We start from the raw sequence: 115,343 nt of genomic DNA on the forward strand, positions 1-115,343 counted from the left end.
CGAGGACATGGGGATCGTCACGACACGGCTGCCGGCCGGGCACGTCCTGCTGACCGGCGAAGTGCTGGAAGCGCAGGCGCAACTCGCGCGCGCGAGCCAGACGGCCTTTCTCTATGCGCTCGCCGCCGGGATCCTCCTCGCCGCGATCGTCGCGGCGCTCGGCGCGTGGATCCTCGCGCGGCGCGTCGACGCCTTTGCGCGCGCAGCAACGGCGATCGCCGGCGGCAAACTCGACGCGCGTGTCATCCGCGACGAGACCGGCGACGCTTTCGACCGGCTCGGCGTGTCGATCAATGCGATGCTCGACCGGATCGAGATGCTGGTCGGCGAGCTGCGCATGGTCACCGATTCGATGGCGCACGACCTGCGGTCGCCGGTGTCGCGGATGAAGGCGACACTCGAACAGGCGCTCGGCCGGACCCGCGACGAAGGTGCCACCGCCGCGCTGGCCGGGGCAATAGACGAGGCCGACAGCCTGCACCGCCTGCTCGACACCGCACTCGAGATCAGCCGCGCCGAGGCCGGGATCGGCCGTAGCCAGTTCACGCGCTTCGCGCTCGCGCCGCTGCTCGAGGATCTGGCCGAAGTCTACGGTCCGCTCGCCGAAGACGAAGGCTTCACCATCGGCGTCGCAGCACCGGCGGGCCTTCAGGTGTTCGCGCACCGTGAAATGCTGCTGCGCGCGCTGTCGAACCTCATCGACAATGCGTTGAAATATGCCGAGGGCGGAACGCTGATCGAACTGGCCGCGACGCGGGACGGGGAAAGCGAAATCCTCCTGTCGGTGACCGACGACGGCCCCGGCATTCCCGAGGATCGCATCGACGAGGTGACGAAGCGCTTCGTCCGCCTCGACCCGGCGCGCGGCGGGTCGGGCGCGGGGCTGGGCCTGTCGCTCGCGCTCACGATCGCGCACATGCACGACGGCGGGATGGAGATCGCCCGCGCCGAGCCACATGGCACGCGGGTGACCTTCCGTCTGCCGATTGCTTCGGACTGACGCCGAAATCGAGCGGATCATGCTGGCTCGCGCGTCCGATTGTCGTCAGCCTTGGAAGGTGACCGAAAACGGGGGGCATATCCATCTGATCCTGCCGGACGCGATCGAGCGGGCGGCCTGTTTTCGCGTCCTTGCCGACCGGCCGGGACGGATCGTCCGCAGCTTCGCCAGCGGCACGGCCTGGCTCGAAGCCGGCGCGGACAGCGATTGTGCGATCCTGCTCCTCCACTGGCATCAACCGGGCGGCGTGAGCGGCGAAACGCTGCTAAACCGGATCGGCAGACGGCGCGACATGACGATATTCGTAGCGGCGAGCAGGCTGACGATCGCCGAAAGCCGGGCTATTTTGCGCGGCGGTGCACACGACCTTCTTCCCGCGCCGCTCGACCCGCGGCTCGTCCGCCGCACGATCGACAGCGCCGTCGATGGCTGGCAGGCGCGGCAGATCGCAGTCGCCGAGCATCGCGCGGCAACCGCGCGGCTTGCCGGGCTGACCCCGCGCGAACGCGACATATTGGACGCGATCGCCGCCGGGCTCGGCAACAAGGCGATCGCACGGCGGCTAGACCTCAGCCCGCGCACGGTCGAAGTGCATCGCGCAAACATCATGCGGCGCACCGACGCGGGCAGCGTGGCCGAATTGCTGCGCCTCGCCTTCACCGCCGAACAGGCGCGCGGCAATCCCCTCCATAATGGTGCATGAAACGGCCCAATCGCGGCCATTGCCCAAGCCAGGCGCCTAAAAGGAGTTCGAACGATCCGGCACCGTTGAGTTGGTCCCCAGCGGTGTCGCCGTTCGCATTCGCAGCCCACCCCACCTGGCTGCGAATCCCAAGCGGGGCCGGCGGAGGCGTTCCACCTCCGCCGGTCCAATTTATCCGGTGACGAGCGCGCGCTGTTCGCTGCGCCCCATCGAGAGCAGGATCGGATCCGACGCCTGCCGCGCCATGAAGTCGGCCTTGCTTGCGATGCCCTGCCATTCGATCCCGATCAGCGACTGCGCGATCGCGCCGCCGAGCGTATCGCCGGGGCCGGGCAGGATGATGACGTCGGGCGCGAACTCCCTGACCGCGACCTGCACCGACAGCGCGAAATCATAAGGCGCAAGGATCTGATAGCCGAAGGTATAGTCCCATTCGGCCGCCGGATCGCTCGCGAAGCGGCGCCAGATATGGCCGCGTCCATCGACCATCGGGATCGCAGGCGCAGAAAAGAGTGACGCCGGAAGCTCGGCCTTCGCCTTGTCCGAACTGCCGAACATCAGCGGGGTATGAAAGGGACCATGTCCCGCGAGGCGCAGCGGGTCGCGGCCCGGCGTCGGCGGAACGTCGGCGAGGAGAGCGGCAAGACCCTCCTCATTGCCCGCGAACACCAGCATGCCCGCAAGGTCGATCGACAGCGCAAGATCATGCCCCGGCCGCGCAGCGATAGCAGCGACACGATCGAACAGCGCATCGCGCAGGCCCGGCACCGGGCGCCAGTCTTCGTCGACGACCTGGAGTAGTATCTGCCCGCCGGGGCCGTGCGTCTGGCTGTTGAGGCCCATCGCGTTCGAGATGCGGAAGCCGTCCTCGACCGACACCGCGCCGCCCAAGGCGAGTGCGCTGTACCAGCCCATCGAATTACCCGCGACGGCGACGATGTCGAACCGGTCGCGATCGATGCTCAGATAATCGAGCGCGGTCGCGGTGTAGATCAGCGGTGCCGCGACATCGCCGCGCATGTGCGTCGCGACGCTGAAGCGATCGGCGCCGTCGAGCTCGGTAACCGTCGGCTGGCTTCGGTCACTCCGCTGCGCATCGAAGGCCGAGATGAGGTCGCCGAAGCGTGCACCGTGCAACCGTGCGATGCTGCCAAGCTCGCCCTTGCCATAGGTGCCGCGGCCGGGCGCGACGACGAGCGCGGTCTTGCGCGCGCTCATGCGAGAAGCTCCTTGGCGGCGGCATAGATGCTGTCGCGGCTCGGCAAGGTCAGCGTCGCGGCCTTGCCCAAGGGGATGAAGCTGTCATCGGCGGCAATGCGCGCGACCTTCTTGTCGGGGGTGCGCTCGACGAAGGTCGCCATCAGCGCCTCGCTCTGCGAGCCGGTGATGCGGCATTCGTCGACGATCAGGATGCGCTTCGCATCGCCGACTGCGGCGACAAGCTTGTCCTCGTCGACCGGGCCGAGCCAGCGCAGGTCGATCACGCGCGCCCGGACGTCGTCCGCGGCGAGCAATTTCTCGGCCTGCCGCGACAGGTAGTAGCCATTGCCATAGGTGACGATGGCGAGGTCGGTGCCGTCGCCGTGGACGCCGACGTCGCCGAAGCCGATCGGCGCGCCTTCGCCCGGCGCCTCATAGACGCTGGTCCACAGGCCATCGCCCTCCTCATGCAGGTCGCGGGTCATGTAGAGCGCGATCGGTTCGACGAAGACGACGACGCGCTGTTCCTCGCGCGCCAGCCTCACGCATTCGCGCAGCATATGCACCGCGTCGCGGCCGTTCGACGGGACGGCAAGGATCACGCCGGGGATATCGCGAAAGACTGCAAGGCTGTTGTCGTTGTGGAAATGGCCACCAAAGCCCTTCTGATAGCCGAGCCCCGCGATGCGGATGACCATCGGATTGGTATATTGGCCGTTCGAGAAGAAGCTCAATGTCGCCGCCTCGCCGCGAATCTGGTCCTCGGCATTGTGGACATAGGCGAGGAACTGGATTTCGGGCATCGGTACAAAGCCGTTGTGCGCCATCCCGATCGCGAGCCCGAGGATCGCCTGCTCGTCGAGCAGCGTGTTGATCACGCGCGCCGAGCCGAAGCGCTGATGGAGCTTTGCCGTGACATTATAGACGCCGCCCTTCGGCCCGACGTCCTCGCCCATCACGGCGATTTCCTCGTGCGCGAGCATCAAGTCGGCGAGCGCCCAGCTCAAGAGCCGCGCCATGTGCATCGGCTTGTCCATCTGGCCCGCATCGCTGCCGAACATCGCCTTGCGGTCGTCGTCGGGGGGCGTGTTCGCTCGCACCAGATTGCGCTTCGGCGGGATCAGGCTTTCCATCACATGCTTCGGCGTCGTGATTTTCGGCCGGAGGATCGCGGCTTCGGCCTGCCGCGCGAGCGTCGCGCCGATGTCCTCATAGGTTTCGGCGATCTCGGCGGGCGTCATCCAGCCCTGCTCGACCATCAGCGCCGCGCCCTTCAGCAACGGATCGCGTGCCTCGTCGGATTCGATCAGCGCCTTGGGGAGATAGACGCCCTGCACGTCCGACCCGGCGTGGCCATAAAGGCGCACGGTGGCCATATGGAGGAACACGGGTTTGCGGGTGCGGCGGGCATAATCGGCCGCCTCCTTTGCCCCGGCATAGGCCGCGGCGAGGTCGGTGCCGTCGCACTGGATATAATGGAGTCCGGCCCGGTGGCGGAACTGCGCCTCGATCCACCCTGTCGGCGTGCGCGTCGAAATGCCGATGCCATTATCCTCGCAGAGGAAGATCAACGGCATCGGCGATCCCTGGAACGCCGACCAGCCCGCAGTGTTGAAGGCGCCCTGCGCGGTCGAATGATTGGCCGAGGCGTCGCCGAAGCTGGCGAGGACCACCGCGTCGTCGGGCATCACGCAGTCCGCCAGCCCCTGCCGCCGCGCAATGCCGATCGAGAAAGCCGCACCGACGGCTTTCGGCAGATGCGACGCGATGGTCGAGGTCTGCGGCGGAATGGCGAGCGGTTTCGATCCGATGACCTTGTGCCGCCCGCCCGAGATCGGATCCTCGCTCGACGCCGTAAAGCTCAGCAGCATGTCCCATGTCGGCGTCCCGCCCGGAAGCTGACGCGACCGGTGAAGCTGAAAGGCGTTCGAGCGGTAGTGGAGGAACGCCATGTCGGTGACGCGCAGTGCCGCGGCGACTGCGGCATTGCCTTCGTGCCCCGACGACCCGATCGTGTAGAATCCCTCACCGCGCGCCTGCAGGTGTCGTGACAGCCGGTCCATCTGGCGGCTGGTCAGCTGCGACAGGAAAATATCGGTCGCGTCGCTGCGCGAGAGGCCGGCGGTGGCCGGATCGGGCGCATCGCCCGCGCGGGCAAGCGAGCCCGCCGCCAGCGCCGCGAGGAATTTTTCATGCACTGCCTGCGCCGCGTCCACCGACATCCTCCATCCGCTTGGCCGTCGGTTACGCCTGCAACCATCGGTCCGTTCTGGCGCGCGCTAGAACGGGGCAGTTCGACGCGCAAGCATCTCTTGCCTTGCCGCGCCGCCTCGCGCTACCACCATGGGCGATGACGGGGGCCGATATTTCAACATGATGACGCTGTGGATCGCACAGGCATCGGCCGCGACCGGCGCGCCGGCTTCCGACGAGAGCGGGGGCTGGCTCATCGATCCCGAACTCGTCGGCCCGGGATATGGCCAGACGATGGCCGGCGGCGATATCCAGACGAGCTTTCCCAAGCCGCCACCGCCGCCCGAACCGTCGCAACTGAATCTCGACTGGCTGCGCGATTTCTTCGAGTGGACGGCTCCCGCACTGAAGCCGCTGATGTGGGTCGGCGCCGCCGCGCTGCTGCTGCTGATCCTCTATCATTTCGTTCCCGCCTTCGCCGATTGGGTCGATAATCTGCGCTTCGGGCGCAAGCGGCAGGGCGAAGTGCTTAAGGAAAGCATTGGCGAGGCCGAGGCCGGCGCCGCGCGGGCGCGGCTTGCCGATGCCGATGCGCTCGCCGCCGCGGGCCGCTTCGCCGAAGCGGTGCACCTGCTGCTCTATCGCAGCGTCGACGATATCCGCGATCGCCGACCCGGGCTCGTCCGCCCGGCCATGACCTCACGTGAGCTGGCCGGGGCGCAAGACCTGCCCACCGTCGCGCGCCACGCGTTCAGCGAGATCGCTCGCGCGGTCGAGATCAGCCTGTTCGGCGGCCGGTCGATCGACGAGCGCGCCTGGCTTGACTGCCGCGGCGCCTATGCCGAGCTCACCGTTCCGAAGAATTGGGCGCGGACATGAGTCGCGCACGCGAAGGCGATCACGGCTTCAATCCGTTGATCATGGCCGCGATGGTCATCGTCGGTATCGTCGCCTTCATCGCGCTGTGGGCGCTGATCGCACTGGGACCGCAGCTGTCGAGCGGCAATGACGGTGGCGGCCACGCGCTGTCGAAGGGCGCGCCGGGCTATGCCGGGATCGTCGACCTGCTCGAACGCGCCGACGTCGTCGTGACGCTTCGCCGCACCGAAGACGCGCCGGTTTATGACGAGGAATGGCGCGACCTGTTGATCCTGACACCCCGGCATGAAACGAAACCGGCAGAGATCGAGGCGATCATCAAGGGCCATCGCGGCGGCCCCGTGCTGATCGTCCTGCCCAAATGGCGCGCCGGCGCGCATCCCGAGAAGGCCGGATGGGTCGGGCCGGCGTTCCCGTCCACCCCGTCGCCCTCGCTGGTTCCCGCATCGGCGGCGAAGATCGACACGATCGAAAACGAGCCTAATGCCCGCGGCGCGACCGCGAGCGGTTTCGTCGGCGGGCATCGGCTTTCGCTGCCCCTGCCGGGATTGCGGTCGCAGGTGATCGAAGCGAGCGAGCTGGAAACACTGATCCCCTTCCCGCATGGCGGCGCGCTGCTCGCGAAACACCCGCGCGACAAGATCTATATCCTGTCCGACCCCGATTTTCTGAACAATCTGGCCTTCGCGAACGGCGAGCGCGCCCGTACCGCAGCGAGCCTGATCGACGCGGTCGCCGAAGATTCGGAAGCCGATGGCCTCGCCTTCGACCTGACCCTCAACGGGTTTGGCAGCCAGCGCTCGCTGCTCCGCTTTGCCTTTGTTCCCCCCTTCATCGGTATCACGCTGTGCCTGATCGCCGCGGGCCTGCTCGCGCTGTGGCAGGCGTGGGTGCGGTTCGGCCCGGCGCTGAAGCCCGGCCGCGCGATCCCGATCTCGAAGGCCGCGCTGATCGCGAACAGCGCCGACCTGATCCGGCAGGCGCGGCGCGAGCTCGACGGCGCCGACGCCTATGTCGCGAACCAGCGGAGTGTGATCGCGCGGCGGTTGCACGCACCGGGCGGGCTGGACGCCGCCGAAACCGACAGCTGGATCGACCGCAGGCTAAAGCAGGGCAGCGCCCTGTTTTCGGCGCTCGCGCGGCGGCTGCCGCTCGCGCGCAACCGGCATGAATTCTTGAGCGACGCACAGGCGCTGCACGACATCAGAAAGGAATTGTTACGTGACGGCTGAGATCGAAAGCGTAAAGGCGCTGGGCGCCGCGATCGAGGGCGAGGTCGCCAAGGTTGTGTTCGGCCAGGCGCCGCTGACCCGCATGGTGACCATCGCGCTGCTCGCGGGTGGGCATGTGCTGCTCGAGGGCCCGCCGGGAACCGCGAAGACCCTGCTCGCACAGGCGTTCGCCCGCGCCGTGGGCCTCGATTTCGGCCGCATCCAGTTCACCCCCGACCTGATGCCCGGCGACATATTGGGATCGAACCTGTTCAACTTCCAGACGTCGAGCTTCACCTTGACCAAGGGGCCGATCTTCACCGAACTGCTGCTCGCGGACGAAATCAACCGCACCCCGCCGAAGACGCAGGCCGCGCTGCTTGAGGCGATGCAGGAACGCCGCGTGACGATCAACGGCGAGCCGCATGCGATGAGCCCGCGCTTTACCGTTCTCGCAACGCAGAACCCGATCGAGCAGCAGGGCGTCTACCCACTGCCCGAAGCGCAGCTCGACCGCTTCCTGTTCAAGCTGGTCGTCGACTATCCCGACGCCGCGGAGGAACGGCGGATCGTCGCCGACCATGGCGGACGCTTCAAGAGCCCGGCAGTCGCCGATTTCGGCGTGACGCAGATCACCGATGCCAAAGCGATCGGCGCCGCGATCGACGCGATCGCGACCGTGCGGCTCGCCGACGAGATCGTCGATTACATCGTCCGCCTGATCCGCGCGACCCGCGCCAGCGCTGACCTCGAATGCGGCGCCTCGCCGCGCGCCGCGACGATGCTCGCACGCGCGGCTTGTGCAGCGGCGGCGCTCGAAGGGCGCGACTATGTCATTCCCGATGATGTCCAGCGGCTCACGGCGGGCGTGCTCCGCCACCGCGTGATCCTGTCGGCGGCGGCCGAAATCGAGGGCCGGAGCGTCGAACAGGTGGTCGCCGATCTGGTCGAACGCGAGGATGTGCCGCGGTGATCTATCCGACGCGGCGCGCGATCTATCTGCTGCTGCTCGGCGCCCCCGTGGCGCTCGCGCTCGGGCTTGTCCGCCCGGAGCTGTGGATCGTCGCGCCCGCGTGGATCGGCCTGATCTTTCTGGGCATTCTGCTCGACGCCACGCTCGGCGCCAACCCGCGCCGGCTGACACTGGAAACGCAGGCGCCGCATCAGGTCGGGGTCGGCGACGCGTTCGAACTCCGGCTGATCGCGAAGGGCAAGGCCGTTCCGCGCCGCGCCGAACTGGCGCTCGCGCTCGACGAGCGGCTCGCCCCCGGCGGCCGGTTCGCGGGCGGGATGGCGCGCGCAACCGATGCCGATGCGCTCGTCCGCACGCTTTCCCTCGCCGCCTCACGGCGCGGGCAGGCATTGATCGAGGCGCTGTGGATCCGCTGGACCGGCCCGTTCGGCCTCGTCTGGAAGCAGCGCCGCTTTGCGATTGATCAGGCCATCGCAGTCGTCCCGAGCCTGCGCGCGGTGACCGAGGAAGGCAGCCGGCTGTTCCAGCGCGACAGCTGGTTCGGGCTCCGCCAGCAGCAGCTCCGCGGTGAGGGCAGTGAATATGAGGCGCTCGCCGAATATCAGGCGGGGATGGACCGGCGTGCGATCGACTGGAACGCCTCGGCCCGGCACGTGAAGCTGCTCGCCAAGGAATATCGCGTCGAACGCGACAACCGCGTCGTGCTCGCCATTGATGCCGGCCGGACGATGGCCGAACCGGTCGGCGGCGTCCCACGCGTCGACCGCGCGGTGTCGGCCGGACTGCTGCTCGCCTACGCCGGGCTGAAGCTGGGCGACCGAATCAGCTTCTTTTCCTTCGCGGCCAAGCCGCAGGCGCTCACCCCCGCCTATATGCATGTGCAGGATTTCCCGGCGCTGCAGCGCGCGGCGAGCCTGATCGACTATGCACCGGTCGAAAGCAATTTCACCCTCGCGCTGACGACGCTGTCGGCCTCGCTCAACCGCCGTTCGCTGATCATCCTGTTCACCGAATTCACCGATGCGACGAGCGCCGATCTGATGATCCGCGCCGCCGGCCGGCTGGCGAAGACGCACCGCCTGCTGTTCGTCGTCATCCGCGACGACGAGGTCGAGGACGTCGAACGCCGCCGGCCCGAAAGCGCCGCCGACATCACCCGCTCGAACGTCGCCGCCGCGATGCTGCGCGACCGTCAGCTGGTCATCGCGCGGCTGCAGCGGCTGGGCGCCGACGTCATCGAAGTGCCCGCCGATGCGATGGGCGCCGCGGTGGTCGAGGCGTATCTCGGCATCAAGCGGAAAGGCAGTCTGTGAGCGCGATCGGCCTTCCCTCCTTTTCGACCAGCCGCTTTCGCGACGAGCGCGAGGCCGATTGGGTCGCCTTCGATATCCTGCTGACCAAGCTGGAGAAGAGGGGCGCAAAGGCGCTGACGAGCGACGAGCTTCTCCAACTGCCGATCCTGTACCGCGCGACGCTGTCCTCGCTGTCGATCGCGCGGGCGACCAGCCTCGACAAGGCGCTGCTCGACCATCTCGAAGCGCTGTCGATTCGCGGCTATTTCCTCGTCTATGGCGTGCGCGAGACGCGCTGGAGCCGTATCCGCCGTTTCTTCCTCTACGACTGGCCCGCCGCGGTGCGGTCGGTGTGGAAAGAAACATTGATCATCGCGCTGGTGATCGTCCTTGGCGCGCTGACAAGCTGGTCGCTCGTCGCGCACAACCCCGAATGGTACTTCAACTTCGTCCCCGAAGAAATGTCGGGCGGACGCGATCCGCGCGCCACCGTCGAATTCCTGCAATCGACCCTCGGGCATGGCAAGGCAGCGGCGGGCAGCGAGAAGGAGAGCGGGCTGCATATCTTCGCCACCTATCTCTTCACGCACAACAGCCAGGTGTCGATCCTGTCCTTCGCGCTCGGCTTTGCCTTTGGCGTGCCCACGATGATGCTCGAATATTATCAGGGAATCAGCCTTGGCGCGATGCTGGCCGTGTTCACCGGCAAGGGGCTGGGCGTCGATTTCGGGGGCTGGCTGTTCATCCACGGCACGACAGAGCTGTTCGCCGCCGCGCTGTCGGGCGCGGCGGGACTGCGCATCGGCGCTGCGGTCGTCTTTCCGGGCGCGCGCGGACGGCTGGAAGCAGCGTCCGACGCGGGCCGTACGGCGGGCAAGGTCATGGTCGGCGTCATCTTGATGTTGCTGGTCGCCGGCCTGCTTGAGGGGTTCGGACGGCAGCTGATCACCGACACCGCGCTGCGCTATGGCATCGGCACGGTCATGCTGCTGTTCTGGCTCGCTTATTATTACATTCCCCGACGCGAGGATGTGGCATGACGGCCGCGGCGAGGAATGCCAGGCTGCGCGCCGGCCAGGCGAAGAAGATCCGCGAATTCGTGACCCCCGAGGGAGTCGATCTGGAACTCCGGATCGCCAGTTCGGGGCTGCGCCTCGGTGCGCTGATCGTCGATCTGATCATTCTTGTCGTGACCCTGTTCCTGTTTTCGCTGGCGATGGTCTGGGTCGGGTTCGCCGGAACGGACGACGTGGCCATCATCGTCTGGATGCTCGGCTTTTTCATCCTGCGCACCTTCTGGTTCGTCGGCTTCGAACTCGGCTCGCGGGCCGCGACACCCGGCAAGAGGTTGATGGGCATTCGCGTCGTCGCGCGCGATGGCGGGCGGCTGACCGCCGACGCCGTGGTCGCGCGAAACCTGATCCGCGAGCTCGAGCTGTTCCTGCCGCTGATGATGGTCGGGTTCGGAGCGTCCGAAAATATGGTGTCGGGCTGGACCGTTCTGGCCGGGGTCACCTGGTCGCTGACGCTCAGCCTGTTCCTGCTGTTCAACCGCGACCGGATGCGGATGGGCGACCTGATCGCGGGCACCTGGGTGGTGATGGCACAACGCGCAAAGCTCGACAGCGATATCGCGGCAAGCGCGGAAGCGGGCGCGATGCTGTTCAGCGAGGCCGAGCTGTCGGTCTATGGCATTTACGAATTGCAGGAACTCGAACGCATCCTTCGGGCGCGCGATCCCCGCGCGATGCGCGAGGTTGCCGACACGATCCGCGCCAAGATCGGCCGTCCGGTCGCCGAAGAGGATGACGTCTTCCTGCTTTCCTATTACCGGCAGCTGAAAGCCCGGCTCGAGCGCGGACTGCTGTTCGGGAAAAGACGAGAGGATAAATATGCCAGCGACTGATCTCTCCCCTTCGGTCACAGACGCCCTGCACCGCCGCCGGTCGGTTCGCGCCTTTACTGGCGCGCCGGTCGATCCCGCGGTGCTGAAGGCGATATTTGCCGCTGCGCAGCGCGCGCCGTCGGGCGGCAACCTCCAGCCTTGGCAGGTGACGCTTGTCACCGGCGAACCTTGGCAGCGGGTCAAGGATGCGGTCGCGGCACGGATCGCGATGGGGCGTGAGGGCTATCAGCCCGAATATGACATCTACCCCAAGGGGCTTACCGATCCGTGGGAAAGCCGCCGCTTCGGCGTCGGCGAGGCGCTTTACGCCTCGCTCGGCATCCCGCGCGAGGACAAGGCGGGCCGGCTCGCTCGGTTCATGGAAAATTACCGGGGTTTCGGCGCACCGGTGATGCTTTTCCTCCACTGCTCGCGCATCATGGGGCCGCCGCAATGGTCGGACATGGGCATGTGGCTGCAATCGGTGATGCTGCTGCTCGTCGAGCACGGCCTCGCAAGCTGCCCGCAGGAATGCTGGGCGATGTACGGCCAGACCGTGCGCGAGACGCTGGCCCTTGGCGAGGACCAGATCTTGTTCACCGGCCTCGCGATCGGCCATGCCGATGAAGCCGAGGCGGTGAACCAGTGGCCCGTGCCGCGGGTAGGTCTGGAAGAGGTGATCGATTGGCAGGGATTTTGAGGCCCGGGATTTTGAGAGAGTTGGTTTTGAAGATGCATCATAGACAGGCGCAACTCGGCATCGCAGTGACGATCGCGCTTATGATGGCAGGCTGCGCCGCCGTGCCGACGCCGACCGCGCCGCCGCCAGCCCCGCGACCGATACCGGCGCCGACACCGGCACCCGCGCCGGCGCCAGCGAGCAAATCGTGGGAAGACAGAGCGGTGAACCCCGGCACCTGGCGCTATGACGCGGGCAGCCGGACCGCGACCTTCGCCCAGGCGGGCAGCGCGAACGCCTTGCTGACGATGAGCTGCGCCGGCGGCGGCATCCGCTTGACCTCGGCGCTCGACGGCAATGTCGCGCTGCGCACAAGCGCGGGGACCGACCAGATCCGCTTCGACGGTGGCAACGCGACGGTGCCGAGCCGCGATATAAGGCTCGATCGTATCGCCTTCAGCCGCGGCCGCTTCGCGCTCGAATCGGCGAACGGCGCGCTGACGCTGCCCGTACAGTCCGAAATCGGCCGCGTGATCGAGGATTGCCGATAGGCGAAGCGGCCTAGCCGCCCAGCTGGACGGTACCGCCCTTGATCCAGCCCCAGCGGCAGGGACCCTGATATTCGCGGGCATTCTGCACCGGCCGGCCGACGCCACACAGGTCGGGGTCGATCCCCGGCGTGGCAAAGACGACGCCGAACCACGCATCGTCGTCGGTCGCTTCGCACACCGACACCTTTGCGCCGCCGGCGATCTTCGCCTTGACCGCGCGCGTCTCGCCCGGCGCCCAATAGACGTCGGTGCCGCCCGTCTTGACCTGGCTGGTGCTCGCGCAGGCGGGCAGGCTCGCCCCTTCGGTGCCGATCATCACCGCACGCGCGGCAAGTGGTTCGCCCGTTACGGCAGGCGCGTTGTCGGCGGGCGGCGCAGGCTGGCTGCACGCGGCAAGCGAGGCGATCAGGAGGACGGCGAAGGGGGTCGGGAGACGATGTTTCATGCCCCGAAACTAGCCGCCGCGACGGGCGGGCGCAACGGCCCATCGGAAAACGCGGAGAGGCGCATTTTCGCTTGGGTTTTATGCCCCTCGACCCTATATAATCGATATGACAGACACCCCCGAGAACAGCGCGCCCGAAAGCGCCTCCAAACAGCCCAACGCAAACGCCTATGGCGCCGATTCGATCAAGGTCCTGAAGGGCCTGGACGCGGTTCGCAAACGGCCTGGCATGTATATCGGCGACACCGACGACGGGTCGGGTCTGCACCATATGGTGTTCGAGGTGTCGGACAATGCGATCGACGAAGCGCTTGCCGGCCACTGCGACCTCGTCCTGATCACGCTCAACAGCGACGGGTCGGTCAGCGTCGAGGACAACGGCCGCGGTATCCCCACCGGCATCCATGCCGAGGAAGGCATTTCGGCGGCCGAGGTCATCATGACCCAGCTTCATGCGGGCGGAAAGTTCGAGAACACCAGCGACGACAATGCCTACAAGGTGTCGGGCGGCCTGCACGGCGTCGGCGTCAGCGTCGTCAACGCGCTTTCGGAATGGCTCGAACTCACGATCTGGCGCGACGGCGAAGAGCATTGGATGCGCTTCGAACATGGCGATTCGGTCGCGCCACTCAAGGTCAACGGCCCCGCCCCCTCGGGCAAGAAGGGCACGCGCGTGACCTTCCAGGCCTCGACCGACACGTTCAAGAATGTTCTCGAATTCGACTTCGAAAAGCTCGAGCATCGCTATCGCGAGCTCGCCTTCCTGAACTCGGGTGTCCGCATCAAGCTGGTCGACGCGCGCCACGCCGAACATGTGTCGCACGATCTGCTCTATGAGGGCGGGATCGCGGCGTTCGTCAGCTATCTCGACCGCAACAAGACCCCGCTGCTCCCCGACCCGATCGCGATCAGCAGCGAGCGCGACGGCATCGGCATCGACGTCGCGCTCGAGTGGAACGACAGCTATTATGAAAATGTCCTCTGCTTCACGAACAACATCCCGCAGCGCGACGGCGGCACGCACCTCGCGGCCTTCCGCGCCGCGCTGACGCGCACGCTCAACGGCTATGGCGAAAAGTCGGGGATGCTGAAGAAGGAAAAGGTCAGCCTGACCGGCGAGGATATGCGCGAAGGCCTGACCGCGATCGTCTCGGTCAAGCTGCCCGACCCGAAGTTCAGCTCGCAGACCAAGGACAAGCTGGTCTCGTCCGAAGTCCGCCAGCCGCTCGAAAGCCTGATGGCCGACCGGATGACCGAATGGCTGGAGGAAAATCCGGCGCACGCAAAGGCGGTGATCCAGAAGGTCATCGACGCCGCCGCGGCGCGCGAAGCCGCGAAGAAGGCGCGCGAACTGACGCGGCGCAAGGGCGCGATGGATATCGCGAGCCTGCCCGGCAAGCTCGCCGACTGTCAGGAACGCGATCCCAGCAAGTGCGAACTCTTTCTGGTCGAGGGTGACTCGGCAGGCGGATCGGCGAAGCAGGGCCGCGACCGGCACGTGCAGGCCATCCTGCCGCTGAAGGGCAAGATTCTGAACGTCGAGCGCGCGCGCTTCGACCGCATCATCTCGTCGAAGGAAGTCGGCACGCTAATCCAGGCGCTCGGCACCGGGATCCGCGACGAATTCAATCTCGAAAAGCTGCGCTATCACAAGATCGTAATCATGACGGACGCCGACGTCGACGGCGCGCATATCCGCACGCTCTTGCTCACCTTCTTCTATCGCCAGATGCCCGAGATCATCGAGGCCGGCCATCTCTACATCGCCCAGCCGCCGCTGTACAAAGTCGCGAAGGGCCGGAGCGAGGTTTATCTGAAGGACGACAGCGCGCTCGAGGACTATCTCGTCGATGCGGGCATCGACGCGCTGCTGCTCGAAACCCCGGGCGGGGCGCGATCGGGCAACGATCTGCGCGAGCTGGTCGAGCATGGCCGGCGCCTGCGCGCCCTGATGCGCTATGTCCCGCGCAGCCTGGATCACGGGTTGATCGAAGCACTGGCCTTTGCCGGAGCTCTTGATCCCGCACTCGACACGGCGGGACGCCACAGCGCAGCCGCGACCGCCGCCGCATGGCTCAACGCCGCCGAACGTGCGCTGACCGGCGGAGCCGAGGCCGTCTGGACCGTCGAAGCCGTCGAAGGCGGTGGCTATACGCTCGAACGACGCTGGCGCGGGGTCAGCGACCATCATGCGATCGACGCCGCCTTCCTGCAGAGCCAGGAAGCGCGCCGCCTGCACAAGCTCGCGAGCGAACAGGCCGAAAGCTATGCCCGCCCCGGCCGGCTGGTCAAGGCAACCGGTACGGCAACCGTCGAGGTCGAAGCCACCGAAAGCGACGATGAAGATCTGCCCGCGGCCACGACCGCCAAGGCCAATCCGGTCACGCGCCCGTCCGAGCTGCTCGACGCGATCTTCGCGCACAGCCGCAAGGGGCTGTCGATCAGCCGCTACAAGGGGCTGGGCGAGATGAATGCCGAACAGCTGTGGGAAACGACGCTAGACCCGTCGAACCGCTCGCTACTGCGCGTCAGGACCGAGCAGGCCGACGTCGCCGACGGCATCTTCGAACAGCTGATGGGCGACGAGGTCGAACCGCGCCGCGACTTCATCCAGACCAATGCGCTGTCGGTCGCGAATCTCGACGTTTGATACCATCCTGACGTAAATTAGGTTCGATCCAGCGCGCGGCGGCTTGCCTTGTCGGGCCGCCGCTGCTTTTGGCCCTCCACCGAAAAGGGGAGGATGTCATGCGGGTCTTTTCAGCCCTGTTGATACCGATGCTGCTGACGGTTTCGGCCGCGGCTCAGGATATGCAAGCGACCGACGAACCGGCCGCAGAGGCTCCCGATTTCACCGAAATCGACGGCGGAATGGCAAGCTATTATGGCGACGAACTCGCCGGCAACCGCACCGCGAGCGGCGAACGCTTCGATCCGCGGCAGATGACAGGGGCGCATCGTTCGCTTCCCTTTGGCAGCAAGGTGCGCGTGACCAATGTATCGAACGGCGACAGCGTCGTCGTCCGTATCAACGACCGCGGACCTTTCTCCCGCGGCCGGGTGATCGACATCAGCCACGCCGCCGCCCGCGAAATCGGCATGCACCGCAGCGGCACCGCGCGCGTGAAGCTTGCGCTGCTCAACGACGATTGAGCGACGGTTCGATCAGGTAATCCAGCTACCGATCGTTTCGATCCGCCAGCGATTCTTTTCCAGCCGCAGACGAAAGGTGCCACCGGTCCAGCCCGCCGACCATTCGACATAGCCGCGATCGCGCGCGCGGTTGAAAATGATCTGCGGCATCGTGACCGGATGGAAATCGGGACTTTTGCGCGCAAGCTCCTCCTGGTGCTGGCGCGAATAGACGATGATCGGCCGGTCGCTCTGCAGGCACGCGAAGTCGGCCGGATCGCCGAGCAGGAAGATCGGGCGCGCCGGACCCGCGGTCGCACCGCCCCAGTTGGCCATTCGCTGTCCGATGTCTGCACCGGACATGTCGAGCGGTTCGACGATCGGCGCCGCATGCACGTCGAACAATTTTGCAAGCAGCGCGATTTGCGCGCCCTGCCCGTTGCTCATCGGTGGACAGGCTTCGGCCTTTCGTGCGCCGATCAGCATCGGTGCCGCCGCGCCAGTCCGGTCGAGCAGCAGATGTTGCGCAGCGATGTCGGTGAAGCCATCGCCGTCACTGTCGCGCTCCAGGTCGGCGATCGGCAGGCGAAGATAGAGATCGGCCTGCTTGCGCCGGGTCGCGAGCGCCACCGGCGGATAGGTGATCGACGCCGTGTCGATCAGCGCGACCTCGACCTCGAGGTTGATCGCGCCATCCTCGCCGAGCAGCGGCATGCGCGCCTCGGACGGGACCACGTAAGGAAAGCGGTCGGCAAGGCCGGTATAGAGCGGCGCCTGCCAGTGACGTCCGCCATCGTCCGACAGATGGACCCAATAACCGCCGCCCGACACCTCACCGACCGGATCGAAATTCTGCGACAGGCTGATCGCTGCCGCCCGATTTCCCGCGCGCTCGAAGCGCAGCGGCATGAAATCGTCGGGCAGGGATGCCGCGTCCTTCGGCCAGTCCGATGCCTTTCGCACGCCCGCACGCACCGTGGCGGGGAGCGGCTGCGCGGCGAAGGGCGAGGGATCGGGATCGACGCTCGCCTGTGCGCGGCGCGGCGCGGCGACCTCCTGCCCCGAGCCCTCCGCGATCGTCCGCAACGCCGCGCCATAGGTAACGCGGCGTTCGGCGAAGCCCGGTAAACCCAGCGCGGCAAGCTCGGCGCCGAGCGCGGTCTTCTCCTCCGCGTCATAATGATCGCCCTCGACCTCGGTCGCATAGGCGATCGAGCGCCGGGCATCGGCGCAGATACCCGGAAAGGCGGTGGGGTCGAAGATCCGGCAGATCAGGTCGGGCGGCCCTTCGCCGTCGCCATGGCTCGAAAACCCCGCCTCGGCCAGTGGATAGGGATCCTCGTCCGGATGGTCGAGAAACTGGATCAGCAACATCTGGCTGAGCCAGTCGCGATCCTCTTCGTCGCGGCATGTGGTGGAGGCGCTTTTCTCCGCCGAATAATTCCAGCGGCAGCGGAACGCGCGTTCGGCAGCGACGGGGTCGCCGACCGCGGCGAACAGCGCGACGGCGTCGGCGCGGCGACCAGCAAGCGCATAGGCCGACACGAGATCGAGCATTGTCGCGCGCGCGCCGTCCTCCTTGTCGAACGTCATCTGCACGCCATCGACGGTCGCGGTTGCCGCGCCGATCTCTCCTGCGCGCAGCAAGGCCTTGACCGATTCCGGCTGCGAATCGACCAGCGCGACCGCTGCGTCGCTCTGCCCGGTGTCGAAGAGTTTTCCAGCATAGAGCAGAACGAGCCGCGCCTTCAGCGCATCGCGATCACTTTCGGCGACACGCGAGAGCGCCTCGGGCGAGATCAGCCAGGCATAGAGCGCCAAGGCATCGACCGGCGCGATCACGCCATAATCGGCCGCGCGGATCAGCGGCGGCAGAAAGGGGCTCTCGCCAATACGGGCGGCACGGAGAAAATGCCCGCCACACGGCGCGCTGTTCACGACGAGCCACGCGTCGCGGCGGCGGTCGCTGGCTCCGGCGACCAGCGCGTCGAAATCGGCCGGCTGACAGTCGCCGAGCCGGTCGAGCGCGACGGCGGCCGCTTCGACCACCAGATCGGACCGCGCCTCCGCAACGAGAGCAAGCAGGCGCCGCCGGATCGCGGGCTTCACCGAAGCACTCGCTTCATTCCGGATCGTTTCAAAGGCCATCGCGTCCGACCGAACCCACAAGCCCACCAATTCGGTCATCTGTGCCGCCGAAAGACCGTAACGCGGCGCGAGTGCGGCGATAGCAGCGTCGCGGTTCTTTGCGATCAACGCCTTGCGAACATCCGCATCCCATTGGGTCAGCGGCTGCGGCTCGTAGGTCGAATAGGTGCCGCTCATCAGAAAATTGTCGACCTGGTCTTTCGACAGGCCAAGGCTGGACGGTGCAGCGCCGCCCAGCAGGACCGTCGCCGCCAACGCCATCGCATATCGTTTCATCGCGCGCCCTCCCCCATTTTCGAGCGACGATGTTACAATATCACATGAAAGCTGCAAGCCGGTACCTGCGCTCTAATCGAAAACCGACCAGCCCGCCGCATAAGCGAAATGTTCGAGCGCGATCGCACCGACGAGCGACGTTCCGGCCTCGTTGAGTCCCGGCGACCAGACCGCGATCGAGCCTTGTCCGGGTGCGATGCAGAGGATGCCGCCGCCGACGCCGCTCTTGCCCGGAAGCCCGACGCGGAAGGCGAATTCGCCCGAATTGTCATAATGGCCGCAGAGCATCATGATCGCGTTGATGCGGCGCGCGCGGTGCGGCTCGATCAACTGCTCGCCGGTGAGCGGATCGCGGCCCTCCATCGCAAGAAACAGGCCGGCGCGCGCGAGCTGGCGACAGTTCATCGCGATCGCGCACTGGCGGAAATAGACGCCGACGGCGTCTTCGACCGGGTGCCGCAGATTGTCGAATGCCTGCATGAAATAGCCGAGGCTGCGATTGCGCGCGCCGGTCTGCGATTCGGACGCGGCGACCTCGGGATCGATTGCGACACTGTCGTCACCCGAGCGGGCCCGCAGGAAGTCCAGTATCTCCACGACCGTCGCGTCGCCGTCGCGGCCGTCGATCAGCCGGTCGGTCGTCGCGATCGCGCCAGCATTGATCAGCGGGTTGCGCGGGATACCGCCCTCGCTTTCGAGCTGGACGATCGAGTTGAACGCACTGCCCGACGGCTCGCGCCCGACGCTGTCCCATAGCGTGCTGCCGACGCGCTTCAGCGCCAGTGCCAACGTGAAGACCTTCGATACCGACTGGATCGAAAAGGGAATGTCGGCGTCGCCGGCGGTGTGGACGGTGCCGTCGGGGAGCGCGAGGGCAAAGCCGAAATGGTTCGGATCGACCTTGGCCAGCGCCGGGATATAGTCGGCGACCTTCCCCTGCCCGCGGTGCGGCAGGGCGACTTCATAGGCTTCGGCGACGCAGCGTGCGAGATCGATCATGGCCCATTCCCTAGCAACTTCATTCGCGATTGCATGTATTTTCATTTTTCTAGAAATATTATATAAAGTAGAAATCAAATCACCGACTCGGGAGACAGGACATGGCCGACCATCGCGCGAAGGGGCTTTCGAGCGCCGTCTGTTACAAGGACAGCAAGGCGGCCTTCCGCTGGCTGGAGGAGGCGTTCGGGTTCGAGCCGATTTTCGTGCTGCTCGATGCCGACGGCAATCTTGCCCACAGCGAGATGGAATATGGCGCCTCGACAATCATGATCGGCAATGAATGGTCCAACGACCATCGCAGCCCGGCGAACCTTGGCGGCAAGAACAGCCAGACGGTGCATGTCCAGCTCGGTACGGACGAAGATATCGATGCGCATTGCGAAAAGGCGCGCGCGGCCGGGGCTGACATCATCGCCGGGCCCGAAACCCAATTCTACGGCGACCGCACTTATCGCGCCAAGGATCCCGAGGGGCATATCTGGACCTTCGGCGTCACGGTCGAGACGAAAACGTCGGACGAATGGGACGCCGAGGGCGGCTTCACCACCAAGACGCGGCTCGACGATTGAGCGCCGCGCTCGACCGGATGCTGGGCGCGATCGCCGATCCCAAACGGCGGCGCGCGATCGAGCTGCTGGGCGAGCGGCCGCGCAGCGCGGGCGAGCTTGCCGACGCGCTCGGCCTCGCGCCGCCCGCGATGAGCCGGCACCTGCGCGCGCTGAAGGAAGGCGGGCTGGTCGAGGACGGCCATCCGCATTTCGACGCGCGCATACGCATCTATTCGCTGAAAGACGGCGCGACCGAAGAACTCAAACGCTGGCTCGCCGAGACCGAGGCGCGCTGGACGCATCAGCTCGCGGCGTTCAAGACGCATGTCGAGAAAGGCGAATGAGCGCGGCGGTGATCGTCGCGCTGCGCGTAGCGGCGACCCCGCACGCGACGTTCGCGGCGTTCACCGACGGGATCGGGTGCTGGTGGAAAAGCCATCCGCTGTTCCCGTTGTCGCCAAAGGGCGACGGCGTGCTGCGGTTCGACCCTTCAGGCCCCGGCGGGCGGCTGGTCACCCGCTTCGACGACGGCGAGGAGTGGGAGATCGGACCTGTGCACCACTGGTTGCCCGGCCAGCGGCTCGCCTTTGGCTGGCGGCTGCCGAGCTTCGCGCCCGAACAGGCGACCGAGGTCGATGTGCGATTCGAGCCGGTCGGCGCCGAAACGCGCGTGACGGTCGAGCATCGCGGCTGGGATGCGATCCCGCAGAATCATGTCGCACGCCACGGGTTCGAGCTGATGCTGTTCCAGCGGCGGCTGGGCGAACATTGGCGCAGCCTTCTGAAGCAGATGAACCAGACGCTCTAGCAGGATGTCGGTTTTGGGGTGGGAAGCTGACACCCGAATGGGTATAGTGTTGCAATGGCGATTAGCGCTACGAAGAACAGGTTGGGCGGCCGACTAGCTGCATGTCAGGCGGCTGGAACGGTTGCCGGGCTTTCGATCGCATCGTTTGTTGGATCCGTCTTATCGCCATCAACGCCACCTTACACAGGATCCTATAGCCGGGATTTTATAACGATTCTCTTAGCCGCTTTCGTAATTGGTATTCCCTTTTACGCCGCCGCTGTTCTGGTCCTACATACGTTCACGAAAAGCATCTTGGCTCATCCGTTCGTCTGGTGCGTCACCTCACCAGCAATTGTTCTTGCCGCCACCGTGGCGGCCTTTCCGCCGATCCATCATCAAGGCATCTATTGGGTCACGATAATTCCATTTTGCGGGTTGTTGACCGGTATCTTTTTCGTTTGGCGGCAGGTTAAAATGCCGCTGGTCTATGTCCGTTAGCGGTCGCTAGCCGACGATCAAGAAAACATTGCACGCGCCCCTCCCCAGCCCCACGTTCCACTTATGTCCCTCCCCGCCACCTTCTCCGACTGGTTCGCCGCGCGCGGGTGGCGGCTGCGGCGGCATCAGGCCGAGATGCTCGCGGCGGGCGAGTGCGGCGAGAGTGCGCTGCTCGTCGCGGCGACGGGCGCGGGCAAGACATTGTCGGGGTTCCTGCCGAGCCTCGTCGACCTTGCGGCCAATCCGTCGGACCGACTGCACACGCTCTATGTGTCGCCGTTGAAGGCGCTCGCCGCCGACGTCGAGCGCAATCTTCTGGGGCCGATCGCCGACATGAATCTCGACATCAGCGTCGAGAGCCGCAGCGGCGATACCTCGTCGGACAAGAAGGCGCGGCAGCGGAGCCGGCCGCCGAACATATTGCTGACGACGCCCGAATCGCTGTCGCTGCTGCTCTCCTATCCCGACAGCTTCACGATGTTTGCCGACCTGAAGACGGTGGTGATCGACGAGATCCATGCCTTTGCGCCGGGCAAGCGCGGCGATTTGCTGAGCCTTGCGCTGGCGCGGCTTCAGCAGATTGCGCCCGGCCTCCGCCGCGTAGGCCTGTCGGCGACGATTGCCGATCCCGACCAGTATCGCGGCTGGCTGGCGCCCGATGCCGATGCGGGCAAGGTCACGCTCGTCGAGGGCGAGGCGGGGGCCGATCCCGATATCGATATCTTGCTGCCCGAGGGCGCGGTGCCGTGGGCCGGGCATTCGGGGCGCTGGGCGGTGCATCAGGTGATGGAGGTCGTCGCAGCGAACCGCACGACGATCATCTTCTGCAACACCCGCGGCCTCGCCGAGCTGATCTTTCAGGAGCTGTGGAAGGTCAACGACCTCAGCCTGCCGATCGCGATCCACCACGGCAGCCTCGACCGCGAGGCCCGCCAGCGCGCCGAGCAGGCGATGGCCGAAGGGCGCCTCCGCGCGCTCGTCGCGACGTCGAGCCTCGATCTCGGGCTCGACTGGGGCGATGTCGATTGCGTCATCCAGATGGGCGCCCCCAAGGGATCGTCGCGGCTGCTCCAGCGGATCGGACGCGCCAATCACCGGCTCGACGAGGCGAGCAGGGCACTGATCGTGCCGGGGAACCGCTTCGAATATCTGGAAGCACGCGCCGCGCTCGACGCGGTCGAGGCGGGCGAGCGCGATGCCGACCGCTTCCGCCCCGGCGCGCTCGACGTGCTCGCGCAGCATGTGATGGCGCTCGCCTGTGCCGCGCCGTTCAGGGAAGACGCGCTGCTTGCCGAGATCCGGTCGGCCGCACCCTATCAGTGGATCGATGCCGGAACCTTTACCCGGCTGCTCGGCTTCGTCCGCGACGGCGGCTATGCGCTCAAAAGCTATGACCGTTTCCGCCGCCTTGCGCCCGACGGGCAGGGCGGCTGGCGGATCGCGCACCCGAAACTCGCGGCGCAGCACCGGCTGAACGCGGGGATCATCGTCGACGCACCGACGCTCGACGTGCGCTTCAAAAACGGGCGGCGGCTCGGCACCGTCGAGGAATATTTCGCGAGCACGCTGGTCACCGGCGACACCTTCGCCTTTGCGGGGCTCAGCCTCGAGGTCGAGTCGATCCGCGACACCGACCTGATCGTCCGCGCGACGACTCGGCCCGCGCGTATCCCGAGCTATGTCGGCGCGCGCATGGCGCTGTCGACCCGGCTCGCCGAGCGGGTGCGCGGCTTCCTCGCCGACCCGTCGAGCTGGCAGCGCTTTCCCGAAGATGTCCGCTTCTGGCTGGAGATGCAGCAGATCCGCTCGGTGCTGCCCCGTCCCGGCGAGCTGCTCGTCGAGACCTTCCCGCACGAGGGTCATCATTATATGATCTGCTATCCGTTCGAGGGATGGAATGCACACCAGTCGCTCGGCATGCTGGTCACCAAACGGATGGAGCGCGCGGGACTGCAGCCGCTGGGTTTCGCCGCGTCGGACTATGCGCTGGCGATCTGGTCGCTGCGCCCGGTCGAGCATCCCGCGAACCTGTTCGATGCCGAAATCCTGTCCGAGGAATTCGTCGAATGGGTCGAAAGCTCGCACCTTTTGAAACGCGCGTTCCGCGAGGTTGCGGTGATTGGCGGGCTGATCGAGCGCCAGCATCCGGGCAAGCGCAAGACGGGCAAGCAGGTGACCTTCTCGACCGACCTGATCTTCGACGTGCTCAGAAAATATGAGCCCGACCATCTGCTGCTCGAGGCGGCCTGGGCCGATGCGCGCGAGCGGCTGACCGATGTCGCGCGGCTCGGCGACCTGCTCGACCGCGCGGCGGGTACGATGCTGCACAAGAGACTCGACCGCGTCAGCCCGCTCGCGATCCCTGCGCTGGTGCTGATCGGGCGCGAGAATGTCGCCGCGTCGGACCTCGACGACGCGTTGCTCGGCGAGCTGGCCGATGCGCTGGCGGCGGAGGCGATGCATCCCTGACGCTGCTTGCTGTGTCACGCGATGAGGCGTAGACTGACGGCAAATATAAAGGGGATGCCGGCGATGATCGAAGCCACTCAGCCATCCGTTCGATGGGCGCTGCCGCTGCTCGCGCCCCTGCTGCTCGGCGCGACGCCGCCCACCGCAACACCACCCCCTGCTGCGCCCGTTCCAGCAACTCCGTCCGGCGAGATGACCGTCGATCCGGTCACCGGCGCGATCGTTCCGGTCATCCAGCCCTTTGACCTCGATGCGACGCGGCGGATGTCGGTGCAGGTGACGGTCGGCGGCAAGGGTCCTTTTTCCTTCCTTGTCGATACCGGTGCCGAACGCACGGTGATCGCGCGCGAACTCGCCGAGCGGCTGAAGCTGGCGCCTGGCGAAAAGCTGCGGCTGGCGACGATCGGCAGCGCGCTGACGGTGCCGAGCTTTCAGGTCGCGGCGCTGCAGATGACCAATCTCAGCCTCAATGGCTTCGACGCGCCGGCCTTCGACGGCCGGCACATCGGTGCCGCGGGGCTGATCGGGGTCGATATGCTCGAGAACCGCCGCGTCCTGATCGATTTCCGCAAGCAGAGCATGTCGATCGTCGAGATGGGCAAGCGTTCGCGTCCGATCATCCGCGATGACGATGCGATCGTCGTCACTGCGAAGCGGCTCGGCGGACGGCTGATCCTTTCGGATGCGACGCTCGACGGCAAACGCATCGACGTGATCGTCGATACCGGCGCGCAGACGAGCGTCGGCAACCGGCTGCTCCAAAAGCTGGTTGCCGGCCGGCGACTCAATCGCACGGCCTTCACCCCCACGACGCTGGAAGCGGTGACCGGCGAAGCCGTCCCTGCGACGCACACCATCATAAAGCGGATGATGATCCACGGCATGGACGTCAACGATCTGCGGGTCAGTTTTGCCGACGCACAGGCGTTCCGCGCGCTGGGGCTCGACGACCGGCCGGCGCTGTTGCTCGGCATGGATTGCCTGTCGCTGTTCGACCGGGTCGAGATCGATTTCGCCAACCGCCGCGTCGTCTTCGACCTGCCTAGCGCTGCGAACAGCGGCACGCGGTTTCGCTTCGCCGCAAACGAGTCGATGCGCGGCAGCTAGAGTGCTTGCGACGCTGAAGGCGGCTTGCCATAGCGGCCGCATGTCCGGCCCGGTGACTTTCGATTTCGCGGGCGAGCGTTTTCACATGCTCGCCGATCGCGCGCTGTTCTGGCCGGCGCGGGACGCGCTGATCGTCGCCGACCTGCATCTGGAAAAGGCGAGCTGGTATGCGGCGCACGGCCAGCCGCTGCCGCCCTATGACAGCCAGGATACGCTCGATCGCCTGGCGCAGCTCGCGGCGGCGACGGGGGCCAGCGCGATCTGGTGTCTTGGTGACAGTTTCCACGACCGCGCCGCCGCCGAACGGATCGCCCCCGCAATCGCCGCGCGCCTCGCGGGGCAGGCCGCCGCGACGCGGATCATATGGATCGCGGGCAATCACGACGGACTGACCGCGGGGGCGTGGGGCGGCGAGGTCGTCGATGAAATGATCGCGGGCGGCATCGTCTTTCGTCACCAGAGCCTCGCGCACGAAACGCGGCCCGAGATCTCGGGGCATTTCCACCCCAAATTGCGCCTCAACATACGTGGGCGGACTATGTCGCGGCCCTGTTTCGCAGGCGATGGACAGCGGCTGATTCTGCCCGCCTTTGGCAGCTTCACCGGCGGCCTCGACGTCGAAGATCCTGCAATCGCCGTGAATTTTTCCGGCCCCTATCGCGCGATGCTGGCCGCGCGCGGCCGGCTGCTGTCGATACCCTGTGCCGTGGAAGCGGACGATGACGCTACGGCAAGCCGGACCGCCGTCGGGGCGCGGCGCCGGTAGCCGCCGCGCAGATGCTCGCCCGCCTGTGACCAAAAAGCATCACCTTTTCAGAAACGACGCAAAAGCAGGGCTGACGCTGGAAGCCTCGCAATGTTTTTGGTTATGTTCGCTCCGCAACGAAAAAAACCAAAAGTTGTGAGAGGAGTGCCCACCATGAAATCTTCCCTTCTAGCCGCGCGTCTTTTGCGTACGAGTGCGCTTGGCGTCTCGCTCGCCGTGACGATGATATCGATACCTGCCTTCGCCCAGGACGCAGCCGACACCACCACTGCCGACGACACCGCCAACAACGAGATCGTCGTTACCGCGCAGGGCCGTTCGCAGCGGCTTGCCGACGTCCCCGTCGCGATCTCGGCCGTCAGCGCCGAAACGCTGCAGAACAGCGGCGCGAACGACATCCGCCAGCTCAATCAGGTCGCCCCGTCGCTGCTCGTGTCGTCGACCGGCTCGGAAGCGAACGGTTCGGCGCGTATTCGCGGCATCGGCACGGTCGGCGACAACCCCGGCCTCGAAAGCTCGGTCCCGGTCTTCATCGACGGCGTCTATCGCTCGCGTTCGGGCATCGGCCTCAACGAACTCGGCGAAATCGACCGCATCGAAGTCCAGCGCGGCCCGCAGGGCACGCTCGGCGGCCGCAACTCGTCGGCAGGCCTGATCAGCATCTATTCGAAAAAGCCGAGCTTCGAGTTCGGCGCCACGGGTGAGGTCACCTATGGCAATTACGATTATTGGCGCCTCGGCGGCAGCGTCACCGGGCCGATCACCGATACGCTCGCCGCGCGCCTCGACGGCGTGTGGGTGAAGCGCGACGGCTTCCTGCGCGACACGACCAATGGCCGCGACATCAACAACCGCGACCGCTATTTCCTGCGCGGCCAGCTGCTGTTTGAACCGACTGATGCGCTGTCAGTCCGCCTGATCGCCGACTATACGTCTCGCGATGAAGAATGCTGCGGTGCCACCTATGTCAGCGCGGCGGTCAATCCCTATATCGGTAACCTCAACAATCCGAGCACGGCGGGCGTCGCGTCGACCCCGACGACGAACAACATCATCAATGTGCTGCGCGACCTCGGCCAGCCGATCGGCGCGTTCAATCAGGGTTACAGTCGCAATATCTCGGTCAGCCCGGGCCGCAGCTATGCCGGCAAGACCAAGGATTACGGCTTCTCGGGCCAGATCGATTATGATTTCGGCGGCGCGAAGCTGACCTCCATCACCGCGTATCGCGAATATCGGTCGGGACAGGCGGGCGACGTCGATTATGGCACGGTCGATATTCTCTATCGCGCGCCGAGCGACGACAGCTATCGTCAGTTCCACACCTTCACGCAGGAACTGCGCCTGCAGGGCGAGGCCTTCGACGGCAAGCTCGACTGGCTGGTCGGCGGCTTCTACGCCAATGAAAAGCTGACGGTTCGCGACAATCTGCGCTTCGGTACACAATATGGCCGGTTCGCGGCTTGCCGCCTGATTTCGGGCAGCGCCCTCGCCGCTCTCTATTCGCCGAACAATCCGTCGTGCATCATCCCGGGTGTCGGGCAAGCGGCGATCAATGGCGCCTTCGGCGCCCTCGGCCCGGCAGTGCTCGCGAACCTCGCGACCCTCGACGGGATCAGCGACAAGGGCAGCATCGACGACCAGTATCGCCAGAACGGCAAGAACTGGGCGCTGTTCACGCACAACATCTTCCACGTCACCGACAAGCTCGATTTCACCTTCGGCGTCCGGTATACCAACGACAAGAAGAAGTTCGGCGCGACCTTCACCAACGATAACGTCGCCTGCCCGAGCATCCAGACCCAGCTCGTTCCGCTGCTCAGCAATCCGGCGGTCCCCGCCTCGGCAAAGCAGGTTTTCGGCGGCCTGATCGGTCTCGCCTGTCAGGGCAACTCGACCGCCGAACTCAACAATGTCTCGATCAGCGACAGTCGCAGCGAAGACGAGTTCACCGGCACGGCCATCCTGTCGTACAAGCCGATCGACGATCTGATGCTCTATGCTAGCTATTCGCGTGGCTACAAGGCAGGCGGGTTCAACCTCGACCGTTCGGCGCTCAAGGCTCCGACCCTGCCGTTCTCGGCAACGCCCGGCGGCGCACAGGGTCTTGTCGGCAATCTCCAGTTTGATCCGGAAACCGTCAACAGCTACGAACTGGGCGCCAAATATGCGACCGGTCCGTTCAGCGCCGGTCTGACCTTCTTCCGGTCGGACTTCAGCAGCTTCCAGCTGAACACCTTCAACGGAACCGTGTTCCTGGTGCAGAACGTCAACGGCTGCTCGAGCAGCCTGGGTGGTGGCGACCGCGATCAGAGCAAGTTCACGGGCGCGCCGAACTATAATGCTGCGGCCGCAACGACGGGCGCCTGCCCGACCGACGACGTCAGCTATGGCGTGCGCACGCAGGGTTTCGAACTTGAAGCCTCGCTGGTTCCGGCCCGCAGCTTCCGCATGACCGCGGGTCTGACCTATGCCCGGACCAAGTATCGGAGCAATCTGGTGGGTAATGATTCGGGCGCTCCGCTCGATCAGGCGCTCCGTTTGCTGCCGGGCAACAATCTGTCGAACGCGCCCGAACTGGTCGCGACCGGCAGCGTCGCCTGGACGCCCGATATCGGCAGCAGCGGCCTGACCGGCCTCGTCTATATCGATGGCCGCATGACCAGCGATTACAACACCGGGTCGGACCTGTTCCCGCAGAAGGCACAGGACGGCTACGCACTGTTCAACGCGCGTATCGGCATTCGCGGTCCCGACGAGAAGTGGGGCATCGAATTCTGGGGCCAGAATATCTTCAACAAGCAATATGCCCAGGTCGCCTTCAACTCGCCCTTCCAGGAAGGCGCGACGTCGACGACCACGGCATTCGCCGACCCGCAGTTCCCGGGCGGCCGCCAGATCTTCTCGCAGTTCCTTGCCGAACCGCGGACCTATGGCGTGACGCTGCGCGGCAAGTTCTGATCGCGTAGTTTACGGTAAAGGGACCGCCCGCTCGCTTCCGTGAGCGGGCGGTTTCTTTTTTGCCCTTAGCGACAAGTGGCGGGCCAGCCCGCGCGTTACCGATCAGCGCGCGCGCGCTGCCTGATGCGCGATGTCGGTCATCAGCTTGCGGAACAGCACCGCGCCTGCTGTGCCCGACGATTTGAGCGACCGTTCGCAATCGAGCAGCCGCGTCATCAACCGCGCGACACGCACCGAATCCCAGACGTGAAGCTGCGCCGTCACCGCGTCGCGTTCCTTCCAGAAAACGCCGCTGCTCTTCGCCGCGACCACGGTCGCGGGGTGGGCGCCAGCATCAACCTCGTCGCGCAGCCGCGCGAGCTGCATCGCACGGATGGCGAGCGCGCGGATGATGCGGATTTCGGCAACCCCGACCGCCGCCGCCTGCGCGAGCATCGCGGGCAGTTCGCGCACCTTGCCGCCGAGCGCGACATTGATGCATTCGCTGACATCCTCTTCGTGCGTCGCGGCGCCGAGCGCGGCGATATCGGCCGCCGTCACCTGCCGTTGCCGGTCGGTCGCCGCATCAAGATAGAGCGCGATCTTCTCGATCTCGCGGCGCATCAGCGCCTGATCGCCCGAGACGAGATCGACGAGCAATTGCGCTTCGGAATTGGCAAGCCGCAGCCCCTGTTCCTGCGCCGCCCCCATCGCGATGCCGACAAGCGCGCGGCGGTCGGGCTGGTAACAGATGGCCGCGACGGCATGATCCGCCCCCTCGACCAGTTTCACGAGTTTCGACTTCGCGGTGATCGACGCCCCGGTCGCAACCACCGGATTGATCGCGGTATCGGCCGCGATCAAAGCCTCGACCGCCGCCAGACTGTCATCACCGCTGCCCGAGATTTCGAGACGGATCACGCGCGAGGGCGAAAAGAGCGACATCGACGCGGCTTCGGCCGCAAGCAGCGAGGGATCCTGCGAAAGCTGTAAGCCGGTCAGGTCGAGCCGTTCGGCGTCCTTGCCCGCAAGGCCGATCAGATGCGCAGCGACGGCTTCCATCGTCGCTTCGTCGGGGCCGGTCAGAAGGATGAAACGGACCGCAGGGTCGAGGCGCGTCTGGCGTTCGAGGTCGGCGGGTTTGAGGCTCTTCATTGCCCGGCGGGGGCGGGCGCCGCCGGTGTGTCGGCCGACTGGCCGCCGCCGCGATGCGCGAAGACCGCGATGCGTGCGACGATCTGGTCGGCGACCCCCGAGGCCAGCCGTTCGAGCGAGGTCGATTCGGCGGCGATCGTCGCATATTCGCTGCCGACGACGTCGATTCCGGCGTCCTGCGCGGCGGTCGCGTCGAGCAGCACCTCGCCCGAGGCCGAATCGACGAGTTGGTAGCGCGCGCGCAGCATGCGCCGTTCGCGCGTCACCGCATCGTCCGAACGGACGCCGAAGCCGGTAATCGAATCCTCGAGCCGCACATCGAGCCGCAGCCGCTTGCCGGCCTCACGCCCTTCGCGGGTGGCCTGCAACCGGTCGCGCAGCGCATTGCGGACGAGCCAGCCCGAATGTCCTTCGATCGGCGCGACATCGACATCAGCAAGAACCTGCGCAACCGCCCCCTTGTCGCCGTTCGCGTAGAGCGGCCTGAGCCCGCAACCGCCGAGCATCAGCGAGGCGGCAACGAGCGAGGAGGTCAGAAGAGCGCGCATATCAGGGAACGATATTCACCAGCCGGCCCGGAACCACAATCACCTTTTTGGGCGCCGCGCCGCCGAGCAGCTCGACGATGCGCGGACGCGCCAGCGCCGCGGCTTCGGTGGCATCCTTGTCGAGGTCTTTCGCGATCGTCATCGTATCGCGCAGCTTGCCAGCAACCTGGATCGCGATCGTCACCTCGTCTTCGACGAGCAGTGCCGGATCGGCGGCAGGCCACGCGGCATCGGCGATCATCGCCGTCGTGCGCTGGCTGGCCGGCAGTGCTGCCCACGCCTCTTCGGCAAGATGCGGCAGCATCGGCGCGACGAGCAGGATCAGCGTCCGGCACGCCTCTGCACGCGTGGCCGAGGGCTTTGCCTTTTCGATCTCGTTCGCAAGCGCGTGGATTTTCGCCACCGCCTTGTTGAACCCCAAGGCCTCGACATCGGCGGCGACGCCGGCGATTGTCTGGTGCAGCTTGCGGGCCAGCGCCTTGTCCTCGGCGCCATCGCCGGCATTTTCGGTGTCGCCGAACAGACGCCACAGCCGCTGGACGAAACGCCACGCGCCCTCGATCCCCGCCTCGCTCCATGGCAGGTCGCGCTCGGGCGGGCTGTCGGAGAGCATGAACCAGCGAGCCGCGTCGGCGCCATACTGGTCGAGGATGGCGTCGGGATCGACGACATTCTTCTTCGACTTCGACATCTTGATCACGCGGCCGACATCGACCGGCGCGCCATCGGATTCGAGCGTCGCACCGTCCGCCGAACGGAGGATCTCGGTCGGCGTGAAGAAGAGCGGCGGCAGGCCTTCGCCCTGCGGCCGGCTGTACGTCTCGTGCGTCACCATGCCCTGCGTGAACAGGCTGGCGAAAGGCTCCTTGATGTCGATCATCCCGAGCTTCGCGAGCGCGCGCGTCCAGAAGCGCGCATAGAGCAGGTGCAGGATCGCATGCTCGATCCCGCCGATATACTGATCGACAGGCAGCCAGCGGCGGATCACCTCGGGATCGAAAGGCTTGTCGGCCGGCGAGCTGGCAAAGCGCAGGAAATACCACGACGAATCGACGAAGGTGTCGAGCGTGTCGGTTTCGCGCACTGCCTCGCCGCCGCACGACGGGCATTGGACATGCTTCCACGTCGGATGGCGGTCGAGCGGATTGCCGGGGACCGAGAAATCGGCATCCTCGGGCAGCACGACCGGAAGCTGGCTCTTGGGAACCGGCACCATTCCGCACGACGGGCAATGGATGAAGGGGATCGGCGTGCCCCAATAGCGCTGGCGCGAGACGCCCCAGTCGCGCAGGCGCCACACGGTCGTGCCCTTGCCCCAGCCCTCATGCTCCGCGCGCGCAATGATCGCGGCCTTGGCTTCGTCGATGGTCATGCCGTCGAGGAAGTGACTGTTCACCAGCTTGCCGGGGCCGGTATAGGCCTCGTCGCCGGTGAAATGCTGCGCGGTCTCTTCGCCGTCGGCGATCACCCGGTGGACGGGCAGCTCATATTTCCGCGCGAAGTCGAGGTCGCGCTGGTCGTGCGCCGGGCAGCCGAAGATCGCGCCGGTGCCATAGTCCATCAACACATAGTTCACGACCCAGACCGGCAGGTGCAGCGCGGGGTCGAGCGGATGTTCGACCGACAGGCCGGTGTCGAAGCCCAGCTTCTCGGCGGTGTCGATCTGTTCGGCGGCGGTGCCTTGGCGGCGGCATAGCTCGATGAACGCCGCGAGTTCGGGCGAATCCTTCGCCAGCCTCTCGGCGAGCGGATGGTCGGGCGAGATCGCCGCGAAGCTCGCGCCATAGAGCGTGTCGGGGCGCGTCGTGAAGACGTCGAAGCCGACCGCGCCGCCGGCCATTTTGAACGAGAATTCGAGCCCCTGCGACTTGCCGATCCAGTTTTCCTGCATCAGCCGGACCTTGTCGGGCCATTTGTCGAGGCTTTCGAGCCCCTCGAGCAATTCCTCGGCAAAATCGGTGATCTTCAGGAACCACTGCGACAATTTCTTCTTTTCGACGAGCGCGCCCGAGCGCCAGCCGCGACCGTCGATCACCTGCTCGTTCGCGAGCACGGTCATATCGACGGGATCCCAGTTGACGTAGCTTTCCTTGCGCGCGACGAGGCCGTGCGCAAACAGATCGAGGAACAGCGACTGTTCCTGGCCATAATAGTCTGGCTCGCACGTCGCGAGCTCGCGGCTCCAGTCGATCGCAAGGCCGAGCCGCTTCAACTGACCGCGCATCGAGGCGATATTGTCGCGCGTCCAGCCGCCCGGGTGGACGCCCTTTTCCATCGCGGCATTTTCCGCCGGCATACCGAAGGCGTCCCAGCCCATCGGGTGGAGCACGTCATGGCCGGTCATCCGCTTGAAGCGTGCAAGCACGTCGCCCATCGCATAGTTGCGGACATGGCCCATGTGGATGCGCCCCGAGGGATAAGGGAACATCTCGAGGATATAGGCTTTGGGCTTGTCGCCCGATTCGTTGGTGGCAAAGCTGTTCGCGGCGTCCCACGCGGCCTGCCAGCGGGCATCGGCTGCGAGGGCGCCAAAGCGCGTTTCGCGGGTCATTCTTCACTTACCCCGTTGATGTCTGTCGGCGCGGCGGCGCGCCGGAGAATTAGCCTTCGATGGCGCCGCGGCGCAGGTCGCGGGCGCGGGTGAGGATGATTTCCTCAAGCTTCTGCACCGTCGCCGCCTGTACCGGCGCGTCGACCCAGGCACCGCCCTGCGACACCTGACGTGACGCCGCGACGCGGATCGCATCGGCGCGAAGATCGCGGTCGAGGATCGACACGGTGACCTTCATCCGCTCACCGGGGTTCGCCGGGTTCGCGTACCAGTCGGTGATGATCACGCCGCCCGAACTGTCGGCCTGAAGCAGCGGCATGAACGACAGGGCGTCGAGCGACGCGCGCCACAGATAGGAGTTTACGCCGATGGTCGTGACCTGCGACGCCGCGAGGTCGGCCTTCGGCTTTTCCTTGCCGGCGCACGCCGAAAGGCCGAGCGCTGCGACACCGAGCAGTGCCAGCGTGGCCGAACGCGAGGCAAGGAGGGTAAGCTTGGACATGCCGAACACCTTATCTTTATAAGCGCTGCGAAGGCCGCGCTGCTGCAAATTTGACAGCGTCTCTATCGCCCTTGCCGCCGTCCGGCAAGCGCGGCAATCGCGTCTTTCCCGGCATTCATCTTTAGGTCAGCTTGGGACGGCACTGTGGGATTCGCGCAACAACTTCGGTGAAAAGCCGCGGGCGCGCGACTATTCGTTCGGGAATCACTGGAATTATCCCCGCCAGGGTCCTATCTGACGATTCGATTGGGGATGGAGTCGCAGACTGATGGCGCGGAATTCGCGACATATATGGAAAGCAGGGCTGTTCGCCGCCGCGGCGATTTCAGTCGCGCTTCCGCCTGCGCTCGCGGCAATGAGCCGCACCGATCGCATCCGCGACACGCAATTGTCCGAAACCCTGCTCAGCCAGTTCACCCCCGCCTCGGGCGACGAGCGGCTGATCGCACGCTATAACAAGATGTCGGCCGAAGCGCGCGGCAGCTTCACCTTCACGCCCGCCGCGATCGACGCAAACCGCAAGAACCGTGCGATCACCGTCGTGATCCGCGCCCGCGACGAAGCATCGAGCGCCGCACGCACCACCGGCCTCGCCGCCGGCCGCACCAACACGCCGATCGCGATTGCACCGGTCGCCTATGATCTGGGCGCATCGCTGGGCTTCCAGCGCTTTGCGACCCCGGCGCTGCCGCGCGGCGTCGATATCAAGAACCTGCCCGTCGCCAGGGCACCCGAGCAAGCCGAGAAGAAATCGCGCTTCGCAACGCGCGTGCTCAGTCAGCCGAGCGACCCGGCCGGCGCGACCGACCGCGTTACCGCGCCGGGCGATGACCAGAATGTCGATGTCGTCAGCAGCTATCGCGTGACCAAGAATATCGATGTCACGGCAGGTGTCCGGTACCGCGCCGACGATCGCATCCAGCCGCTGACCGATTCGCGCCGCGACAGTCAGGCGGTCTATGTCGGAACGGCCTTCCGCTTCTAAACGCGCCTAGCGGCGACGCTTCGCCGCTTTTTCTTCCCACGCATCGATCGCCGCCCAGCCGGAATTGAGTCCGCCCGACCGTTTGAGCGCGCACGCACGTGCGGGCGTCATCCCGCCGAGCGCGACCGGCTGCGCCCCCGCCAGCCGCGCGAGCCGCAGCCACGCCGCCCGGCCGAGCGCGGGTGCACCGGGATGCGAGCGCGTCGGGTGCAGCGGCGAGATGAACACGCCCTGCGCCTGCGCGCGCCTTGCCGCGCGTGCCTCGCGGACATTGTGGACCGGCATGGTGATCGCCAGGCCGAGGCGATGCGCCTGCCCCGCCCGGCGCGAGACCGCTTGCCGCAGATGCACACCGTCGGCGCCCCAGCGCCTGGCCAGCGCAGGGGCGGCGGCGAGGATCAGGACCAGCTTCCGCGCCCGCGCCGTTCGCGCGAGCCGGCGAAACAACCGCCAGCGCGCGCGGGCCGACAGGCTGTCATGGCGCACGACGATGCCGCTCCCCGGAGGCAGGGCGGCGGCAAGCACGCGCATATCTGCGACGATACGCTCGTCGCTGAACAACCAGACGTCCGGCAGTTTGCGGGAGAAAGGGTGGCGCCCGACCATCGCTCTTCCTATAGGCGCGTCGCGGGCGCACGCAACGCGCGCGCAACGCTTATGCATCAAGGGACAGCATATGAAAGACGCGGCGGACAGGCTGGCAGCGGTGACGGCGAACATTGCCGAGGCAGCAAAACGCGCACAGCGCAAGGCTGGCGACATCACCCTGATCGCGGTGTCGAAGACGCAAGATGCGGCCGCCATTCGCCCGCTGATCGCCGCCGGCCAGCGTCAATTCGGCGAGAACCGCGTACAGGAGGCGGCCGCGAAATGGCCCGCACTCCGCGCCGAAGCCGACGGGATCACGCTCCACCTGATCGGCCAACTCCAGTCGAACAAGGCCGAAGAAGCCGTCGAGCTTTTCGATGCGATCCATTCGGTCGACCGCCCGTCGCTGGTACAGGCGCTGGCGAAAGCCAGCGACAAGGCAGGCAAGCGGCCGCAATTGTTCGTTCAGGTCAATATCGGCGACGAGGAGCAGAAGGGCGGCTGTGCCGTCGCGGACCTTCCCGCGCTGCTGGCTGAGGCGAAAGAGGCAGGGCTGGAAATCGCCGGGCTGATGGCGATTCCCCCCGCCGATATCGAACCCGCGCCTTACTTCGCGCTGCTCGACGAGCTCGCGGAACGGAACGGCCTGCCGCTGCGATCGATGGGCATGAGCGGGGACTATGAGACCGCGGTGATGCTGGGTGCGACGCATGTGCGCGTCGGGACAGCGCTGTTCGGCGCGCGGGAATAGGGGCAGACTGCCCGCGACCGGTCGCGGACCTTCTTTCCTTGACCGATCATCGACCTTATCTGTATTATAACCGCAATACAGTAGGGTTTTGCCGTGCCGCTTTGCCTAGAAAATCCCCGCTGCGATTCCTTCGGCAAGCGCTGCGCCAAGGTCGCGGGCTTCGGCAAGGCGGTCCGGGGGGATCGTCTTGGGCGCGAGGATGGCCTCGGGGGTCTGGGCGGCGGTGTTCACGATCATCGGATCGGCGACGCGGCGCAGCCGCCAGCCGGTGGCGATCCGGTCGAGCTGGCGTTGGGCATTTTCGCCGTCCGAGCCCGCGCAGATGATCGTCGCATAGGGGCGGCCTTCGAGTTTGCCGAGGCACGGGTAGTAACAGCGGTCGAACATCTCCTTCATCGCGCCCGACAGCGCGGCGAGATTTTCGGGGCCCACGAACAGATAAGCCGCAGCGGCGAGGAGATCGTCCGGCGTCACGTCGCCTGCGGCGATCAGGCGCACTGTGGTGATCCCATCGCCGGCCGCTCGCGCAAGCGCTTTGCTGCCCCCGGTGCGACTGTGCCAGATGATCAGCAGGTGCGGCGCATCGCTCATACCGCGATGCTTGCCAAGCCTGCGTGTGCAGCGCAAGTTGTCCGCAAAACAAGGGGGAGATCATCATGCGCCGACTGACCGCCGTGCTGCTTGCCAGCTGCCTGCCGCTTGCCGCCATCGCGCAGGACGATGCGAGCGAGGCGACGCGCACCGCGCAGGCCGAACTTGCGAAGCGGCTCCCGCTCGACGACCCGCGCGACGAGGCCAATGTAATGCGCGGCAAGCTGGCCGAGATTCCGGGCGGCGTCATCACGGACAAGAATGGCAAGACGGTGTGGGACCGGCGGCCGTATGAATTCCTGAGCAGGAAGGACGCGCCCGCCACGGTCAACCCGTCGCTGTGGCGGCAGGCGCGGCTCGATGCGGTGCACGGATTGTTCGAGGTGGTGCCAGGCAAGATCTGGCAGATCCGCGGCTATGATATTTCGGTGATGACGATCATCCGCGGCAAGAGCGGCTGGATCGTCGTCGATCCCCTGCTGTCCGAAGAAACGGCGGCCGCGGGATGGAAGCTGTTCGCCGATACTCTCGAGGCGAAGGAGAAGCTGCTGCCGATCAGGGCCGTGATCTTCAGCCACAGCCACAGCGATCATTTCGGCGGGGTCGGCGGGATCGTCACACCCGAACAGGTGAAGGCCGGCAAGGTGCGGATCATCGCGCCGCACGGCTTCTCCGAAGAAGCGACGTCGGAGAATGTCCTCGCCGGCACCGCGATGGGGCGGCGCGCGCTCTATATGTTCGGGTCGATCCTGCCGCCGGGCGAGCGCGGACAGGTCGACACGGGGCTGGGACCCAAGCTGTCGTCGGGGACGATCGGCTATATGGAGCCGACCGAAACGGTGTCCGAGAAGGGCGGCACGCTGACCATCGACGGGCTCGTCTTTGAATTCCTCGACGCGGGGAGCACCGAGGCGCCGTCGGAGTTCGTCTTCTATATCCCCGCGTACAAGGCGCTGCACACGACCGAGGTCGTGACGCACACGCTGCACAATGTGCTGACGCTGCGCGGGGCGCAGGTGCGCGATGCGCTGCACTGGTCGAAGGTGATCGACGCGATGCTGCTGAAATGGGGCGGCAAGGCCGAGGTCGCGATGGCGTCGCACCACTGGCCGACCTGGGGGCCGGGCGAGGTGAGCGAGTTGCTGGCGAACCAGCGCGATGCCTACCGCTATGTCCACGACCGCACGCTGTTTCTCGCGAACAAGGGCGCGACCTTGCACGAGCTCGCCGACCGGACCGCCGAAGCGCCCGTCCAGGGCAAGGATTTCGGGACGCGCGGTTATTATGGCACGCTCAACCACGACATGAAGGCGGTGTATCAGCGCTATTTCGGCTGGTGGGACGGCAATCCGGCGAACTTCAATCCGCTGCCTCCCGAACAATCGGCGGTCAAATATGTCGCGCTGGCGGGCGGGGCGGACAAATTGCTCGCGGCGGGCAAGGCGGCGATCGCGGCGGGCGATTATCGCTGGGCGGCCGAGCTTCTGAACAAGCTGGTCTTTGCCGAGCCCGACAACAAGGACGCGCGCGCGGCGCTCGCCTCGGCGTATGACCAGATGGGTTATCAGGCGGAGTCGGGCGCGTGGCGGAACTATTATCTTGCCGCCGCCGCCAGCCTGCGCGGCAATGCCGTCGCCGCGGGGTCGAGCAATGGCCAAAGCCGCAGCTTCGTCAGCGCGATTCCGACCGCGGTCTTTTTCGATGCGCTCGCGACGCGCTTCGACGCCGCGAAGGGCGGTTCGCTCAAAGGCACGTTCCAGTTCGTCCTGCCCGACAGCAAGGAAGCGGTGGCGGTGGTCGTCGGCGGCGGGGTCGAGTTCCCGCGCTATGGCGTGACCGACGCGGCGCCGACCACGACGATCACCATCGACCGCAAGACATTGGACGATGTGATGCTGGGGCAGGCGCAGTTTCCCGCGCTGCTCCAGTCGGGCGCGATCAAAATCGACGGCGATAAAATGGCGTTCCTGTCGTGGTTCGCGCTCCATCCGCCCGCCGACCCGCGTTTCAATGTGGTTGTGCCCTGACCCACCCAGCGACTAACGGAGGATCATGACCGACACCGCCGCGCCGCCGCCGACCGACCCCTTCGCCCATGACGCGCTGAATGCCGCCGAGGGCCTTCATCCGGTCGACCCTGCCTATACGCATGTGCTGCGCGCGGCGATCGCGCTTAACCTGCTGCCGGTCGCGATCGGCGCCACCATCGTCGATTTTCTGGTGATCCCGCAGATCGACGGCCCTTACGGGTTGCTCACCGTCGCGGCCTGGCTGCTCGCGATCATCGCGGTGGTCACAATTCCGGCACGGCGGGTCGCACGCTGGGGCTACAAGATCGGCGAAGGGCAACTGCGCGTCGCGCGCGGCTGGCTGTTCCGCACCGACACGATCGTGCCGTTCGTGCGCGTCCAGCATATCGACGTCGGACAGGGGCCGGTCGAGCGGATGTTCGGGCTGTCGCACCTGGTCGTCCATACTTCGGGCACCCACAACAGCACTGTGACGCTGCCCGGGCTGCACAGCGACCTCGCCGCCGCGATGCGCGAGACGATCCGCCGCCACATCCAGACCGATTTCGCGTGAGCGACGAGGTCGTGCCTGAAATCGAATGGCAGCGGCTGCATCCCGCGACGCTCGCGCTGTCGATCGTCCGGCTCGGGCCACGCTCGCTCCAGTTCCTTCCCGCGGTCGCGGCGCTGGGCTTTACCGGGCGCTGGTGGCTCGTCTTGCCCGCGCTGCTGGCATTTATCGGAATCTCGCTCGCCTTCGCGTGGCTCGGCTGGTTGCGTTTCCGCTTTGCGGTCGGCGCCGGCGAGGTGGTGATCGAGAGCGGGGTGCTGTCGCGCCAGCACCGCACCATCCCCTTCGACCGCATCCAGGACGTGAGCATCGAACAGGGGATCGTCGCGCGCGCGCTCGGCATCGCCAAGGTCGGATTCGAGACCGGCGCGGGCGGGAAAGAGAATGACGCGAGCCTCGACGCGATCGGTCTCGACGCGGCGCAGGCGCTGCGCACCACGATCCGCGCGCATCGCAGCGCGCCGGTCGCCGCGACGCCGGTCGCCGCCGGTGCGCCCGAGGCCGGCGAGGAAGCCGGGGCAGCACCTGCCGAAGACCGGCTGCTCTTCGCGATGGGGCCGCGCCGGTTGCTGATCGCGGGTCTCTTCAATTTCTCGCTCGCCGCGCTGGCGATCGTGGGCGGCGCGATGCAGTTCTTCGACAATCTGCTGCCGTTCGATTTCAACGTCTTCAACCCGATGGACTGGATCGATGTCGCCGAGGGCTACGGGCTCGACACCTGGCTGCTCGCGCATCGCTGGATCGCAGGGGTCGGCGCCGCGATTTCGCTGCTCTTCATCGGCTTCGCCAGCGGCATCGCGACGATGGTCTTCGCCAACTGGGATTTCCGGCTGACGCGCGAGCCGCGCGCACTGCGGCGTACCCGCGGGCTGACGACGCGCACCGACGTCGCGGTGCCGGTGAAGCGCGTGCAGGCGGCCATCCTTGTCACCGGCTGGCTGCGCCAGCGCTTCGGCTGGCACGAACTGCGCCTGCAGAGTCTGGCGAGTGACGGCGAGAAGGAAAAGGATCATCAGGTCGTTCCCTTCGGACGGCTCGCCGAAATCGACCCGGTGCTCGCCGAAGTCGCGATCCGCCGCCCCGATGCGGGACTGCGCTGGGCGCACAGTCACCGGATCGTCGCGCTCGGCGGTTTCGTCGGCGCCACCTGCGCGGCGCTCGGCGGCAGCCTTGCGGTCTTTTTCGGTCAGCCGCTGGGATGGGTCGCGGTCGTTGCCGCGGCCCTGATCGCCGCTTTCGCGCTGCTCGGCACGCGCTTCCATCAATGGACCGACCTTGGCGACATGGTTGCGATCCGCTCCGGCTTCTGGAAGCCCAAGATGACCTTGCTGCCGCATGCCTCGGTGCAGAGTGCCGACCTGAAAACCGACTTCATCCTCCGCCCGTTCGGCCTCGCGACGCTCGTGTTCGGTGTGCCCGGCGGCAGTTCGCTCGCGAGCCACACGATTCCAGCAATCCCGCTGGATATCGCGAAAGACCTGCGCGCGCGCATCCTGACGGCCGGAGCGCGGCGATGAGCGAAGCGGCGCTCGGCATCACCCGGTCGATCCTCGGCCAGCCGTGGCACTGGCGGCGAACGAGTGCCGAGATGGGCGGCGAAAGCCTTGCCCCCGATGATCTCGTCACCCAGCTTCTGCTCGCGCGCGGCGTCGCGCGCGACGATATCGAGCGCCAGCGCACCCCGACCCTGCGCGGCTTCATGCCCGACCCGTCGCTGTTCCGCGACATGGACGCCGCCGCCGCGCGGCTCGCCGATGCGGTCGAGAAGCGCGAGGCAGTGACGATCTTCGGCGATTATGACGTCGACGGCGCGACCTCGGCGGCGCTGCTCGTCCGCCTGCTCGGCGCTCTCGACGTGCCGGTCGGCGCGTACATCCCCGACCGGTTGATGGAGGGCTATGGCCCCTCGGGCGCCGCGCTCGTCAAGATCGGCGAAGCAGGGTCGAAGCTGGTCGTCACCGTCGATTGCGGCGCACAGGCGTTCGACGCGATCGCCGAGGCCAACGCCGCAGGGGTCGAGGTGATCGTCGTCGACCATCACCAGTGCGCGACGATGCTGCCCGCCGCGCTGGCGCTGGTGAACCCGAACCGGCTCGATGAAGGGCCCGATGCCGCGATCCACGGCAATCTCGCCGCAGTCGGTGTCGCCTTTCTGCTCGGCGCGGCGCTGCTCCGCACGCTGCGCGCGCGCGGGTGGTTCGGCAGCGGACCCGAGCCGGCGCTGATCGAGCTGCTCGACCTCGTCGCGCTCGGCACCGTCGCCGACGTCGCGCGGCTGACCGGGTTCAACCGCGCGCTGGTGACGCAGGGGCTGAAGGTCATGGCGAAGCGCGGCAATATCGGCATGGCGGCGCTGATGGACGCGGCGCGGCTGACCAAGGCGCCGACCGCGAGCGACATGGGCTTTGCGCTGGGGCCGCGGATCAACGCCGGCGGGCGCGTCGGCAAGTCCGACCTTGGCGTGCGGCTGCTGACGACGAACGATCCGCAGGAGGCGGCCGATATCGCGGTCGAACTCAACCGGCTGAACGAGGAGCGGCGCGCGATCGAGGCGGGGGTGCTCGACGAAGCCCTCGCCGCGAGCGCGGCGTGCGGCAACGCGCCGGTCGCGATCGTCGCGGGCGAGGGCTGGCATCCGGGCGTGATCGGCATCGTCGCGGGGCGATTGAAAGAGAAGCTGCACCGCCCCGCGATCGTCATCGCGGTCGACGCGGACGGGGTTGGTAAGGGATCGGGCCGCTCGATCTCGGGCGTCGACCTTGGCGCCGCGATCCTCGCTGCAAAGGAGACCGGACTGCTCGTTGCCGGCGGCGGCCATGCGATGGCGGCAGGGCTGACGGTTGCGAAGGACAAGATCGATGCGCTGGGCGCCTTTCTGAACGAGCGGCTCGCCGCCGACGTCGAACGCGCGAGCGGCGACAAGTCGCTGCTGATCGATGCGGTGCTCGCGCCGCGCGGGATCAATCCCCTGTGGTGCGAGGCGATCGAGAGTGCCGGGCCTTACGGGGCCGGCTGGCCCGCGCCGCGCGTTGCGACGGGGCCGGTGCGGATCGTCGAAGCGGGCATCGTCGGCACCGACCATGTCCGGCTGATCGTGTCGGGCGACGACGGCGCGCGATTCAAGGCAATCGCCTTCCGCAGCGCCGAAACCGAACTCGGCCAGACGCTGCTCAACGCGCGCGGGCGCAAGCTGTGGCTCGCCGGACGCGCGAAGCGCGACGATTGGGGCAGCCGGCCCGCCGCCGAGCTGCATCTGGAAGATGCGGCCTGGGCGGATTGAGGGTCGGTCGGCGGACCAGCGGACCGCCGCACCCCAATAATTTCGCGACCGCGCTTGACCGCGCGGAAACGCGCGTCTAATGCGCCGCTTCACCGATCAGACGGCCCCTTCGTCTAGCGGTCTAGGACGTCGCCCTTTCACGGCGAAAACACGGGTTCGAGTCCCGTAGGGGTCACCATCGGCAAAGCGGGCGGTCGGCCTGCCATTTCCTGAAATATCCGACCTTAAGGCCCCTTCGTCTAGCGGTCAGGACGCGGCCCTCTCACGGCTGAAACACGGGTTCGATTCCCGTAGGGGTCACCATTCATCCGATTTGGCGATTGCTCCGCCTGCGTCACGACCTGCGGCGGGCAATGATATGGACGTCGCCCGTCTTTTCGACCATTCTTGCCCCTTCTCCGAACTGGAAGGATTCCGCATGAAAATCGGCAAGACTCTCGCGATCGCACTCGCGATCGGCCTCCCCCTCGCGATCCTTCCGGCGCAGGGCATCGCTGCACTGCAGAAGGGAGCGAAGGCACCCGACTTCACGCTGAATGCGGCGCAGGGCGGCAAACCCTTCAGCTTGTCGCTGAAGCAGACGCTGCGAAAGGGACCGGTGGTGCTTTATTTCTTCCCCGCGGCCTTCACGCCCGGCTGCACGATGGAGGCGCATCTGTTCGCCGAGGCGAGCGACCGCTTCACCAAGCTGGGTGCGCGCGTCGTCGGCGTGACGGCGGGTAATATCGACCGCGTCGCCGAATTCTCGAAGTCCGAATGCCGCGACAAATTTGCCGTCGCCGCCGACCCGGGCGCAAAGGTCGCAGCGAAATTCGACACCGCCGTGCGCGGCGCCGACCAGACGATGCTATCCAGCCGCACCTCGTTCGTCATCGCCCCCGACGGAACGATCCTGCTCAGCTACACCGATCGCAGCCCGCAGGCGCATATCGAAAAGACGCTGGCGGCGGTGCAAGCATGGAAAGCCCGGCGGCGCTGAGCGGGTGCGCCGAAACCGGGACGCTCGCGCGATCAAGCTGCGAAAGGGATCACCCCGAACAGCAGCGCCGTCCCTTTGCGGGTGACGAAAAGGGCGCGAAGGCCCTGCTCGCTGAAATCGTGCTGGAGAATCCCCAAGGCCACTGGCCCTCGGAAGCCGCAGTCGCGAGCCGCGACCGCAGGGGATACTGACGCAGCCCGGTCGAGAACATAGCGCCAGAGCGGCCGGGCGGCTGTAAAGGAAGGGTCGCCGGGTCAGCCCCGGCCCCCCGCGACTTCGGCCGACTTGCCGCCCTGGACGGCTACGGCAACCGCGGTGCCGGTCGTATCGATGCAGGGCGACGCGAACGTCAGCCGAAGATCGGGGCCGCGTGCCTCAAGCTGGACCGGACTGCCATCGCCGAGACGGATGCCCTTGCCGGCAAGGGCGAGGTTCTTGATCACAAGCTGCTCCGACGCCACCGGCCCCTTGATGATCAGGTTCACCCGCCCCGGTGCCGCAGTGAAGCGCACGGCAAGTCCGCATTCACTTTCGCCGTCTGATTGCGTCCATGGTCGCGTCCCATAGATGGCCTCACCGTTCGCGCGCAGCCACGTGCCGAATTGCTTGAGGCGGCGGAGCTGTTCGTCGGGGATGCCCGCGTCGGTCGCGCGTGGCCCGACGTTGAGCAGCAGATTGCCGTTGCGCGCCACCGCATCGATGAAATCGTGAAGCAGCGTATCGGCGCCGTCGTAGTCGGCTTCACCATCGTTGCGATTGAAGCCGAAGCTGTGGCTCATGCCGCGGGTCGCCTCCCACTTCTTTTCCTGCGTTTCCGAGAAGGCTGCATATTCGGGTGTCCGGAAGTCGCTGTGCGGAACTTCGGGGGGAATGATCCCTTTCGATGCGTTGGCGCCCTGCCTCGCGATCGCCGCCTGAATCTTGCGATCGACGTAGCGCCGCACGATCGGAATCTTGAGCATGTCGCGCGGCAGACTGGTCGCCACCCAGCGGTCGTTGACCACGCCTTCCGGAACCGCGCGATAATAGTCCGCGAACAGCTGATACAACGGCCCGGGCCGCGTCGGCCAGCTGATGTCGTTCCACAGCACCGACGGTTCATAACGGTCGATCAGTTCGCGCACCTGCGCCATCGCATAGGCCGGATAGTCGCCACCCGGCGTCGAAGCCATGAAGTCGCCGAGGGTGCGCAGCGGACGCCTGTTGAAGGTCCAGTCGATCCCGCCCGAATAATAGACCCCGAACCGCAGTCCCGCAGCGCGCACCGCGGTGGCCAGTTCGCCGACGATATCGCGCCGGGTCGTCCATCCTGCCTGATGCCGGTTAGCAATCTGGCTGGGCCAAAGGCAAAGCCCGTCGTGATGTTTGGTGACGAGCACGACATAACGCGCGCCGGCGTCGCGGAACGCCTCCGCCCACGCGGCGGGGTCCCAGTGATCGAGCCCCGCCTCGAACGGCTGTTTGAAATCCTCATAGGGCGCATCGCCATAATGCGTCCGGTGAAATTCGGCCGAAGGGGTTCCCGGCACCTTGATCGCGTTGCAATACCATTCGGTGTAGGGGACCATTGCGACCGCCCGGTCATAATCCTTGGCAAAGGCCTCGCCGATCGAGCCCAGGCGCGGCGCGAAGCCCGGGATGGCGAAGGCCCCCCAATGGATGAAAATCCCGAACTTCGCATCCTGATACCAGTCGGGGACCGCGCGCGCGTTGAGTTCCGCAAGGGCTTGGGCCGTGGAGGTCATCGAGCGCGGCCCCCGACGATCGCGATCCCCCCGGTCGCAGGCAAGTCCATCGCACGACAAGATCGATTCATCCGGCTTCTCCCCTCACCCCTCCCTCGATGGGCGGTGGCTTTTTCCATGGTCGCAGACGCGAACCGGTCGAGTTGATTCTATAATTATAGAAAAATATATTAATCAACTGCAATAACGGTCTGACGATATGGTCACACGGACCATATTGCTGCTTGCCAGATGGATGGATCGACCGTGCCGGCCACCAGAAATCCGCGCAAACAGGTCGCAAACGGCAGGTCGTCCGTCGAACGACGATGTTAAATATATCGTTATAGACTAATATATGAAACACCTATAACGATGGCGGCGGGGGATGTCGCAGTGGCATTCGCCGTCCATAGCGTGGGACCCGCACAGCGGGCCCATCGCGCCAATAATCGACCAGCAGGATCGCTGGCGGCGGGAGAGGCGTGGTATGCGAAATATATCCTGGATGTTTGCGAGCGTCGCAATCATGGCGGTACCGGCTGCGGCTCAGGCGCAGGGCACAGCGACGGGGGGTCAGCCTCCCGCAACGGAAGAAGGGTCGGGCCTTACCGAAATCGTCGTCACGGCGGAAAAGCGCTCCGCCAATCTGCAAGAGGTGCCGCTGGCCATATCGGCCTATACCTCCGATGCCCGCCAGCTTGCCGGCATCAACACCTTGCAGGACTTCGCCAACTTCACCCCGGGGCTGAGCTATTCGGCCGGCAATGATCGCGTGTTCATCCGTGGCATCGGGCGACAGACCAACACCAATGGCAGCGACCCCGGCGTCTCGACCTACACCGACGGCATCTATGACGCCTCGACGACATCAATCGCCGCGTCCGATTTCTTCATCGACCGCATCGAAGTGCTGCGCGGTCCGCAGGGCACGCTCTATGGCCGCAATTCGATCGGCGGCGCGATCAATGCGATTTCCAAACGGCCGACCGAAGACTTCAGCGCGGACCTGCGCGGATCGGTGGGCAATCATGGACTCTATACGGTCGAGGCGTCAGCGTCCGGATCGCTGACCAAGGGACTGCGAGCGCGACTGGCAGGCGGATACAGCAAACAGGAGCGCGGCTATTTCAGGAACGAGGCCGGCGGTGTCAGCGAGGGCGGGCGCGGCGAGCGACGTTATGTCGAACTGCAGCTCGAGGCCGACCTCGGCCCCGATGTGACGGCCTGGGCGAAAATCTTCTCGGGCCGCACCGACCTCAATCCGCGCGCGCTCAACCGCATCGGCGGCTACGACTTTGCTCCCTATCCGACCGGGGCAATCACACCGGGCGCATCCTTCGGCTATCTGATCCCGGGCGTCGTTGCGCTCGATCCCGATCCGGTGCCCCCGGGCGCGACCAACATCCGCCGCTTCAGCGCCGACACGACGCAGACCGAAAAGCTGCGCGGCAATTTCGGCGCGACCGGCGACATCAAATGGTCGCTGCCGACCTTCGATGTCCGCCTGCTCGGCGGCTATCAGGAATATCGCCTCGACAACACCTATGAGCTCGACGGGACGAGCGTGATTTCCTACCCCTTCCCGCTCGCGCCTGGCGGTGGGATTTGCGCCCTCGTCCCCGGCTGCGGGCCGCTCACCGCCTTTCCGTCGACGCAGCTCAACCTGCACAATGACAAGAGCTTCGGCAGCGGCGAACTCAACCTGACATCGAACACCGACGGGCCGCTGCAATGGGTTGCCGGTATCTATTATTATCAGGAGACGCTGACGCAGGAATCGCATTTCAACGCACCCAACCAACTGCAACTGCGCGCACCGGCCAACGGCCCCGCCAATCCGCTCGGCGATTTCGTCTATGCCGCCTCGACGCTGACCACCAAGTCCTCGGCGGTCTTCGGTCAGATCGACTATCGTTTCACCGATGCGCTGCGCATCACGGCCGGCCTGCGCTACACGCATGACAAGAAGAGCGGCGAGGAATCTTTCCGCCTCCTCTGCTTCGGCTGTGGCGGCTTCTCTCCCGACCTCTATGGCTCGTTGACCCCGGCACTCGACATCACGGCGTCGCAAATCTCCACGCTGCCGGCGCCGGGGGTGGCGTCCGCGGTGACGATCGATCCCGTGACGGGTATCGCACGGCGCGGCCTCGCGAACAGCTGGAACGCGGTAACCGGAACGGTTGCGGTCGAATGGCAGCCCAGCGACGACCAGCTTGCCTTCCTTCGCTACAGCCGCGGCTACAAGTCGGGCGGGTTCAACGCCGGCGGCATTTCGGTACTGCCGCAGACCGGCGCCGAGCATGTCGATGCCTTCGAGGCGGGCTACAAACATTCGATCGGCAGGCGGCTGCGCGTCAACCTCGCAGGCTTCTATTATGACTATCAGGGGCTTCAGGTGCCGCTGACGGTATCACAGCCCGGCGGCGCGCAGCTTACGCAATTCTTCAACCTGAAAAGCTCGAAAAGCTATGGCGCCGAGGTCGAGCTTGCCTGGCAACCGGCCGATGCGCTGCAACTGTCGTTCAACTATGGCTATGGCCATTCGCGGATCGACAGCGGGTGCTGCTTCGTCGACGGACAGGATCCGCTGGCGTTGCAGCCCGGCGCGCAGCCGTCGGGCCCGGTTGCCAATGGCCAGCAACCGCAAAGCGTGGCGGGCGCCCGATTGTCCGACACGCCGCGCCACAAGCTGGCTCTGAATGCGATGTACAGCATCGACTTCGAACCGGGGACGCTGTCGCTGTCGGGCAATTATGTGCTGCGCAGTTCGGCCTACAGCAACATCTTCAACCGGTCGTACAACCGGATGCCGTCGTGGGATCAGGTCGATCTGCGCGCGATCTGGACCGGCAGCGGTGAGCGCTACCGCGTGATCGCCTTCGTCAAGAATCTGTTCGACAGCAAGGGCTATGACAGCGCGCTGGGCAATCTGCTTGCATCGTCTCCGACGCTGGACGTGGCGCAATCCTATTCGTTCACGCCGCCGCGAACCTATGGCCTCCAGCTCGAACTCCGGTTCCGCTAGGCCGCCCGCGTGGAAAGGACCGACGCTCGTCCGGCCGACGCATTGCCGCTGAAGACGCGGTTGCTCTATGGCTCGGGCACCATCGCCTTCGGCATCAAGGATCACGGCTTCAACGCGCTGCTGATGCTGTTCTACAATCAGGTCGTCGGGCTTCCGGCGGCCTGGGTGGGGACGGCGATCATGATCGCAATGGTTGCCGATGCGCTGTTCGATCCGCTGCTGGGGCAATATTCGGACAATGTCCGAACGCGCTGGGGGCGGCGGCATCCCTTCATGTATGCCGCCGCGCTGCCCATCGCGCTCTTTTATCTGCTGCTCTGGACGCCGCCCGAAATGGCGCACGGGGCCCAGTTCGCCTGGCTCGTCGCCACGGCAATCCTCGTCCGCTTCTCGATCAGCCTGTACGAGATTCCCTCGACGGCGCTGCTCGCCGAATTCACCAGCGATTATGATGAACGCACGCGGCTGGTCGCCGCGCGCTATTTCTTCGGCGTGTGCGGCGGGATCGGGATGACGGTGGTGACCTTCGGCTATTTCCTGCGACCGACTGCGGCGCAACCGGTGGGCCATCTGAACGCCGGCGGCTATGTCACCTATGCGTGGGTGGCGGCGGGAGTCATGATGCTCGCAGTGCTGATCTCGTCGATCGGAACGCAAAAGGAAGTGCTGAAACGCCCGCCCCCGCCGCCGGTCGTCAAAGTTCCGGTCGGGCAGATGCTGCGCGAAATGCTGGGCGTCCTGATACATCCAGCCTATATTTCGATCCTGCTCGCCAGCCTGTTCTTTGCCGTGGCATCGGGGCTCAGCCTGTCGCTCGGCGTCTATTTCTCGACCTATTTCTGGGAATTGAGCGCCAGCCAGATCGCGACCGTCGCATCGACGGCCATCGCCGGTATCCTGCTTGCTTTCGTCGTCGTGCTGCCACTGTCGGCGCGCTTCGGCAAAAAGCCTGCCGCGATGCTCATGTTCAGCCTGTCGCTCGTCGCCAGCGTCCTTCCTCTGGCGCTGCGCCTCGCCGGTCTGTTTCCGGCCAATGGCGATCCCCTGCTGCTGTGGCTGCTGATGGGGCAATTCGCCTTCAGCATGATGACGACGATCGCCGGCGGCATATTGGCGGTGTCGATGGTCGCCGACGTGACAGACCAGATCCAGCTCGAAACAGGTCGCCGCTCCGAAGGCCTGCTGTTTTCTGCCGCGACCATGGTCAACAAGGCGATATCGGGCATGGGGATCATGCTGGCGGGGCTGCTGCTGTCCTTCGTCGGCTTCCCCGACAATGCGCAGCCCGGCCAGGTCGGCGCCGACGCGCTGCACGGGCTGGCGACCATCTATATCGCGGCGCTGTCGGTCGCGACCGCGATCGCGATCGTCTGCCTCGCTTATTATCCGATCAGCCGATCAAGCCATCAGGAGAATATCCGGCGGCTGGGCACGGCCCCGGCCGAATGATCGCATGGATGGCGGTCGTGCACTATCCGCGCCAGGTGCCTTCGCGCCGGATCAGCGGAAGACCGCCGGCGAGCACGGCCTCGGCAGCTTCGAGCAGCCGCTCGTTCTCGGCGACCAGATCGCCGGCGCGGCCGCTTTCGATCCAGCTGTCGAACGCCATTCGCCCACCGGCAACAAGCATCGCCGCCGCCATTTGCGGACGACGATCCCCGGCGGGATCGACCCCGAGTTCGTCGGCGATATAGTCTGTCATCAGCTCGATCTGAAGCCGCTGATGCCCGTACCATACGGGGAGCAGCTCGGGTTCGCCGGCGAGCGCGCGGCCAAGGTTGATCTGGCCGTCGCCGTCGCGTTCATAGGCATGCGCGAGCCGGACAACCTGATTGCGCCAGAAGGTCAGCACCGGCACGCCTTGCGCCCGCTGCGTCGAGACCACCGCCTCGAAGCGCGTGCCCGCCGTGACCGCAATCGCCGCGGCAAGATCGCGCTTCGAGGCGAAGTGGGTGAACAATGTGGTGATGTGGATGTCCGCCGCCTCGGCGATGGCCGCCATCGTGGCGTCGGCGTAGCCGAGCGTGACGAACAGGCGCCGTGCGGCCTCCTCGATACGCTGACGCGTCCGCGCTTTCGCCGCGGTTCGCCTTGGAAAACTGACTTTGGCTGGTTCGTCCATGCGCCGCTTATAGCCGTTGCCGCGCGAAGTGCCAGCTATATAAGTTGATCATTCTATTCTTATAGGATAATCTCCGGTGGAACAGAAATCGGAAGGCTGATGACCATGATCGATATTTCGATGCGCAACGAATTCGAACAATGGGTCGAAACGGCCCGGCCGCCATTGGCAGACGAACCCGCGCTGGGTCTCGCAGCGCTGATGACGACGGCCGCCTTTGTCGACCCTGTCGCGCAAGTGCCCATTTTCGATGCCATTTCGGATGCCACGTCCGCGACCAGCGATCCCGCCGAACGCGCCGCCCGCATTTCGACGGCCCTGCCGTGGGTGGCCGACGGCAAACCGCGCGTTGCGCTGCCACGCCCTCTGTGGGACGGCTTCTGGGACATCATCGCCCGGCCGCGCTCGCCCGGCGATGGCGAACTCGACCTGACGCTCGCCGTGGTCGCACTCGGCAATCATTATGATCAGCGGATGATCGACGCGTGCGAGGCGGCGCTGCTCGAATTCGACAGCGTGCACAAACTCATCGCCCAGCCAGAGGTGCGGCTGACCACCGCCGATCTCGAGCGACATGCCAGCGACAGCCTCGCACACGACCTGCTGTCGATGCTGACCGCCAACGGATATGATATCGAGGTGATCGATGCCGATACCGTCGTCCTGCCCGGCGAATATCCCGCCCAGAACCGGACGAACCGGCGCATCCTTCAGCTCCACGACATCTGGCACCTTGTCGGTGGCTATGGTTTTACCCCGGCGGGCGAGGTCGCGATTTCAGGCTTCCAGATGGCGCAGTTCGGGCAGAATTACTCGACGCGCTTCCTCGCAACGGTGGCGGCCAAGGCTGCGGTCGACATGCCCGCGATGATGGATATGCTGTTGACCGTGACCTTCGACGGCTGGCGACACGGGCGCACGACGAAGGAATTGATGGCCGTCCCCTGGCACCAGCGCATCGCCGACCCCATCGAGCGCGTTCGCGCCGATCTCGGCATTCGTCCGCTGGACAGCGCAGCGGTCCGTATGATGGATGCCCTCGTCCCGGCCGTCTAGCCTGTGCGTCCGGGGCCCCTTGGCGCCGGACCACCTGAAGCCGATAACCTGACTGGCAGCGGTATCGTCGATACCGCTGCCAGAAACGGGCTTTGCTCAGAAGTTCAGTTTGACCCCGGCCGAAACATAGCGACCGATCACGTCATAGTTGGGGCTCGTATAGGGCGTTATCGGCGGATCGCGGTCGAACAGGTTGTTGACGTTGCCGAACAGGGTGAAGGGTCCGGTTTTGAACTGGACGCCAAGATCGACATAGGTGCGGCTGGCGACCTTGTTGTTCACGATCTCCACCGGAACATTGTTCACGACCGTCAGCGGCCGGTCGAGACCGCCATCGACATAGCGCAAGCGCAGGTTCGCGCCGAAGCTGTCGCTGTCATAGGCGACGGTCGCCGTTCCGCGCCATTGCGGGGTCGAGAAAGCGGTGTCGCCCCCGACGAAGCCCGCGACATCATTGCCGTTGATCTTCAGGTTGAACACATGGTTGGCCAACGCGCGGAACGACAGCGTGCCGTTGCCGAGCGGCATGCGGTACGATGCCTCGATGTCCAGACCCTGCGTCTGGTAATTGGCAAGGTTGCGGTATCCGTTGGTGATCGACCCGATCGTGCCGTTGGTTTCGCGGACAATGATGCCCCCGCAAGTGGGATCGGTCGGCGCCGCGGCGAAGCACTGCTTCAGCAAATCGTTCGCCGTCACCGTCGTGATCACATTGTCGATGTCGATGTCATAATAGTCGACCGACAGGCGCAGCCCCGGGGCGAAGGACGGCGAATAGGATCCGCCGACGGTCAGCGTATGCGAAATCTCGGGCGTCAGAAGCTTGTTGCCGCCGCCATAGACCACGACATTGTTCTGCACCGTGCCGTTGGCCCCGACGAACGGGTCGAAGACGGTGCCGATGTTCGTCGAGCGGTTGAGGAAATATTCGGTGATGCTGGGCGAGCGGATGTCGCGCGAATAGACCGCGCGGAGCAGCAGGTCGTTGACGACGCGCAGCGTGCCACCGGTCTTCCACGACCAGATGCCGCCGCTGGTGCTATAGTCCGAATAGCGCGCAGCACCGTTGATCTCGAGCTTCAACGTGTCGGTGATGTCGAGCAACGGCACGTTGACCTCGGCAAAGACTTCTTTGACGTTGAAACTGCCGTTCGTCGCCGACGAGTTGAGCGTGCCGAGCGCATTGGCGAGCGACAGCGGGTCGACATAATTGGTGACCTGCTTTTCCCAGCGAACGTCGGAACCGAGCGCGATGTCAACGGGGCCGGCCCAGGTCGAGAAAGGCTGACCCGAAAGGCTGGCGCCCGCCGCATCCAGCTTGATCGTATAGATCAGCTGCGACCCGCCAAAGGCCCAGTCCGCCGCGGCATCCGAAATGCTGCCGTTGCCGAACAGGTTGATGGGCACGCAGCTCGGGTCGTCGTTGGCGGTCGATGCATCGGCGTTGATACGGCACGTCGGGGTGCCGTTCACAAGAACCGAATCCACGCCGTTGGTGAAGCGCGATTTGATCCGCTGATTGTTCAGCCGCTGATTGAGCCGGATCTCGCCATGGTCGTAATAGGCCTCATAGCTCCAGCCATCGCCGAACTTGCCGCTGAGGCCGATCGCACCTTCCAGATTGCGGCGGCTGTATTTGAACTTCATCACCCGGTCGTCGCCGACATCATCGAGAACGCGACCAAGCAGGAACGGACCGGCGACGCCGGCAGCCGCGAGCTGGTCGCGGTTTGCCTGGGTCAGGAACGCATTGTCCGGCATGATGACCGCAGCCGGGGTTTCGGGAAAGAAGCTGTAGTTCGCCGCCATGCGGTGGAAGCTGAAATTGGCCCAGACCTTGAGCGAGTCGGTCAGGTCATAGCTGGCGCGGGCGAACAGGTTGGTGCGCTCATAGGGCGTGCTGACCGCGACATAGTCGAAGATATTCTGGCCGCCGCCGCCGATAGTCGTGACCCCCTGCGTGATGCTGCCGAGCGGGAAGGCGCCGATGTTCCCGTCGGGATTGAAGACCAGATTGTAGGGCGCTCCGGTCGCCCGGAGGATCGAGCCACCATTGTAGAGCTGGGTCGAATTGGGATCGCGCACCAGTTCGAGCTTGCCGTCGGCCCGCTGGAACAGGCCAGCCTCGAGATTGGGGCGGTCGTGGCGGCTGAGCGCGCCGCGCTCGTTCATATATTCGCCCCCGACCATGAAGTGACCGCGGCCACCCGCAAAGTCGGTTCCCCATGCGATGTCGGCGCCATAGCGCGCCATGTCGCCACGCGACGACACCCCGGTCTGCACGCCCATCCGCCAGCCGGAAAAATCATCATCGAGGATGATGTTGACGACGCCCGCGACGGCGCCCGAGCCCCAGGCCGCCGATGCGCCGCCGGTCACCACGTCGATCCGCTTCACCAGACTTTGCGGCACGATGTTGAGATCGTTGGCGCCAGCAAAACGGTGGCCATTGAGCAAGGTCAGCGTGCGCACCGAACCCAGACCGCGCATGTCCGCAGTGGAAACGCCGCTGGACGTATTGCCCGGCGTCGTGGACGGGGTCGAGGTCGCGCGAAACTGCGGGGTGTCGTTCAGAACCTGGGCGATGCTCGCACGGTTGCCCAGCGAAAGCTCGGCCTCGCCGATCACCGTGGTCGGGGTCGGAGCGTCGAAGCCCGAACGCTGGATTCGCGATCCGGTTACGACGATATCCTCGTCGTTGACCGCGCTGACCGCGGGACTTTCCGAAGCTGTTTGGGCATAGGCCGGGCTTTGGCTGGCAATAGCAGTGAGTGCGGTGCTGGCGAGCCAGCCCAATTGAACAACTTTCATAGAGATCCCCTTCGCCTTCCTGATGGCAATGCCGCACGGTCCCGGCCAAATTTTGCGATGGTCCTGAGTGAGACAGCTACTTGCTGAAACCTATAAGGACAGGCATTTTAGAAAAATTCAAGAGAAAATAGAGAAAATATTTCAAAAATTGAAAATATCTGTTTCTGAAATGCGACGCGTCCGCCGATCAAGCTTCAGCCTCGACCTCCCTGCCCTTCGCACCCCATGTCGGATCGACCCGTCGGACCGCGCCATCGAGCGCGCGCAGCAGCAGCGCCGCGACAATCGCGATACCGCCGAGCATCGCGAAAAAGGGACCTTGGTCCATATGGCTCCAGAGCATGCCGACGAGCCCGGCCGACAGGCTTCCCGAGAAAATCGCGAGATACCAGGCCGCGACCGTCGTCGCGCCAAGCCGCGGCGGCGCGAGCCGCGCGAAAAGGCCGAGGCCGGTCGGCAGGATCAGCAACTCGCCGAAGGTGAAGATCGCGAAGAAGACTGCGAACCAGAACCACGGCGCCCGCGCATCGCCATTGCTCCATGCAACCGCGGCAAGCACCAGATAGGCGGCCGCCACGACCAGGGCGCCCAGCGCCATGCGCCGCGCGGGCGACATATCGTAGCCGGCATCGGCGCGGCGACGCCAATAGGCCAGAAGCGGCGGCGTCATCAGCATGACGAGGAGCGGATTGAGCGATTGGAACCAGGTCATCGGAATCGTCCACGCGCCGATCGCACGGTCGATTCCCGTATCGGCCCAGAGCGCGACGGTGTTGCCGACCTGCTCATAAGCGCCGCGGAACACCGTGACCGAGAGCGCCACCGCGACGAGCACCATGAAGGTGCCCTTGTGATCGGCCCAGCGCATCGCGGGCATGTCCGCGGTCGGCGCACGCGGCGGCTCGGCAGGCAGGTAGCGCTGGCCCCAGACATAGATCAGGAGCCCGGCGAACATGCCGATGCCGGCGGCGCCGAAACCATAATGCCATCCGTAAAGCTCGCCCAGCGTTCCGCAGATCAGCGGCGCGAGAAAGCCGCCGATGTTGATGCCGACATAATAGACGTTGTACGCCCAGCCGCGCCGCGGATCGCCGGCAGTATAGAGGTCGTTGATCTGGCTCGGCAGGCTGGGAAGGAACAGCCCGTTGCCAATCGCGATCGTCGCGAGTGCAAAATAGAAGAGCGGTTCGAAGGCCATCATGAAATGACCGATCGCCATGATCGTCGCGCCGAGGATCACCGCGCGCCGCTTGCCGAGGAGGCGATCGGCGATCACGCCGCCAATGATCGGAGTGAAATAGGCGCAGGCGGTATAGGCGCCATAGACGAAGGACGAATGCCCCTGCGTCAGCAGCAGCTCCTTGGTCATGTAATAGACCAGCAGCGCGCGCATCCCGTAGTAGGAGAATTGCTCCCACATATTGGTGAGGAACAGCACGGTCAGCCCGCGCGGCTGACCGAACCAGGTCGGAGCACTCGCCTGTGTCATGCCGTCGCGGGCTCCCGCGCGCCCCAGACGGTCTCGTCACACCAGATGGTTCCGTCGCGATAGACCACCCCGGGCGAGCGGTCGCGCGCAAGAAAGAGCGGGCCGTCGAGATCGACAAGGTCGCAGAGCTGCCCCGCAACGAACCCCGGCGCGGCGCCAAGACTGCTGCACACCATGCAGCCGACCATAACGCCAAGCCCGGCCTCGCGTGCCGCGCCGGCGATCATCAGCGCCTCGGTCAGCCCGCCGCATTTGTCGAGCTTGATATTGAAGACGTCGAAACGGCCCTTCAGCCCCGCGACGTCCCCGAGCGTCAGCGCGCTTTCGTCGGCGGCGAGCGGGATTGGCGAGCGATAACCGTCGAGGTCTGCCTCGCGCCCGCGCGCCAGCGGCTGTTCGATCAGCGACACGCCGGCCGCGACCATCGCATCTGCAAGCGCATCGAGATCGCCGATCGCAAAGCCCTGATTGGCATCGACGCCGATCCACACGTCGGGGCGCGCGGCTCGGATCGCGCTGACCCGCGCGATATCAAGGTCGAGTTCGCCGGTGAGCTTGATCTTGATCGACCGGGCATGGGCATAAGCCGCGGCAGCCGCGGCCATCTTTTCCGGCTCGTCGGCGCCGACCGTAAAGGTCGTGCGCAGCGCCCGCGGTGGCTCCAGCCCCGCGAGCGCCCAGACGGGCCGCCCCGTCCGCTTCGATTCCAGTTCCCACATCGCCGCATCGACCGCGTTGCGCGCACCGCCCGCAGGCAGGATCGAACGGAGTTCGGCGCGCGACGGTCCGGCCTCGATCGCGTCGTGCGCCTGCCCCAGTTCGGCGAGCATGTTCGTCAGATCGTCGCCGAGATAATAGACGCCGGTCGCCTCGCCGCGCCCCACGTACGTGCCGTCGTCGAGCGTGACGACGATGGCATTCGCGCTGTCGAAAACGCGGCTGGCGATGCGGAACGGTTCGGCCAGCCGCAGCTTCTCGACCGAAACGCCCAGTTTCAAACGTGTCATCAGTAATTCACCGTCATTGCGATCAGGCCAAAGGTCCAGGCGGTGTAAAGCGCCAGCAGCATGGCCAGCAGCACGAGCGCCGCCCACAGGGTGCGGAACCAGCCGCGTTTGTCCTGACGAACGATCAGAAGGTTCCACACCGCGACGAGCACACCGCCGAAAAAAATGACCAGCCCGGCAATCTGCAGCGTCCACAGTAACGGATCGAAGGATGGCAGCGCCTTAAGCGTCGACAGGCTTACGACCCATGCGATAGCGAGCCCGACCACCAGCCCCGCCGCGACGCGAACCCCGCGATACGCGAGCAGCGCCGGGCGGCGCAGGGTCAACGGCGCCTTGTACTGACGCCGGATCAGCGCCGACACCGGCCATTGGAGGAAAGTGGTCAGCAGGATGCCGAGGCCGATGTACAGCGCGGGCTTGAGCCAGGCGGCTGATCGCGAGACCGGCGCGCGGTCGAAGACCATGAAGGGCGAGATGCCATCGACGCTCCAGCGCACGACCTTGCCATCGACCACCTGCGCCGCGAGGCGCCCGTGACCATTGGCATTGTGCCAGACGAACGGCGCCGTCTCGACCCATTCCGCCGGCACGCCGTTCAGGTCGCGCGCCGCCGGAACGATCAGCTTGCCCTCGGCGTCGACGCTGACCGTGACCTGCGTCAGAAACGATGCCAGCGCATAGAAATTCGACTCCGCCCGCCGGCTGTTGAGCCAGTTGCCCGTGAGCATCCGTGCATGTTCGGCCGACATCTTCGCATCGACGCGGGTCGCCGGCATCTCGTTGCCCGGCAGATAGCGGTCGGCAAATTTTTCCAACAACGCGCGGCGCACCGGGCCGACCGATGCCTGCTCGCCGGTCGCGTTGAACGACATGTAAATGCCGATATTCTCTTTCGTGAACAGGTGGAGCGCGGTGTGGAACAGCTGGGTATCGCCCAGATGCGCGATGACCTGCCGCCCGTTGATGTTGGTCTCGAAAAAGCCCAATTCCATACGGTTGAGCGGCGGCAGGATGGTCAGCGGCGTATCGTGCATCAGCCGTGCTGTTTCGGGGGTCATCAGCCCCGCCCCGCCGTCGAGGTGCGCGATCATGAACTTCGCCATGTCGGCGCCGGTGGACGACAGCCCGCCAGCCGGCGACGGACCGACGATCTCGAATTTCGAGGGGCCGGCCGATCCCTTGCGATAGCCCGTCGCCATCCACGGCGCAAAATCCTTCGGCAGCGGCTGGCGGAAGGTCGAGTTCGCCATGCCGAGCGGCCGGAAAATCCGCTGCTCGACATAATCGTCGAAGCTCATCTTCGACACGCGTTCGACGATGTAGCCGGCCAGCGCGGTGCCATAGTTGGAATAGGACGGCGTCGTACCCGCAGCATAGATCCGCTTCGGCGGCAGCTTCACATATTGGGCGAGCGAGATCTGGAACTTCGGATCTTCGAAGATCGTCCGCTTGCCATGCTCCTCGAACCCCGACGTGTGCGTCATCAGCTGGCGCATCGTGACCGGCTTGCCTTGGTATGTCGGAATCCGGAAGTCGAGATAGGCGTTGACGTCCTTGTCGAGGTCGATCTTCCCGGCTTCGACCTGCTGCATCACCGCCGTCCAGGTGAAGAGCTTCGACACCGACCCCGGCCGGAACAGCGTCCGGTCGGGATCGACCGGAGTGCGTTTGGCCAGATCGGCATAGCCGAAGCCGCGCTGGGTCAGCACCTTGCCGTCCTTGACCACGACCACGACCGCACCGGCAAGGTCGCCGCGCTCGAGCGCGAACGGCATATAGCCGTCGAGCCAGCTATCGATGTCCTGCTTGGTAAGCACCGCGGCCGCGCCGGGGAGAGTCAGCGCCGCCGCGGCACCGCCAGCATCCGCGCGCGCGCTCTTCGGCGCGGCCGGTGCGGGCGTTACGGCCTGCCCCGATGCCCCGACGCCCAACAGCAGGACGAGCGGCAGCAAGGCAAATTGCAGGATTGATCGCATAGTCTTTTCTCCCGGTGCTCCGCGCAAGGCGGGGCACCTTCCCTTATCGAAAATATGTCGCGCGTCAGTCGCCCGCTCCACGGACGACGGCGCCACCCTTCATCACGAAAACCATCGCCTCGAGCTGCGTGACGTCCTTCAGCGGATCGCCGCGAACCGCGACGATATCCGCCGCCTTGCCCACCGCGATCGAACCGACGTCGCGCTCCAGTCCAATATGCGTCGCGCCCCAGACAGTGGCGGCGCGGATCGTGTCGAGCGGCGTCAACCCCGCCTTGGTCATCAACGCGAACTCGCGCGCATTCTCGCCATGTTTCGAGACGGCCGAGTCTGTTCCGAAGGCGATGCGAACGCCGCCTTCATGCGCGCGGCGCAGGGCATCGATCATCAGCGGCCCGACAATGCGGGCCTTGGCGCGAACGGCGTCGGGCATCCAGTCGGCATTCTCGGCCTGCCGCGACACCGTGTCGCCGGCGAGCAGGGTCGGGACGAGATAGATGTTCTTCGCCTTGAACAGACGGATCGATTCCGCATCGAGATAGGTGCCATGCTCGACCGAATCGACGCCCGCCCGCAGCGCCGCGTTGACGCCGTCGGTGCCGTGCGCGTGCGCGGCGACCTTGCGGCCGAGCCGGTGCGCGGTCTCGACGATCGCGACGAGTTCGGCGTCGCTCATCTGCTGGCCGAGCCCGGCGGCGGTGTTCGACATGACGCCTCCGGTCGAAGCGGTCTTGATGATGTCGGCGCCCTGCTGCACCGCAAGGCGCACGGCACGCGCGCAATCGTCGGCGCCCGAGCAGAGCGTCGGCGAACGGAACAGGTCGATGATTTCCTGCCGATAGCCATGGACATCGCCATGCCCGCCGTGCGCGGCGACACCGCCTGCGGCGAGGATGCGCGGACCGACGACCTTGCCGGTGGCAATCGCATCACGGAGCGCGTTGATCGCCTCGGGATCGGAGCCGAGATCGACGACGGTGGTGAACCCCGCCTCGACCGTGCGCCGGGCGAAGACAACGCCGTCGAACGCCTGATCGGTGGTCGATTTGGTCACCGCGTCGAGCTGGCTGGTCGGCCCCGATTCGAAGGTCAGATGGACATGGCTGTCGATCAGGCCGGGCAGCACGAAGGCATCGCGAAGGTCGATCACCCTGCCCTCGCCGACATAGCCGTCGCGGATTTCGGCGACCTTGCCGCCCTCGACGACAATGGTCTTGCCGGTATCGACCCGGCCGCTGGCCGGATCGGCGAGCAGGCGGCCGGCGTGAATATAGGTCCGCTCCGCGCGCTCCTGCGCCGCAGCGGGCTGGACGAACAGCGCCGATATCATCGCCGCGAGAATGATCTTCTTCATGCCCCTTTTCCTTCCCGCCCGATTATCCGCGGCCCCAGATCGCTTCGCCGCACCACGCATCGCCGTCCCGATATTCGATCGAGGGCGTGCGATCGGCGGCGAGGAAGATAGGACCGTCGAGATCGACGATGTCGCAAAGCTGTCCGACGACGAACGCGGGCGCCATCGCCAGGCTGCTGCTGACCATATTGCCGACCATCACGCCGAGGCCGAGGTCGCGCGCGCGGCGCGCCATTGCGAGGCCTTCGGTCAGTCCGCCGCATTTATCGAGCTTGATGTTCACCACGTCGAAGCGTCCGGCGAGACCCTCGATATCGGCGAGCGTCAGCACGCTTTCGTCGGCGGCGATCGGGATGGGGCTGCGATAGCCGTCGAGATCGGCCTCGCGCCCGCGCGCCAGCGGCTGTTCGAGCAGCTTGACGTCGGCCGCGACGAGCGCAGCGATCAGCCGGTCGAGTTCGCCGATTGCAAAGCCCTGATTGGCGTCGACGCCGATCCAGCATTCGGGTCGCGCCGCGCGCACCGCATCGACACGCGCGATGTCGAGATCGAGATCGCCGGTCAGCTTGAGTTTGAGCGCGCGCGCCTGTTCATAACGCCTAGCGCCCGCCGCCATCGCATCGGGATCGTCGGCGCCGAGAGTGAAGGTCGTCCGCAGCGGCCTGGGCTCGGGAAGGCCGGCGAGTTCGTGCACCGGCGTCCCGCTGCGCCGTGCCTCAAGCTCCCACAGTGCGCAATCGATCGCGTTGCGCGCGCCGCCGGCGGGCAGCCGTTGCTGCAGCGCCGCGCTCGTCACCCCGGCCTCGATGTCGCTGCGGACCGCATCGACCGCCGCGGTCATCGCGGCAATGTCGTCGCCGAGATAATAGACGCCCGCCGCCTCACCGCGTCCCGACCATGTGCCGTCGGACAGCGTGACGACGATCACGGGCGCTTCGGTGAAGACGTGGCCCGAAATGCGGAACGGGCTTGCGAGCGGGAAGCTCTCGACCCGATAGTCCAGCGTGAGCGGCACCGTCGTCACTTGGCGCCTCCGCCGCAGCTATGGCGGAGCACGGCACCGGCCTTCGCGCCGCTGTACTGGCCGTCCGCCAGCGTGACGACACCGTTGACGATCACCGTTTCGATCCCGCTCGGCGCTGCCATCGGCTTGTCCCACGTCGCGCCGTCGTCGAGGGTATCGAGATCGAAGACCACGATGTCGGCGCGCATGCCATCGCGGATCAATCCGCGGTCGGAGAGGCCCATGCGCTGCGCCGGCCAGCCGGTCATCTTGCGTACGGCCTCTTCCAGCGACAGCACCGGGCGGCGCTTCACATATTCGGCGATGATGCGTGGGAAGGTGCCATAGGCGCGCGGATGCGGCAGGCCGAGGGCGTCCATTTCGCCGAATTTCTCCGACGCTGCGGCATCGCTGCCGATGCTGACCCACGGCTGCTTGAGCGCGGTCTCGATATCCTGCTCGCTCATCATGAAATAGAGCGCGACCGACCGGTTGGGCAGGCCTTCGAGCAAGATGTCCCATGCCACATCGGCGGGATCGCGGTTCAGCGCCTTGCCGATCTCGGCGAGACTCTTTCCGTGATAGGGTCGGTATTTGTCGCTGAAGCCATTAGCGAGCCGGACATTGCCGAAGCCGCCCGACGCGTGAACAAGGTTCGACCACCCCGGCATCGACCCGGCGGCGACCTCCTTCTTCATCCGCTCGCGCACCTTGGGATCGCGAAGCCGTTCGATCCCCTTCTGCAGGCCATCGGCCCACACCCAGCTCGGCGCGATGATTTCGAGGCCGGTACCGCCCGCCGTATAGGGATAAAGGTCGGCCGCGACATCGACCCCGCGCGCACGCGCCGCATTGATGGTGGCGACTGCCTGCGGCATCAGCTTGCCCCAGCCGGGGGCATAGGCCGCCTTCAGGTGAAAGATCTCGACCTTCACCCCGCCCTTCTCGCCGATCTCGATCGCTTCCTTGATTGCTGTGACGAGTCCCTCGCTCTCGTCGCGCATATGCGTCGCGTAAAAGCCGTCGCACTGCGCCGCGACCTTCGCCAGCGTGACGAGATCCGAGGTGCTCTGGAAGCTGCTGGGCGGATAGATGAGGGCGCTCGAAATACCGAAAGCACCATTCTCCATCGCGAGCCTTACCTCGCGGCCCATTTCCTCTAGCTGTGCCGCGGTGGGAGATCCGGCGCCGTCGCCCATCACCTTCACGCGCGCTTGCGTCGCCGAATAATAGGTCCCGTAGTTGACCGCGATTCCCTGCTGTTCCAGCGTTCTGAAATAGTTCGGCATTTCGGCCGCCGAAGCCGGAGGACCGCCTTCACCGGCGATCACCGTCGTGACGCCCATGCGCAGCTTGTTCTCCGCCGAACCGTTCTTCAGCAGCACGCGGCCCGACTGATCCATCATGTCGATGAACCCCGGCGAGACATAGCGTCCGGTGGCGTCGATTTCCTTCGCACCGCGCCCCGCAACCTGACCCACGCGCACGACGCGCCCGTCCTTCACCGCGACATCGGCGCTGACCCAGGGATTGCCGGCGCCGTCGAGGACGCGCCCGTTGCGGATCACGATGTCATAGTCGGGCGCCGGCGTGTTCGCGACGAGCAGCAGCGACAAGGCACTGAACAGGATTTTACGCTTCATCATTCATCTCCCGGTCGGCGGCCCCATCGCCGCGACACCATATGTTTGTTAGCGGGCGGTCCCTTTGACCTTGCGGGCATCGTCGGCGCGGACCTCGTCCACGACCTCCTTGACCGCGGCGATCACGACATCGGGGCGATCGACCTGGATATAGTGGGTGGCGTCGGGCACCAGTTGCTGACGTCCACGGGTCGAGAACGCCGCCTGCTCGGCATGGAGCGTCTTCCACTCCTGCTTGAACCGAGCGGCCTGCTCCGGTTTCAGCCCGAGTCCCTCCATCTGCTCGGGCTTGAACGGCGCCATGGCCGTCAGGACGATCAACGGACGATTGCCGAAGCTGTGCACCGCGCGGGCATCGTCCATGGTGTCGTCGAAACCGTCGAGCTCGGATGTCGATCCCCGGATCGAACGGCTCCCATAGGCCGCCGATATGACGAGCGCGTCACCAAGTTTGCGGCTGTCGGCTGCGTTCGGAAGCTTGGGCTTTTCGCTACGAGAAATCAGAAAGCGGACAATGCCAGTCCACGCCAACGCGTTCGCCGTGTGCATCAAGGTCGAGGCCCGCTTCGGGTTTGCGTCGATACCCGACACCCTGCCCAATCGCGCGACCTGATCGGGGTGCGAAGGATCGACCATCACCAGCCCGGCGACCTGATCGCCATATTTGCCGACATAGGTCCGCGTGTAGGGCCCCCCGATCGAATGGCCGACAAGCACCAGCTCATCGTTGATACCGGCACCCTTCAACAGCGCGTGCAGGTCGTCGACAACAGCCGACGCCCGCTGCGGCGTGTCCTTGGGATCGCTCCACATGATCCCAGCGCGATCATAGGCACAGGTGCGGGTAAACCCCGCAATCTGATCGTGGACGAGCGTCCAGTCGGTCGTTCCGCCGGTTCCCAGTCCCGATTCCAGAATGACCGTTGGCGATCCCGTGCCACGGCAGTCGATGTGCATCTTGCGCCCGCCGACATCGACCAGTTGGCCGCGCGGCGGATATTTGGCCTCGGCACTCCGGCGGCCGAGCGCCTCGTAAATGGCACCGACAACCAGCGCGATCAGCAGGAGCGCCAGCAGACCGAGCAGGATGCGCTTGAGCCAACGCAGCACGCGCCGCCAGCCTCCCGGTTTTTTCACCGCAGCAGCGTCTGTCATTGCGCACTCCCTTCGATAGCCGTTGCATCTTTCGCCCCACGCGTTGCCCGGGCGAGGCGTGCCATGCCGATCGTCAGGACCGGGACGACATAAACGGCCAGGAACACCCATGAGAGTGTCCGGTATCCGCTGGCGATGAGCGTCACGAGGCCGAACCGGTCGGCGAGAAACATGCAGCCGACGAGCAGCGCCCCGGCGATGCCGCCCCGCGCGCGGCGGCCCAGCGGCGCGCGTCCCCGCGCGCGGCGCGCGGCATCGACGCGCTCGTTGATCGCATGGACCGATCCCGCACCGCTTTCGAGCAGCGCGGCGAAGATCATGAACTGGAAGAGCAGATGGAACAGCGGCATCTTGAGCTGCTGCAACATGAAGTCCGACGGCAGCGTTTCATCGATGATGCCGGGGTAAAAAGCGATCATCGCGACGAAGAACAGGATCGCCGGCGCCATCGCCAGCGGCCCCGCGATCAGCCCCGACACGACGGCGTCGCGCTGGCTGGTCAGATGGCGAATGACCGGCAGGATCACCACCGCGCCGATCACATTATAGCCCGTATAGGTCAGCCCGCCGACGATCCATCCATCGGTGGGCACGGGGATGGCGAAACGCGCGGCAATCTCGTCGCCGAAGCTGCCGAGTGCCAGCACCATGAACAGCGCGTAGACACCGTAAAGGAGGAAGGAGACATATTTGAACAATCCCTCGACCGAGGCATTGCCGAAGGTCACGAACAGCGCGATCGATCCGGCGAGCAGCGCCGTTCCCGCAAGCGGCGGCCAGCCGAATATCGCCGCCCCGATCTCTCCCGCCGCGGCTCCGAACACTGCGAGCACGAGCGTCACGAACAGCACATAAGCGACCTCGAACAGGACCCAGCCGGGGCCCAGAAGCCGCTCGAAGAAGCTGCGGTAGTCGAACGCGCCGAGCGCCCGCGCCAGCGCAAAGGTCGCCGCGCAGATGATGCTCCACAGAATCATGGCGAGCAGCATCGCCGCCAGCCCGCCCCACGGCCCGCTGGGCAGGAAGAATTCGGCGAGTTCGCGCCCCGTCGCATAGCCGCCGCCGATCACAACGGCCTTGAAGGCAAAGCCGGGCAGCAGGAAGCGCTGGAACCAGGTCGGCCCAGCCCCCGTCGCCGTGGCCGTACCCCCGGTCATGCGAGGCAGGCGTCCACGAGGCGATCGAAGGCATCTCCGCCGCGAATGGGATCGGCAACCGGCATGCCAAGCCGCGCGCTTTCCGCCGCCATCAGCGCAGCGGCCTCTTCCGCATCCATATGCGCCGTGTTGAACGAAACCCCCGCACAACGGATCGCCGGATTGGTGCGTCCGCCAAGGCGCAGGTTGAGATCGATCGTCTCCTCGATGCTCGGCAGCGCATAGCCGGGCCGGCCCATCACTTCGGTACGGCCGGGCTGATGACACACGACGATGACATCGGGCTGGCTGCCATGGAGCAGACCAAGCGAGACCGCGGCATAGGACGGATGGAAGAGCGACCCCTGCCCCTCGATCACATCCCAGTGTCCGGGCTCCGCATCGGGGCTGATCGCCTCAGCCGCGCCCGCCTCGAAATCGGAAACCACCGCGTCCATCGGAATGCCGCCGCCGGCGATCATGATGCCGGTCTGGCCGGTTGCGCGAAAATCGGCATCGAGACCGCGCGCGGCGAACGCGCGCGCGATAGCCAGCGCGGTATATTTCTTGCCCAGCGCGCAGTCGGTCCCGACCGTAAGCAGGCGCATGCCCGACCGCTTGCGCCCCGAGCCCACCGACAGGCCGCGCGGCGGGTGCCGGACGTCGATCAATTGCCGCTCGAGACGCCCAGCCAGGTCAGCGAGACCGGGCAGTTCGGCGAGCCGCATGTGCATCCCGCTGACGATATCGAGTCCGGCCTCGAGCGCCTCGACAAGTGCGGGAAGCCATGATTCGGAAATCACGCCGCCGCTGTTCGCAACCCCGATCAACAGCGCCCGCGCGCCACGCGCCTGCGCCTCTGCCGGGGTGAGGCGCTCCAGACCCGTGCTGACCGTCGCGCCCGGCAGGACATATTCGCCGACGCATTTTTCGGGCGCCCAGTCGCGAAGCCCGAGCGCGGTCTTGGCATAGCCGCGTTCGGTCGTGTCGCCCAGAAACAGCAGATATGGTTGCGGCAAGCTCAAGGCCGGAGCGCCGGCAGAAATGGAGGATTGGATGGTCACAAAATTCACCCCGCAAGAGTTCAAGAATCGCAGGCGCCAGAGAGACATCCCAAGAGCGCCATTTATCTCCTGATCAGGCTATAATTTTCTATTTTTGAAATTTCAACTCAATTTGACGGCTGCCGGAAGAAATACGTCCGACGCGATCCTCGACCCCGCCGAACCGATTTAGAAGGCCGTGCCGTAGCCGATGAGGTGAAAGACCAGCGCGATCCACAGCAGGACGACCGAGCTCAGGAGAAGCACGATACTCCAGACGCGCGCGAACTTGCCCGGCGCCCCCCGCCAGACCAGAACGAGGTGCCATATGGCGGCACCGAGCAGGCCCACGAGGATGAGCGGCGTTATGATCCGGAGTGCGATCAACACGCCGTCCAGTTCACCATTCAATGACGAGAAGTCGCCCAGCAGCGCGCTGGCGAAAACGGGCCATGCGACGATCACCGCGACCGCCAGCCCTGAAAGCGCCCGTGTCAGGCGATAGGCCCGCCATTCAGCCACGCTGCGCCCGGGACGCACGCCATAGTGCCGGCGAACCAGCGCCGTGATCGGCCAGAAGAGAGCGGTAAGCAGCAGGGCCAGAAGGCTGACAGCCAGGGCAGGCGTCAGCCAGACGCTCGAGCTGTACCAGGGGACAGGCTCGAACAGCATGAAGGGCGAAGAGGAATCGATCCCGAACCGGACGACGCGGCCGTTTTCCACCTTCGCCGCGAGCCGCATCTTGCCGCCCACCTCGCGCCAGACGAAGGGAGCAATTTCCACCCATTTGCGCGGCGCGCCGCCAATGTCCGACGCCGCCGCGAATATGAGGCCGCCGTCGGCGTCAAGGCCGACCTTGAGCTGGCCGCCGAGTTCGGCCGCTTTCAGGAAGCTCGCTTCGATCCGCCGGGTCTTGTTGTAGGTGCCGACCATCATCCGCGCATGCGCACGCGCCGTCGCTGGATCGACGCGGCCGTCGTGCTGCTCTCCCGGAAAATAGCGATCCGCGAAGGCTTCGAACAAATGGCTGCGGATCGCGCCGGATACCTTGTCCGTACCCGCCGCGTTCATCGACATATAGATGCCGACTTTTTCTTCGGGGAAGATCCAGATCTGGCTGTGGAAGACGATCGAATCGCCGCCGTGCGACAACACTTTGCGCCCGTTGATATTCTGCTCGTAAAAGCCCAGCGCCATGCCGTTGAGCGCGGGGATTGCTCGGGTGATGCTGTTCTGCATGAGGCGCTCGGTTTCGGGTTTCAGCAACGCACCACCATTGTCGAGGTGCGCGATCATGAACCGACCAAGGTCTGAGCCCGTCGCGGCAAGGCCGCCGGCGGGAGCAAAGGCGTTGAGTTCGGGGCGGCCCGGCTTGCCCGATCCGACCAGATACCCGTTCGCGAGCAAGGGTTCGAGCCGGGCGGGCAATTTCGCGCGCATTGTCGAGTGCGTCATTCCCGCCGGCACGAAGATATGCCGCTCGACATAATCGTCAAAGGGCATGCCCGACACGCGCTCGACGATATAGCCGGCGAGCGCGGTCCCGTAGTTCGAATAGGCCGGCGTGGAGCCGGGGGCGTAGATGCGCTCCGGAACCTGCCGCTTCATCGCCTCGGCAAGGGTCGGGATATCCTTGATATCATAGCTGTTGAGCCCGCGCTGGACCTCATCGAAGCCCGCCGTATGGGTCATCAGGTTCCGCATCGTGACCGGCTTGCCGTCATATGCCGGAATCCGGAAATCGAGATAGGTGTTGATGTCCTTGTCGAGATCGATCTTGCCCGCTTCGACCATCTGCATGACAGCAGTCCAGGTCATCGTCTTTGACACCGAAGCCTGCTTGAAAAGCGTCGTCTCCGGGTCGATCGGGCGCCGCTTCGCAACATCGGCGAAACCGAAGCCCCGCTCGGTCAGCGGCTTGCCGTCCTTGACCACGACGACCACGGCCCCCGCCGCACGACCACGCTCAAGCGCATAAGGCATGAAGCCGTCGAGCCATGCATCGACATCAGATTTGGTGAGCGGTCGCGCCGGCAACGCCGTCGCTCCGCTCGCGAGCGGAGCGGCGGCGGGCACTTCGTTCGACGCAGCGGCCCCCGTGAGCAGCGCCAGCGCCAGCACGCCCGCCATCTTGACCGTTTCGATAAATCGCATGTTGCCCCTCGCTCGTCCGGCGCCGCTCCTTTTTCAGGATCGGCACAATGTATTTTCTCAAATTGAAATATTTTTCATTTCGAGACAAGCCATCCGGGGCCAGATTTGTCAATGCCGAATGGGCGCGACAAACGGGCATCCGCCGCGCGGCAAAGGAGAAGCCACTGGAAATATTGTAATCTTTAAGAGGTATCAGCTCTCGATCGGTTGCAGAGACGATTTCAGATCGGCATCGTTAGCCGAGCAAACCGAGAGAATACGGCACGGCCCGTCACCAACCGCGACATAGCCATGCCCCATCGAGGCGTCGAAATAGGCCGAGTCCCCGGTTTTCAGCAACGACGGGGCATATATATCGGTATGGAACTCGCACTCGCCTTCGAGCACGAGGACATATTCCTCGCCCGGATGCCGCATCAATTCGCCGAAATCGTCGATCGACCGCACCTTGATCTCGATGATCATCGGGTTCAGCGCCTTGTTCAGCAGATCGGCCGAGGGATAGGTGTAATTATAGGTCGATGTCTGGATCGACGCCCCTTCGCTGGCAGGCGTGATACTCCGCCGTCCCGTGGTCTGGCGCTGCGGTGCAGCCGTATTCGACACCGGCGCCGCGAACAGACGTGCAATGTCGATGTCCAGCCCGCGGCTCAACCGCACAAGCTTTTCATAGCTCAGCGACATCTTGCCCGTTTCGACTTTCGAAAGCGTCGAGACGGGTATTCCGGTCTTCTCGCTCACCTCGACCAGCGTCCAGCCCTTATCGATCCGGAATTCACGCAGAAAAAGGCCCGGATTATGATCTCCCGGTCCGAGGCGCCCGGCACCGGCCGCTGCATTGTCCCGCCTTGATGGCATAGCATTCCTTTCGACAGATTTTCTCATCTAGCACATATTTGCATCAATGCACTCCGCATCAAGAACGACGTCGCAATGGCCGATATTCGCGACTTGCCGAGGGAATATCCCGGTAAGAGCCCATTTGCCCAGAGGCCCATTCAGGATAAATTTGACAAATTGGAAAATTCTGAAAATGACGAAAGCGATAGCAGCGGGAGCGACACCTTGATTGAGACCGACGGCGGAAATCCGCCAAACCCGCAACCGGTGCACGAATGGCTCCGCGGCGCGCTGACGCTGCTGATCCTCACAATAGCGCTCGCGCTCGCATGGCTCGGCAACCGCCTGCCCGCCGCCGCACCCGAAAACGCACCTGCGACCGAATTCTCCGCGGCAAGGGCCATGCACGATGTCCGGGCGATCGCGACCGATCCGCATCCGATCGGCTCGGCGGAGATCGCGGCCACACGGCAGTATCTGCTGTCGCGCATGACCGCCCTCGACCTGGATCCGGTGCTCCGCGACCAGACGGTCGTCGTAACGCGCCGCAATTCGGCCGACGCCGCGATCGGTGGCCGCGTCCAGAACATCGTCGGCACGTTAAAGGGAAGCGACCCCACGCTGCCTGCGGTGTTGCTGATGGCGCATTACGACACCGCGCCCCTTTCGCCCGGTGCGGGCGACGATACGGCGGGTGTCGCGGTTGCACTGGAGGTCGCGCGCGCGCTCAAGGCCGGCGGCCCGCTCCGCCGATCGGTCATCTTCCTCATGACCGATGGCGAAGAGGCCGGACTTCTGGGCGCCAACGCCTTCTTCGAAAGCGACCCTCTGCGCGACCGCGCGGGCCTGATCGTCAATCTCGAGGCACGCGGCGACAGCGGCCGGGCGCTGATGTTCCAGACCGGCAATAACAACCGCCCGCTTGTCGAAGCCTATCGCCGCAACGCCGCAACGCCCGCGTCCGACTCGCTGATGGTCACGATCTACAAGCAGATGCCGAACGATACGGATCTGACCGCCGCTCTTGAACGCGACTATGCCGGCATGAATTTCGCCTTTGTCGGACACCAGATGGCGTATCATACGCCGCTTTCGACCGCTGCCAGCCTCAATCCCGGCAGCGTCCAGCACATGGGCGAACAGATATTGCCGCTACTGCGCGACTTCGCGCAGGCAAAGACCCTTGGTCGCGGTTCCGGCGACATGGTGTTCGCTGATGTGTTCGGCCAATATTTCATCGCCTATCCGGCGGCACTCGGCTGGGGGCTGGCCGTCCTCGTCATCGGGGCAGTCTTCGCCATGACCGCCACGGCCATCGCGCGCGGCTCCGCGAACTGGCGCGACGTGGCCAAGGGCGCTGGCGCGGCCATCGCTCTGCCGCTCTGCATCGCGACCGCCCTCCTGCTCCTGCAGCGTCTCATCGCGCTGCTACTGAGCGACATCGCGTCGCCCTATGCGGTAACCGGCCAGTTCGCCTGGATCCTCCCCGCTACCCTGTTGGCGGGCCTCGGCACCGGAGCGCTGATGATCGACGCCGCCGTTCGCGGCCGTCGCTGGCTACCCGCGATTTTCGTCGCCGTCGCGGGTCTGCTCGCGGCCTTGCTCGGCGATTTCAGCCCGACCGCGCTGCTGCTCGGCCTTACAGCCGGAGCATTGCTGTTGGTCAGTGCGGGTCGCCCGGCGAGGCTTCCGGGTTGGTTCGCAGGCGCCGCCTCTATACTCGGCGTCGCCGCGCTCGCTCTCCAGATATGGCTTCCGATGGGGGCCCATGCACTCGTCTGGCCCCTCGCGCTGCTGCTGCCCGCGCTGGGGCTGCTTCTATTCGCGCCCGCTCTCGTCGAACGTCCTGCAGCCCTGATCATCCTTGCTGCGCCGGCTGCGCTGCTTGCGGGACTCATGGCACGAACCGGCTATGATCTGTTCGTGATGATGGGGGTGACGGCCCCGGCGATCATGTCGCCTTTCCTGATGCTTGCGGCGTTGGCGCTCGCCCTCTTCCTTTGGCCGCTGCGGGCTTTGCCACGCGTCGGAATGCTTCTGCTCGTCACGGGCTTCATCTTCGGTATGGCTGCCGGGATAAAGGGCCAAACGCCATCAGCGACAAGCCCCGAGCTCGTCGAGGTCTTCCGGATCGCTGACGTCGACACCGGCGACATGCGATGGGCGAGCGGCAAGCTGGACAAGAGCGGATGGGTGGAGGCAACGCTGTCGCGGGACGGTGGGAAGCCCCGGCTGCAGTCGATCGCTCCTCTCGCCAAGGACGATTATTGGGTGGCCAAGGCCAAGCCGTCACCGTTCGTCGCGCCGCGCCTCGACGTGGCGGTGGCCGGGGATGGCGCCGCGCGGCTCATCACCATCCGCGCCGCCAACGCCAACGCCGGGCGATATATGCGAATCCATTTCAAACCCTCGGTCGACCTGACCGGATTGCAACTGATGGATACGCTGGTTCCCGGAACGCTGAAGGCGGGGGAATGGTCGCAGGTCATATTCCATGCCAGCGGTAGCGGAGAGGTTCATCTGACCATGCACGCCGACGGCCCCGGCCGAATGGAGGTCCGAATGGTTGAAGTTCGGGGAGGAGCCCCCGCCAGCGGCTCTCTGCTCCCTCCGCACGTCTTCCCTTACCGGCGGTCGGGCGACAGCATGATCGTCACCGGCAGGATGACAAGCTGGTAGCTCGCCTGCCGGCCGGAACAACAAGCAAGCTCATGCGGCATGAAGAGCGAGTTTGCATATTTCTCAGTCTCCCGACGGCCGGCAACGGTTCGTCGGGTTAGGGCCAATCTCCGAAGCAGGCTCGCGGACTGCGATTCCCGCTGCCGGCAACGACGTCGGGACGGACCGCAGCGACAAACGCAAGCGACCGATTTTTTCTGCTTCCGCAGCAAAGTCATCGCTCTGGAGCAGGCGATCATATGATTGAAACATAAAGGGAAATGGCGCACCCGAAGGGATTCGAACCCCTGGCCTCTGCCTTCGGAGCGGGTACTAACAGGCTACGCTATTCAACGCCAGAGCCTGTTTTTCTACCCTAAGCTACTCATATTGCATCGGAAAGATGAAGATCGCTGCCGCCGATGCTAACCCAGGCCCGCCGGGAATACACCCCCTGTTGCTTACGCGGTGCTTTCGCGGAAGCAGGACGGTTCGAAGAGGTTGCAGCCTATGGGCAGGATCACAAAACGCCTTGTAGAGGCGGCTGTCGCCGAGGTGAAGGACTATATCATCTGGGACGACGAATTGCCGGGTTTCGGCATCCGGGTATTCTCGTCGGGCAAGCGCAGCTACATTATTCAGTATCGGAGCCAAGGGCGATCCCGGCGTCTGACGATCGGTATGCACGGCATCTGGACCCCCGAAATGGCGCGCCGCGAGGCGCGCATTCAACTGGGGCGCGTGGCTCAAGGCGAAGATCCGCAGGAAGAGCGACAGATCGACAGGCAGGCGATAACAGTCAAAGAGCTTTGCACCTTGTATCTGACCGACCTCAACGCCGGGCTTATTATCGGCAAAAGCGGGCGGCCGAAGAAGCAATCGACCATCGACACCGATACGGGTCGCATCCACCGCCATATCGTGCCGCTGATTGGACCGCGGCGGGTCAGAGATTTGGACAAGGCCCACATCAACAAGGCGATGAAGGACATCATGGCCGGCAAGACAGCGGTCAGCGTCAGGACAGCGAAGCTGCGAGGCAAGGCGATCGTGCGAGGCGGCGCGGGAACCGCCGCCAGAACCATTGGCTTGCTGGGAGGCATCCTGACCTATGCCGTCGAGGCGGGGATCATCGAAACCAATCCGGCGTTCGGTATCCGTAAACCGAAAGACAATGTTCGCGACCGCCGGTTATCGGAGGCGGAGTATCGCTTGATCGGCACCAAACTTCGCGACGCGGAGGCCGATGGGCAATATGAAATTGCCGCGCAGATCATCAGACTGTTGGCGCTCACCGGTTGTCGCCGCAGCGAACTCACCAAGCTCCGGTGGAGCGAAGTCGACATCGAAGGCAGCTGCCTTCGCCTCGAAGACAGCAAGGAAGGAAAATCGGTACGGCCCGTCGGCTTGCCTGTCATTGAATGCCTGCAACAACGGAAGATGCCAGAGGCTCGAACCTATGTGTTCCCTGGAACTGGTCGCGACAATGCCTTCGGCGCTCTTCCCGACCACTGGACAAAGATACTCGGCGGATGCGGTCTCGACGATATTACACCTCATGTGCTGCGGCATAGTTTCGCCAGCATCGCGAATGATCTTGGCTTCACTGAAACCACTGTCGCGGCGCTGCTGGGTCATGCCAAGGGGTCGGTCACCGGTCGCTATATCCACACTATGGACGCCGCGCTCATCGCAGCCGCAGACACGGTTGCCGGATATATCCAGGGCCTTCTTGAAGGAGCCCATTACAAGCTGACGGCTTACGCCCTCGATCATGCTTCCCGAAAGCAGGCGCTTGCGAGCTTTCTAGCGGCCGCCGTTGGAGAGGAGCCCGACATCGACGCGAGCGACGAATCTCTCGCCGCTTAAGGCCGGAAAGGGCGCGTCCCTAGCCAGAACCGTTCCTTTAATCGGGTCAATTATGGCTCGGTTACAAGGAGTAAGACATGATTAAGGACGTCACAAAGCCGACAACCGATACGGCAATCAAGCCTCACTACGTGACTACACCGGCTGCAGCCATACACCTTGGCCTATCGCCTCGAACCCTCGAGAAGCATCGATGCTACGGTACGGGCCCAACATATCGAAAGCTGGGCGGCCGGGTGGTTTATGCGATCGACGATCTTGAGGCTTGAGCAGAGCTTGGAACGAGGCGATCGACCTCGGATCCGGGTCTTGGTGTCGTGAGACCTGCCAAACATACTCCGCCTCACACACCCATCAAAACGGCGAAGAGATAGCGAGGAGAAGTATGAGCCGGCGTCGTTATATTCGGTGCTGGCTTTGAACTTCCGGGCTGCTTCTGGCCGGTTGCAGACGGGCCGCTTTCGGGACCAAAATGGAGAACAGCGGACGTTCATGAAGGGCCAAAGCGATCCCGCCGCTTACCCGCTGCTAACTGGCCAGCCTCATTCCACCATGCTGTCACGCGCCAGCTCCGCGCGCATCTTGGCCGCATAGGTTCGCCCAACGCGTATTTCGCTGCCGCCGACCAGCTCCGCGATCAGCGCGGAAAATTGCACCGTCTTCAAACGAACGATGGCGTCTCTGCGAACAATCGCACTGCGATGGATGCGGATGAAGAGCTGGGGCGGAAGGCGTTGCTCCAACGACGTCAGACTTTCCTGATGCAGGTGGCTTTCGCCGTCGCTGAAAATGCGGACATAATCGCGCTCGGCGACGACGTGGGTAACGTCTTGCAGCGAAAGGCGTCGGTAGTCTCCACGCGATCGCACCCAGAAGTCCGATCCGGCGCCTTCGGTCTGCCGAAGCGCGTCACGCAGCGACCTGACCATTTCCTGAAGTTCGCCCACGCGCTCTTCGTTCGAACTGGCTCGCAGCCGGGTGCAGGCGCGCCCGACCGCCACTTGCAGACGCGCCGGTTCGAGCGGCTTGGTGACATAGTCGATAGCATGCGCGTCGAACGCGCGCTGGGCGTGATGGTCGAATGCCGTCACAAAAATCGTCGCGGGCGCGGCGGCGCCAAGCCGTTCGAGAAGCTCGAAGCCGGTTCCGCCCGGCAGCTGGATGTCGAGCGTGATGATGTCGGGGCGCAGGCGGTCGATCAGCATTTCGGCCTCATCGAGGTTCGCCGCTTCGCCCACGATATGGACGTCCGCCATGGCCCCAAGTGCGCGCCGGATGCGGCCGCGCGCGAGCGGCTCGTCCTCGACGATCAGGACCGAGAAGCCGCTCATTCGGTGCGCATCGGCATTTCGATCATCGCCTCCCACTCCCCCTTGCCATTATGGCCTGCTTGGCACTGCCCCCGATTGCCAAACCGTGCGGCCAGCCTTTCGCTCACATTGGCCAGCCCGATTCCTGTGGAGGGATGATCTGTCATTCCGCGCCCCGGTGTCACCTCATTGGTCACCGTCAAGATGAGCTTCTGCTCCATCATTCTCGCATCGACGCGAACCACGATGGGCCCGCGGGCCTGCCCGACGCCATGCTTGATCGCGTTTTCGACGAGAGGCTGCAAGATCAGACTTGGCACGAGCGCACCGGACAAGGGGGCGGGAATGTCGAATGCAAAGTTCAGCCGGTCGGAAAAACGTTCGCGTTCGATCGCCAGATAATCCTGTTGTAGCGCAATTTCCCGGTCCAGACGAACATCGCTGAACGGATCCAGCGTCAGTGTCGTCCGCAGGAATTCGGACAAGACGACGACCATTCGCTTGGCTTCGTTTGGCATGCCTTCCTCGATCAACGCCGCGATGGAGTTGAATGTGTTGAACAGGAAATGCGGATTGATCTGATAGCGCAGCGCCCGCATCTGCGCCGTCAACGCCTCTTCACGGATCGCGGCCAGTCGCCGTTCCTGCTGGCGAACCTCATGGCTGTAGAGCATCGCGACGTAGAGGCATGCCCAACCGAAGAAGAAGGAGCTGTTCTCGATCAAGCTATAGACAAAATCGCGCGGCGCGAACGCGGGCTTCGCCGGCCACATGTACCAGGACGCGATAAGGAAATCGATGCTCGCGGAAAAAGGCGAGCAGAGCAAGGTGAGGACAAAGCACAGCACCGCCTTGTGCAGGAAGGACAAATGGCGCCAGCGAAGGAGCAGCGCCGAAATGCCATAGGTGATAGCGATGCTCGCCCCGATCCAGACGAGCTTTCCCGGCGCCGATATCCACGCGTTGACCCCGACAAAATGCCAGAGGAGGCTCGCGATCAGGAAAACGGAAGACCAATAGACAGCGCCAAGCTGCCGGGTCATCCGGCGCAGCTCGGTCCGCGAATCCGCGTCTTCGGGTGACCCGCTGAGGCCGTCGGCATTCATCCCATGTCTTATTTGCATGTTCCCCCGCCAAGTCGAGTGCCGTTCACGGCGATTCCTAGCCGTTCGCAGATTTTTCGCGCCACTGAAGGGCCGAACCGAGCGGATCGCCGAAATTTCCTTTCGACACGCCCCTTTAGCCGAAACATACGTCCATTCCGGCACTAGCCCCCTCTCCCCGCCAGAAACGAGACGACATGCCATCCTCTCTCCATGCGATTTCCCTGAAAAGATCCGGACTGGCCGCGGCGGCTATCCTGTATGGCATCGCCGTGCCCGCGCACGCCAACCAGTGGCTCGTCTATACCGGCGGCGACCGGCCGAACCGGACCTTCACGGTGATCGACGAGGATTATATCAGCCCCGAGTTCAACAGCGACACCAGCTTCAAGGTCGAGGCCGCGACGATCTACGAGGCCCCCTCGCAGCCCGACTGGTCAACCGCCAACTATCATGTCGACTGCACAAAAAAGACGGTGCGAATCGATCTTGTCCAGATCAGCCCGCGCGACGGCGCGCTACGCCGCGGACCTAACGTTGCCGACCATGCCCCGGCGAATGTCACCGAACATCAGATCGTCACCTTCGCTTGCGACAAGGGCCCGAAAAAGGGTGCCCAGCGCGCCAGTGAACGCGAAGCCAACAATGATCCCCGGAACTTCATCTACCTCGGCCCGATCAGCCTGCCCAAGGTGGTAGATGTCGCGTGGGAGAAATTATGGACCGACGGAAAGCGGCCCGGCTACAGCAGCAATGTCTCGATCGCCGATCAGAACGCCCAGGTCGAAAAGATCATGAAGGAAAAGCAGGCGCTCGTCGCGCAGGCGGGCGCGATCGCCGAGCAGAGCCAGCGCGACGCCGATGCGATCGCAGCCTCGCAAAAGAGCCGCAAGGACCGGATGAAGCGCGAGAAGGAAGTTGCACCCGCCCTGGAAGAATGGATCGGCAAAAGCGAGGCGGAGGTGACTTCGGCATTTGGCCCTCCGGCAAGCAGCAGCGACCGCGGCGCATTGCGTGCGCTGGTCTATCGCCGGACCCACAGCGAAACCTATGACGCGCAGGTCGGACAGGTCGGAAAAACGGCCTATTATGAAAAGCGCGAAAACCAGTTTCACTGCGATCTGACGTTCGGTTTCCGCAACGGCATTCTCGAAGACTATTTCACCGAGGGCGACCGGTGTCAGCTCCTTTGGGGTCCAAAATGATACGTCGCTTCGATCTGCGCCGGATGGGGCACATGCTCCTGATCGCGCTGGCTTGGTGCCTTTGGCCGGCATCGGCGCAGGCGCAGCATTATCCTTGCAACGGTCCCGGCCCCGGCGAACGGCTGGTCGGGATGGCTCCCGGTGGCCCCGGCGTCGCCCCTACCCCGCTGTGCGCACGCGATGACAGCGGTGGAGCGCCTGCCCAGCCCTCGGCGCCTAGCGAACATCATGCGGCCATCGCCTGGCACGTCGACGCCGCCGATGTCTGGGTCGACGGCAATTATACCGGCGCCAATAATGTCGCCGAACAAGGCGCGCTCGACGCATGCAACAAGGTGATGGGCGGTGGTTGTACATCGGCCGGCACATGGTGGAATTCGTCGATCGCGATCATCCGTGACCGGAACGGATATTTCTACAAAGGCTGGGCCGGCGAAGGCGGCGCAGAACGCGACCGCGTGATGACGGAATGTTCGGCCAAACAGCTGCTGCCTTGCGAGCTTTTTGCGACCATCCGCGCCAGCACCAATCGGCGCTTCCCCGGAGCATCGGTACGCAAATATTTTGCCGCGTCGGCGTGGGTTGTCGGCGGCGCCGACGATGGATATAACGCCAAACTCTATGTCGCGAGCGGACTCCGCAACGCCGATGCAGCGATCGCGGCGGCGATCAAGGCGTGCAGCGACGCGACATCGCGTCCGTGCGAAAGCAATGCGCTGACCGGCAACGGCTTTATCCAAGCCTACCGGATGAATGGAAGCGATGACAGCGCGACCGTCGAAACCACGGCCAAGCGCGCGAAAGAGGCCGCGCAGGCGAACTGCAAGAAGCAGAAGAGCACGGCGTGCGAACTCCAGACGCAGTTCGACAGCCGCAAGCCGGGCCTGTTCGTGCATGATTTCGCCAACGCCAAGACGCGAACGTAATGCCGGATGATCCAGCGCACGGCTTCGCAACGAAGACGGAAACGGCAGGGTTGTTTCGATGCTCTTCAATCTGGGGCCTCTGGCCGGATTTTCTATGCCGGCACCGGCAATGGCGGAACGGCGGACGTACCGCATGATGGATCGACCGCTCGGGGCGAGGTGTGCGCCCTGAGCAAGGCGGCCTCATCCGAACGTGCCCTCTCCTTCGGCTTTGCATTGCGTACTAATCGGAAATTCGAAAATGCACGATCCGCCGGCGATCATGATCGAACCGGCCCGATGAGGAGAAATGAAATGCCCAACCGCCATGTCCTGGCCGGAGGCTTCGCTGCCGCGCTTCTCTGCAGCGCTTCAATAGCTGCGGCGAGCGGCTCCATCGCCTCGCCCGAACAGCAGCAGAAAATGGAGAGCTTCGGTGCTTGCCTCGTCTTTCTCGAGAACCGTGCCGCACAGGACAGCAAGAGTGAAGCTCCGCTCACCCGCGACCCCGAAGGCAATCGCCGTGCCGTGACGGTCGAACCCAAGACCAATGGCATCGAGCGATCCGGCGCGGTCAGGGCGCGCTATGGTGCGCGGATCTGGTATTCGAATGGACGGCCCCGCCAAGACCTAAAGCAAATCGAATATCGGGCCAGCTGGGAGGAACATGACTATGAATGCCGGGGGCGAACGCTCACCATAAATACCTCCCAAGGCTATACGCTCGAAAGCTATCAGCCAATGGATGCCGACGAAGCGGCGGGAGATCAGTCCGCGCAAACCGGGCAAACCGGCGACCACCCTCCTGCCTTCCACACCGACTAAGGTGTTTAGTTATATGGCCGCGATCAATTCAGAGGCCGCACCGACTTCCCCTTTAGATGACACAACACCTTACTCAAGCTGACCCGGTTGATTGATCGTGGTTTGGCCGATTGCCGTCGGTCTGTTTCTGGGAAAATGTTCGCCTTAAAGCGGACAGGCAAAGAGGCGGAGACTCTCGAAGCGCCTTGCTGGCTCGTCAATACGGGATAGGCCTTCCATCCCAGCCGTAGAACCCGCCGCTATCCGTCGACGACAGCTGGTCAAAGACGGCCAGAATGTGCATCGCGCTTTTGTCCGCACTAAAGAGCGATGATTCAGCTACTCGCGCCTGAAACGGCTCCGAGAGCGGCGTGTCGACAGTCCCGGGGTGCAGTGCCGCGACGATTGCTTCGGGATTGCTGCGGCCAAGCTCTATCGCGAAACATCGAACCAAGGCATTGAGCGCCGCCTTGGAGGCGCGGTAGCTGTGCCATCCCCCAAGCCTGTTGTCCGCGATCGAGCTGACGCGCGCCGAAAGAAATATGGCGACCGCCCGTTGCCTCCGGGCAAGCAGAGGAAGAAAATGCTTTGCGACAAGCGCGGGCCCGATACTGTTGACCGCAAAGACCTCGGCCATCACCGTGGCGTCGAGCTGCCGGAGGCTCTTTTCAGGACGGATATCCGTTCCGCGATGCAGGAGCCCCGTCGCCACGATCAAGAGGTCGAGAGCGCCATCCATGGCGATTTGACGACCCGCCTCGGCAAGCGTGTCGTCGTTAAGTACATCCATCGTCAGCGTTGTCACATTGGGATGGTGCGAAGCCTGAGGCCGTCTGCTGCCCGCGTAGATGCGGTCAAATCGACCCGATAAGACAAGTTGCTCGACAAGCGCGGCGCCGATGCCGCCGCCGCTTCCGATCACCAAGGCGCGCTTGACGCTCACATGCTGCTCCTGCCGGCCTGACGTCGGTCCGGCATCCAGACGCTCTAATCGGCGGCAGCGCGATATCCCATATGCCTCAAAGGGAAGGTGGAGCGGTGGTTAGAAACCGGCCTCGACCGCGAGCCGGATCGCATCGGCCGTGGTCTCGACGCCGAGCGCGCGCAGCAGAGCAGCGCGGTGCATCTTGATCGTCCGCTCCGATAGCGACAGCGTGAAGGCAATCTGCTTGTTGAGCTGTCCGCTCGCCATCAGCTTCAGCACCTCGCGCTGCCGCGGGGAAAGCGCCTCGATCTGAGCGCGCGCTCGGATGCTCCGTCCCCCAACGGCATCGCCTGCGTCGTCGATCTCGATTTGCGAGCCGAGAAAATATTCAAGGGTCCCGCCGGGGCCGAATATGGGGGCCACCAGCACGGCATTCCGAAATGGCGTTCCGTCCTTCCGGTAGTTGAGGATTTCGACGAGCGCCGGCCTTTGCTCACGGATGGCCGCCCGCAAGGTCTCGGTCAGTTCGGGTTCGGTGGCCGGGCCAGCAAGAAAGCGGCAATTGCGTCCAAGGATTTCGTCCGGCCCATAGCCGGTGAGTGCCGAGAAGGCAGCATTGCACTCGACGATCGGATTGTCAGGCAGGCGCGGGTCGCTGATCACCGCGGCGATCGGGCTGGCCGCGATCATTGTCTTCAATGACATATTTTCTGCCTGCTCTCCCTGGGATGTCCCAAGGGACATGTTGCGACACTTGTCCCCGCTCATGCAAGCCCGCGTCGATGACAATTGCGACGAGCCGGAAAAAATGCGCATGACGCCTCGAATATTGACGGCAGTGAAGTCCTTGCGGGCCAGACGACGCCACGCGCACACCTTCGGGACGACAGGCTGATGCGGGTCGCGATCGTGGGGGCGGGTATTGCGGGACTTGCCTGCGCGCGGCGGCTACGCGACGCCGGTCTGAACGCCACGCTTTTCGACAAATCCCGCGGCGTCGGCGGCCGCCTTGCGACCCGCCGGGCCGATCCGTGCAGCGCCGAGGTCGCATTCGATCATGGCGCAACGCATTTCACGGCGCGCTCGGAAGGCTTTACCAAGCTCCTAGCTGGGTGGGAGAAGGCAGGCCTCGCGGCGCGTTGGCCGGCCGCGGGCGCGGACAGCTGGGTCGGCACGCCGACAATGACCGCACCGCTGAAATCCCTCGCGGACGATCTCGATGTCCGCCTCTCGCGACCGGTGACGGCCCTCACCAAATCCCGCGCCGGCTGGACGCTCCACAGCGAGGCCAAACGGCTCGGCAAATATGATGCGGCGGTGATCGCCATTCCGGCCGAGCAAGCGGCTCCGCTTCTGTCGCTCCATGATTTCGAGATGGCGCGCGCGGCCATGGCGGTGCGCTATAATCCATGCTGGACCGCGATGTTCGCGTTTGAGGAGCGGATCGATGAGCTCCCCGATTTCATCCGCGGCGCGGGGGCCATCGTGACGGCCGCGCGCGACAGCGCGAAGCCCGGGCGCGCGCCGGGCGAGCGGTGGGTCGTGCAGGCCGACTGGACCTGGTCGCAAGCGCACCTCGCCTCCGACAGCGCGAGCGTGGCGCCAGCGCTTCTCGCCGAGCTTGGCAAGGCTGCGGGCCGCGACTTGCCCGCCCCGAGCCATATCGTCGCCCATCGCTGGCTATTCTCTCAGCCCTCGGGACAGGATCTGAAGCTCCTCTGGAACCCTGCCATCGGCCTGGGTGCTTGCGGCGACTGGCTCTATCACGGCTTTGTCGAATATGCGTGGCTGTCGGGCCATGTTCTCGGCGCGGCGATTGCGGCCGAGGCGCCGTGATGACCCGCGCGATCGTTATCGGAGCCGGCATCGGCGGCCTCGCGCTCGCCATCCGTCTCCAGTCGGCTGGTCTTGATACGCTGCTCCTCGAAGCGCGCGACCGGCCGGGCGGCCGCGCCTATGTCTTCGAAAAGGACGGTTTCACCTTCGATGCCGGACCGACGGTGATCACCGACCCGGCCTGCCTTGCCGAGCTCTGGGAGCTCAGCGGTCAGCGGCTCGGTCGCGATGTCGACCTCGTTCCGGTCTCGCCCTTTTACCGGCTGAGCTGGCCCGATGGATCGACCTTCGATTATGGCAATGACAAGCAGGCGCTCGCCCGTCAGATCGCCGCGCTCGATCCCGCCGATGTGGCGGGATATGAGCGGTTTCTTAGCTATTCCGCGTCGGTTTATGAGGAAGGCTATGTGAAGCTCGGCGCGGTGCCGTTCCTCGATTTTCGTTCGATGCTGAAGGCGGCGCCCGCGCTCCTGCGGCACCGTGCCTGGCGCTCGGTCTATAAAACCGTCGCGAGTTATGTGGGGAGCGAGAAGCTCCGGGAGGCGCTATCCTTCCACACCTTGCTTGTTGGCGGCAACCCGATGGCGACGAGCAGCATCTATGCCCTCATCCACAAACTCGAGCAGGATGGCGGCGTCTGGTATGCACGCGGCGGCACCAATCGGCTCGTCTCCGGCATGGCCGCGCTGTTCGAGCGCCTCGGCGGCACGCTGAGGCTCGGCGATCCGGTCGCCCGCATCGAAACCGAAGGCGACCGGGTGACGGGCATTGTAACGCGGAGCGGGGTTACCGCACGCGCCGATCTTGTCGCCTCGAACGCCGATCTCATGCACAGCTACCGCGACCTGCTCGCACATCCGCGAGGCAAGCGCGAAGCCAAGCGCCTTGCGCGCAAGAGCTGGTCGCCGAGCCTCTTCGTCCTCCATCTGGGGGTTCGCGGCACCTTCTCCGAGATACCCCATCATATGATCCTGTTCGGTCCGCGCTATCGCGGCCTTCTCGACGACATCTATCGGAACGGGACGCTCGCCGAGGATTTCTCACTCTACCTTCATCACCCGAGCGCAAGTGATCCGGGCGTTGCGCCGGCGGGCCACAGCAGCTTCTACGCGCTTGCGCCGGTTCCCCATCGGGGCCACGCGCCGTTCGACTGGGAGGTTGAAGGACCGAAACTGACGAAGCGCATCATCGCCGAGATCGAGCGGCGCCTGATCCCGGACCTTGGCGCGCGGATCGTCACGCAAGTCCAATATGCGCCGCCGGACTTCGAACAGGATCTCGCCGCGCATCTCGGCAGCGCCTTCAGCCTGACGCCAACGCTGCTGCAGAGCGCCTATTTTCGGGGGCACAACCGCGACGCGCGCATCGAGAACCTCTATTTTACCGGCGCGGGCACCCATCCCGGCGCGGGCATCCCGGGTGTCGTCGCGAGCGCGAAGGCAACGGCGCGCCTCATTCTTGGCGACTTCGGCATCAGAACTACGGCACCCCGCGCCCCGGGGGCGCCGGACCGACAATTCTCCGGGCGTGATGACGCGGCAGGAAATGCCATGTCCAGATGATCGCATCGACATTCCAGTTCTGCCGGCGGCCAGCGCCTTGCGACCCAGTCTGGCCGCGGCGGGGGGCGGTGATTGCTCATCGCCGGGCGGTGCGACGCGATGTCGCACCGCCCAACCTTCCCCTTACTCACGCTCGCAAAGCGGCTCTTCATCGCTTGGACCTCCCGAAAGGTCATCTTTTGCGGAGATCGGAGCCTGCCAGATGAAGAACCCCGCGATCGCCCGCACCACAGCCCGCCAAAAAGGGAATCGCCGCCATGCCACCCGCCATCTTGTGGTTCCGTCAGGACCTGCGAACCACCGACCATCCGGCGCTTCTCGCTGCGATCACCGAAGGTCCGGTCATTCCGCTCTATATTTTGGACGACGAGAGTCCCAAAACGCGAGCGATCGGCGGCGCGCAGCGCTGGTGGCTCCATCACAGTCTCACCGCACTCGATGCGAGCCTCGGCAAACGCGGCAGCCGCCTCGTCCTGCGCCGCGGCCCTGCCGCCGAAATAGTCGAACGCGTCACGGCGGAAGTGGGAAGCGCTACGGTTCACGCGACCCGCTGTTACGAGCCTTGGTGGCGGAGCTGCGAGAAGATGCTGGACGCCAGGCTTGAGCTGCGGCTCCACGACGGCAATTATCTTGCGCCGCCCGAGAGCATCACCAATGCGCAAGGCTCACGCTACCGGGTCTTCACACCATGGTATCGCGCGCTCCTGGGGCGCATGCCGCCCGCCCTTCCCTATGCGGCGCCCGATCATATTCCGGCGCCTGACGTCTGGCCGGCGTCGGACAATCTTGCCGATTGGGGTCTGACCCCGACCAGCCCCGACTGGGCCAAAGGATTCGGCGACTGGCGCCCCGGCGAGAAGGGTGCCTGGCGGGCGCTGCGCGACTGGCTGCCGATTGCAGGCGACTATAAGGCCCGCCGCGATTTTCCCTCGGTCCCTGCGACGTCGCGGCTGTCGCCGCATCTTCATTTCGGCGAGATCAGCCCGCGGTCGATCTGGCATGCGCTCGGCGAGCGCGACGACGCTGGCGCCGAGACCTTTCGTTCGGAGCTTGGCTGGCGCGAACATGGCATCAATCTCGTCGACCAGATGCCCGATTATGGCGATCGGAACGGTCGCCCCACCTTCGATAATTTCGGCTGGCGGAGCGGCCCCGAAGCCGACCGGGACCTCGCCGCCTGGACCCGGGGCCGGACCGGTTACCCGGTGGTCGACGCGGGTATGCGCGAGCTCTGGCACACCGGCTGGATGCACAACCGCGTGCGGATGGTCACGGCCTCCTTCCTTGTCAAACATTTGCTGATCGACTGGCGTCGTGGTGAACGCTGGTTCTGGGATACGCTTCTCGACGCCGATCTCGGGTCAAATGCGATGAACTGGCAATATGTCGCAGGCACCGGCGTCGACGCGCCGGTCTTCTCGCGCATCATGTCGCCGCTGCTCCAGAGCGAGCGGTTCGCGATGGGCGATTATGTCCGCACTTATGTTCCAGAGCTTGCTCATCTGTCGGACACCGAGATCAACGCCGCCCATGGACAGGATGCCGGGGTGCCCGCCTATCCGGAACCGCTTATGGGTCATGAGGCGGCGCGGACGCGCGCCCTCACAGCCTGGGAAGCGCTGCGCGGCTAGCGAGCGAGGGCCACGAAGCTAGTCAAAGGCGGCACTTGCCACCCCGTGCGCGCTGTAAACGGGTCCTTCGCGTGACACGGCGAATTTTCGGCTCGATGACGCCCGCACACCAAATGCGCCGATATGCCCCAGCATTCCCCTGTACTGCGGCCCGGCCAGATGCGCTGCGAGCGCGGCTTCGCCGTCCCATTCCTCAAACACGTGGATGCGCGTCGCCACATGCGGATCGAGGGTCCAGTCGTAAGCGAGACAGCCGGGCTGCTCAAGCGCGCCTTCGATCCAGCCGCGCGCACCCGCCAGCGCCTCCCCTCGCGTCTCGGGATCGACGTCGATGACCGCTTGGATCAGGATCTTCATGGGCGCTCCTCACTTTTTTGAAAGCTGTGGCAATGGCTGAAACCGCCGCTCTGTAAACAGCCACCGGCCGTCGATCCGGCGGCAGACGTCGTCATAGATTCCGAGGGTCCGATGAAGGGCGCCGTCGCGCAGGAAGATTTCCTCGGTGTAGGACCGCATGGCTGCGGTTTCGCCACGGACCTCGATCGATCCGGGCCAGGCGCGAAAGACGATGTCAGGAAAGGCGCGCATCGCTGCGCGCCAGGTGTCGACAATCTTTGCCTTGCCCTCGAATATCCCGAAACCGGGAAGCGACCATAGGCCGCCCTCGTCCCAAGTCGCCGCCCAGGCCGCGCTGTCGGCACGGTTGACCGCATCGGCATAGGCGTCGAGCAGGTCGCGAAGCGCCAGCCGGTCTTCGAACGATCCCTCAAACGGCATGGAAGCCCCCTTCTCGCCCGGCTGCGTCGATGGTCCAGCCTACCGCCGGTTTGCCTGTAGCCGCTCGGAGGGAGAACTGCCGATATCGCTAGCGGCGAAGGGTCATCGCGTCCGGACCGGAGAACCCGCCCCAAAGGACAGGTCGCCCCGGCGGGGCGGCGCGCCTAATTTCATACCTGTCCTATCCCCCCGGGACGAACATTCGAAGAGGAATGACCAATGGCTATTTCCCGTATCTCTCTCTCGCTCGCCGCCGCGGCGTTCGCGCTCGCTGGCGGCATTGCCGCCGCCAAGAACCCGATGGTCGGCGGCGCCGCCATGTATGAGACCAAGACCATCGTCGAAAATGCCGCCAATTCGAAAGATCACACTACGCTGGTCGCGGCGGTCAAGGCCGCCGGCCTTGCCGAGACACTTTCGGGAGCCGGACCGTTCACGGTTTTTGCACCGACCAACGCCGCTTTTGCCAAGCTTCCCGCCGGCACCGTCGACACGCTGCTCAAGCCCGAGAACAAGGCGATGCTGACGGGCATATTGACCTACCATGTCGTGCCGGGCCGCCTGACCGCAACCGATATTGCGGCGCAGGCCAAGGCCAATGGCGGCAAGGCCGTGCTCACCACTGTGCAGGGCGCCAAGCTCACCGTCTGGGAAAAGGATGGCAGCTGGTATGTGAGCGACGCCAAGGGCGGCACGGCGAAGATCGGCCCCGCCGACGTTGTTCAGTCGAACGGCGTGATCCACGTTATCGACGGCGTGCTGCTTCCCGCCTGACGAGTTATCGGGGCCGCGAGACGCTTGTTGGCGCAGCGCGGCCCCGACAATCAAAAGCCCTCAAAGCCATCCGGAAAGCGTCAAGCGCGGCATCGATCTCGCCGTGACCAAAGTGGTCGAAGACCTCAAGGCGCGTGCGAAGTCGGTCGAGGCGAACAGCGAGATCGCACAGGTTGCCACCATCTCGGCGAACGGCGACGAAGAGGTCGGCCGGATCCTCGCCGAGGCGATGGAGAAGGTCGGCAACGAGGGCGTGATCACCGTCGAGGAAGCGAAGAGCCTCGCGACCGGACTCGGACGGTCGAGGGCATGCAGTTCGATCGCGGCTACTTCTCGCCCTATTTCATTACCAATGCCGAAAAGCTGAAGGTCGAGCTCGACGACCCGTACATCCTCATCCACGAGAAGAAGCTCTCGAACCTGCAGGCGATGCTGCCGCTCCTCGAGAGCGTCGTCCAGTTGGGCCGACCTTTGCTCATCATCGCCGAGGATGTCGAGGGTGACGCGCTCGCAACCCTCGTCGTCAATCGCCTGCGCGGCGGGCTCAAGGTCGCCGCCGTCAAGGCGCCGGGCTGCGGCGACCGCCGCAAGGCGATGCTCGAGGATATCGCGGTACTCACCGGCGGCAATGTCGTCAGCGAGGAACTCGTCATCAAGCTCGAGAGCGTCACGATCAACATGCTCGAGCGCGCGAAGAAGGTCGTGATCGACCCTGCGAAGGTCGTACGCACCGCGCTGCAGGACGCCGCCTCGGTCGCCTCGCTGCTGATCACCACCGAGGCGCTCGTCGCCGAGCTGCCTAACCGCGCAGATGCCGACGATGGACTTCTGACAGGCCGGGAGGCGGCGGGCCACCGCCCCTCCGCATTCCCACACCTTATTATTTCCCCAGCCACCGCGCGACGCCTCGTCAAGCGAGCGGAGGGCATTTCCGCGTTCCGGGGCTCACCCCAGATCCGTGGACGAAACGTGTTTCCAGCCGACGATCTGCCCCAAGGGACATGTTGCGACGCCATGCTACGCTCGGGCATGCGGCGATGCGGCGGTCCACCTCCCTCTCCTCCCCTCCGGACCGCCAACCCTTCGCCGTCAGGAGGCCAGGATCATGCTTTACGTGCCCCCTGCGAGTGGTACCCGGGATGGCGAGATACCCCCCGAGGTTCTCGCGTCGGTCGAGACGCTGCTGCGCTGGGTAGGCGAGGATCCTCGGCGCGAAGGCCTGCTCGACACACCGCAGCGCGTCGCGCGTGCCTGGAGGGATTATTGCCAGGGTTATGACGAGGATCCAGCGGTACACCTGTCGCGCACCTTCGAAGAGGTCGGCGGTTACGATGAGCTCGTCTTGCTGCGTGACATCCCGTTTCAGTCGCATTGCGAGCATCATATGGCGCCGATCACCGGAAAGGCGTCGATCGCCTACCTCCCCCGCGACCGCGTCGTCGGCATCTCCAAGCTCTCGCGCGTACTGAACGGCTATGCACGTCGGCTGCAGGTGCAGGAGCGCCTGACCGCCGAGGTCGCCCAATGTATCTGGGACCATCTCCGGCCGCACGGCGTCGCCGTGGTGATCGACGCCCAGCATGGCTGCATGACCGGGCGCGGCGTGCGCACGCCCGGCGTGGGCATGGTCACGAGCCGGCTCCTCGGCTGCTTCCTCGACGACCAGCGGAGCCGCAAGGAAGTGCTCGCGCTAATGGGCTATTGATGCGCGGGTCGATGATCAGGAGCGATCTTGCAAGCCTGACCCGCCGGCGTGAGGCGCGCACCGGAATTCCGTGCGGCGCCGTCTTGCGCCGGACTCCTGGCGGTAGTGGAGCGACATGACGCGGGCTCCGCAACCATCCGAGGTTTTTGGCCATCTTCCGAACAGCTTGCGCAGGCAGCCCGACGAGCGGGGTCATTTCGGACGGTTCGGTGGCCGCTTCGTCCCCGAAACGCTCATGCCGCTCATCCTCGATCTGGAGCGCGAATATCGAGCGGCAAAACGGGACCCGGCTTTCCAGGCCGAGTTCGACGATCTGCTCGAACATTATGTCGGCCGTCCCAGCCCGCTCTATTTCGCGCCGCGCCTGACGTCTGCGCTTGGCGGCGCGCAGATCTGGTTCAAGCGCGACGAACTCAATCACACCGGCGCCCACAAGATCAACAATTGCGTCGGCCAGATCCTGCTGGCTATCCGGATGGGCAAGACCCGCATCATCGCGGAAACGGGCGCGGGCCAGCATGGGGTAGCGACGGCCACGGTCTGCGCGCGCTTTGGCCTGCCCTGCGTCGTCTATATGGGCGCCGCCGATATCGCGCGGCAAGCGCCCAATGTCTTCCGCATGAAGCTGCTCGGCGCCGAGGTGGTACCGGTCACCGCCGGAGCCGCGACGCTGAAGGACGCGATGAACGAGGCCCTGCGCGACTGGGTCGCCCATGTCGAGGACACCTTCTACATCATCGGCACCGCAGCCGGTCCCCACCCCTATCCGGAGCTTGTGCGCGATTTCCAGAGCGTGATCGGCAGGGAAGCGCGGGCCCAGATGCTCGACCGTACCGGCCGCCTGCCCGATCTCCTGGCCGCCGCGATCGGCGGCGGATCGAATGCGATCGGTCTTTTCCACCCGTTCCTCGATGACCCCACAGTGAAGATGCTTGGCGTCGAGGCGGCCGGCCATGGCCTCGACAAGGCGCATGCCGCGTCACTGGCCGGCGGGCGTCCCGGCATTCTTCACGGCAACAAGACCTATCTGCTGCAGGATGACGACGGGCAGATCGTCGAAGGCCATTCGATCAGCGCGGGTCTCGATTATCCGGGCATCGGCCCCGAGCACGCATGGCTCAAGGACATCGGGCGGGTGGACTATACCTCCGCCACCGATGCCGAAGCGCTCGATGCCTTTCAGCTTCTTTGCCGCACAGAGGGTATCATCCCGGCGCTTGAGCCCAGTCACGCCGTCGCCGCCGTTGCCAGGATCGCGCCGACGATGCCGAAAGACAGCAGCATCATCATCAATATGTGCGGACGCGGGGACAAGGACATATTCTCCGTGGCCGAGCATCTCGGCGTGGAACTTTGAGCGCTACCAAAGGTAGGGGCACGGGACGTGTGATCGAAGACACTGGCGCTACAGATTTCGGATCTATGAAGGACGGATGACGATAAGGGTGTTTCTTGTAGAAGACGATCCGCTGGTTGCGATGATGCTCGAGGGGTATCTCGACGTGTTTGGACACAAGATCGTGGCAACCGCAGCGACCGTCGCGGAGGCACTGGATCTCGTCGCAAAGCGAGATTTCGACCTCGCCATATTCGATGTTCATCTTGCCGATGGCAAAACGAGCGAGCCGGTAGCTGCCGCGTTGAGCGATGCCGGGAAGGCGTTTATAGTGACAAGCGGCGATGCGACGATCTTAGCTGCCGAATTTAATGGCCGACCAGTTCTTCGCAAACCTTTCAGGATTGCCGAGCTCGAACGGGCAATCGCCACTATAACAGGGTAGCGCGCGGTCGCAGGCCGGAGCCCGCTCGACGCTCCTTATTCGGGCGCCACCTTGTAACGGGCCATGTGGGGCATGAAATCCATCTTGCCGATCGCAAGACCTGCGTTGCGCAACAGCGCGTAAGCCATAGTCACATGAAAATAGAAATTCGGCACGATCCAGTCGCGAATATCCTCCTCAGACGACATCAGGAAGCGGACGCCATTCGGCAGTGTCAGGTCGACACGCGCGTCCGCGTCGGCCCATGCCGCCGTGTGGGCTGCGTCAAGAAGCGAACGAACCGCAGCAATTCGCTGGCGGACTTCGGCGAGCGATCGGTACGCCACCTCTTCGAGCGGAACGACCTTTTCCCCGACCTGATTGAGAGCGAGCAGAACCTGATTGAGCGCGACGCGGAACTGCAATTCGAGCGGGAACATGTCCTCGATTAGCTTTGCCTCGAGCACATCGTCGGGCAACCCCGCGTCGATCGCCTTGCCGACGAGGTGGTCGAGCGTTTCGAGCAGGTTTTCGAAGGTTATTCGCGCGGAACGAGCGTAAAACATCGCGGCCCTCTTTGGTCATTTCATTCAAGGTGGTCGTTCCTGCAACGGTGATCAGCGGCGGTCAATTCCCGGGCTTCGAGAGTTCGCGGTCAAGACCCAACCTGCTCGCGGTGCCGTCGCACCTCCTCTGCACGATCCGGCCTGCAGTCACTGCAACGTCGAGGCAAAGGTCGGCTGGCTGCTAAGAGAGAACCAGATGTGGCCGGTTTCGGACCGGCAGCTTCCGGGCGTCAATCCAAAACAGCTGACATTCGCCAGGGCTGTGCGAGGACGACGGAAGCGGCGATTGCCGTACGCAACTTTCGCCGCCTTGAACGCGCCGAGGTTCGTTCTTGCTTGTCGGCGAAGGCATTTTGCATCCTGCTCCCCGGAAAATCGCGCGCCGCTATCGCGATTCACCGAAGCTGGAAGAAAATCGGCACGGCGGCGGTGCCGCCGTGCCGAAGGTGCGCGCCTGAAGGGAGTCGTCAGGGCGCTGGAGTGCGGCTCGCGATCGCGTCCTCGATCAGGTCCTGCATGACCTGCTCCAGCTCAACGCCCTTGCGGTCGCCGCCGGACGAGATTTCGGTTGCGATCAAAGCGTAATAGCCGGTCTCGCGATCGATCCAGCCGGTCCAGCCGTAGGCACCCGGTGAGGAATTGATCTTCGACGTCGCGCACGCCGACGGCGTATCGCATTCGACGAAGGAGCCGAGCGCATATTCCCAGTTCGCGGCGCTTGCCGGAACGAAAACGCGCGGCAGGCCCGCAGTGCGCTGCTGGGTGAAGCCCGTCATGTCGGTAATGAAGGTCCCGCCAAGGAAGGCGCGCAAAAGTTTCGCATAGTCGCGCGGCGTCGAATAGGCGCCTCCGGCAACCCACGGGTTGGTGGGAACGCTACCCGACGGATCGTACCAGGTCGTGCTCGTCATCCCGAGCGGGGTCGTTACATGCTGCGCGAACAATTCGTGGAAATTGCGCTGGCGTGACGGCGATGTACCGGGCGCGATGCTCGTATCCTTTGCCTCGAGATAGGCCGCGGCAACCTGGATGCCATGCGGACCATAGCTATATTGCGCGCCAGGGGCATTTCCTGGGCGTAAACTGTCATAGCGCAAGTCGTGGATGCTCTTGGCGCAATTATAGAGCCCATAAGCCGGAAGGAGCTGGCAGCCGCCGACGAGTGGACTCGCGTTGAAACCCGACGTCATCGACAGCGTGTGCTTCAGTTTGACATCCTTTTTTGTCCCACTCGTGGTCCAGAAGGCGAGCGGCGGCCGCATCGGATCATCCAGCGTCGCGATACCGGCCTGCACCATGCGCATGCCAAGCGCGCCGGCGAACCATTTGGAGGCGGACGCGAGCGGGGTCACCCGATCGATGCCGAAGCTGCCCTTCTCATAGGCGAAGAGATAGTCGGGATCCGAAGCACTACCGACGATGAAATAGCCGTCATCGACCTCGGTGTCGGCGTCGATCGCCGCCTGCAACGCTGTCCAGTCATAGGTGTAGCCGCCAACGGTGGTTGACAGGCTGACGGCAGCGGGTGCCGATGCTGCCGCGGTCGTCGCTTTCTCGACTACCGCAGCAGGCGGAAGCTGCACCATCGGACGCGCCTCGCCGCCGTCGCCGCCTCCGAACCCACCCTGCGCCGCAAAGGCCGCAGCCCCCGCCATCGCCGCACCGGCGGCAAGCCAAATCCATTGTCCTTTTCCAGCCATTTTCTCTCTCCCAGCTTCGTTGCACGTCGTCGAAACGGAGGGCCTTGTACGGCCGAACGGGCTAGGGCCTGGGCTGGCCGCTCCCGAAGTGAATCCTCAGCAGATGGTCGAGCTGCGCCTTGCGAAAGCCGGCGACGACGCCCGATTGGGGCGCAAACTTCGCCAGGCGATCGGTTGCGGCATCGTAGCGCGGCCAATTGCGCACCAATGTGCATCCGGGAACGCCCGTCTTGGCAAAGGCAACCCAGCAGGCCGAGATGCCTTCGCCGAAGCGGCGATCGTCTTCACCGACGGCGCCGGCAAGCGACGCCAGATAGTCGAGCGTCCCGAACAGATACGGAATTTCCGAGCCGTGCGCGGCGCCCTTGGCACGGTCGCGCCGCGCCGCTGCCACATAGTCGAAATGATAGAGATAGGATGGAGCCCCACCCGCCGTCCGCGCCGCGAGCCAGCGCGCCGGTGCAACGAACCAGCCGTCGCCCAGCACCTGCCGGGCCAGCTCGTCGTCGGCGAGACCTGTGCCATAGGCGGCGCGGCCCGCCGCCTGGTCGGCGCCGAGATAGGCAAGCGCGGCCGCAGGCGGCACGCCCATGCCGAGGATCACGCTCGCCTCGTTACTGTTGGCGCCCACAAGGAGCGGAACGTCGATCGGCTCGCGACGCGCAAAGACGCGCCACGGCGCTTCGCGCACCAGTTCGCCGTCGAGAATGGGGCCAGCCATCGCGCCCGGTGTCTTTACCTCGCCAGCGGCGACGAGCGCGGCGGCGGGAAGCGCGCGAAGCGCGTCGAGCGAGGCCGCAGGCGGCGCGCCAGCGCGGACCGCCAACGCAGAACCCAACGCTTCCTGTTCGGCAAGCGGGCGCGGATCGAGGAGTCCCACGCCCGACTGGACGATCGCGCGAGCGAACAGGCCCTTGGCTTCGGGCTGGGCAAGGATCGTCGTGACACCGATCGCTCCGGCCGATTCGCCGAACAAGGTCACCTGCCGAGGATCGCCACCAAAGGCCGCGATGTTTTTTTGAACCCATCGCAGCGCGGCCAGCTGGTCCATCAGGCCATAATTGGCGAGCGCCTCACCGCGCGGCTTGGCCGCGCTGAGCGCCGGGTGCGCGAAATAGCCGAGCGCCCCCAACCGGTAATTGATCGTCACCAGAACGACGCCTTGCCGTGCGAAGGCGGTGCCGTCGAAGGCAGGGAAGGTGCCAGAGCCGATCACATGCGCGCCGCCGTGAATCCAGACCATGACGGGCAGCTTGCGCGCGCCCGCCGGACGCCAGATGTTGAGCTGGAGGCAATCCTCCGACTGGTGCTCGGCAACGCCGCCCGCGACAAGCGCGGGGCGCACCGTCTGCGGACAGGCTGCGCCGAGTTTCGAAGCGTCGCGGACGCCCGCCCAGCGCGGCGGTGCCTGCGGCGCGCGCCAACGAAGCCCGCCCACCGGCGGCGCAGCAAAGGGAATATCCAGAAAGCGCTCGATCCCCGCCTCGCTCGCGCCCGCAAGTCGGCCCTGCGCGATGGTCGCCGCGGGCGACGTGTCCGCTGCCGCAACCGAAACCGATCCCGTCAGCGTGGCGGCGCCAACGAGTGCTGCCATCCCCAAAGGCCGCATTGCGCCCTCCTTCCCTTCCCGGCCAGCGGCCCGAGCCGCCGACGAGGTGAGCGACCTAGAAAGAAATGCGTCCCTCGACGCCGATGACCCGCGGCTGGCTGTACCGGTTGATGGTCGGCGCCTGCGCCACGAAATAGACCTTGTCGAACAGGTTGTTCGCAAACGCGCTGACGCTGACCTTTCCGAACTCGACGCCGACCCGAAGATTGACGAGGACATAGTCATCGAGATCGACCGAGGTTGCCGTCAGTTCCTGCTTGCCGCCCCATTGGCCGCTGAACAGAACATTGCTGGTCAGCGCGACATCGTTCGTGACCGGATAGCGCAGATTGAGATTGGCCGAGGCAAGCCAGTCGGGAACCTGCGCCAGGTCGAGCCCGTCATAGCGGCCGCTCTTGACCTTGCCCCCCTGCCGCGAGCCGCTCAGCGCAAGGCGGCCATTACCTTCGCCGAGATCGAAGCCTTGGCTATATTCCGCCTCGACACCCCAGCTTTTCGCATCACCCGCGTTGGTGAGATAGGCGACCGCGGCTACCGGACACGCGGCGTTGGTGAGCGCGCAGCCATCGTCGACCTGCGCGATCAGGTCCTCAAGCTCGGTGTAATAGCCAGCGATGGCGAAATAGCCGCGGCGTATCGGACTGCCCTTGATGCCAAGCTCGTAGGAGGTGCTGTTTTCGTTGCCGAACAGCACCTGCACCGGGGCCGGCGCGCGGGGGTCGGAAAGGCGCGTGTTGAACCCGCCGGCGCGGTAGCTGGTGCCGACCTTGCCATAAGCGAGGACATCCGAGGTGAGCTTGTAGGACAGCGTCGCGTTGTAGGAGAGATTGTCGGCGTTGATGCTGTCGTCAATGATCCGCGACGGTCCGCCCGTCGGAAGGCCCGTTCCGAGATCGAATAGCCGCGCCGAGATGCTCCGGCTGTCGCGGGTGTAGCGCAGTTCCCCGGTCAGGTTGAGGCTGTCGGTAATATCGAAACCGAGCGAGCCATAGGCCGCATAGCTTTCGAAATGGAGCCGCGCCGGCGCGATGTTGCCAGGCGACGGATTGGCAAGGGTCGGCGTGCGCGTCGTCGCCACCGAGAAATCGCTGTCCAGCAGCAGCATTTCGGCGCCGGCCAGCCAGGTGAAGCGATCGCTCGCTCCGCTGACATGAATGTCCTGCGAGAAATTGTCGGTCGTATCGATGACATAGGACGCCGCGCTCGGATCGAGCGGAGTCAGCGCGCCGATCTGGCCCGCAGCGCGCGCGCGTGCCAGTTCGGCGGGGCTGATGGCGTCATTGTCGAGATCATATTCGGACCGGCGCTTGCGGAACGAGGTCGTCGAGGTGAGGTCGGCGCCGCCGAGATCGACGCGGACGAGCGCCTGCAGCCCGTCCACATCCTGGCTCGCGCGCGGCGCAGTGTTCCAGGGGTAACGAAAGCGGTCCTGGATATAGCCGCCCGGAAAGCCGGGCGTGCCGGCGGGAATGAAAATCTGATAATGGATCGTCGGCGTGGTGAGGCGCTGTGTTTCCGCGGTGATGATCGCATCGACGGGGCCGCGTTTGAGCCTGATCTGGCCGCGCAGCCCGTGCCCCTTCTGCTGGTCGAAATAGACGTCATTGTCCGGGTTGTAAAAGAAGCCCTTGTCCTGCTCGACCAGATCGCCGCTGAGGCGGATCGCCAGGCCATCGGCGAGCGGGACGTTGATCGCGCCCTGCGTCTGGAAGCTGTTGTTCTCGAAGCCGTAGCGCGCGCTCGCCCAGCCCGAGAGGTCGAATTCAGGTTCGGCCGAGATGATGTTGATCGCGCCGCCGACGGCATTGCGGCCGTACAGCGCGCCCTGCGTCCCGCGCAGCACCTCGACGCGGCCGATGTCGAGCAGGTCGAGCCGCGTGAAGTTGCGCCCGCCTACGGGTCCGCCCGCGATATAGGCGCCGTTGCGATACAGCCCGACGCTTGGGTCGCCGTTCGTCGCCCGCGCCGTTGACGAGGCGCGGATCGAAATCTCCGACGTGACCGACGAGTTCAGATTGTTGAAGCGGACGCTGGGTTGATCGGCGAGCAGTTCGCCACTGCCGGTTGCCCCGCCACGATCGGTCAGCGACGTGATGTCGATGACCGAGGCCGCCGTCGGCACATCGGCCAGCCGCTCTTCGCGGCGACGCGCCGTCACGACGATCGCACCGTCGTCGTCCACTGCGACCGCTGCATCGGCAGGGAGTGCCTCGGACGGCCGATCCTGGGCGAAGGCGGTTGGACCTGCCGCCACCCAGATGGCAGCCGTGCAGAAAAGAAGGTGCGCCTTGCGTCCCATAACGTCTCTCCCATGATCTTATCGCAATATTATCGATAATTTTGTGCATAAGGCCGAACGAGTCAAGCCGGAAAAATGCAGCACTCCGGCGCGCGGCTCAGCGCTTTATGGCGGCGACAGCAGTCAGCAAGTCTCGAAGGCCGCACGCCGTAGCGGCAAGCGGCTCGGGCGCGACGGTCGACAGATCGTCGGTCGCGGCGTGGTGGTGGCGGTGCGCGCCGAAGATGCCTGCGTGTCGCGAATAGCCGGCCTTGATGACCTCCACGAGCTCCCCTGCGGCGCCATCCGACGACGGATAGGCCATTTCTATGCCGGGCTGTCCTTTGAAGATCCCCCTCGCCCGCTCGACCAGGTCGGGCGAGGTCATGAGGAAACGATAAGGATCGGCGCTCGGCAAGGGCAACAGGCGCCCGGGCAATTCCTGATAATCCCGCGTTGCGGCATTAGCCCCGAGATGCAGCCAGAAATCGGTCTCGCCCGGCGGCGGGCCGACCTTCTCGACGATATGGCTCGCCCCGAGATTCTCATATTCATGCCCGCTGTTACCCACAAAAAGCAGACTGTGCCGCTGGAAAGCGCGGGGCATCCATTCCGCCAGCGCAAGCCAGATCGCGATGCCGGGGCCGCGTTCGCCGACACAATTGGTCCAGCCCGAGCGCGGCGTCGATACGACGAGCCAAGGATAGCCCGAGCGGGTAAATCGACCGATCACATTCTGCGCCGGGCGCGAACCGCCGCGACCGCGAAGCGTCAATTTTGCCGCTGCGCCGTGACGCGCGGCATCGATAACCGGTGCCGCAAGCCGCGGTGCGAGCACAGCGAGCGGCTTGTCCGACGCAGGTCGATCGGCTGGCGCGTTGAGGAGCAAGGCTTCGCCTGTTGGTCCGGTCGTCACGAGAAGGACCGCACTTGCGCCGCGCGCCAACGCATCGGCAAGCGGGTCGCGCACGGCGCGATCGACGAGGGTCGACCAGCGGCGATAGGGCAAGCGTACCACCGCGATCGCCCCGTCGAGGCGTCCCGAGATTTCGGCGAGACGCAGCGGCGCTTCGAGCCTGCCAGCGCCGGTCGCCACAGCCAGTGGCTGCGCGACGAGTGGAATCGTGAAATCACCGACGGAAATTTCGCAGCGCGAGGCCTCGAACCACGGCACATCAAACGACTGGCGTTCGACCTCGAACCCGGCCGCCGTCAATCGCTTCATGCTCCAGTCGGCAGTCCAGCGGTCGCCGGCCCCGCCCGATTGCTTATTGCCCGCCGCGGCAAATCTTTCGACGTCCGCAAACAGTCGTTCGGGAGCGAACATTGTCAAATCCCCCGACGCAGCGGCAGCGGACCCGGCCTGCAACGCGATCGGCGCCGCGAGACCCGCCTTGAGCAGCGTCCGCCGATCGGTGACCGGGCGCGTCATGTCGCTTTCGCCCGGCGGCGCCCCGGCTTGGGCTTCGTGTGGCGGGCCTTATATTCTTCCAGCGCGCGCCCGAAGCTGTCCTGCGTCACGCCGATCAGCGCCCGCGCGACCGCATCGGCGGCATCGCCGTCGCGCGCCACGATATGCCGGCAAAGCTCGTCATAGAGGACGGCAGAACGCCGCCCCGCCTCATTGCCATGCGTTTCGATATAGCTGTCGGTGTACACATTATGCTGCCAGCGCGCGAGCAACGCGACACGGTCGAGCAGTTCGAGCGCCAGCGGCGCGTTGCTGCGCTTTGCAATGAAACGGCCAATGCGATTCGACACCTTGATATGCTCGAACGTATTTTCTGTACGCTGGGTAACATCCTTATATTCGACGAGGCGGTGCATCAGCTCGCGTCCGTCGCGATCGGTCATTTCGGCCGCCGCCAGGCGGCAAACCACACCGAACAGCGATTTCCACAGCTCATAGACCTCGTTCGCGGCATGCTCGTCGATGTCGATCACATAGGTGCCGCGCCACGGCACAACCTTGACCAGCCCGATGCGCGCAAGATGCCGGAACGCCTCGCGCACCGGCGCATGGCTCACGCCGAACCGTGCCGCGATTTCGCGCTCGCGCAGCCACGAGCCCGGAGGGATGCGCCATTCGACGATGTCGTCGGTTAACAGGCGCGCGATCACGCGGTCCTGAGTCGGCGCGCTGTCGTCTTCGGTTTTCGTCGCGGCCATGTCTCTCCGTTCGGCTTTCCCTGCTCGCGGCGCCATCCTAATGGGGCAAAGCGCGCGAGCAATCGATGATTGCGAATGAAATTATTATCGATAATATTAGCAATGACAAGCATCGGAAACGGGAGCCGGATTTTGAAGCGCACCATCCTCCTTCTCGCGGCCGCCGCTACGGCGGGGACCTCGGTCGGCGCGGCCGAGCCCGCGCCGCTTCCTGGCTGCGCAGCGGCGATCGCCTATTCTGAGGCGGATAATGGCGTCGCAATGCTCGTTCTCGAGGACGGCAAGGTCCATTGCCGGTCTGCGGATATCACGATGCCCCGGGAGCTTTGGTCTGGCACCAAGAGCCTTGTCGGGCTGATGGCGGCGGCCGCCGTCCAAGATGGCCTGCTGACGCTCGACGAGCGGGCATCGGACACGCTTTCCGAATGGAAAAACGATCCCGAAAAATCCCGGATCACGCTTCGCCAATTGCTTTCGATGACGGGCGGGCAGGCCTCGACCGTCGGCCGGCCCCAGGGCTATCTCGATTCGCTCAAGGCTCCGCTCAGCGCGCTGCCGGGCAGCAAGTTCCAATATGGACCGGCGCCGATGCAGATTTTCGGCGAGATCATGCGGCGCAAACTGGTCGCCGAAGGCAAGGACGACAATCCGCGCCTCTATATCGAGCGACGTATCCTCGGCCCGATCGGCGTGAAGGTGGGCGGTTGGCGGAGCGGTCCCGATGGCGAGGCGCTCATGCCCCAAGGGCTGCTTCTTGCAGCCGAGGAATGGGCCAAGATCGGAGAGTTCGTTCGCCTTGGGGGCAAGCAGGACGGCAAGCCGCTGGTCGACGCCGCCGCATTCGCGGAACTGTTCCAGGGTCATGAGGCGAACCCAGCCTATGGACTGACCTGGTGGCTGCCGCGCGCCACGCCTGCCGTCGATCCGGTCACCCGCTCAACCGACATCACGGAACATGCATCCGACCTTCCTGTCGACATGGTGGTCGCGGCGGGCGCAGGCAACCAGCGCCTCTACGTCATTCCGTCGCGCCGCCTGACCATCGTTCGACAAGCAAGCCTGGATGTTGCGGCTCTGGCCGCAGGAAAAAAGAGCAGATGGTCCGACTGGCAATTCCTGTCCCTCCTGCTGAACAGCACAAACGACTAGAACGAGACCCGGGATTTCGGAGGATCGCCGGCTGGAAAGCGCCGGCCCCTGAAAGACATATTCGAACGCCCGATAGTCCGGGGCCGCGCAAGGGCTTCAGCGCGTTGACCCCCGGTATATTCCGATACCTGCGGGCCAGGAAATCGTCTTTGTGCCCAGTCATCCGATATCAGAGCCAGGGAACCTTGCTCGCACTTATGGATGTAGCCAACGGGCGCCTTCGGCCAGCCAGTTCCCGGAGAGAATCTTGACGCTTCGCAATCAATCGGTCGATCTTGGCCGGCTCCGCCAGATCGTGTCGAACCTGTCGGAAGGGATTATCCTCTCCGATGACGCTGGGCAGTTGCTCTGGGCGAATGAGACGGCTCTGCGTATTCATGGCGCGCAAGACGTTGCCGAATTGGGAGGCGACTGCGACGGATATGTCAAGCGCTTTCAGCTTCGGTACCGCAACAATCATGTCCTCGGCCGCGACGACTACCCGCTCGCCCGTGCTCTCGCCGGCGAGCAGTTCTCGGAAGTGATCGTCGAAGTGACGCGCGCCGACGATGACGAAGCCGGGTGGATCCACCAGATCCGAAGCCTTGTGCTGGCCGACGAACAGGGAAAACCCGACCTGTTCGTGCTGGTGATCCAGGATGTCTCGCTGCGCTATGAGGCCGAAGAGCGTTTCGAGCAGACCTTCAATGTGAATCCCGCACCGGCGGTCATCTGCCGGCTCGCCGATCATCGCTACGTCAAGGTCAATCAGGGGTTTCTTGATCTCACCGGCTTTACGCGCGACGAGGTGCTCGGCCGTTCGCTCTACGACATCGACGTGCTGCAGGATGCCGCCAATCTCGACACCGCCAAGGAACGGCTGCGCGAAGGGCGCACGATCCCCCAGATGCAGGCCGACCTGTCGCTTCCCGACGGCGGGCGCAAGCTCGTGATCGTGGCGGGACAGCCGATCGACCTCGACGAGCAGCCGTGCATGCTCTTCTCGTTCGCCGATCTCGAGCCGCGGCGTCAGGCCGAGAACGAGCTGCGACACAGCGAGGAGCGCTTCGTGAAGACCTTCCGCCTCGCGCCGGTCGGGATGGCGATCACGACGCAGGACGGCCAGCGCCTGTGCGACGTCAACGACGCCTTTCACCAGGCGACCGGCTATTCGCCGGACGAGGCGCTGGGAAAGACGATGGCCGAGCTCAAATTGTGGGAGCCAGCCTCCTTCCTGAAAGAAGCCGAGAATATGCTGGCCGAGCGCAGCGGCTTTCGCGGGCGCGATGCGCGCTTGCGCGCGAAGGATGGCGGCTTCGTCGATTGTCTCGTCGCGGCCGAAGCGATGCCGCTGCGGAGCGACCAGTGCGTGCTCTGGGTCATTCAGGACATCCACGAGCGGCGCCACAGCGAACTGGAGCTCATCACCGCGATCGAGGCGGTGATGAAGGACACGAACTGGTTCAGCCGCACGGTGGTCGAAAAGCTCGCCAATCTTCGCGCCCCGCATGCGCATGCGGCGCCGGTCGAGGTCAGCGAACTGACGCGGCGCGAGAAGGAAGTGCTGAGCCTGCTGTGCGAAGGCGGCGACGATGCCGCCATCGCCCGCGAGATGGGGGTGTCGCGCAACACGCTGCGCAACCATATCGCCCGCGTGTACCAGAAAATCGGCGTCAACCGGCGCGCGGCGGCGATCCTCTGGGCACGCGAGCGCGGCTTTCCGCTGGCCCGGCCGATCCGCTAACGCGCTCCGTTCGCAAGGGCACTAGTCTTTCCCTACCTTACGATTTGGTACTTCCGTATCTTTGTCGCTTCCCCTTTCCGTCCCAGATGAGGGGCGTGGTCCGGCGCCTCCGCGCCAGGCCGGATGAGAAAGGAAACGATCATGGATAGCAATCGCATCAAGGGCGAGGCGAAGAAGGTCAAAGGCTCGATCAAGGAAGCCGCCGGCAAGATCACCGGAGACCGCTCGTTGCAGGCCGAGGGCGCGGCGGAAAAGGCTGCCGGCAGTGTTCAGGCCGCCGCGGGCAAGGTGGCGGACAAGGTCCGCGATGCTGTTCGCAAATAAGGCAGCGACCGAAACCCGCCCGCCGCGCAGCGACGCCGCGTGGCGGCGCCTGGCGGGACGGGCGTGGGCACCCGATCGCGCCCCGGTTCCGACCTGCCCCTTCGAAAGATCACGCATGACGACGAGAGAAGACGATATCGCCTATTTCCGGCGAAGGCTTGCTTCGAGCGAGCGACAGGCCGGCGAAGCAGACACCGACGCTGCGCGCGCAGCCCATCTCAAGCTTGCCGACCATTATCGCGAAAAGCTTGTCGAGCTTGAAGGCGCGGACCAGCGCGAGGCCGACTGACGGCCGATCAGTATTCAGGAGTTTCCCATGAAGACAATCAGCATCGGCGCCGCGGCGCTGCTGCTCCTCGCCGCATGTCAGGGGCCCGAGGCCCAAGCCGGCGCGGAGAAGGACAAGGCCGCCGCGAAAGCGGCGGGCGTGGCCTATAACGGCAACGGCCCCAACGAGGCTGTCGGCGCCGCAAAGGACCGGGCGAACGAGGCCGCGCGCGAAGCACGCGAGGCCGAAGCCGCGGGCCTCCAGCGCCAAGGCGACGCCATCAGGCGCCAGGCTGATGTCGAAGCCGAGAAGCTGGAGCAAAAGGCCGACGCCATCCGCAAGGTGGCCGACACGCAGGCCGACGCATTCGACGCCCAGGCAGCGGCAAAACGCAAATAAGCCGAGCGGGATCCCCCCTCCCCCGCCATCCGCATCCCCGCCGCCAGGCGGATTCACCGAGAAAGACACGCAACATGAAGAAGTCGATCCTCATTGCGGCAGCGCTTGCCGCTGCCCTCCCTACCGCCGCCTTCGCGCAGGCGGACAGTCCGTCGACCATGCCGGCTTCGGACGAAACCACGGCCCCCGACGGAACTTCGGCATTCGGCGTCGAACCCTATGTCGGGGTCCTTGGCGGCTATCATTCGTTCGACGACCGCAGCGAGTTCGGAACCGTCCCCGGCGGGGGCCGCATGAACGGCGCGCTCGTCAGCGGCATCGCTGGCGTCAACATTCCGCTCGGTGCAGCGTTTGTCGGCGTCGAGGGCAATGCGGCCAAGGGCTTTGGCGACATCGACTGGGAATATGGCGTCAAGGGCCGCGTCGGTGCGCGCGCCGGTGACAGCGGCCTCGTCTATGTGTCGGCGGGCCATCAGTGGGTCAACGGCAAGCGCGGCTTCGCCGACCGCAAGGACTGGATCTATGGTCTGGGCGTCGAGGTCGGTCCGAAGGACATCGGCCTCGGCGGCGTCACGAGCAACAGCGGCGTCCGCCTCCGCCTGCAGATCGACACCTATGATTTCGACAGTCTGCGGCCGATGGCCGGCGTTGTCGTTCACTTCTGACCGGCCGACCCGATCGGCGGCCGGCCCGGCGAGCTCGTCGCCGGGCCGGTATGTCGCGCCGCCCGCCTGTCGAAGCTGCGTGCGACGCATTCCCGAGCAACGCCGGCTCTTCTTGAAGCCCGGCCTTGGCCGATAGCGGTCGGTCGGCTCGTGGCCGACAAATTCGGAAAGCGGACGTCTTGCGAAGGACGATGTCTCCGCAGTCAAAATTTGCGATGAAAGCTGACAAGATCGGCGTCGGGGTCACCATAGCCGCAAATAAGGCCGCGCAGCATCTGCGCCGCCATCATCGAGAAGGTTATGCCGTTCCCCCCATATCCCATTGCGGCATAGCAGTTCGGCATGCCCGGAATCCGACCGATGGTCGGTGTGCCGACCGGACTGTCGCCGAAACTGCCGGCCCAGCTGTGCGCCGGAGTCGCATCGACGCCCGGCAACAGCGCGGCAAGCTTTCGCGACAGCGTCGCGGTCTTGTCGGGGAGCTTGGCGTCGCGGAGCGCGGCATCGGAAATTTCCTCATCCTCGCCGCCGCAGATGATTTCGCCGTGCGGCGTGGTCCGGATGTAGAGGTAGGGGTCGGCGGCTTCCCAGATCATCGCGGCGGTCGGCCAGATCGCGTGGGGCTGCGGGCGGGTCGCGATCGACCAGCTCGAGATGATCTTGTTCCCCTTGCGCGGGACGCCCTTCATCATCTCATAGCCCGTCGCGACCACGAGATGTTTGGCGCGGATGGCAGGTCCATCTTTGGACCGGAGCGTCACGCCCGCCTCGGAGGGTGCGACATCACAAATATCGACCGGGGCATAGAGCCGTGCCCCGCGCGAAATCGCAACGTTGAGATAGCCGGCGGCCAGGCGGCGCGGATCGGCCGAATAATTGCCGTAGCCGATGATCGCATGACGACCCTTGATGCCGTAGCGATCCTCGACCTGTGCGGGTTTGAGCAATTCGATCTCGAATCCGGCCCGGCGCCGGGCCTCGGCTTCGCGCGCCAGCCCCGCCGCATCGAGTATATTGCCGTCGAGATAGATCGAACCGCGCGTCGCGCCGTCGACGTCGAGCCCGAGCCTTTCGGTGCGTTCGCGCAGCGCGTCGACCGACTGGCGCGAGCGGCGCCAGATGCGCTCCGCTTTGTCGCGGCCGATCCGTTCGGCCATTTGATGGAGCGGCGTATCGATCTCATATTGCAGCATCGCGGTCGAGGCCGCGGTCGATCCGTCGGTCGGGCCGCGGCGGTCGACGATGAGGACATCGAACCCCGCGTCGGACAGCTGCTCGGCGATCAGCGCCCCCGATATGCCGGCGCCGACTACTACGATATCGCACGCGACATCGCGGGTCAGCGGCTTTTCCGCGATCGACGGACGACGCCGCGCCGACCAGATCGACCGGCCGGTCCGGAGGTCGCGATGATGCGTCGCCGATGCGCGGCTCACGAAAACCGGCGATCAGGCAAGATCGCGCACCTTCGCTTCGCGCGCCCAGTGACGCCGCGTTCCAACGTCGGCGAATTTATCGACCGAAACGACGCCGCCGTCCTTTTCGACTCCGGCCTTGTCGAGCAGCAGCTGCGTCGCGTCGTCGTGCGCGATCGTCTTGCAATGGCCATAGGCGTCCATGAACCACTGAACCGCGGCGCCCTGTTTCGAGAGAAGCTTGGCCTGTTCGTCGGTCAGGATCGACGCGACGGCGTCGAACAGCACCGAGGGCGAGCCCGCGAGCTGGCCGTCGGCCTTGAGCGTCCCGCCCTTGACCTTGATCCCGCCGACCTTGGGCGCGACGAGGAAGGCGGTGCCGCCGGCGCCTTCGATGTGGCCCTTCAGCTTGTCGATCGCCGCCTTGTCCGATCCTTCGGCAAACAGTATTGCGACCTTGCGGCCCTCCATCGTGTCGTCGGCGTTCTTCTGGATCGACAGCGCGTCGGAGGGCTTGAGTTCGACCGGCGTCCGCGCGGCCTTTTCCTTGGCGGGCAAATCGATCGCGAGCCCCGCCGCGACGCGCTTCGCCAGATCCTCGTCGATGTTGCGCAGCTGTCCGACGACGCGGGCGCGGACGTGATCGAGGGCGACCTTCGACAGCTCGAACACCAGCGCCGAGGCGATATGCGCCTGCTCATTCTCGGTCTGCGACAGGTAGAAAAGCCGCGCCTGGCTGAAATGATCGGCGAAGAGGTCGGCGCGAATGCGCAGCTTCTGCACCGGATCGTTCCGTTCGTCGTTGGTCTCGAAGGTCCTGAAGCCCGTCTCGGCGCTCGCCCGAGGACCGCCATTCTCTCCCGCTTCGGCCAGGCTGTTGGGTTCGTAATTGGCCCGCCCGGTCGGCACGAGCGTCTGCATCATCCCGTCGCGCTGGAAATTGTGGAACGGGCATTTGGGCGCGTTGATCGGGATCTGGTGGAAATTGGTCGTCCCCAGCCGCGACTTCTGCGTATCGAGATAGGAGAAGAGCCGGCCCTGCAGCAGTGGATCGTTGCTGAAATCGATCCCCGGAATGATGTTCGACGGCAGGAAGGCCACCTGCTCGGTCTCGGCGAAGAAATTGTCGACGTTGCGATTGAGCGTCATGCGGCCGACGATCTCGACCGGGATATCCTCCTCGGGGATCAGTTTGGTCGCGTCGAGCACGTCATAGGGTTGCTTCGCGGCGAAAGCCTCGTCGAAGACCTGCACGCCCAAATCCCACGCCGGGAAGTCGCCCGCGTCGATCGCCTCGAACAGGTCGCGGCGGTGGAAATCGGGATCGGCTCCGGCGATCTTGACCGCTTCGTCCCAAGTCGTCGACTGGATGCCGAGCACCGGCTTCCAGTGGAATTTGACGAACTTGCCTTCGCCCTTTTCGTTGACGAAGCGGAAGGTGTGGACGCCGAAGCCCTCGATCATGCGCAGGCTGCGCGGGATCGTGCGGTCGGACATCGCCCACATGATCATGTGCATCGCCTCGGGCATCAGGCCGATGAAGTCCCAGAATGTGTCGTGCGCGCTTGCCGCCTGCGGATAGCCGCGGTCGGCCTCCATCTTCACGCTATGGACGAGGTCGGGGAATTTCATCGCATCCTGGATGAAGAAGACGGGGATATTGTTGCCGACGAGATCCCAGTTACCACTGTCGGTATAGAGCTTGACCGCGAAGCCGCGCACATCGCGTGGGGTGTCGACCGACCCCGCGCCGCCCGCGACGGTCGAGAAGCGGACGAAGACGGGGCAAGTCGCGCCCTCCTTTTGGAAGATCGACGCCTTCGTCAGCCCGGGAATCGCCTTGGTGCATTCGAACACGCCGTGCGCGCCCGAACCGCGGGCGTGAACGATCCGCTCGGGGATACGCTCGTGGTCGAAGTGGAAGATTTTCTCGCGAAGGACGAAATCCTCGAGCAGCGTCGGCCCGCGTTCTCCGGCGCGCAGCGAATTCTGGTTGTCGGAAATGCGATGGCCAAAATTGTCGGTGAGATAGGCGGCCGGATCGGCGGCGCCGCTTTCAACCTGCTGGTGCAGTTCGTCACCATTGCCGCGGTTGCCGGCCGGCGTGGCCCGACCCTCGCCAGGCTGATGGTCGCCAAGGGCGTGGACGGTCGCAGGCGATGGCGCGGGCTTCTTGGCCATGATCGGTTCCTTGAATTTTGAGGGGCTTGCCTCCTCAACCCCTCGCTCGCGCTTAGGTTTCGCCGTGCGTCGCTTTCCCCGACTATTTCTGGTCGGCCATCACATGCCCGTCCTGTTCGCGAAGCCAATTGTGGAGCCGCGTCGCCGCCATCGCGCCCTGTCCCAGCGCGACGCTGATCTGGTCGAGACCTTCGATGACGTCGCCGGCGGCATAAACGCCGGGAAGCAATCCGTCCGAAAAGGCGCTGAACGGGATGCAGCCGTTTGGATCGGTCAGCGGACCCAGCATGGCGGCAAGCTCGCTGCGCGGCGTCGATCCGAATGCCGGGTAGAGCGTGTCGAACCGGCGCGGCTCGGCCTCTCCCTCGATCGAGACGAACATCCCTGCCTCGGTTGCGTCGAGCCGGAGAACCCGGCCTTCGAGAATGTCGACGCCGCTCGCTGCGAGCTCGCCCCGCTGTTTATCGGTCAGCGCCACCTGCCATTTCGGGATGAGCGTGACGTCGCGCGAATATTGCCGCAGGAACATCGCCTCGGCGGCGCCATGGAGGTCGGAACCGAGGACCGCGATCCGCTCGTCGCTATGTTCGAAACCGTCGCAGATAGGACAATAGCGAAGCACGCCGCTGCAAACCGCATTGTCGTGATCGCCGCTATCGAGCTTGGCGAGATTGGTTTCTACGCCGGTCGCGAGGATAAGGCCGCGCGCATTGATGGTCGCGCCGCTCGCTAGGCGGGCGCGAAAGCCCTCGTCATTTTGTCTCCGGGCGATTTCGTCGACCCTGGCTTCGACAAGCTCCGCGCCGTAGCGCACGGCATGGTCGCTCATGCGCGCGATGAGATCGGGGCCGACGATGCCTTCGGGAAAGCCCGGAACATTGCGCGACCGTGGTACCCAAAGGGCGCGCGAACGTCCGTCATGCACCACGCGCACTTTTCTCCGGTAGCGCGCGAGATACAGTGCGGCCGTCAGTCCGGCAGGCCCCGCGCCAACGATCAATATGTCGATCGCCGACCCTTCGCCGGCCGAAAGCGACGTCATCCTGTGGCCCGCGCCGAGTAATCCATGGCCGCAAGGATTTCCGTTATCGCCACGAACGCAAAGCAGACCGAGCTGTCCGCCACGCCATAGGGCAGGAAGATATCGTCGCCGACGCGGATCGCGCCGCAGGTGTAGACGACATTGGGGACATAGCCCTCGCGATCCTCATCGGCGGCAGAAAGGATGGGGTTGGGGGTACGTCCGATCACCTTCGACGGATCGGCCTTGTCCAGCAGCACCGCGCCGATCGCATATTTGCGCATCGCGCCGACGCCGTGAGTCAGCACCAGCCAGCCCTCGTCGAGCTCGATCGGCGCGCCGCAATTGCCGATCTGGATCAGCTCCCATGGAAAGCGTGGCTCGAGCAGCAACTCGCCGTCCTCCCACTGGTCGACCGCGTCCGAGCGCAGCAGATAGAGATTCTTGCCGTCCTGCCGGCCGATCATGCAGAATTGTCCGTCGATCTTGCGCGGGAAAAGCGCCATGCCCTTGTTGCGCCCCGCCTTGCCCTTGATCGGGGTCAGCGTGAAATCCCTGAAATCGCGCGTGCGCAGCAGCTCCGACTGGATGTCGCGGCCGCTGTACGCGGTGTAGGTTCCGATCCACTCGCTCTTGCCGCTGTCGCGCACGAACTCGAGCAGCCGCAGATCCTCGAGCCCGTTGCGCTGCGCCTCGGTGATCGGGAAAATTACCGTCCCCGAGAGCGTGCTGTCCTTCTGACGATAGAGCGAGACGACATCGTCAGGCTTGTCGTCGCGATGCGGGCCCAGCATCGCTGCGGTCGCGAAGCCCGGTTGCGGCAGCAGTGTCAGTTCGCGATCATGGGTGATGATGCCTTCGCGAAAGGCGATCGTCGAAATATGCCCCTCGCCGACGGCGCGCAGCGACAGCAGGATGCGGATGCTGCCTTCCTGCAGACCGCTTTGATCGGGATGACGCACGACGCTGGGGTTCATCAAGGCCGCCGCGGCATAGCTATATTCGTGGCAGAAATAAGCGCCGATCAAGAGCCGCATCTCGCGCTTCAGTGTCAGGCCCTCGAGACCGAGCTTCGGTTCGATCTGCTCGAAACGATCCTCGAAAACCTTCTCGATCTGCCAGTGCCGATCGGCGAAATCGCGCAGGACCACGGCGAGTTCGGCGCGCACGGTGCGCGTGTCGAGCGCAACGATTTCGCGCGCCAGACGCTGCACGCGTTCGAGATCAGGGCCGGATGCTTGCCATGCGAGGTGGAAGGGCCGCACGACGACGCGCGTCGGGTCGGCGTGAAGCCGCAATTCGTCCTGGACCAGATGCACCATAATCCCCTCAGTCGACTTTGCGGATAAAATCCCGAATGGCATAGGTCGCATGCTGATAGGCGAGAACCGACTCCGCACCCTCATTCAGATTGAGCCCGCGCGGATTTATACCATCCCTGCTGGTGCCCGTGAGCGCATCGCCGACGATCACGCCACGGTCATTGGCTCCGGTAAACCACTCATAGGCGCGCCGCGCATGTGTCAGCCAGATATCGTCACCGGTGACATCATACGCCGCCGAAGACGCGTCGATCGCCGCCCAGATTTCAAGCGGCTGCTGATCGAACGGACACGGAAATTCGTAGCAATGACCAAAGCTGTCGGAACCGACTGGACGATAATGACCATAAGACGAAATCTGCGCGTCATTGATCCACCGCAGCGTATCGACCCCGCACGCTGTGATGTCCCCACGCTCCAGCCGCACACCCGCGCGCAACATGGCCTCGGGCAAGCGGCAATTGTCATAGGCGAGCACCGGCTCGAACCAGCGCCAGTCCGGCCGCACCGCAACCTTGTATAGCGTCATCAGCCGGTCGGCGCCGCTGCGTAATATCCGGTTCGCCAGATCGTTTACGGGATGCACCGCGAGCACGAAATCCGCGCCGAGCATCGCAAAGGCGATCGCGCGCGGCGACCCGAAATCGAGCGCGGACGCGGCGGTGCACTCGAAAAGCTCAAGCGCCCATTGCCGCAGTCCGGGGTCGCGTGCATCGCGGGCCGTCGCGCCGAGAGCCCACAGCGTTCGGCCGCAGCTATCCTCGGACCCCACATCCTCGAGCCAGTTGCGCCCGAACCCCATGAAGTTGCGAAATTCGCCGCGGTCCGGGTTCCACGCATGCTGCACAAATGAAGCAAAGACCGAAGCCAGTTGCCCGCACCTGCCGAGCGCGTCGTCGTCGAGCCGGTGCATCAGCATCAGCGCGCGCGCATTGTCATCGACGCAATAGCCGTGCGCACGGTCGGGGATCATGTGCACGCTATGTTGCAGGATACCGGTATCGTCGCAAATGCGCAGGAACCCGTCGATCCCGATCCGTTCGGGAATGGCCGCGGCTCTAGGCACCACGCGGCTTTCCGCGATCAGCGCGCAGGTCCGCTCGGCGAACACCGGCCAGATCATGTCGCGGCTGCGGTCATAGGCGCGGCGTTGCAGCGTGAGCAGCCGGTCGGCGTCGCCGAGCAGATAGCGGATCTCGTTCGCGATCGCGTCGCTGTCGTTGAAAGGCACAAGCACGCCATGATCGTCGGCGAGGAGTTCGACCGCATGGACATAGGGCGTCGATATCACCGCCTTGCCCAGCGCCATCGCATAGGAGAGCGTGCCGGACGTCGATTGCTGCGCCCCTGTATAGGGCGTCACATAAATGTCGGCCGCCTCGATCAAGTCGAGCAGATCGTCGGTGTCCATGAAGGCGTTGATCCAGCGGACATGCGCATCGACGCCGAGCGAGACGGCGAGCGCCTGGAGCCGTTCGCGATAGACCTCGCCTTCATGCGCCAGCAGATTGGGGTGCGTGGCTCCCGCGATACAATAGAGGAAGTCGGGGTGATCCTCGACGATCGCGGGCAACGCCTCGATGACCGCCTCGATCCCCTTGCCCGGCGACAAAAGGCCAAAGGTCAGCGCGACCTGTTTGCCCGCGAATCCGAACCGCGGCTTGAACTGCGAAGCGCGGCCGAACGGGCGGTCGGGAACGCCATGCGCGATCAGCACTATCTGATCGTCATCCGCCTGATAGACGCTGCGCAGCAGGTCGCGCGAGCGTTCGGACATGACCACGAGCTTGGTCGCGCGCGCGATCAACCGCTCCATGACGCGCCGCTGATCGGCATCGGGTTCGGCAAGCACCGTATGAAGCGTGACGATCAGCGGCGCGGATACCCGATCCACCAGTTCGAGCACCATGTCCCCGGCCAGCCCGCCGAAGAGCCCGAACTCGTGTTGAAGCCAGACGATGTCGGCGCAGCTCGCCTCGATCTGTTTTGCCGCATCGACAAAGCTGTCGGCATCGCCCTCGGTGATCGCGGAACGGACCACCGGGTCGAATATGGTCGGGGTCGCCGCAGGCGCCATCGCATAGACGTCGACGGCAATCTCGGGCGCCGTTGCTGCAAGCGATGCATGGATGTCGGCGGTGAAGGTTGCGATACCGCAGCGCCGCGGCAGGAAGCCGCCGACCAGCGCGAGCCGGAGGGTGGGCGCAACGGCGGGGCGGAGCGATTGACAAGCCTCAAGGCCTTCATCGAACGACGTGCGATCGGGAGCTTCGTACACAGGTTTTTACCTTCCAAAATGAAGCGGCAGAAGGCCTCACCCAAATGGATTGATTGTGTTGGGACGCCCGCCGATCTGCTGCGGCGCGTCCGGAAATAGAACAATTCAGCGGGGCTTTGGTTCCGCCGGACACCGGCTCCGCGCCGAAACCCCGGTCATTTCAGGCAAGCGACGATCGATGCGATAACCGCCAGCGTTTCGCGCGGATCGCGCACACAAACTGTGTCGAGCCCGAGCGTCTTTGCAGGATAATCGTTGCCGCCGGGAAAAATCGCATCGCCGATAAACATCATCGCGTCGAGCGGAATGCCACTCGCATCGCGCAGCCTGGTCAGTCCATAGGCCTTGTCGACCCCTTCGCGGGTGATGTCGATCGACGTCGCGCCGCCCATGTTGATCGACATTCCTGGAAGGCGCCCGCGAAGATCCTGCTGGATGATCTTGCGCTTCGCAAAGTCCGGATCCCATTTTTCCTTGGCGTCGATCGGCGCCTGCTGCCCGAGCGCCGAAAAGGTGATCTGGCTGCCACGGTCTTCGATGCGCTCGCCCCAGACGGCTTCCGGCACGAAGCCGGTCGCTTCGAGCGCAGCGTCGAAGGCTTCGAATATGCGCTGTTTCTCTTCGTCGGCAAAGAGCTCCGCGTAGACCGCCTGCCAGCCATCGAAATGATAAGTGTAGAGCTTCGTGCCGGTCGTAGGCATCAGCCACAATCGCGACCGGTCGGCGCGAACCGGAAGGCGTGAGGCGATCTGCTTGTCGAACTGCGGCCAGTCGCCGCCCGAGATGATGGCCACGTCGGCAACGGAGAGAAGATCGGCGAGCGCTTCCCCCATCGCTTCGTCGAGAGGCTGCTTGCTCTCGGCCAATGTGCCGTCGAGATCGAACGCAATAAGATTTTTCAAGCGAGAATGGCCGGTTGCGCCATCGGCAGCATGTCCCCGACATACCGATCGCGCTCGACGCGGCCGGACAGCCCCACGTCCCGCGGTGGTCCCCCGGCCATGATCAGATTGCCCGTCAAACCCCGAATGTCGCGATAGTCGTTGATGCGCTTGGCATAATAGAGCGGCAGATCGAAATTTGCCGTCGCATGCCCGCGACTCTCCGCCTGACTGACGGACATCAGGGCGATCTGATGATGATAGAGAAGTTCGTTAAGGTCCATATATCGCTCCGTTGGCGGGGAGCACAATGGTCTCTCAGTTGCCCGCACGCAGATTAGCCTGGCAATAGCACTGATATGGGGTCTAGGCCGAACATTGCAATCTCCTGCGGACATTTTGCGCAGTCACAGGATGGCCGATTGCGGACGGTCGGGTTTCAGGCAGGAAACCTCGGAAGCGGATATTCGCCGTCGCCTAGCCGCTACGACTGATCGGTCGGCGGAAAGCGCAATGTGGCCGCGATCTGTGCTTCGGCCGTGGTCGCTTCAGCAATGAGCAGGCGCAGCGCCTTTGCGGTGTCTTGCAAAAGCCCGTCGCCAAGGGGCCGCTCGCCATTAATGAAACGGCGGATGGCCCGCTCGTCTATGCCAAGGCGCCGCGAGAATGCAGTGGTGCCGCCAAACAGTTGGACGCAATAGGCAAAATGCTCGCGTCGCTCGTCCACTGAAAATGACGCGGCCATTGCTTCCCCTTTTCGTTCGCTGCCATTGGCCATAGGCGATCTGTCCGATGCGACGCAATCGACCATTGGAAGTTGCGCTAAGCCGCGCAGGAGCTGGCTGCCGCAGGAGTGGCCGTTAGCGGGTCATGCAGCTTTCGGGCGCGTCCCTGGCAAAACGGACGTTCGACTGCCGACCAAACGAGATGCTCTACCCCAACGCCTGAGGCGGGCCGATAGGCGCGGCAATTGAGCTCGCGCTGCATTGACCGCGCCGCTTCAATCGGAACTGGTCTTATGAGCATTAAAGAGCGACCGAGACCTGCCCGTGGATCCGTTTTTGAACTCGCGAAAGGAGTTGCCCACATTAATCTATGTGCTATGTCACATTAAACAATGTGGGGCACTGTTGGCGATGCCATACGCGGACTTTCTGACCGAATTGACGCGGGCCGGCCTTACAGTGCGTGGCTTTGCTGACTTGGTCGGAATGAATCCAAATTCGATCACTAACTATGCGCGTCAGGGCGAACTCCCGGTTCACTTGGCGCTTATAGCAGTGCTCGTTGCCGAACTGGCCGTGCAGGGCCGCGACTATCGGAGTGTTATGGCCAAGGTTGCGTTGGCACCGAAGAAGCCGCGCGGGGGCGCCCGTAGAGGGCATTTTGGCGGCGATCGCCAAGCCAGCCTGGACTTGCCGTCATGATCGATTGGCGCACCACAATGGCACGCTACGGCGGCGACGTCGCCAGTCTGCATTTGCTCGACGCCGACACGCCCGAGCTGTTGCCCTATGCTACATTGGTAAATGCCCGGCGTCGCGGCAGCGACACGCTAAGCGTAGTCGGCGCAATTTATGAATGGCAGGAAGCGCCACTAATCTTTCTTGTCGAAGCCGATCTGGTAGCGAACGACGAGCAATTGCAGCGCTTGCGACGCCTGCTCGCGATGCGCGGAGATGCGCCCTATCTTGGGGTCGTCGCGCCGGGCCGGCTGGATGTCTATCCCATTGCCCTCGACAATAAGCGGCCGGGTCAGGTCCGGGTTCGTGAGGGTCTAGACACAATTGCAGACATCGATCTTTTGCCGCGCCTCGCTAACGTTCGGCCCAAGGCAGCGCGCAAGCGGCAAAACTGGATTTCCGACGTCGTCCTGAATCTCTTAACACGGGCAATCAAGGACCTGATTGCAGATGCCGGTGTCGACGATGAAGATGCGATCTCCCTGGTAGGTCGCGCGCTGTTTACGCGCTTCCTCGGCGATCGCAATCTGCTGCCGGACGATATCGGATCGTTGCCGGCTTCCCACAGTCTTTTCGATGACGCGACGCGCGCAGAAGCGACTTCGGCATGGCTGGATCAGATATTCAACGGCGACTTGCTGCCGCTCAGCGAAGGCATATTCGAAAGGTTGAACGAAAGCGGCTATCGGGTCCTAGGCGATATCATGCGCCGTGCCCCAGGCGGCCAACTTCAACTCGACTGGGAGGAAAGGTGGGATCGCCTAGACTTCGCTCATATTCCCGTCGGCGTGCTGAGCCAAGCCTATGAGCTTTACCTGCGCAGCCATCAATCTTCTCGCCAGCGGCGCGAGGGTGGGTTCTACACGCCCCGCCCGATCGCCGACCTTCTGGTACGCGCATCGTTTCGGGCATTGGATCGGGGCGGTGGCAGCGCGAAAGCACGCGTACTCGACCCGGCGGCTGGCGCCGGCGTTTTCCTGCTAACCGCATTTCGCGAGTTGGTCGCCGCGCGCTGGCGCGTCTCCGGAAAGCGTCCCGACACTGCAATACTGCGCGAGATTCTCTACAATCAGATCACCGGGTTCGATATCAATGAGGCAGCACTGCGCTTCGCGGCGCTAGGCCTTTACCTTTTGTCGATCGAACTCGATCCCGAACCGCAGCCTGTCGACAAGCTGCGCTTCGATGATTTGCGAGGCGTGGTGCTGCATCGCCTCGGAGTCGCTGACATAAAAGGCCGTCACCTCGGCAGCCTCGGTCCCGAGGTTGGGCCGGAGCACAACGGTCGCTACGACATTGTTGTCGGGAACCCGCCTTGGGCCAGCGGCACCAAACTTCCAGATTGGTCGCTGGTTCGTCACGAGGTTGCACGTATCGCGTCGTGGAGAGCCGGCAAAGACATCTCGCCGCTGCTTCCCAATGAAGTGCTTGACCTGCCCTTCGTATGGCGGGCGATGGATTGGGCCAAGCCGGGCGGCCAGATCGCCTTCGCGCTTCATGCCCGCCTGCTTTTTCAGCAGGGCGATGGCATGGCCGACGCCAGACTCGCACTCTTCCGTGCCCTCGATGTCACTTCCGTCATCAATGGCTCAGAGCTACGCCAGTCGAAGGTCTGGCCCGAAATAGATGCTCCCTTCTGCCTGCTGCTTGCCACCAACCGTGTTCCTGGGCCCGGTGCGGGGTTCCGATTGATCAGCCCACGTCTGGAAACTTCGCTCAACTCGGCCGGCAGCATGCGGATTGACGCCCATGCCGCCGAAATCATCGCAACCGAAGATTTGGCGCGTACGCCCGAGTTGTTGAAGATTTTATTCCGTGGAACCAAGGCAGACCTGTCCTTGGTGGAGCGCATCCGCTCCAAGGGTTTCCCTACACTTGCGGAATATTGGAGCGAGGTCGTCGGCGGCTCGCCCAAGGGCTATCTGACCGGATCAGGCAACGGGTATCAAACGCTTAAAGAGAGCAGTCGCACACGCAAAAATGGGGATGGCAAGCCAGGGGTTCCGGCTGAGTATCTGCACGGCCTCCCCGATATCACCGCTGAGAGCCTCGATGACATCCTGATTGATGCGGAACGGCTTTTCGCTTTCCAGCACCGCCGCATCCACGACCCGCGGGATCAAGCAATCTTCGCGGGACCACTGGTGCTGGTGCATCAGTCGCCGCCCGCAGGGAGAGAGAGACTACGTGTTGGCGTGGCGGCCGAAGCAGTTGCGTATAATGAAAGCTTTTATGGCTTCAGCACGGCAACACTTGGCTCAGAACAAACTCTGGTGCGATTCCTAGCGCTTCTGCTTGGTAGCCGCTTCGCTCTATGGTTTGCCCTCCTCACGAGCGGAAAATTCGGTTTCGAGCGCGACGTCGTCG

The 115,343-nt window shown here is 64.8% G+C and carries 94 protein-coding genes, 2 tRNA genes and 2 pseudogenes (2 of these 98 cut by a window edge); 53 read left to right on the top strand and 45 right to left on the bottom strand.

What is annotated here, in order from left to right:
• Positions 1-1,000: the 3' portion of a sensor histidine kinase gene (locus tag ACQY80_RS06625; protein ID WP_428684855.1), read on the top strand. It extends 374 nt beyond the left edge of the window; the window shows 1,000 of its 1,374 coding nt (coding positions 375-1,374); the start codon falls outside the window, past its left edge; its stop codon occupies positions 998-1,000.
• 58 nt (positions 1,001-1,058) lie between these two features.
• On the top strand, positions 1,059-1,703 hold the full coding sequence (locus ACQY80_RS06630; protein ID WP_428684857.1) for a response regulator transcription factor: 645 nt from the start codon (positions 1,059-1,061) through the stop codon (positions 1,701-1,703).
• 171 nt (positions 1,704-1,874) lie between these two features.
• Here ACQY80_RS06630 and ACQY80_RS06635 read toward each other — a convergent pair whose 3' ends face one another.
• Both ACQY80_RS06635 and ACQY80_RS06640 read right to left on the bottom strand, forming a co-directional pair.
• Positions 1,875-2,921 (bottom strand): ACP S-malonyltransferase, encoded by a 1,047-nt coding sequence (locus tag ACQY80_RS06635; protein ID WP_428684859.1) that lies wholly within the window; start codon positions 2,919-2,921, stop codon positions 1,875-1,877.
• Positions 2,918-5,125, bottom strand: coding sequence for a thiamine pyrophosphate-dependent enzyme (locus ACQY80_RS06640; RefSeq protein ID WP_428684861.1), 2,208 nt, complete (start codon positions 5,123-5,125; stop codon positions 2,918-2,920). Before ACQY80_RS06640 ends, ACQY80_RS06635 begins: the two co-directional genes overlap by 4 nt.
• A 121-nt stretch (positions 5,126-5,246) precedes the next feature.
• Here ACQY80_RS06640 and ACQY80_RS06645 point away from each other — a divergent pair, with 121 nt between their 5' ends.
• From ACQY80_RS06645 to ACQY80_RS06680, 8 genes are read left to right on the top strand one after another with little or no spacing between them, the layout of a single operon-like run.
• Complete coding sequence (locus ACQY80_RS06645; protein ID WP_428684863.1) at positions 5,247-5,975, top strand: DUF4129 domain-containing protein; 729 nt, start codon at positions 5,247-5,249, stop codon at positions 5,973-5,975.
• Complete coding sequence (locus tag ACQY80_RS06650; RefSeq protein WP_428684865.1) at positions 5,972-7,207, top strand: DUF4350 domain-containing protein; 1,236 nt, start codon at positions 5,972-5,974, stop codon at positions 7,205-7,207. The genes ACQY80_RS06645 and ACQY80_RS06650 overlap by 4 nt, the downstream gene beginning before the upstream one ends.
• Complete coding sequence (locus tag ACQY80_RS06655) at positions 7,197-8,159, top strand: AAA family ATPase (protein WP_428684867.1); 963 nt, start codon at positions 7,197-7,199, stop codon at positions 8,157-8,159. The genes ACQY80_RS06650 and ACQY80_RS06655 overlap by 11 nt, the downstream gene beginning before the upstream one ends.
• On the top strand, positions 8,156-9,472 hold the full coding sequence (locus tag ACQY80_RS06660) for a DUF58 domain-containing protein (RefSeq protein WP_428684869.1): 1,317 nt from the start codon (positions 8,156-8,158) through the stop codon (positions 9,470-9,472). The genes ACQY80_RS06655 and ACQY80_RS06660 overlap by 4 nt, the downstream gene beginning before the upstream one ends.
• Positions 9,469-10,491, top strand: a complete 1,023-nt coding sequence (locus tag ACQY80_RS06665; protein ID WP_428684871.1) for a stage II sporulation protein M — start codon at positions 9,469-9,471, stop codon at positions 10,489-10,491. The genes ACQY80_RS06660 and ACQY80_RS06665 overlap by 4 nt, the downstream gene beginning before the upstream one ends.
• Entirely contained in the window at positions 10,488-11,357 is an 870-nt protein-coding gene (locus ACQY80_RS06670; RefSeq protein ID WP_428684873.1) for an RDD family protein, read from the top strand. Before ACQY80_RS06665 ends, ACQY80_RS06670 begins: the two co-directional genes overlap by 4 nt.
• Entirely contained in the window at positions 11,344-12,036 is a 693-nt protein-coding gene (locus ACQY80_RS06675) for a nitroreductase (protein ID WP_428684875.1), read from the top strand. Before ACQY80_RS06670 ends, ACQY80_RS06675 begins: the two co-directional genes overlap by 14 nt.
• A 32-nt stretch (positions 12,037-12,068) precedes the next feature.
• Positions 12,069-12,566, top strand: a complete 498-nt coding sequence (locus ACQY80_RS06680) for a hypothetical protein (RefSeq protein ID WP_428685772.1) — start codon at positions 12,069-12,071, stop codon at positions 12,564-12,566.
• Between the two features lie 10 nt (positions 12,567-12,576).
• Here the strand turns inward: ACQY80_RS06680 and ACQY80_RS06685 are convergent, their stop codons facing one another.
• Positions 12,577-13,011 carry a hypothetical protein gene (locus ACQY80_RS06685; protein ID WP_428684876.1) on the bottom strand — a complete coding sequence of 145 codons (435 nt, stop codon included), beginning with the start codon at positions 13,009-13,011 and terminating at the stop codon, positions 12,577-12,579.
• A 106-nt stretch (positions 13,012-13,117) separates the two neighbouring features.
• Between ACQY80_RS06685 and gyrB the strand changes: the two genes are divergently transcribed.
• Positions 13,118-15,661: a DNA topoisomerase (ATP-hydrolyzing) subunit B gene (gene gyrB / locus ACQY80_RS06690; RefSeq protein WP_428684878.1), complete on the top strand. Its 2,544-nt coding sequence runs from the start codon at positions 13,118-13,120 to the stop codon at positions 15,659-15,661.
• A gap of 98 nt (positions 15,662-15,759) precedes the next feature.
• Positions 15,760-16,164, top strand: coding sequence for a septal ring lytic transglycosylase RlpA family protein (locus ACQY80_RS06695; RefSeq protein WP_428684880.1), 405 nt, complete (start codon positions 15,760-15,762; stop codon positions 16,162-16,164).
• 12 nt (positions 16,165-16,176) lie between these two features.
• Here ACQY80_RS06695 and ACQY80_RS06700 read toward each other — a convergent pair whose 3' ends face one another.
• Both ACQY80_RS06700 and ACQY80_RS06705 read right to left on the bottom strand, forming a co-directional pair.
• A complete protein-coding gene (locus ACQY80_RS06700; RefSeq protein WP_428684882.1) occupies positions 16,177-18,567 on the bottom strand; it encodes a hypothetical protein in 2,391 nt (796 codons plus the stop codon).
• Between the two features lie 72 nt (positions 18,568-18,639).
• A complete protein-coding gene (locus tag ACQY80_RS06705; protein WP_428684884.1) occupies positions 18,640-19,566 on the bottom strand; it encodes a glutaminase in 927 nt (308 codons plus the stop codon).
• A gap of 101 nt (positions 19,567-19,667) precedes the next feature.
• Here ACQY80_RS06705 and ACQY80_RS06710 point away from each other — a divergent pair, with 101 nt between their 5' ends.
• The 7 genes from ACQY80_RS06710 to ACQY80_RS06740 all read left to right on the top strand — a co-directional run bounded on the left by ACQY80_RS06710 (position 19,668) and on the right by ACQY80_RS06740 (position 28,708).
• Positions 19,668-20,138, top strand: coding sequence for a VOC family protein (locus tag ACQY80_RS06710; RefSeq protein ID WP_428684886.1), 471 nt, complete (start codon positions 19,668-19,670; stop codon positions 20,136-20,138).
• Positions 20,135-20,461, top strand: coding sequence for an ArsR/SmtB family transcription factor (locus tag ACQY80_RS06715; RefSeq protein ID WP_428684888.1), 327 nt, complete (start codon positions 20,135-20,137; stop codon positions 20,459-20,461). Before ACQY80_RS06710 ends, ACQY80_RS06715 begins: the two co-directional genes overlap by 4 nt.
• Positions 20,458-20,925, top strand: coding sequence for an SRPBCC domain-containing protein (locus tag ACQY80_RS06720; RefSeq protein ID WP_428684890.1), 468 nt, complete (start codon positions 20,458-20,460; stop codon positions 20,923-20,925). The genes ACQY80_RS06715 and ACQY80_RS06720 overlap by 4 nt, the downstream gene beginning before the upstream one ends.
• Positions 20,926-21,468: 543 nt before the next feature.
• Positions 21,469-23,874, top strand: coding sequence for a ligase-associated DNA damage response DEXH box helicase (locus ACQY80_RS06725; protein WP_428684892.1), 2,406 nt, complete (start codon positions 21,469-21,471; stop codon positions 23,872-23,874).
• 63 nt (positions 23,875-23,937) lie between these two features.
• Positions 23,938-24,981, top strand: coding sequence for an aspartyl protease family protein (locus ACQY80_RS06730; protein WP_428684894.1), 1,044 nt, complete (start codon positions 23,938-23,940; stop codon positions 24,979-24,981).
• A gap of 40 nt (positions 24,982-25,021) precedes the next feature.
• On the top strand, positions 25,022-25,747 hold the full coding sequence (gene pdeM, locus ACQY80_RS06735; protein ID WP_428684896.1) for a ligase-associated DNA damage response endonuclease PdeM: 726 nt from the start codon (positions 25,022-25,024) through the stop codon (positions 25,745-25,747).
• A gap of 153 nt (positions 25,748-25,900) precedes the next feature.
• Entirely contained in the window at positions 25,901-28,708 is a 2,808-nt protein-coding gene (locus tag ACQY80_RS06740) for a TonB-dependent receptor (RefSeq protein WP_428684897.1), read from the top strand.
• Positions 28,709-28,810: 102 nt separating this feature from the next.
• Here ACQY80_RS06740 and holA read toward each other — a convergent pair whose 3' ends face one another.
• From holA to ACQY80_RS06760, 4 genes are read right to left on the bottom strand one after another with little or no spacing between them, the layout of a single operon-like run.
• Positions 28,811-29,842, bottom strand: a complete 1,032-nt coding sequence (gene holA, locus ACQY80_RS06745; RefSeq protein WP_428684899.1) for a DNA polymerase III subunit delta — start codon at positions 29,840-29,842, stop codon at positions 28,811-28,813.
• Positions 29,839-30,390 carry an LPS assembly lipoprotein LptE gene (lptE, locus tag ACQY80_RS06750; RefSeq protein WP_428684901.1) on the bottom strand — a complete coding sequence of 184 codons (552 nt, stop codon included), beginning with the start codon at positions 30,388-30,390 and terminating at the stop codon, positions 29,839-29,841. The genes holA and lptE overlap by 4 nt, the downstream gene beginning before the upstream one ends.
• A gap of 1 nt (position 30,391) precedes the next feature.
• Positions 30,392-32,941, bottom strand: a complete 2,550-nt coding sequence (leuS, locus tag ACQY80_RS06755) for a leucine--tRNA ligase (RefSeq protein WP_428684903.1) — start codon at positions 32,939-32,941, stop codon at positions 30,392-30,394.
• Between the two features lie 49 nt (positions 32,942-32,990).
• A complete protein-coding gene (locus ACQY80_RS06760; RefSeq protein ID WP_428684904.1) occupies positions 32,991-33,443 on the bottom strand; it encodes a DUF3576 domain-containing protein in 453 nt (150 codons plus the stop codon).
• A 268-nt stretch (positions 33,444-33,711) separates the two neighbouring features.
• Between ACQY80_RS06760 and ACQY80_RS06765 the strand changes: the two genes are divergently transcribed.
• A complete protein-coding gene (locus tag ACQY80_RS06765; protein WP_428684906.1) occupies positions 33,712-34,428 on the top strand; it encodes a hypothetical protein in 717 nt (238 codons plus the stop codon).
• 6 nt (positions 34,429-34,434) lie between these two features.
• Here the strand turns inward: ACQY80_RS06765 and ACQY80_RS06770 are convergent, their stop codons facing one another.
• Positions 34,435-35,034, bottom strand: a complete 600-nt coding sequence (locus ACQY80_RS06770; RefSeq protein WP_428684908.1) for a thiamine phosphate synthase — start codon at positions 35,032-35,034, stop codon at positions 34,435-34,437.
• A 70-nt stretch (positions 35,035-35,104) separates the two neighbouring features.
• Here ACQY80_RS06770 and ACQY80_RS06775 point away from each other — a divergent pair, with 70 nt between their 5' ends.
• Complete coding sequence (locus tag ACQY80_RS06775) at positions 35,105-35,767, top strand: YggS family pyridoxal phosphate-dependent enzyme (RefSeq protein WP_428684910.1); 663 nt, start codon at positions 35,105-35,107, stop codon at positions 35,765-35,767.
• A gap of 105 nt (positions 35,768-35,872) precedes the next feature.
• On the opposite strand, the gene ACQY80_RS06780 is transcribed toward ACQY80_RS06775, so the two are convergent.
• Positions 35,873-36,358 carry a flavodoxin family protein gene (locus tag ACQY80_RS06780; RefSeq protein WP_428684912.1) on the bottom strand — a complete coding sequence of 162 codons (486 nt, stop codon included), beginning with the start codon at positions 36,356-36,358 and terminating at the stop codon, positions 35,873-35,875.
• Positions 36,359-36,423: 65 nt separating this feature from the next.
• On the opposite strand from ACQY80_RS06780, the gene ACQY80_RS06785 reads away from it, so the two are divergent.
• From ACQY80_RS06785 to ACQY80_RS06820, 8 genes are all read left to right on the top strand, one after another.
• Positions 36,424-38,385, top strand: a complete 1,962-nt coding sequence (locus ACQY80_RS06785) for an alkyl/aryl-sulfatase (protein WP_428684914.1) — start codon at positions 36,424-36,426, stop codon at positions 38,383-38,385.
• Positions 38,386-38,410: 25 nt separating this feature from the next.
• Positions 38,411-38,941 (top strand): PH domain-containing protein, encoded by a 531-nt coding sequence (locus tag ACQY80_RS06790; protein WP_428684916.1) that lies wholly within the window; start codon positions 38,411-38,413, stop codon positions 38,939-38,941.
• Positions 38,938-40,455 carry a PH domain-containing protein gene (locus ACQY80_RS06795; protein ID WP_428684918.1) on the top strand — a complete coding sequence of 506 codons (1,518 nt, stop codon included), beginning with the start codon at positions 38,938-38,940 and terminating at the stop codon, positions 40,453-40,455. Before ACQY80_RS06790 ends, ACQY80_RS06795 begins: the two co-directional genes overlap by 4 nt.
• Positions 40,452-42,218, top strand: coding sequence for a single-stranded-DNA-specific exonuclease RecJ (recJ, locus tag ACQY80_RS06800; protein WP_428684920.1), 1,767 nt, complete (start codon positions 40,452-40,454; stop codon positions 42,216-42,218). The genes ACQY80_RS06795 and recJ overlap by 4 nt, the downstream gene beginning before the upstream one ends.
• Positions 42,219-42,320: 102 nt before the next feature.
• Positions 42,321-42,396: transfer RNA gene (locus ACQY80_RS06805), tRNA-Glu, on the top strand.
• A gap of 50 nt (positions 42,397-42,446) precedes the next feature.
• A tRNA-Glu gene (locus tag ACQY80_RS06810) sits at positions 42,447-42,521 on the top strand.
• Between the two features lie 115 nt (positions 42,522-42,636).
• Positions 42,637-43,197 carry a peroxiredoxin gene (locus ACQY80_RS06815; RefSeq protein WP_428684922.1) on the top strand — a complete coding sequence of 187 codons (561 nt, stop codon included), beginning with the start codon at positions 42,637-42,639 and terminating at the stop codon, positions 43,195-43,197.
• Positions 43,176-43,388 carry a hypothetical protein gene (locus tag ACQY80_RS06820; RefSeq protein ID WP_428684924.1) on the top strand — a complete coding sequence of 71 codons (213 nt, stop codon included), beginning with the start codon at positions 43,176-43,178 and terminating at the stop codon, positions 43,386-43,388. The genes ACQY80_RS06815 and ACQY80_RS06820 overlap by 22 nt, the downstream gene beginning before the upstream one ends.
• A gap of 63 nt (positions 43,389-43,451) precedes the next feature.
• On the opposite strand, the gene ACQY80_RS06825 is transcribed toward ACQY80_RS06820, so the two are convergent.
• Entirely contained in the window at positions 43,452-44,942 is a 1,491-nt protein-coding gene (locus tag ACQY80_RS06825; RefSeq protein WP_428684926.1) for an alpha-L-fucosidase, read from the bottom strand.
• A 469-nt stretch (positions 44,943-45,411) separates the two neighbouring features.
• Between ACQY80_RS06825 and ACQY80_RS06830 the strand changes: the two genes are divergently transcribed.
• Positions 45,412-47,949: a TonB-dependent receptor gene (locus tag ACQY80_RS06830; protein ID WP_428684928.1), complete on the top strand. Its 2,538-nt coding sequence runs from the start codon at positions 45,412-45,414 to the stop codon at positions 47,947-47,949.
• Positions 47,950-47,958: 9 nt separating this feature from the next.
• Entirely contained in the window at positions 47,959-49,398 is a 1,440-nt protein-coding gene (locus tag ACQY80_RS06835; RefSeq protein WP_428684930.1) for an MFS transporter, read from the top strand.
• Between the two features lie 22 nt (positions 49,399-49,420).
• On the opposite strand, the gene ACQY80_RS06840 is transcribed toward ACQY80_RS06835, so the two are convergent.
• Positions 49,421-50,071, bottom strand: coding sequence for a TetR/AcrR family transcriptional regulator (locus ACQY80_RS06840; protein ID WP_428684932.1), 651 nt, complete (start codon positions 50,069-50,071; stop codon positions 49,421-49,423).
• Between the two features lie 99 nt (positions 50,072-50,170).
• Here ACQY80_RS06840 and ACQY80_RS06845 point away from each other — a divergent pair, with 99 nt between their 5' ends.
• On the top strand, positions 50,171-51,127 hold the full coding sequence (locus tag ACQY80_RS06845; protein ID WP_428684934.1) for a Coq4 family protein: 957 nt from the start codon (positions 50,171-50,173) through the stop codon (positions 51,125-51,127).
• Between the two features lie 96 nt (positions 51,128-51,223).
• Here the strand turns inward: ACQY80_RS06845 and ACQY80_RS06850 are convergent, their stop codons facing one another.
• From ACQY80_RS06850 to ACQY80_RS06905, 12 genes are all read right to left on the bottom strand, one after another.
• Complete coding sequence (locus ACQY80_RS06850; protein WP_428684936.1) at positions 51,224-53,938, bottom strand: TonB-dependent receptor plug domain-containing protein; 2,715 nt, start codon at positions 53,936-53,938, stop codon at positions 51,224-51,226.
• A gap of 187 nt (positions 53,939-54,125) precedes the next feature.
• Positions 54,126-55,427: a peptide MFS transporter gene (locus ACQY80_RS06855; RefSeq protein WP_428684938.1), complete on the bottom strand. Its 1,302-nt coding sequence runs from the start codon at positions 55,425-55,427 to the stop codon at positions 54,126-54,128.
• Positions 55,424-56,434: a dipeptide epimerase gene (locus ACQY80_RS06860; RefSeq protein ID WP_428684940.1), complete on the bottom strand. Its 1,011-nt coding sequence runs from the start codon at positions 56,432-56,434 to the stop codon at positions 55,424-55,426. The genes ACQY80_RS06855 and ACQY80_RS06860 overlap by 4 nt, the downstream gene beginning before the upstream one ends.
• Positions 56,434-58,413 (bottom strand): serine hydrolase domain-containing protein, encoded by a 1,980-nt coding sequence (locus ACQY80_RS06865; protein ID WP_428684942.1) that lies wholly within the window; start codon positions 58,411-58,413, stop codon positions 56,434-56,436. The genes ACQY80_RS06860 and ACQY80_RS06865 overlap by 1 nt, the downstream gene beginning before the upstream one ends.
• Positions 58,414-58,477: 64 nt before the next feature.
• Complete coding sequence (locus ACQY80_RS06870; RefSeq protein ID WP_428684944.1) at positions 58,478-59,767, bottom strand: amidohydrolase family protein; 1,290 nt, start codon at positions 59,765-59,767, stop codon at positions 58,478-58,480.
• Positions 59,768-59,789: 22 nt separating this feature from the next.
• Positions 59,790-60,791 (bottom strand): dipeptide epimerase, encoded by a 1,002-nt coding sequence (locus tag ACQY80_RS06875; protein ID WP_428684946.1) that lies wholly within the window; start codon positions 60,789-60,791, stop codon positions 59,790-59,792.
• Positions 60,788-62,413, bottom strand: a complete 1,626-nt coding sequence (locus tag ACQY80_RS06880; protein WP_428684948.1) for an N-acyl-D-amino-acid deacylase family protein — start codon at positions 62,411-62,413, stop codon at positions 60,788-60,790. Before ACQY80_RS06880 ends, ACQY80_RS06875 begins: the two co-directional genes overlap by 4 nt.
• Positions 62,414-62,461: 48 nt before the next feature.
• A complete protein-coding gene (locus ACQY80_RS06885; RefSeq protein ID WP_428684950.1) occupies positions 62,462-63,568 on the bottom strand; it encodes an alpha/beta fold hydrolase in 1,107 nt (368 codons plus the stop codon).
• Entirely contained in the window at positions 63,565-64,725 is a 1,161-nt protein-coding gene (locus tag ACQY80_RS06890) for a YkvI family membrane protein (protein ID WP_428684952.1), read from the bottom strand. Before ACQY80_RS06890 ends, ACQY80_RS06885 begins: the two co-directional genes overlap by 4 nt.
• A complete protein-coding gene (locus ACQY80_RS06895) occupies positions 64,722-65,723 on the bottom strand; it encodes a DUF1611 domain-containing protein (RefSeq protein ID WP_428684954.1) in 1,002 nt (333 codons plus the stop codon). Before ACQY80_RS06895 ends, ACQY80_RS06890 begins: the two co-directional genes overlap by 4 nt.
• A gap of 213 nt (positions 65,724-65,936) precedes the next feature.
• Positions 65,937-67,901 (bottom strand): serine hydrolase domain-containing protein, encoded by a 1,965-nt coding sequence (locus tag ACQY80_RS06900; RefSeq protein ID WP_428684956.1) that lies wholly within the window; start codon positions 67,899-67,901, stop codon positions 65,937-65,939.
• 192 nt (positions 67,902-68,093) lie between these two features.
• On the bottom strand, positions 68,094-68,759 hold the full coding sequence (locus ACQY80_RS06905; RefSeq protein ID WP_428684958.1) for a helix-turn-helix domain-containing protein: 666 nt from the start codon (positions 68,757-68,759) through the stop codon (positions 68,094-68,096).
• Positions 68,760-68,966: 207 nt separating this feature from the next.
• Here ACQY80_RS06905 and ACQY80_RS06910 point away from each other — a divergent pair, with 207 nt between their 5' ends.
• The 3 genes and pseudogenes from ACQY80_RS06910 to ACQY80_RS06920 all read left to right on the top strand — a co-directional run bounded on the left by ACQY80_RS06910 (position 68,967) and on the right by ACQY80_RS06920 (position 73,642).
• The gene (locus tag ACQY80_RS06910) at positions 68,967-71,420 is read left to right on the top strand and encodes a M20/M25/M40 family metallo-hydrolase (RefSeq protein WP_428684960.1); all 2,454 of its coding nucleotides are present in this window, start codon (positions 68,967-68,969) and stop codon (positions 71,418-71,420) included.
• A gap of 489 nt (positions 71,421-71,909) precedes the next feature.
• Positions 71,910-73,268, top strand: coding sequence for a tyrosine-type recombinase/integrase (locus ACQY80_RS06915; RefSeq protein ID WP_428684962.1), 1,359 nt, complete (start codon positions 71,910-71,912; stop codon positions 73,266-73,268).
• A gap of 77 nt (positions 73,269-73,345) precedes the next feature.
• Positions 73,346-73,642 (top strand): annotated as a pseudogene (locus ACQY80_RS06920) (helix-turn-helix transcriptional regulator).
• 168 nt (positions 73,643-73,810) lie between these two features.
• Here ACQY80_RS06920 and ACQY80_RS06925 read toward each other — a convergent pair.
• On the bottom strand, positions 73,811-74,599 hold the full coding sequence (locus ACQY80_RS06925; RefSeq protein WP_428684964.1) for a LytR/AlgR family response regulator transcription factor: 789 nt from the start codon (positions 74,597-74,599) through the stop codon (positions 73,811-73,813).
• Positions 74,596-75,684, bottom strand: a complete 1,089-nt coding sequence (locus ACQY80_RS06930; RefSeq protein WP_428684966.1) for a sensor histidine kinase — start codon at positions 75,682-75,684, stop codon at positions 74,596-74,598. The genes ACQY80_RS06925 and ACQY80_RS06930 overlap by 4 nt, the downstream gene beginning before the upstream one ends.
• A gap of 194 nt (positions 75,685-75,878) precedes the next feature.
• Between ACQY80_RS06930 and ACQY80_RS06935 the strand changes: the two genes are divergently transcribed.
• The 3 genes from ACQY80_RS06935 to ACQY80_RS06945 are packed head-to-tail and all read left to right on the top strand — an operon-like array spanning position 75,879 to position 78,616.
• Positions 75,879-76,886 (top strand): hypothetical protein, encoded by a 1,008-nt coding sequence (locus ACQY80_RS06935; RefSeq protein ID WP_428684968.1) that lies wholly within the window; start codon positions 75,879-75,881, stop codon positions 76,884-76,886.
• A complete protein-coding gene (locus tag ACQY80_RS06940) occupies positions 76,883-77,812 on the top strand; it encodes a DUF4189 domain-containing protein (protein ID WP_428684970.1) in 930 nt (309 codons plus the stop codon). The genes ACQY80_RS06935 and ACQY80_RS06940 overlap by 4 nt, the downstream gene beginning before the upstream one ends.
• Before the next feature lie 6 nt (positions 77,813-77,818).
• Positions 77,819-78,616 (top strand): hypothetical protein, encoded by a 798-nt coding sequence (locus tag ACQY80_RS06945; RefSeq protein WP_428684972.1) that lies wholly within the window; start codon positions 77,819-77,821, stop codon positions 78,614-78,616.
• A gap of 196 nt (positions 78,617-78,812) precedes the next feature.
• On the opposite strand, the gene ACQY80_RS06950 is transcribed toward ACQY80_RS06945, so the two are convergent.
• Positions 78,813-79,538 carry an SDR family NAD(P)-dependent oxidoreductase gene (locus ACQY80_RS06950; RefSeq protein WP_428684974.1) on the bottom strand — a complete coding sequence of 242 codons (726 nt, stop codon included), beginning with the start codon at positions 79,536-79,538 and terminating at the stop codon, positions 78,813-78,815.
• 99 nt (positions 79,539-79,637) lie between these two features.
• A complete protein-coding gene (locus ACQY80_RS06955) occupies positions 79,638-80,225 on the bottom strand; it encodes a PAS domain-containing protein (protein WP_428685774.1) in 588 nt (195 codons plus the stop codon).
• Between the two features lie 189 nt (positions 80,226-80,414).
• Here ACQY80_RS06955 and ACQY80_RS06960 point away from each other — a divergent pair, with 189 nt between their 5' ends.
• From ACQY80_RS06960 to ACQY80_RS06970, 3 genes are all read left to right on the top strand, one after another.
• Entirely contained in the window at positions 80,415-81,356 is a 942-nt protein-coding gene (locus tag ACQY80_RS06960) for an NAD(P)/FAD-dependent oxidoreductase (RefSeq protein WP_428684976.1), read from the top strand.
• The gene (locus ACQY80_RS06965) at positions 81,356-82,918 is read left to right on the top strand and encodes a phytoene desaturase (RefSeq protein ID WP_428684978.1); all 1,563 of its coding nucleotides are present in this window, start codon (positions 81,356-81,358) and stop codon (positions 82,916-82,918) included. The genes ACQY80_RS06960 and ACQY80_RS06965 overlap by 1 nt, the downstream gene beginning before the upstream one ends.
• Before the next feature lie 257 nt (positions 82,919-83,175).
• Positions 83,176-84,549 (top strand): cryptochrome/photolyase family protein, encoded by a 1,374-nt coding sequence (locus tag ACQY80_RS06970; protein WP_428684980.1) that lies wholly within the window; start codon positions 83,176-83,178, stop codon positions 84,547-84,549.
• 18 nt (positions 84,550-84,567) lie between these two features.
• Here ACQY80_RS06970 and ACQY80_RS06975 read toward each other — a convergent pair whose 3' ends face one another.
• Both ACQY80_RS06975 and ACQY80_RS06980 read right to left on the bottom strand, forming a co-directional pair.
• Entirely contained in the window at positions 84,568-84,906 is a 339-nt protein-coding gene (locus tag ACQY80_RS06975; RefSeq protein WP_428684982.1) for a putative quinol monooxygenase, read from the bottom strand.
• Between the two features lie 9 nt (positions 84,907-84,915).
• Complete coding sequence (locus ACQY80_RS06980; protein ID WP_428684984.1) at positions 84,916-85,326, bottom strand: nuclear transport factor 2 family protein; 411 nt, start codon at positions 85,324-85,326, stop codon at positions 84,916-84,918.
• Positions 85,327-85,545: 219 nt separating this feature from the next.
• Here ACQY80_RS06980 and ACQY80_RS06985 point away from each other — a divergent pair, with 219 nt between their 5' ends.
• From ACQY80_RS06985 to ACQY80_RS07005, 5 genes and pseudogenes are all read left to right on the top strand, one after another.
• On the top strand, positions 85,546-86,100 hold the full coding sequence (locus ACQY80_RS06985; protein WP_428684986.1) for a fasciclin domain-containing protein: 555 nt from the start codon (positions 85,546-85,548) through the stop codon (positions 86,098-86,100).
• 67 nt (positions 86,101-86,167) lie between these two features.
• A pseudogene (locus ACQY80_RS06990) lies at positions 86,168-86,868 on the top strand (TCP-1/cpn60 chaperonin family protein); the annotation flags it as partial.
• A gap of 337 nt (positions 86,869-87,205) precedes the next feature.
• Complete coding sequence (gene folE / locus ACQY80_RS06995) at positions 87,206-87,805, top strand: GTP cyclohydrolase I FolE (RefSeq protein WP_428684988.1); 600 nt, start codon at positions 87,206-87,208, stop codon at positions 87,803-87,805.
• 115 nt (positions 87,806-87,920) lie between these two features.
• Positions 87,921-89,162, top strand: a complete 1,242-nt coding sequence (gene trpB, locus ACQY80_RS07000) for a tryptophan synthase subunit beta (protein ID WP_428684990.1) — start codon at positions 87,921-87,923, stop codon at positions 89,160-89,162.
• 76 nt (positions 89,163-89,238) lie between these two features.
• Positions 89,239-89,586, top strand: a complete 348-nt coding sequence (locus tag ACQY80_RS07005) for a response regulator (protein WP_428684992.1) — start codon at positions 89,239-89,241, stop codon at positions 89,584-89,586.
• Positions 89,587-89,621: 35 nt separating this feature from the next.
• Here the strand turns inward: ACQY80_RS07005 and ACQY80_RS07010 are convergent, their stop codons facing one another.
• From ACQY80_RS07010 to ACQY80_RS07035, 6 genes are all read right to left on the bottom strand, one after another.
• The gene (locus ACQY80_RS07010) at positions 89,622-90,131 is read right to left on the bottom strand and encodes a DUF1993 family protein (RefSeq protein WP_428684994.1); all 510 of its coding nucleotides are present in this window, start codon (positions 90,129-90,131) and stop codon (positions 89,622-89,624) included.
• Positions 90,132-90,598: 467 nt separating this feature from the next.
• Entirely contained in the window at positions 90,599-91,831 is a 1,233-nt protein-coding gene (locus ACQY80_RS07015; protein ID WP_428684996.1) for a serine hydrolase domain-containing protein, read from the bottom strand.
• A gap of 61 nt (positions 91,832-91,892) precedes the next feature.
• A complete protein-coding gene (locus ACQY80_RS07020) occupies positions 91,893-93,440 on the bottom strand; it encodes a carboxylesterase/lipase family protein (protein ID WP_428684998.1) in 1,548 nt (515 codons plus the stop codon).
• 55 nt (positions 93,441-93,495) lie between these two features.
• Entirely contained in the window at positions 93,496-95,622 is a 2,127-nt protein-coding gene (locus ACQY80_RS07025) for a TonB-dependent receptor (RefSeq protein ID WP_428685000.1), read from the bottom strand.
• 214 nt (positions 95,623-95,836) lie between these two features.
• Positions 95,837-97,150, bottom strand: coding sequence for a hypothetical protein (locus ACQY80_RS07030; RefSeq protein WP_428685002.1), 1,314 nt, complete (start codon positions 97,148-97,150; stop codon positions 95,837-95,839).
• Positions 97,147-97,887, bottom strand: coding sequence for a GntR family transcriptional regulator (locus tag ACQY80_RS07035; protein ID WP_428685004.1), 741 nt, complete (start codon positions 97,885-97,887; stop codon positions 97,147-97,149). Before ACQY80_RS07035 ends, ACQY80_RS07030 begins: the two co-directional genes overlap by 4 nt.
• Before the next feature lie 261 nt (positions 97,888-98,148).
• Between ACQY80_RS07035 and ACQY80_RS07040 the strand changes: the two genes are divergently transcribed.
• The 6 genes from ACQY80_RS07040 to ACQY80_RS07065 all read left to right on the top strand — a co-directional run bounded on the left by ACQY80_RS07040 (position 98,149) and on the right by ACQY80_RS07065 (position 102,415).
• Positions 98,149-99,036 carry a serine hydrolase domain-containing protein gene (locus tag ACQY80_RS07040; RefSeq protein WP_428685776.1) on the top strand — a complete coding sequence of 296 codons (888 nt, stop codon included), beginning with the start codon at positions 98,149-98,151 and terminating at the stop codon, positions 99,034-99,036.
• A gap of 247 nt (positions 99,037-99,283) precedes the next feature.
• Entirely contained in the window at positions 99,284-100,759 is a 1,476-nt protein-coding gene (locus ACQY80_RS07045; protein WP_428685006.1) for a PAS domain S-box protein, read from the top strand.
• 141 nt (positions 100,760-100,900) lie between these two features.
• Entirely contained in the window at positions 100,901-101,083 is a 183-nt protein-coding gene (locus ACQY80_RS07050; RefSeq protein WP_428685007.1) for a CsbD family protein, read from the top strand.
• 115 nt (positions 101,084-101,198) lie between these two features.
• Complete coding sequence (locus ACQY80_RS07055; protein WP_428685009.1) at positions 101,199-101,372, top strand: hypothetical protein; 174 nt, start codon at positions 101,199-101,201, stop codon at positions 101,370-101,372.
• A 27-nt stretch (positions 101,373-101,399) separates the two neighbouring features.
• Positions 101,400-101,750: a hypothetical protein gene (locus ACQY80_RS07060; protein ID WP_428685011.1), complete on the top strand. Its 351-nt coding sequence runs from the start codon at positions 101,400-101,402 to the stop codon at positions 101,748-101,750.
• 74 nt (positions 101,751-101,824) lie between these two features.
• Positions 101,825-102,415: an opacity protein gene (locus ACQY80_RS07065; RefSeq protein ID WP_428685013.1), complete on the top strand. Its 591-nt coding sequence runs from the start codon at positions 101,825-101,827 to the stop codon at positions 102,413-102,415.
• 203 nt (positions 102,416-102,618) lie between these two features.
• Here ACQY80_RS07065 and ACQY80_RS07070 read toward each other — a convergent pair whose 3' ends face one another.
• From ACQY80_RS07070 to ACQY80_RS07105, 8 genes are all read right to left on the bottom strand, one after another.
• Positions 102,619-103,851, bottom strand: a complete 1,233-nt coding sequence (locus ACQY80_RS07070; protein WP_428685015.1) for an NAD(P)/FAD-dependent oxidoreductase — start codon at positions 103,849-103,851, stop codon at positions 102,619-102,621.
• A gap of 12 nt (positions 103,852-103,863) precedes the next feature.
• On the bottom strand, positions 103,864-106,011 hold the full coding sequence (locus tag ACQY80_RS07075) for a catalase (protein WP_428685017.1): 2,148 nt from the start codon (positions 106,009-106,011) through the stop codon (positions 103,864-103,866).
• Positions 106,012-106,093: 82 nt separating this feature from the next.
• Positions 106,094-107,053: an NAD(P)/FAD-dependent oxidoreductase gene (locus ACQY80_RS07080; RefSeq protein WP_428685019.1), complete on the bottom strand. Its 960-nt coding sequence runs from the start codon at positions 107,051-107,053 to the stop codon at positions 106,094-106,096.
• Positions 107,050-108,354: a glycoside hydrolase family 130 protein gene (locus tag ACQY80_RS07085; RefSeq protein WP_428685020.1), complete on the bottom strand. Its 1,305-nt coding sequence runs from the start codon at positions 108,352-108,354 to the stop codon at positions 107,050-107,052. Before ACQY80_RS07085 ends, ACQY80_RS07080 begins: the two co-directional genes overlap by 4 nt.
• Before the next feature lie 7 nt (positions 108,355-108,361).
• Positions 108,362-110,632 carry a glycosyltransferase family 4 protein gene (locus ACQY80_RS07090; protein WP_428685022.1) on the bottom strand — a complete coding sequence of 757 codons (2,271 nt, stop codon included), beginning with the start codon at positions 110,630-110,632 and terminating at the stop codon, positions 108,362-108,364.
• Between the two features lie 155 nt (positions 110,633-110,787).
• Entirely contained in the window at positions 110,788-111,534 is a 747-nt protein-coding gene (locus ACQY80_RS07095) for an HAD-IIB family hydrolase (RefSeq protein WP_428685024.1), read from the bottom strand.
• Positions 111,531-111,797 (bottom strand): hypothetical protein, encoded by a 267-nt coding sequence (locus tag ACQY80_RS07100; RefSeq protein ID WP_428685026.1) that lies wholly within the window; start codon positions 111,795-111,797, stop codon positions 111,531-111,533. The genes ACQY80_RS07095 and ACQY80_RS07100 overlap by 4 nt, the downstream gene beginning before the upstream one ends.
• A 200-nt stretch (positions 111,798-111,997) precedes the next feature.
• On the bottom strand, positions 111,998-112,291 hold the full coding sequence (locus ACQY80_RS07105) for a hypothetical protein (RefSeq protein WP_428685028.1): 294 nt from the start codon (positions 112,289-112,291) through the stop codon (positions 111,998-112,000).
• 645 nt (positions 112,292-112,936) lie between these two features.
• Here ACQY80_RS07105 and ACQY80_RS07110 point away from each other — a divergent pair.
• Positions 112,937-115,343, top strand: the 5' portion of a protein-coding gene (locus tag ACQY80_RS07110) for an HsdM family class I SAM-dependent methyltransferase (protein ID WP_428685030.1). 599 nt of this gene lie beyond the right edge of the window; only the first 2,407 of its 3,006 coding nucleotides appear in the window; it begins with the start codon at positions 112,937-112,939; its stop codon lies beyond the right edge, outside the window.

The organism is Sphingopyxis sp., assembly GCF_965279755.1.
GTDB lineage: Bacteria > Pseudomonadota > Alphaproteobacteria > Sphingomonadales > Sphingomonadaceae > Sphingopyxis.

Bases quoted from the DNA above. Each gene is read 5' to 3' on its own strand.
- ACQY80_RS06635 (WP_428684859.1), bottom strand. From the start codon at position 2,921: ATGAGCGCGCGCAAGACCGCGCTCGTCGTCGCGCCCGGCCGCGGCACC.
- ACQY80_RS06640 (WP_428684861.1), bottom strand. From the start codon at position 5,125: ATGTCGGTGGACGCGGCGCAGGCAGTGCATGAAAAATTCCTCGCGGCG.
- ACQY80_RS06645 (WP_428684863.1), top strand. From the start codon at position 5,247: ATGGGCGATGACGGGGGCCGATATTTCAACATGATGACGCTGTGGATC.
- ACQY80_RS06650 (WP_428684865.1), top strand. From the start codon at position 5,972: ATGAGTCGCGCACGCGAAGGCGATCACGGCTTCAATCCGTTGATCATG.
- ACQY80_RS06670 (WP_428684873.1), top strand. From the start codon at position 10,488: ATGACGGCCGCGGCGAGGAATGCCAGGCTGCGCGCCGGCCAGGCGAAG.
- ACQY80_RS06675 (WP_428684875.1), top strand. From the start codon at position 11,344: ATGCCAGCGACTGATCTCTCCCCTTCGGTCACAGACGCCCTGCACCGC.
- ACQY80_RS06680 (WP_428685772.1), top strand. From the start codon at position 12,069: ATGCATCATAGACAGGCGCAACTCGGCATCGCAGTGACGATCGCGCTT.
- ACQY80_RS06685 (WP_428684876.1), bottom strand. From the start codon at position 13,011: ATGAAACATCGTCTCCCGACCCCCTTCGCCGTCCTCCTGATCGCCTCG.
- gyrB (WP_428684878.1), top strand. From the start codon at position 13,118: ATGACAGACACCCCCGAGAACAGCGCGCCCGAAAGCGCCTCCAAACAG.
- ACQY80_RS06695 (WP_428684880.1), top strand. From the start codon at position 15,760: ATGCGGGTCTTTTCAGCCCTGTTGATACCGATGCTGCTGACGGTTTCG.
- ACQY80_RS06700 (WP_428684882.1), bottom strand. From the start codon at position 18,567: ATGAAACGATATGCGATGGCGTTGGCGGCGACGGTCCTGCTGGGCGGC.
- ACQY80_RS06705 (WP_428684884.1), bottom strand. From the start codon at position 19,566: ATGATCGATCTCGCACGCTGCGTCGCCGAAGCCTATGAAGTCGCCCTG.
- ACQY80_RS06710 (WP_428684886.1), top strand. From the start codon at position 19,668: ATGGCCGACCATCGCGCGAAGGGGCTTTCGAGCGCCGTCTGTTACAAG.
- ACQY80_RS06720 (WP_428684890.1), top strand. From the start codon at position 20,458: ATGAGCGCGGCGGTGATCGTCGCGCTGCGCGTAGCGGCGACCCCGCAC.
- ACQY80_RS06725 (WP_428684892.1), top strand. From the start codon at position 21,469: ATGTCCCTCCCCGCCACCTTCTCCGACTGGTTCGCCGCGCGCGGGTGG.
- ACQY80_RS06730 (WP_428684894.1), top strand. From the start codon at position 23,938: ATGATCGAAGCCACTCAGCCATCCGTTCGATGGGCGCTGCCGCTGCTC.
- pdeM (WP_428684896.1), top strand. From the start codon at position 25,022: ATGTCCGGCCCGGTGACTTTCGATTTCGCGGGCGAGCGTTTTCACATG.
- ACQY80_RS06740 (WP_428684897.1), top strand. From the start codon at position 25,901: ATGAAATCTTCCCTTCTAGCCGCGCGTCTTTTGCGTACGAGTGCGCTT.
- holA (WP_428684899.1), bottom strand. From the start codon at position 29,842: ATGAAGAGCCTCAAACCCGCCGACCTCGAACGCCAGACGCGCCTCGAC.
- lptE (WP_428684901.1), bottom strand. From the start codon at position 30,390: ATGCGCGCTCTTCTGACCTCCTCGCTCGTTGCCGCCTCGCTGATGCTC.
- leuS (WP_428684903.1), bottom strand. From the start codon at position 32,941: ATGACCCGCGAAACGCGCTTTGGCGCCCTCGCAGCCGATGCCCGCTGG.
- ACQY80_RS06760 (WP_428684904.1), bottom strand. From the start codon at position 33,443: ATGTCCAAGCTTACCCTCCTTGCCTCGCGTTCGGCCACGCTGGCACTG.
- ACQY80_RS06765 (WP_428684906.1), top strand. From the start codon at position 33,712: ATGGCGCGGAATTCGCGACATATATGGAAAGCAGGGCTGTTCGCCGCC.
- ACQY80_RS06770 (WP_428684908.1), bottom strand. From the start codon at position 35,034: ATGGTCGGGCGCCACCCTTTCTCCCGCAAACTGCCGGACGTCTGGTTG.
- ACQY80_RS06775 (WP_428684910.1), top strand. From the start codon at position 35,105: ATGAAAGACGCGGCGGACAGGCTGGCAGCGGTGACGGCGAACATTGCC.
- ACQY80_RS06780 (WP_428684912.1), bottom strand. From the start codon at position 36,358: ATGAGCGATGCGCCGCACCTGCTGATCATCTGGCACAGTCGCACCGGG.
- ACQY80_RS06785 (WP_428684914.1), top strand. From the start codon at position 36,424: ATGCGCCGACTGACCGCCGTGCTGCTTGCCAGCTGCCTGCCGCTTGCC.
- ACQY80_RS06790 (WP_428684916.1), top strand. From the start codon at position 38,411: ATGACCGACACCGCCGCGCCGCCGCCGACCGACCCCTTCGCCCATGAC.
- recJ (WP_428684920.1), top strand. From the start codon at position 40,452: ATGAGCGAAGCGGCGCTCGGCATCACCCGGTCGATCCTCGGCCAGCCG.
- ACQY80_RS06815 (WP_428684922.1), top strand. From the start codon at position 42,637: ATGAAAATCGGCAAGACTCTCGCGATCGCACTCGCGATCGGCCTCCCC.
- ACQY80_RS06820 (WP_428684924.1), top strand. From the start codon at position 43,176: ATGGAAAGCCCGGCGGCGCTGAGCGGGTGCGCCGAAACCGGGACGCTC.
- ACQY80_RS06825 (WP_428684926.1), bottom strand. From the start codon at position 44,942: ATGACCTCCACGGCCCAAGCCCTTGCGGAACTCAACGCGCGCGCGGTC.
- ACQY80_RS06830 (WP_428684928.1), top strand. From the start codon at position 45,412: ATGCGAAATATATCCTGGATGTTTGCGAGCGTCGCAATCATGGCGGTA.
- ACQY80_RS06840 (WP_428684932.1), bottom strand. From the start codon at position 50,071: ATGGACGAACCAGCCAAAGTCAGTTTTCCAAGGCGAACCGCGGCGAAA.
- ACQY80_RS06845 (WP_428684934.1), top strand. From the start codon at position 50,171: ATGACCATGATCGATATTTCGATGCGCAACGAATTCGAACAATGGGTC.
- ACQY80_RS06850 (WP_428684936.1), bottom strand. From the start codon at position 53,938: ATGAAAGTTGTTCAATTGGGCTGGCTCGCCAGCACCGCACTCACTGCT.
- ACQY80_RS06855 (WP_428684938.1), bottom strand. From the start codon at position 55,427: ATGACACAGGCGAGTGCTCCGACCTGGTTCGGTCAGCCGCGCGGGCTG.
- ACQY80_RS06860 (WP_428684940.1), bottom strand. From the start codon at position 56,434: ATGACACGTTTGAAACTGGGCGTTTCGGTCGAGAAGCTGCGGCTGGCC.
- ACQY80_RS06865 (WP_428684942.1), bottom strand. From the start codon at position 58,413: ATGCGATCAATCCTGCAATTTGCCTTGCTGCCGCTCGTCCTGCTGTTG.
- ACQY80_RS06870 (WP_428684944.1), bottom strand. From the start codon at position 59,767: ATGAAGAAGATCATTCTCGCGGCGATGATATCGGCGCTGTTCGTCCAG.
- ACQY80_RS06880 (WP_428684948.1), bottom strand. From the start codon at position 62,413: ATGAAGCGTAAAATCCTGTTCAGTGCCTTGTCGCTGCTGCTCGTCGCG.
- ACQY80_RS06885 (WP_428684950.1), bottom strand. From the start codon at position 63,568: ATGACAGACGCTGCTGCGGTGAAAAAACCGGGAGGCTGGCGGCGCGTG.
- ACQY80_RS06890 (WP_428684952.1), bottom strand. From the start codon at position 64,725: ATGACCGGGGGTACGGCCACGGCGACGGGGGCTGGGCCGACCTGGTTC.
- ACQY80_RS06900 (WP_428684956.1), bottom strand. From the start codon at position 67,901: ATGCGATTTATCGAAACGGTCAAGATGGCGGGCGTGCTGGCGCTGGCG.
- ACQY80_RS06905 (WP_428684958.1), bottom strand. From the start codon at position 68,759: ATGCCATCAAGGCGGGACAATGCAGCGGCCGGTGCCGGGCGCCTCGGA.
- ACQY80_RS06915 (WP_428684962.1), top strand. From the start codon at position 71,910: ATGGGCAGGATCACAAAACGCCTTGTAGAGGCGGCTGTCGCCGAGGTG.
- ACQY80_RS06925 (WP_428684964.1), bottom strand. From the start codon at position 74,599: ATGAGCGGCTTCTCGGTCCTGATCGTCGAGGACGAGCCGCTCGCGCGC.
- ACQY80_RS06930 (WP_428684966.1), bottom strand. From the start codon at position 75,684: ATGAATGCCGACGGCCTCAGCGGGTCACCCGAAGACGCGGATTCGCGG.
- ACQY80_RS06935 (WP_428684968.1), top strand. From the start codon at position 75,879: ATGCCATCCTCTCTCCATGCGATTTCCCTGAAAAGATCCGGACTGGCC.
- ACQY80_RS06940 (WP_428684970.1), top strand. From the start codon at position 76,883: ATGATACGTCGCTTCGATCTGCGCCGGATGGGGCACATGCTCCTGATC.
- ACQY80_RS06945 (WP_428684972.1), top strand. From the start codon at position 77,819: ATGATCCAGCGCACGGCTTCGCAACGAAGACGGAAACGGCAGGGTTGT.
- ACQY80_RS06955 (WP_428685774.1), bottom strand. From the start codon at position 80,225: ATGTCATTGAAGACAATGATCGCGGCCAGCCCGATCGCCGCGGTGATC.
- ACQY80_RS06960 (WP_428684976.1), top strand. From the start codon at position 80,415: ATGCGGGTCGCGATCGTGGGGGCGGGTATTGCGGGACTTGCCTGCGCG.
- ACQY80_RS06965 (WP_428684978.1), top strand. From the start codon at position 81,356: ATGACCCGCGCGATCGTTATCGGAGCCGGCATCGGCGGCCTCGCGCTC.
- ACQY80_RS06970 (WP_428684980.1), top strand. From the start codon at position 83,176: ATGCCACCCGCCATCTTGTGGTTCCGTCAGGACCTGCGAACCACCGAC.
- ACQY80_RS06975 (WP_428684982.1), bottom strand. From the start codon at position 84,906: ATGAAGATCCTGATCCAAGCGGTCATCGACGTCGATCCCGAGACGCGA.
- ACQY80_RS06980 (WP_428684984.1), bottom strand. From the start codon at position 85,326: ATGCCGTTTGAGGGATCGTTCGAAGACCGGCTGGCGCTTCGCGACCTG.
- ACQY80_RS06985 (WP_428684986.1), top strand. From the start codon at position 85,546: ATGGCTATTTCCCGTATCTCTCTCTCGCTCGCCGCCGCGGCGTTCGCG.
- folE (WP_428684988.1), top strand. From the start codon at position 87,206: ATGCTTTACGTGCCCCCTGCGAGTGGTACCCGGGATGGCGAGATACCC.
- trpB (WP_428684990.1), top strand. From the start codon at position 87,921: ATGACGCGGGCTCCGCAACCATCCGAGGTTTTTGGCCATCTTCCGAAC.
- ACQY80_RS07005 (WP_428684992.1), top strand. From the start codon at position 89,239: ATGACGATAAGGGTGTTTCTTGTAGAAGACGATCCGCTGGTTGCGATG.
- ACQY80_RS07010 (WP_428684994.1), bottom strand. From the start codon at position 90,131: ATGTTTTACGCTCGTTCCGCGCGAATAACCTTCGAAAACCTGCTCGAA.
- ACQY80_RS07015 (WP_428684996.1), bottom strand. From the start codon at position 91,831: ATGGCTGGAAAAGGACAATGGATTTGGCTTGCCGCCGGTGCGGCGATG.
- ACQY80_RS07020 (WP_428684998.1), bottom strand. From the start codon at position 93,440: ATGCGGCCTTTGGGGATGGCAGCACTCGTTGGCGCCGCCACGCTGACG.
- ACQY80_RS07030 (WP_428685002.1), bottom strand. From the start codon at position 97,150: ATGACGCGCCCGGTCACCGATCGGCGGACGCTGCTCAAGGCGGGTCTC.
- ACQY80_RS07035 (WP_428685004.1), bottom strand. From the start codon at position 97,887: ATGGCCGCGACGAAAACCGAAGACGACAGCGCGCCGACTCAGGACCGC.
- ACQY80_RS07040 (WP_428685776.1), top strand. From the start codon at position 98,149: ATGCTCGTTCTCGAGGACGGCAAGGTCCATTGCCGGTCTGCGGATATC.
- ACQY80_RS07050 (WP_428685007.1), top strand. From the start codon at position 100,901: ATGGATAGCAATCGCATCAAGGGCGAGGCGAAGAAGGTCAAAGGCTCG.
- ACQY80_RS07055 (WP_428685009.1), top strand. From the start codon at position 101,199: ATGACGACGAGAGAAGACGATATCGCCTATTTCCGGCGAAGGCTTGCT.
- ACQY80_RS07060 (WP_428685011.1), top strand. From the start codon at position 101,400: ATGAAGACAATCAGCATCGGCGCCGCGGCGCTGCTGCTCCTCGCCGCA.
- ACQY80_RS07065 (WP_428685013.1), top strand. From the start codon at position 101,825: ATGAAGAAGTCGATCCTCATTGCGGCAGCGCTTGCCGCTGCCCTCCCT.
- ACQY80_RS07075 (WP_428685017.1), bottom strand. From the start codon at position 106,011: ATGGCCAAGAAGCCCGCGCCATCGCCTGCGACCGTCCACGCCCTTGGC.
- ACQY80_RS07080 (WP_428685019.1), bottom strand. From the start codon at position 107,053: ATGACGTCGCTTTCGGCCGGCGAAGGGTCGGCGATCGACATATTGATC.
- ACQY80_RS07085 (WP_428685020.1), bottom strand. From the start codon at position 108,354: ATGGTGCATCTGGTCCAGGACGAATTGCGGCTTCACGCCGACCCGACG.
- ACQY80_RS07100 (WP_428685026.1), bottom strand. From the start codon at position 111,797: ATGGACCTTAACGAACTTCTCTATCATCATCAGATCGCCCTGATGTCC.
- ACQY80_RS07105 (WP_428685028.1), bottom strand. From the start codon at position 112,291: ATGGCCAATGGCAGCGAACGAAAAGGGGAAGCAATGGCCGCGTCATTT.